This is a genomic window from Bacillus cereus group sp. MG1 (assembly GCF_040460035.1).
GTDB classification, from domain to species: domain Bacteria; phylum Bacillota; class Bacilli; order Bacillales; family Bacillaceae_G; genus Bacillus_A; species Bacillus_A cereus.
Genome location: NZ_JARVGY010000001.1, coordinates 4,954,625 through 5,069,967, shown reverse-complemented (window position 1 = coordinate 5,069,967; position 115,343 = coordinate 4,954,625). Strand labels below are relative to the sequence as shown.

Below are 115,343 nucleotides of genomic sequence, written 5' to 3'. Positions count from 1 at the left end.
GAACCATCCGTCTCTATTTCCATACTCTTTACTTCCGTCTGCTTAAAAGCTTTTGCGCCAAACTTTTGTGCCTCTGACAGAAGCGAGAAAGCAAGGAGATATGGATTCACAGTTGAATCCGTCGCACATTCTAAACCGCCTAATAAATCATCAGCAAAAAAAGGCGACTCTTCCCTTATATCTTGCCTATCAAGCATTCGAAACGGTAATCCAGCTTCTTGTTGCCGATTTACCCATTGCTGCGCAGCTTCCATCTCTTCGTCTGACTCACATACGAGAATACTTCCTGGTGCCCTATATTCAAATGAATGCTCTAATTCTTCACTTAAATCAGTTACTAATTTTTGACTTACTAAAGACATTTGACTATCAAATCCCGGGTCTTTATCAATGGCCAAAATATTCCCATCACACCGTGAAGACGTCCCGCTGACAAATTCCCCTTTTTCAATGATTGTTACGTCTCTTCCGTATTTTGAAGTGTAATAAGCGATAGAACACCCTATTATTCCACCACCTATAATTAAAACGTCGCAGTGCCTCACAATATACTCCTCCTTTCCTAGCCCTCTCACTTTCTTTTTATGCAATTGACGTGCCAATTCTGTACATATACAATTTTTATAAAAAATATTTTTATTTGTAAAAATATTTTAAATTCATAGTAAATAGGTGTATTATTTTTTTATCACTGTCAAAATTTTTATACATAACAGGAGGACATTATGGAATTCTCATTTCCGACTATACAAGAATTTTTGGAAAGCGTTTTAATCAATCATACATGTAGCCTTGATCGCATTAAGAAAATAAACGAAAGGTTTTATTACCTCCCTTCTACTACAGAAGAATATAATTGCGCAATTATTTATGTAGATGACTCATTCACTGCATTAATTGACGCTTTTTCTTATGAATTAGCTGTTATCATCCTTAACGAAAACGATGAGCCGATATGCTGTATAACTTCTCAGCAAATGATTCCATTTCTTTATAAGTCCTACAATGAACTACAGTCATTTTATGACACTGTAATACAAACAACTGACTCTTCTGTTACAGTAATTGATAGTAAAGAATGCGTTCGAACTTGGACAGATGGTGCTGAAAAAATATTTTCAGTCAACCATAATGAGATTATTGGGCAACCGATTACTCGTTTTTTTGATTATAAAGACTTGGAAATTTTACAATCTTTACATGATGGAAAAAGCATAGTCGCTCAGTTCCATCAGCCTCGCCCCGATTTATTCGTATTAATTAATTCAAATCCAGTTTATTGTAATGATGAAATTATAGGAGCAGTCGTTTCAGAAACAGATGTTACAAATCAAGTCGCTTTAAATGAAAAACTATTTAATATGTCACATGAAATGCACCGTTTAGAACAAGAAGTGGCAAAGTATAAAGATGAATCCGATCCATTCCTTGCGATGAATGGAAAAAGTCCTGTTATACAAAGAACGATACAATTAGCTAGAAAAGTTTGTTCGGTGAAATCAACTGTTTTAATACTTGGGGAAAGCGGAGTTGGAAAAGAAGTATTTGCGAAAGCAATTCATGAAGCAAGTGAAGCAGCGAAGGCGCCTTTCATTTCGATTAACTGCGGGGCAATTCCAGAAGCATTATTTGAAAGTGAATTATTCGGTTACGAGCGTGGGGCGTTTTCTGGAGCAAATAGTAAAGGAAAAAAAGGTAAAATTGAACTCGCGCAAGGCGGTACTTTATTTCTTGATGAAATAGGTGAAATGCCACTTGATATGCAAGTAAAACTGTTACGTGTACTGCAAGAGCGAAAGTATTACCGAGTTGGTGGTGAAAAAGAAATTAATATTGATTTCCGTATTATCGCTGCTACAAATCGTGATTTACAAGAAGAAATGAGAAAAGGAACTTTCCGAGAAGATTTATATTACCGCTTAAATGTAGTTAGCTTGCAGATTCCACCGCTGCGCGAAAGACGCGAGGATATTATTGAATTAACCTATTCTTTCTTAAACGATTTTTCAATCAACTATAACAGACCAATTCGTGACTTACCTTCAAGCATTATGCATGAACTGCTTCATTACAATTGGCCAGGTAATATTCGCGAACTTCGAAACGTTGTTGAACGGCTTGTGGTATTCGCAACAGACGGAATTATAAAACAAGAATATTTACCATTTCATACGACTGAAACTTTAGACAACCATACAGCCCATTCCCTATTACTCAGCAACAATAATACAATCCTTTCTTTACAAGAAGAGATGGATGAGCATGAGAAAAAAGTTATTGAAAGGGCTTTACGAATTTTAAATGGGAATAAATTAGAATGCGCAAAACAACTTGGTGTAACAAGGGCTACTTTATATAACCGTTTAAAGAAACTTGGACTTCAATAAAGAATCAGTATGCACCGATCAGGCGTTTACAGGTAGCCCTCTCTCCCTCCTCTATATTGGCATGATTTTTGCATATATAATTTGTGAAAACCGAACTAGAGGAGGAATACACATGACAAATAAAAACAACTTAATCGTTTGTCGTTGTGAAGAGGTTACATATGGGCAACTTCAATCGACAATTGCTGAATATAACTGCTCGGCAAGAGAATTAAAACTAAGAACACGTGCTGGCATGGGATTTTGCGGTGGTCGCACATGCAGAATAATGATAGATCGAATGATTGAAAATGCGAATCCTGACGTAACTCTTAATGAACTACCGTTAAAATATCAACCACCAATACGTGCAGTTACTTTTGGATCGGTAGGTGAAAGTAAATGAGTAGAATTACACATCACCCTATTTTAGGTACTTTACAAAGTAGTGAGCGTATTACCTTTCAATTTAACGGTCATCAATACGGAGCATATGAACATGAAACGATAGCTGCTGCCCTGTTAGCAAATGGAATTAGGACAGTAAGAGTTCATGAAGATAGCGGAACACCGCGAGGTATTTATTGTAATATCGGACACTGTTCCGAATGCCGCATGACAGTAAATAATCAAACAAATGTACGCGCATGCTTAACTGTTGTAGAAGAAAACATGGTTGTTGAAAGCGGGAAACAGCATCCGAATATCGTGAGAGAGATGGTGAAAAAACGATGAGTGATGTAATTATTATTGGTGCAGGGCCAGCGGGATTATCTGCTTCTATTTCTTGTGCTCGTTTCGGACTAAAAGTGCTCGTTATTGATGAATTTATGAAGCCGGGCGGGAGATTGTTAGGACAGTTGCATCAAGAGCCTACTGGAGAATGGTGGAACGGAATAAAAGAATCGAAGCGACTTCATGAAGAAGCAGAATCACTTTCAGTACATATCAGGTGCGGTGTTTCGGTCTATAATTTAGATAGAGATGAAAACAATTGGTTTGTACATACTAATATCGGTACGTTAGAAGCGCCTTTCGTACTACTTGCTACTGGAGCTGCGGAATATTCTATTCCCCTTCCTGGCTGGACACTTCCAGGAGTGATGTCAATTGGAGCAGCTCAAGTTATGACAAATGTTCATCGCGTGCAAGTTGGAAAAAAAGGAATTATTATTGGTGCTAACATTTTGTCTTTCGCCATTTTAAGTGAATTGCAATTAGCGGGAATTACAGTGGATCATATTGTACTCCCTGAGAAAAGCGAGTTAAGTCAAAAAGCTGGTGAACCTGAAGAAGTTTTAAACTCTCTTTTAAATGCAGCACATCTCGCTCCTTCTGCTATTTTGCGAATAGGTAGCCACTTTATGAAATATGATTGGGTTCGAAAAGCTGGATTAACATTCTATCCAAACAGCGGAATGAAAATAAACGGAACGCCACTTCACCTTCGGAAAGCAGCTCTTGAAATTATCGGAACAGATCAAGTTGAAGGTGTACGTGTTGCTAATATTGACTCTAAAGGAAATGTTATTAATGGATCAGAGAAAATATATGAAGCAGATTTTGTTTGTATTGCCGGGGGATTATACCCACTTGCCGAACTTGCAGCTGTAGCTGGTTGTCCCTTCCATTACATTTCAGAATTAGGTGGACACGTTCCTCTCCATTCCGAAACAATGGAAACTCCTCTTCCTGGTTTATTTGTAGCTGGCAATATTACAGGCATTGAAAGCGGAAAAATTGCGATGGCGCAAGGAACAGTTGCAGGTCTATCTATTGCTAAATATGCAAGCAAAAAACGTGATATAGTCGACCAACAATTATCTCACGCCATTCAAAACGTTCACTTTGTTCGTCAGAAATCTGCAATTCAGTTTAATCCGATGGTAGATATCGGTAGACGAAAGATGAATGAAATTTGGCGTGATTACTCATCTACATATGCACATACTAAAAAGAGCTGCTGAGATTATTCTCAACAGCTCTCTTCTCTACTCATCTGAGTTATTAAATTTCGCTAATGCGTAAATGCCTTCTTCATCATCTAATTCAAGTTGTAATCTCGCTGCGAATGGATTGACATTATATTCTCTGTCAAGCAATAAGCGTAAAGCTTCGATTAAGTTTGCTTGAATTAAAATTTGCTGGCGACCATTTACCTCTACTTCCGCAGAGAAACCGTAGTCGTCATCATACATGAGTTCAACTAATACTTCTTCTGGACCCACTTGTCTTTTTTCAGCGATATATATACAAAGCGCATTTATAAGCTCTTGTTCAGAAATTTTTATTGTTTCCATGCTACTTCATCTGCCTTCTTCTTACGTTGGTCTTTGAAGTATTTAAATGCACGAACTGCTAACATTACGATACCAGCCATTACTAACATATTTACCATAAATGCTAATACAGAACCAAGAGCTCCCATATTTGCAAATAAGCTACCCATTAGTAAACCACCAAGACCACCTAGTAATAAACCTTTCATAAAGCTTCCTTTATTACTTTTTGGTGCCGTGTTTGTTGCTTTCGTTTTTGAATCTGGAGTCGTTTTTTGAGAATTTACATTTGAGTCTTTTTTGTTTAAATCAACTTTTGACTTTTGACCTGAACTTGGTGTAAATGATTTTTTACCAGATTTGTAACTTTTCGCTGCTGCATGATCTACGAACATAAAGCTGCTAGCCCCAAAGATAACCATGAATGCTGTCATTACTGCTACAAGTTTTTTCAACATATTATATCCATTCTCCTTTTATATAGATATATGTGAAATCTATCTTTCTAGTAAATTCAGAATGATAGATTTGTTTTTAAGAACATTTTAAAAGTTCTTATGAACTTATTATATGAACTTTTGTCGAAATATGCAAGTATTATTTACTTTCAACAGTTTGGTCACAAAGGAAAAATTAAGCAAAACAGAATTGACTTTAAATGAAACAAAACATATTATAAGTTCATAAGAACTTTTTATTATTTTGGAGGTGAAAAGATGGAAACATTTCATCTCACACGAAACGAAATGGCTACCCTTCTTCTATCACTAAGAGGATGGAATACGAAAAAGCCTCTCGGTATTTTACAAGAAGCTTGGGCAAAGTCACATAAAAAAGATATTGAAAGCGGACAAAGCGTTACAGCTTTTATTACTACCGCACTTTCACCTATTTTTGAAAAGCTGATTAAAATTGACGATACTGATGTCGGTTTTTCTTTAAATGAAATAGTTGCGCTTGGCAATCAGATTGAAAACACAAGTTTCTCTGTAACTGCTATGCAAAACTGGGTGAAACGAGATATAAAAGAAATGATTGGCTCTCCTCAAAAAGGAAAAAAATATTCAATTGAACAAGCAGCCTTACTATTTATTGTCGAAGATTTAAAAACAGCACTTGATTTTGAATCCATTCGTAAGCTATTACGCCTTATTGTAAATGACCCAGCTGATCGAAGTGATGATTTAATCAATCCTGTTCATTTATATGTAGCATACTCTTCTCTATTTGAAGAACTCAATCAAGGGAATTGCTTACAATTAAATGCAACAGATACCGTTCATACAATTGAAAACATCGTAAAAGAAAAAGCTGATAAAATCGCAAGTAAGTTCGATCAAATTAATAACGAACAACGCGAAGCAATTCGTAACGCTATTATTATTGCGACCCTTTCTGTACATACCGCTTATGTACAAATGTTAGCAAAGCGTTACGTAACAGCAACTTTATTTTTACAGAACTTAGATGTCAAGCCTTAAAAAATAGGAGCAGAAATGCTTCTATTTTTTATGAGAAATTTTTAATAATCTTTTCATTAACCCTTCATGAAAACGTGGCTTATATACTTTACTATAATACTTATGAGAGACATAAAAGAATTGAAATAGCAATCCCCTATGCAAATAAGGTATAATCTACATATGGTGAACCTTTTATGCGATTAAATAAAAGGTTCTTATAATCAAAAATTCATAAACTAGAAGGTGCAACAATGTTAAGTAGTTTTATTCATTCAGTATTAACGTTTTTTGAAGGATTAGGTTATTGGGGCATTATGCTTGGACTTATGATTGAGATTATCCCAAGTGAAATTGTCCTTGCTTATGCAGGATACTTAGTATTCAATGGAAGTATCTCATTTATAGGCGCAGTTGTATTCGGTACAATTGGCGGTGTTATTGCCCAAATCTTTATTTATTGGCTTGGACGATATGGTGGACGCCCTATATTAGAACGTTATGGAAAATATATTTTCATACATAAAAAGCAAATAGACGCTGCAGAAGATTGGTTTAATCGTTACGGAACTGGTGTCATTTTTACAGCACGCTTCATTCCAGTAGTGCGTCATGCGATTTCAATTCCTGCTGGTATTACAAAAATGCCTTTACTACGTTTCACTACACTAACAGCACTTGCGATTATCCCTTGGTCTATTATTTTCATTTATTTAGGTGAAAAACTAGGTGAAAATTGGGAAAATATTAACGATATTGCTGGTCCGTATGTGAAATCATTCGCAATTGGTGGCGTCGTACTTATACTTTTATACTTCGTTATAAAAAAATGGACAAAAAAGCGTAAAAATCTTGCTTAAGAATATAAAAAAGCCGCTATAAATTCAGAATTATAGCGGTTTTTTATTTATATTAATCTTCAGGAATTATATAACACCTTTCCATCTACATTTATATGGATAAGCAACCATTCAATCATTTCTTTCGTATATTATCTCAAAAAGGAGTGATTCCCCTATGCATTGGCAGCAAAAAATACAATACTTAATCGGACGTCCTATCGGCATTTCTTTCATGAACGGGCAAGGAACTTCTGGTGTATTATGTTCAGCGCATGATGATCAATTATATGTGTATGAATACCTTATCAAGCCCAGTTCGCAATGAAACATTATGATTATAGACAGATTCAAGATATACATGCATTCCCAAATTGTCCTCACCAAAATCCTCTATACTAAAAAAATCGGAACGGCTCATAGCCATTCCGATTTCTATACTTTATTTCTCAGAATTAAATTTTTGCACTGCTTCATCAAAATAAATCCAACCTTTCCAGCCTAAATGAATCGTATCTTTTAAGAAATACTTATCATATTCATGACCAGAGAAATCAACTACTGGATATCCTGCTTTCTCAACCTGCTCTCGAACTTTTTTATAATACACTTCACGGCGTTCTTTCGGGAAGCCAGTATAATCATACCAAGGCCCATTTACAGGTACAGAAATAAAGAGTGGTTTGACATTTTTCTCTTTAAATAAATCTAAAATAATTTGTAAATCATCGTATTCTGGTGATTCATCATATGTTTCATTTGCTCTAAAGTTTTTTAAACCTTTTAGTTTTTTCTTCAGATTATTTTTATGATAATACGGATTTTCAATTCCGAATGTATTTGTAGTAGACTCTGCTTTCCCTTCTTGTTCTGCGTGTTTACGTGCGTCTTCCCAAGAAATTGAACGAAGTCCGATATTTGTTTTCTCTTTCATCGGTTCGATTTTAAATAAAGAGTTAAATAAATCTCTATGATCTAAAATATTTCGATGCATATAAGCAAGTGGTTTAACTAAACCTGCTTTTATGTTATGTTTCGTATCATTATATACAATACCTTCTAATGAATTTTTTAATATATCATCTTCTTGAACAACTTTATAATCTAATAGCCGTTTCGCGATTTGCTTCTTCATTCCTGGATTTATCTCATCATTAAAAATAAAATGATATGCTTGTTGTTTGGAGAAATTATTAGTGAAATCCCCTTGTGATACACCAGTCTTTGTAAACCATTGTGGTGAAAGAACAAACACTACTTTTTTACCTTCTAATTCATCCATAGTAGATGTCATATTTAAAATATGAGCTAAACTTTGTGTACCACCAGTTCCAATTAAAAACGGTGTAAAACCAGCTGGATTTACTTTGAAATAATTAGACGGATGATATGCATCCATTCGTAAAAATTCTGATGAACCGTACATCGGTAAATACTGTGAATTCTCTAACATTTTTTGCTGTAAGAAAACACTTTGTAATTTCTCTTTTTGTAAAGAAGTTGCCGCATCTTCTACCTTCTTATCACTAATAAGCGATACTAAACTTTTCGATGGGATTAGAATGATAATGAAAAAAAGCACACACGCTAAAATTATAGGACCAAAAGCATGCTTCATTTTCATCTTCTGTCCCTCTTTCTATCGTTATTAAATTGTAACCCTTGTTTTTGACACGTCATCTTTTCTCTCCTTTGTCTCTATACATGTTCCATTCTATTTATCTATTATATACATGTATGTATTTCCTTCCTTGTTCTATTAAGCCCTATATAAATAGCGCAAGAAAATGTTTCCATAGAAACATGTTAATTATACAAGATTCTACATAAATTTCACACTGGAATTTTAGTAATAATTTTATTTTTTAACAATGAAAAAATATATGAAATGTCTAGAATTCTTTGGATGATGTATGGAGTTCAAAATATGATAATAAGCGCCCGCTATGATCAACTTCATGAGTATATATAAACCCGAGCTTTCGTAAAAGTTTTTTCGAGCTCTCATTTGCTACTTTAACTCTAGCAATTATTCTTGTTACATTCAAAGTCTCTATTGCATATTTAATGGAAGCCTCTGCTGCTTCTAATGCATACCCATTCCTCCAATGTTCTGGGTCAAGAAGATACATAATTTCTATTTCACCTGTTTCATCTACCTTTCTTAAACCACAATGTCCTAAAAGCTTTCCTGTTTCACTATTAAATAACAACCATACCCCGAAGTCATACTGTTCCCAATGTAAGATAAGTTGCCCAATATAATCATTTGTTTCTTCCTTCGACATTCCTCTTGATTTAGCCAGCCATTTGCCAACAGTATCTTTTTTTAATATGTTATAAAACTGATCAATATCTTCTACAATTGGTTTCCTCATAAATAATCTTTTTGTATAAATTACTTTCTCTTCTTCAAACATAGACATCATTTTCCCTTCAAATACTGTTTACAGACTAATAAATTATACCATGAACTATTTTTCTAACTTTAAATAAGAAAAAACAGACTATCACATACGTGAAGTCTGTTTCCCCATTCTTTTATTTTTGTAAATCTGCCCATTTTAAAATTGTAGCTGGACCAAATTGATGTACATATAAATCTTTCACATATGGTTTTTGTAAGTAAGATAATCCACGCTGGAATACCGGTGCAATTACTGCATCATCAAGTAGCATTTTTTCAGCATCTTGCATTGCTTTCCAGCGAGCCTTTTCATCATTACCTAATTCTGTTTTAATCTTCTTAATTAATGCATCATATTCTGGATTTGCATATTCTGTATTATTAACACTGCTTCCAGAAAGGAATACTTCTAAGTAAGTCATTGGATCTGGATAATCTGGTAACCAGCGTGATAACGACATTTCATATTCTTTCTTCTTCTCAAGTGCTAATTTTTGCGTATGCGGCTGTAATTTCACATTCACTTTTAATCCTGGTAAGTTTTTCTCAAGCTGCTCTTTAATGTACTCTCCAACTTTTTTAAAGTTTTCTAAGTCATAATTTAATAATTCTAAAGTCACTTCATTTGTACCTGTCTCTTGTTTTGCTTTCTCCCAATATTCCTTCGCCTGTTTTACATTTGTCTTATTAAACTCACCAGACGTACTTCTAAAATCTTTCTTATCTGGGCCCTTTAAAAATCCTTTTGGTACGTAATAGTTCGCTGCAACCGATCCATCATTTAAAAATGAATCTGCGAGTCCCTTCTTATCAAAAACTGTACTTAGCGCAAGACGTGCATTTTTATTTTTAAGAATCGGTACATTTTCATTAAATCGGAAGAAGTACATAACTGGATCTGTATATTGTTTTAGCTCTTTATTATTTTTATATTTATCTACGAATTCTGTAGAAATAACAGCTCTATCAACTTTATCTGTTTCATATAAATTTACCGCAGTTGAAATTTCTTTTACAATTTGATAGTTTACTTCATCTAACTTCACTTCTTTTTTATCCCAATACTTATCGTTTTTCTTCATTGTAAAGCTAGCTTCATGCTTCCACTCTGATAATGTAAACGGTCCATTATATACCGCTTTATTTGCTTCTAATCCATATTTATCACCTTGCTCTTTCGCATATTTTTCGTTAATTGGATAGAAGGATGGTAAAATTAATAATTTCGTAAAATACGGTACAGGATGTTCTAGCTCTACGACGAATGTTTTATCATCCTTCGCTTTTACTCCTAATTCATCTAGACCTAGTTGTTTTTTATTTATCTTCTCAGCATTTTTTACATCGTACGCAATGTATGCATATTGAGAAGCTGTATCTGGATTAATCAATTGCTTCCAAGCGTATACGTAATCATGGGCGGTTACTGGATCTCCGTTAGACCATTTCGCATCATGCAATTGGAATGTATATGTCTTTCCATCTTTACTCACTTCATATTTTTGTGCGCCGGCTTCAATTACTTCATCATTTTTCGATAGACGAAATAGTCCTTCCATTACGTTATTCAAAACGTTAAACGAGACTGCATCTGTTACTTTCCCTGAATTTAACGACGGAATTTCACCCGTTTCTAGTAACTGTAATACTTTCTTCTCATCTTTGGGCTTTGTTGCAGTTTTTTCTTTTGCGCAGCCAACTAAAAATGAAGAAACTAATAGAGTACTAACTAATGAGTAACGAACAACTTTTTTCATTTAAAAACCCCCTCTATTTTTAAGGTAAGTAACGACGAGCACCAGCGTATTCTTCTATATATCCTGGTGTATTTAGCGGTATAATCTCTACCGATCTTTCAGCTCTTGGTGAGTGAATCATATTGCCATCACCAATATACATTGCGACGTGATGGACACTACCTTTCCCTTGATCATGTGCAAAGAAAATTAAATCTCCTTTTTGTAGATTTTCTTTATCAACTGCAACTCCTGCTCTTGATTGCGGTCCAGAATCTCGGGGAATTGTAATGCCGTGCGATTTATAGATCGTATGCGTGAAGCCAGAGCAATCAAATCCAAAACCACTTGTACCAGCCCATATATACGGTAATCCTAAAAACATTTTCCCTGTGTTAATTAAATCATCGGCCGCCGGAGTTGGAATATCAGTTTGAGATTGGTAAACTGTTCCATCATTTTTACGTATCCATGCTTTTTGCCCATTTGGCAACAATACACGGTATGAAATTGTGTCTTCACTTAATAGCGGCAGTCTTGTATTATAACTGACTTCAAGTGATTTATGTTTTTCAGAAGGGTTTATATATAAAATCGCTGTTGGTTTGGTTATTAAGACAAAAGGTTCATTTGTTTTATCTGCAAATTCTTGATTATATGTTAATTGTTTTTCAGGCATCCAGCCCGGATAACCTTCTTCATTTCGGGGTGTTGGCTGTCCATGCACTAATACCTTCACCCATTCGCCTTTCTTATCAATAACAGTTACTTCTTGACCGAGTAACGCTTGTGTTTCTAATTTATTTGCATTTGTTAACCATAGTTTCTCGTCAAGTGTCATTGATTTCGTCCATTTCCATAGATCCACTGGATTTGTTGTACTCGGTGTATCGATTGGCCTTAATGAATCAGGTACTGTCCATAACGTTGCAGCAGATACATCTATAAATGCTTTATTATCCTTCTTTTCTTCAGCATTTGCCGATGTAAACGATGAAAATATAAATAAAGTTGTTAAAAATGCAGTTCCTACTTTTTTCATATTTATCCCCCTTAAAAGATAGTTTACTAGTCCCTTCTCCTAAGACTTACTATTCACTGTCGATTGAAGGTTTACCTTTGATCCAGAATAAGTCATTCCTTCTGGCTCTTCCATTAACCAAAGCGGTGCATCAAGATCAAAATAATGAATATTAGGATGCGCTGCCGCTAAATGCGCAACAGCACTAACGGAAAGTGAAGATTCCATCATGCTGCCCACCATACACTTCACACCAGCTGTTTCTGCGATATCTGCAATACGCCATGCTTCACGTATACCACCACATTTCATTAATTTAATATTAATGAAGTCTGCATATCTTCCTTGAACGAGCTTTAATGCGTCACTTGCTGAAAATATACTTTCATCGGCCATAATTGGCGTTTGCACACGATCTTTGACATACTTTAACCCATCCCAATCTTTCGCGTGTACTGGTTGTTCAATAAATTCTATATTTAAATTACGATTTTCCATCTCTTGAATAATAGAGACCGCTTCTTTTGGACTCCAACCTTGATTCGCATCTAAACGTAATATCGTATTTCTTGGTACCACATTTCGAATTGCCTCAATACGTTCCAAATCTAAATGCGCCTCTTTACCCACTTTAATCTTTAATGTTTGAAATCCTTTTTCTATATGTTTCTTCGCTTCTTTTGCCATTAATACAGGCTCATCCACACTCACTGTAATATCGGTATGAATTTCTTTCTTCCCGCCTAACAATGCATATAACGGCACATTTTGATATTCGCAATATACATCATATAAAGCGATATCTACCGCTGCTTTGGCACTTGAATTTCCAATACAACTCATTTGAATGCCCTGTAGTAACTGCTGAAACTGAATGATATTTTGACCAATTAAACATGAACGCATCGGTCCTAAAATCGCTTCTTCCATTCCGCTGGTGAAATCCCCCGTAATAACTGGCGTTGCGGCTGCAGCCCCCTTACCAATCACTCCTTCGTCTGTATGAATATAAACATCTATACTTTCAATTTCTGTTACAGTACGAAGCGCGGTTTTAAACGGTGTATGCAGTTTTACACGTCTACGATTTACTTTTACATCTGTAATTTTCATTTTGTTCATCCTTTCATTCTCCAATGAAGTGAAATTTTAATCCACCGGAGATTTATACCCACGGATTATTAGGTAAACCTATTGGGCATTTACTCTTCTATCTCTCTACTTTGTTTTCGTTCACTTTTGATGTAGGACGATAATGTGAAATAAAAAAATCCAGCCATAAGAATGATTCTTACGGCTGGATTTTGTCTATGATTGAGTAGACAAAGCAGCAATCTGATTATATTTTTTCTGTGCATCTTTTAGCGCTACAAGTAACGCTTTTTGAGAAGAACCGAAATATCGGTTCTTTACTTCCATTACTAACGCCGGGTCATTTATATTTTTATGTAGAAATAAATATTTAACAAATTGAGATGTTAATGCAATTGTCGCTGAGCAGTCTGCATCTACAATTTCCCCTGTATCCTTAACAAGTATAAATGCTACGAAATAGCTTTTAAACTTTTCAGTAATGGGATTATTTTGAGGTGCTTTCGCATCCCCTACGATATAAATTGTATTTGAGGCGTACACAGCTATCTTCCTTTCTTATACGAGGATAACGGGTTTCTTAATAGTCGTATGAGCGAGGAACTCAACGTTGATTAAAAAATGTATCCGCTTACCTTGTATTATAATATAATTGACAGAATTTTAACAACATTTATTTTAGTGCATATTCCATATTTATGAAAATAGCTTAAACTCTTCATTTCTACAATATGTGATTGTTCCTTGTACCATGACATTCATACATAAAAAACTGCACCCCCAATTGTTAGACGGTGTCTAACAATTGGGGGTGCAGTTCAATGGCTAACTGTTTTTATTACTTTGGCATCACAAATATAGTTTCATTTGACTTAGAAAATTGATACTCTTTTCTCGCTAACTTCAAAATTTCTTCCTCATCGTCTGTTAAATTTTCTATGTTAGTCTTTAAAGAATCTTTATCTTTCTTTAAAGATACTAATTGCTTCTTTTGATCCGTAATCGTATCTTTCTTTTTATCAATTACTTCTTGTTGTTTCGTTAAAATATATTGAACATATAGAGTAGTTGCCGCAATAAAAAGGACCATTAAAATAAGTCGCCTTAACTTCTTTTTATTTATCCTACGCTTGTCACTAGGTTGTGATAATTGCTCTGGTATATTAGGAACATTTACTCGCTCGAGTTTCCTCATTCAAATCCCCCTAACCCATATTTTTCACTACCATCGGCACGTTTTCTTACTAAACTAAATTCTATTCTTATAAAATAAACTCCTTCACAAAAATATCCCATAAATTAACCAATTAAAGATAGCATTCGACGACATTTCCATATTTACACCGATTTTTTTTATACATGCTGCTATAAAATAGTAGTTTCTGTAATTCTTTTTCTACTATTGTAGAAGAGTTTTTTCACACACAAAATTCCTTCCCCACATATCCATGTTATAACATGCTTACAAGGAGGGGAATATGCATTACCGCACATTAGGTAAAACTGGAATAACTGTTTCTGAAATAGGTTTTGGCGCATGGGCAATCGGTGGTGATGAATGGGGACCTGTTAACGATAAACAATCTATAACCGCTATAAAAAAAGCAATTGAGTGTGGTGTGAATTTTATTGATACTGCGGATGTGTATGGTTTAGGACATAGTGAAAAGTTGGTAGCTACCGCGATTAAAGGACATCGTAATGATATTATCCTATCAACGAAAGGTGGTTTAATCGGACATCACTACGACCCTAATGGAGTTCCTGTATATGATACTCCCGAAAAAATCATCGCCGTATTCGAAACAAGTTTACAACGTCTTCAAACAGATTATATTGATCTTTATTTTTGTCATATTTGGTGGCATAATCGTAGAGAAACAGAAGCATTTCTACGTGCATTTGACATATTAAAACGTGATGGCAAAGTAAGAGCAGTCGGTGTTTCGACTCATGATTTACAATACATTCATCATTTCAATAACAACAACGAAATTGATATCGTACAACTTGATTACAATATATTAAATCGAAAACCAGAAAAAGATATATTACCATTCTTACAAGAGAAAAATCTAGGAGCTGTTATTCGTGGTCCATTAAAAATGGGCATTTTAACTGGAAAATTCACAAATAAAACAATTTTTCCAGATGGAGATTTACGCAAAGATTGGCCAAATGAAATTTGGTTTCAAGAAGACTTACAAACCGTAGAGAAACTTCGGCTGCTCTCAAATAAAAATCAGATCCTAGGGCAACTTGCACTTCGCTATGTACTCTCTCATCCGGCAGTAAGTGTTGTAATTCCTGGTGCAAAAACAGGAACACAAGCACAAGAAAATGCAAATGCATCTGTTCGCCCTATTTTGAGTGATGAAGAGCTTAACTATATTCATTCAATATAAAAAGCCCAATCCGGGCTTTTTAATTTGGCAAACTAATATCATACTCCATTCGCTTCGCTGTGTCCTCCGCAACATGCACACCTAACAAGTTTTTCACAATATGAAATGCCATATTAATTCCAGCTGAAATTCCGGCAGATGTTATAATATGTCCTTCATCTACAAACTTTACATTTTCTATAACTTCAACATTTTGAAACTCATTTTTAAACTTTTCAATACTAGCCCAATGTGTTGTTGCTTTTAAACCTTCCAGTAAACCTGCTTTCGCCAGTAATAGCGCTCCTGTACAAACTGAAGTCATCAGCTTTACTTCTTTCATTTGTTGGCGAATCCATTTTATTACTATTTCATTTTTTATTTCATATTTTCTAGCACCTAGCCCACCCGGAATTATTAAAATATCCACTGGTGGTAAATTTTCAATACTATAATCTGGCTGTACCTTCAATCCATTCCTTGCTGTAATCATTTCCCCATTCTCGCTAACTGTATAAACAGTAAATGTTTTTTCTTCATTCACCTCAGTTACAGAAAAAACTTCAAATGGCCCTGCAAAGTCTAACACTTCTACTTCATTAAATAAAAATATACCAACACTCCATTTATTCATCATAAGTTCACTTCCTGTTTCAAATGATGTAAAAGGTGATTATATCCTTTTTCTAATGCAATATCATACGCTGTTTTCCCATCATTTTTCTTAATCATCTTATTAGCTCCATTTTTAAGGAGCAACATAATTATTTCTTCATTTCCTAATAATGCTGCTTCGTGGAGTCCTGTCCAGCCACCACTTTGCATAATATTTACATCTGATCCTTTTTCAATTAAGAAAGCGACAAGTTCACTTTGCTTGTTCGCAATTGCCGCTTGCAAAGGTGTATTTTCATTTTCATTTTTCGCTCTACTATGTATATCTGCACCGCTTTCTAAAAGAAAACTCGCTATTTCTTTCTGTCCAAAATAAGCTGCTAAATGAAGTGGTGTCCAGCCATCTTCACTACATTCGTTAACAATGCTTGGACTCGCCTTTATAAACTTCACTACTTTTTCCTTATTACCACTTATAACAGCTTGTGCTATTGATTGTAAATGCTCCATAATAATCTCCCATCCTTCAAAATATTTAAGCATCTCCTTCTACATGTTCTATTAATTATTATATTTTCCTTTTAAAATCTTAAGTTTACATAATAATATTATATATATTACTTTTTTGTGCTTAATGCTGAATAGCAATAATGTTAAAAATACTGCCTTTAAACAATGAAGACCATAATTTCATTAGAGTTACTGAAAAAGCAAGCAAAAAACTATACACATAGTTTTCATCATATTTGTTCATTTGCATAAAATAAAACAGGTAATGTCTATTCTGCTATTCATGCTTTCAACATATCAAATAATATTATTCCAATAAAAAAACAATCCCTTTTTAAAATGGATTGTTTTTTTATTTCTTTTTTATACTGTTTATTTCATTTTTGTATTTTCAATGATGAAATAATTACATTTACAAAAATGAAACGCTACTATCTTAACCCCTCTTATAGTAATTTTTTCGTTTGAAAACAAAAAACACACTTCCACCTTACGATTGAAAAAACATATGTAAAAGTCTCTAAAACAGCTGCCTTATCATACTAATCTATAGCAGTTCTGTCTTCTTCCCTTACCCGTTTCCTTTAACACATACGATTTTAAAACTAGCGCCGTTAATGAATCTGTTAATGTTTTATATGATAAATTTGATAATGCCAATAGATCGTTCGTATATAGCATTCTATGCTTCTCTAATAATAATAGTACTAATCGTTCAGACGGTTTTAATGCCTCATCACTTTCTAGTATAAAGTCTATATTTTTCATTTCTCTAATTATTACTCCTTATATCAAAAAATACTTTAGACGCTTATTTAATATAAAAATAATACATAACAAAATTATAAATATATTAAAATAGCACCATCTAAAAACACTATTATACTATAACATAGAAGTAGTGTTTCCCCAAATAGGAAATGCTTTTTTATATCGCTTATAAGATTCTTGCAAACCTACATAATATTTTGTACCATTACCCACCAAGTTTTCTTCTAATTTCGCTGCTCATCCTGATGTATTTGTAATCAATGAAGTTCTTCTAAATTTATAAACAAATAAAAAACGGTTCGTCTATCATGCCCTAAACATGAATGACAACCGTTTTCCAGCTTCTTCTTAATTAACATGTTCTATCTTAAATATTTCTTGCAATATGCGGCTTACTGTAATGACTTGTTCCACCGCCACCAACTACTACTTTACCGCCTTTTTCGAAAATTAATAATTTACTTGAACCATCTGCAAGAAGCACTATTACTTCAGCATTATTACTTGTTGCTACATAAATTACATAACCACTCTTTGATATACAAGTTTCCCAATTCGAATCAAATTCTGATCTTACTACACGATTTGAATACACTTGATTTTCAATTCTATCTTGTTCTACGTTTTCCAAATTGATTCCTCCCACTTCACTAAAATAGCATTTATAGGAAAATAACAGCCCTATATAAAATAGTAGCCGACTTTAACATAAATAGTATATGTAATTAGTAGGAGAATGCTTGGACAACGAAAACGAAATAGACTTCAAAAATTTCACAATTGAAACTTCTCTTTAATCATTTCCGCTACTTCTTTTGCACTCAAATACGTGTTATTAATTTTTATATACTCTTCTTTTTCAATTTCACCATGAAGAGAGTTTAATCTATGCTTTTTCATCGTTTCTTTCAAATTATTTTCAGACCACTCAATATCTCTTTTTTTCGGTTTATGTTCTAATCTATTCGGGCTTTTATTTCGTTCTAATCTTTCATCTAATTCCGCTTCCAGCTCTACAAAATGCACTGTCCCACCTTTTGATTCAAAAATACTTTCTACATGATGTATATAATCCCAATCCGCTTGGAGGTCAAATGCCCATATATACGTAAAAATCATTCCAGATAAATCACTTTTAGATACTTCTTCAAATATTTCATTACGAAATAAACTTACTAGTCTTTTTGCTTCTTTCGTACTGTAATCAAAAATTGGACTTACTAAATCAATTGTCATGTGGTTATGAAAAAGTTTTAAACCGGTTAATGTTGCTAATTCTTGCCCCACTGTCATTTTTCCAACTGCTTGTGGGCCAAATATTAATATAAGTTTCATTTATTTCCCTCCAATCTTTCTCTATAAACCATTACATAAAATAAAAAATAAGGCAGCCGATTTTAAATCGATTGCCTTATTTTTTATTCATAGTTTTAGTTCTATTCTTTTCGCACAGCTTCAAAAGTAATCATTTGATTTGCATTTGACGGTTCTTTTTCATAATCATATTCAGCAGAGCACGTAATATTAGAGAAACCTATACTTTCTAAAAGAAGTTTAAACTCTTCTATTCCATACCAGCGCAGCGCAAAGCGTTGTAGTTCTGTTTGTACTAACTGTCCTTTACTCCACTTTTCATATTTCAAATATGATACAGTAACTTGGTTCAGCCAATCTATTTCAATTGATTTATTTTCTAATGTGATTCCGTCTCCACTCGGCAAAGAGAAAGTCGATGTATGAATTTCCCCAGTCTTCCAGTCATACGGAAGCATAATATCTACGATTAATCGTCCATCTGGATTAAGATGTTCATAAAAACATTTCAATGCATTTATAGAATCCACACGATTTTCAATTAAACAAAAAGATCCAGTAGGAATGATAATTGCGTCATATTTATGCGGAAGTGAAAATTGTTGCAAGCTTCCTTCATATAAATTAGGATGTAAGCCTCTCTCTTTACAGCGCTTACGGCAAGAATCTAGCATTTCAGGTGAATAATCTATCCCATCCACTTTAAAACCAGCCTCTAGAAGCGGAATGATGACACGTCCTGAACCTACTGCGGCTTCGAGGATTCTTCCTCTACAATCTTTTAACCGTTTTTTGTAATACTCAATATCACCATTTAAAGAATAACCGACTGGTTTTGTGTAATCATACAGTTCTGTACAAAGTGTACTATAAAAGCTAAACATTTATTTTCTCCTCCGTTTTTACGTACGGAAGATTTCAATTCAACTAATCTTCCTGCACCTCTGATTTTAATGATATTTCGAAAGAGCTGACTGTCATAATATATCACTCACTTTCCATAGAATATAATGATATTGTATTACATAACCTTCCAATTTGAAATATAAAAATTAAAAATTCAGACTACAAATTAAAGAGCTTACTTTAGTAAGCTCTTTAGAAAAAATATTTATTTCACAATCGGCAATGTCACTTCACTTAATTTCACTGTAAGTTTCGTGCCAGCTTTCGGCCTAATTGTATAATCATAATCACTTGCAATTAAAACAACTCCGATTTGATGCCCCGCTTTAAATACATAATCATCTGGCTGCATGTCCCATGTAAATGTATAATCTTTGCCCGGTTGAATCGCTGTTGAATTTTCTATACTCTTTAAGTTTTGTGGATCCATCCAGCCTCTCGTTACGATTTCCGGCTTCGCTCCTCCATAGTCAACAAGTAATGCTGTTAAATTTGATACAGATCGATCAATATTTCCTGTAATTGAAATCTTTGGTGTACCACTTATACGCGTATCTTTTTGCAGTACAGGCATTGTATATACTAATCGATTTGCTACTTCTAATTCTGGGTTTGCTACTAATTGGTTTGATTTCATTTGTGCATCATCTAAGAATGAGAAAACTTTATTAGCCGCTCCCATACTTAATGGTAAATTGACTGATTTATTACTTAAATACATACGGATTTTTGAAGGTACAGCCGCTGGATCTGGCCAATTTTTTATCTTTTGCCACGTTTTATTTTCTCGTTGCACATCAACCATTGGTTCATCCATAATTCCATTTTCAATTCCGTACAACCAATAATCTAACCATTTATTTTGTGTTTGCTGCCAGTTATTACTTGATGTCCCACCATGACCACCTTGGTGTAGCCACATTTTACGCGGAACATTATTTTCTCCAAGTGCTTCCCACCATTGCGCGAACTGTTTTGTTTTAACATTCCAATCGTTTAAACCATGAACAACAAATACACTCGCTTTTACATTTTTAGCATCTTTTACATAGTTACGTTTATCCCAAAAATCATTATAATTACCTGTTTTTCGGTCTTGTCCAGCCGTTAACTCTTTTATAACTTGTCCGCAAACTTCAGGGTTTTCCCTTGTCAGTACTGCTTCTGCCATATTATCTGTATCTTCCCCTTGATATCCGCCTGGAGCAATGACTGCACCATTTGCACGATAATAATCATACCAACTACTAATTGCTGCGATTGGAATAATTGTTTTTAAACCTTCGACTCCAGTAGTCGCAACAGCATTTGGTAAAGTACCATTATAGGAAACTCCAGTCATACCTACATTTCCTGTAGACCAATTTGCCTGAACTTCCTCACCCTGTTCTGTAAATGCTTTCGCGCGACCGTTTACCCAATCAATAACAGATTTTGTCCCGAGTATCTCTTGTTCATCTCCAGTTGTAGGGCATCCATCTGATTTTCCAGTACCGATACTTTCGCCTAGAATAACTGCATAACCTCTTGGCACGTAATAGTTCCCATACGAACCAAGATTAACCGCTCCATACGGTTTTCCTTCATACGCATACAATTCTTCATCTACATTATATACAGGAACATCTTTTAATCCAGATCGATATGGACTCATTTCATAAATAACAGGAACTTTCACATTCGGATCTGTCTTTGGACGCATAACTTTTATCGATACTCTGTCTTTCTTACCGTCTCGATCACTATCAACTTCTGTCTCTACATATAAATTTTCGATAATAGCTTCATCGAGAGAATAAATCGGTTTTGTCATCCCATTTTCTAATTCAATTTTTGTACTTTTAGTCTCTTCCTTCTTCTCTGCATGCACATCCATAGTAAAGCTAGGTATAATTGTTGCAGATAGCATTGCTGACAGTGTAATTGCCATTTTCTTTTTACTCAAAATGTTCCCTCCCCTTATTCGTTCTCTTTTACTATATAACAAAATAACTGAAAATTCAGTTTTATTTTATATAAAAGTTGAGAAACTCAAAGATTTCTTATTAAGTAAAATTTGATGCAGGTATGAAAGTATTTTCCCACTTCCTCCTTCTTTATAAAGTGAAACTTTAATCAGCCCTCACCAATTGGGCGTTTACGATCAGCAGGGCCACTTCTTTGCTTTCGCTGAATTTTGAGGTGGGGTCTTACTGCCCGGCAAATAGCGGGATAAATAGAGAAAAAGACAACCGATATTTCTATCGCTTGCCTTACATTCCATTTATTATTTTTCTAACTCTTTAAAGGTATCTTTCAAGTCTTTATCAGATACCTTTATATCTGCATTTTTAAGCAGTTCTCTAGTAACTTGTTGATGGAATTGAGGATCTTGTATACGTTGCTGTTCTAATTCTTTACGAATATTCTCTTTCTCTTCCTCATACGGTTTAAGCTCTTTTTTATCCGTTAGCTTAATAATATGATATCCGAAAGAAGATTTAACAGGTTCACTCAATTGACCAACTTCTAACTTATACGCAGCATCCTCAAATTCTTTCACCATCATACCAGGTCCAAATTCAGATAGTTCCCCACCTTTTTCTTTAGAACCTGGATCCTCTGAATATTGTTTAGCCACTGCCGCGAAATCTTCGCCACTATTTAATTTTTCTTTAATTTCTTTTGCTGTCTTTTCATCTTTTACTAAAATATGGCTAACTTGAAGCTTTGGCTTATAATGATCTTTAATATCTTTTTCCGTTACGGTTGCTTTAATAGCTTTTTCAAAAGCAAAAGTAAGCTTTAATTTCTCTTTCAACTGATCTTCATTTTTCACACCATTAGATTCCATATATGTATTAAAATTATCGCCCATCTTGTCTTTTAATTCTTTTAGTTGTTTCGTTACCTCTTCATCCGTAACTTTATATTTATCATTTAATACTTTTTCTACTACCATTTCAGATAAATTCTGTTTACCGTAGTTTTCTTTTAATTTTTTGTTAAAATCACTTTCTGAAATGCTTCCTGATTTTGTCGTTACAATATTATCTGATGAACCACATGCAGATAAAGATAACGTCATCCCCATTAAAATGCTACCAATTACTAATTTCTTTCTTTTCAAATCTGAATACCTCACTTCATTAAATTCAAATATAACTATGTAAATATAACGTTTTCCTGTGAACTTCACGTGAATTTAATGAAAGTAGAACATTTGCTAATTCTCCATTTAATACATCAATTTTGAAAATTATGGTGATTCATCCTGTATCGCTAATCTCTAAAGCTGCAAAAAGGACTAATATTTTCATTAGTCCTTTTTCACATTTATATAAAATTGAATTTCTCCATCTATAGAGGAAACTCCATATTCAAAACCATGCCTTTCTAAAATACTTTTCACTATCGCTAGACCTAATCCTGTACCTGATTTTTCTTTACTACGAGAAGATTCTAGTACGTAAAAAGGCTCCCAAATTTTCTCGATATCCTTAATTTTATCCGTAGGAATGCCATTTTTTATTTGGAAATATATACTTTTATTTCTATCTTCTAATGTAATTATTATGTTTTGATTTGCTGTATATTTTATCGCATTAGAAATTAAATTTTGAAACACCATTCTCATTTTATTTAAATCTGCATAAACGATTGTATCGCCCGTATTACAATTTACTTGCAAGTTAATTTCTTTCGAATCCAGTTCAATCTGATGCTTATCTAATATACTCTGGACCAGTGGTTCAATGGGGAATTCTTCTTTTTGTAAAATATCTCTTTCTAGTTTAGAAAATCGTAATAGTTCTTCAATTAAGTTTGATATTTGATCTGTTTGTTTAATAATTGTATCTACATAAGTCCCATCATCTAATCCATCTTTAATCCCCATAGAGTATGCTTTTACTAATGCGATCGGTGTCTTTAATTCATGCGTTACATCACCCATAAATCGTTTTAAATGTTCATTACGATCAGTTAAGTCTTGATGTGCTTCATGTAGTTTTTCACTCATGATATTAATACTATTGGCCAACTCTCCTATTTCATCATTCGTTTTCACTTTCGTTCTTTTAAACTGCAAATGTGAAATATCCTGAGCCACATCACTTAACTCTTTCAGTGGTGTCGTTATTATTTTTGAAAGTATCCACACAAGTAAAATAATAAGAAGGAGCGAGAAACATAGGATATATAAGTAAAATGTATTTAACGTATTTATAATTTCATTTGAATTCGCAATGGAAGTCCCAATTAAAATTATCGTATCATCTTTCGCAATATATTTAGCAAAAAAACTCGCTTTTACCTTTCCTTGATCGTACAGTTTATTCGATTGCCCTTCCGTCTTCACTTTCATAACTTCGTCTTTCGTAATCCAAAGCTTATTTAACGTTACTTTCTTTTTCGTAAGTTGCATGCGTAACGCGTCGTTCATAGCATCTTCTGACTGATTAATTGGCGTATACGCAATTGTAACATTATTTTCACTTTCAATTGTATGAATAATATCTTCTAAATCATTGACTGGCGCATTTTGTATTTGAGTTGTAAATTCATTTAAGTTTTCACGTGTTTTATAAATATTATATTTCGGCAAGAGAAAGTTAATTAATAATAAAGAAATTGTAAATATAAGAATAACGGTTAAAGAAATGCTGAGAAATAGCTTTTTCCCAAGTTTATTCACTTTGTTCCTCCAAACTATAACCCAGCCCACGATGCGTCTTAATAATATTTTCTCCAATTTTTTTACGCAGCCTTCTTACATGTGTATCAACCGTTCTCTCTTCTCCAAAATAGTCAAATCCCCATACAATGTCTAACAATTTTTTACGAGTTAAAATAGTTCCTTTATGATTTAAAAAGCATTTTATTAATTCGAGCTCTGTTTTTGTAATTTCTAACTCTATATCATTTTTATATACTTTATTTTTGGCGAAATTTATCTTTACATCTTGTACTTGAATAATATCATCATGCTGAATAAGTTTTTTCGCTCGTGTAATTAGTACTCCTGGATGAAATGGTTTTTTTACGTACTCATCTGCCCCACTTTGAAGCGCTGCTAATTCATCTTCACTTTCACTTTTCGCCGTAAGCATTAATACTTTTACGCTTGAATTCTTTTTTATTTCCTGACAGACAGTAATACCACTATGTTTCGGCATCATCCAATCCAAAATAGCTAAATCAATTTTTTCATCATAAAATATTTGAAGTGCTTCCTCTCCGTCTTTCGCTAATAATACTTCAAAGCCTTCTTTTTCAAAATAAGCTTTTAAAATCCTTAACATATCTTGTTCGTCATCTGCAATTAAAACTTTCATATTTTTTCCTCCATTGCTTTTAAACAAAAACCAATTGTATCATACAACATCTTTGTTACATGAATGTGACAGAAAAATATTTAAAGCTTTTGAGGGGATAGTAATGGTGAGGTGTTGTACTATGATAAAAAAAATCGGGGTCATTTCTCTTCTTCTATTTCTATTATCAACAAATGCGTTCGCAAATACAAATCAACAAATTGAAGTATTTGATTGTCAAAAAGAAATGGTCATTCAAAAACAATCTTTAGATCCAATAGTCCAAAAAGAAGCAGTTCAATACGCTAAAGCAATTACTGGTCCATTTAAAAACTTAAATGTCGTTCCAAAAGATGGCTATATGATAAAAATCCCATTATCTAAGCCGGTTTCTATTACTAATCAATGGTTACACACTACAATAGACGAAGTACTTATACTGCTCCCACTAAATGAAAAGCCTTATATTATGCTTTATGATGATGAAAATAACCCGCATTTTTATTATGTAAAAGGTAAACCAGGATTATTATTGAAACAAATGAACGTTAAAACGTAATTGACTGAAAAGGAGTCACCTTATAAGCTAAATTTTAAAAGCTAAGGTGCTCTTTTTTATAATAACAATTTAGTAAATGAAATTATAAAAGTTGTCTTTTAATATAAGGATCGCAACTTCATATATCAGCGATTTTTAAGATATATCGATTTACCAACAAAAAACCTGTTCGTAGCTATTATTTGGATAGCAATCTCTATAATAGTTTGTAGTGACTCGATCCCTTATATAATCCCCCTTTTACAAATCCATTCGCAGTATAAAACACATCCCCTTGCTTCGTGTCAGTATGTAAAACAATCACTTCAAAATATTTTTCCGCATGACATAATAGTTGGTTTAATAATAAGTTCCCTAACCCTATACGCCGATAATCCCTTGAAATATAAAATCTCCTTAACCGCCCAATCTTATTGTCTTTTGTGTACGGATCCTCATTTAAACCTCCAACTCCAATTAACATATCACCTTGGAACACACCATATAAACATTCTCCAGTTTTATTGAATACATTTATTTTGTTTTTATATTCATTTATTAGCCTTATAAGGAAATTAAAACCTTCTTCTTCACTGTCTTGAACGAGATGACTGAATTCATATTCCATTAAATTTTCTATTTGTTGAATATGTATATCTTTCAAGTCCATTCCCCCTAAGTATGAAAATACATAAAAATGCTCGAGAATCTTTTATTCTGAGCATTTTTATGGTTGTTACTTTATGTAATTTATAGCGTGCGTATTCTTCACTTCATATGTAAATCGATAATACAGTTGATTAATTTTATTATGAAAATATAAGAGCCTTGCTACAATCTAGTGTGTGATAAGGCTCTTTAAAGTTGTTTAATTCTTATCGAATTAAAGCATGTGTTTGTTTAAGTGTATACATTCACCATTTATAAATTCTCTCAAATATACTATAAGTTTATATATTTCTCATTCTTCTCTAACAGGTTCAAAATAAATTGTAATTTGTTAATCGATATGCTTGTGTAACCACTGTTCAAATATCTTTAACTGTTCTTCGGTATGAAAGTAATGTTCACCCGTCTCCATAACTTCTAATTCACAACGATGTTTTTCTGTAAAATAGTTAATAGTTTCAAGTTCACACAGTTCATCCTTGGCTCCGTACAAAATATATGTATCTATATTCCATGTATTAATCGGATGTTCTTTTACATAGCATAAATAATCCCAATATAACTTTTGACCAATAGGTGTCTCTATAGTCATTTCTTTTTGCAAAAGCTCTGGTGTTACATTAAACCATTTCATCATATTTTCGATAATTCGTTCCATATTAACTACTGGTGATAAAAATAATGCCTTTTCTACCACATCATTTTGATAAGCTAAAAGGCTAAAATACGCTCCCATACTACATGCAAACACGTTTATTTCTTTCCAATGTTCTTTTGCATAATTCATAATTATAGATAATTCACTAACACAAATCTGTACTTTGCAAGGCGTATTATCATCTTTTCTTTCTCCATGCTCAGGTAAATCAAAGCTTAATACTTGATAACCTTTTTGTTTGGCTTCTTCAGCTAATATTTGAATAATTGTATCTTCCTTATTTGACATATTTCCATGTACTGCAATAAAAATTTTATCACTCTTATCTCCCCATAAAACCGCAGGAATATTACTAATTTTAAAATTATTTTTAATCATATTCCCTCCATAAACTAAGACATATAGGACTTGGCAAAAAACGCACACACTTTATTTACCTCTGTACAGCAGGTAATATCCCCTTCAACTCCATTAAATCATCTATTACTACATCAGCCTGAGCAAGTTCATCTTCTTGCGCAAAATCAAAATTGCACCCAATTGCAAGTAAACCGTTGTCTTTCGCTGCATTTATATCACATAGCCGGTCACCAACTACCGCTGCCTCTTTTATATCATATTGGTTCATAATACTTTTAACTAAGTCACCTTTATTTAGCGATTGTATTTGTTCAATACTAAACGTTTCTGTCACCCACTTGTCTAAAGCATAATAAGTTACGATTGCTCGTAAATATTCTTTCAAACCATTACTAGCAATGTAAATGGAACAATTATTTTCTTTTATATATGTAAAATCATGATGGGTAACGTTAGTTGAAATAACTAAATCGCCAACTTTTACACCTGGATGTAATCCACCAGCAACGCCCGTATTGATGATAGAGTCTACATTAAATTTATGAATTAATGTTTGCACACATGCAGCAGCATTTACTTTCCCTACACCAGAACGTGTAATAATTACTTCTGTTCCCATGAATTCTCCAATATAAAATGGCATTCCCGCAATTGTCTGTTCTTCTTGTATTACTAGCTTTTTTAAAAGTAAATCTATTTCAATTTGCATTGCTCCGATAATGCCGATTCTGTTTATGTATGTAGTCCCCTTTATTAATTAATCCCTTTAATCCGCTCAGACATAACCGATAATAAAAATTTCGGAAGTACAAGTTGTCTCTTTAATCTTTTCGGCTGTGAGAGTAACCTATACAGCCATTCAGTTCCAGTATCCCTCATTATTTTTGGTGCTCTTTTTACAGTACCAGATATTATATCAATCATGCCTCCGATACCAATAGATAGCGGAACGTTTAATGTTTGTATGTTTTCATAGATGAACTCTTCTTGTTTTGGTGAACCTAGTCCTACGAGTAGTAAATGCGGCTTGAACTGCTTAATTTTCATTTTTATTTCTTCTATTTCTTCACCATTTACAAATCCATGCTGTCCTTTAAATTGTGCTCCTGGGAACTGCTCATTTAATTTTTCTAATGCCTTTTTATTACTTTCTGGCGCAGCTCCAAAAAGAAAGACACGATATTCATTGTCGTTACAATATTTTATTAAATCGTGAGTTAAATCCGCCCCAGTAACACGTTCTTTCAAAGTTCCTTTTAATATTTTCGAGCCAATTATGACACCAATCCCATCCGCTGTTATTAAATCCGCAGATAGTAACATCTTTTTAAACTCCTTTGATTTTTCCGTATTTTCCTTTGCAGACATAACAATTTCAGGATTTGCAGTTACTACAAACCTTGGTTTCTCTTGTTGTTCATGTAGCCAACCTTTTAATAAACTTATAGCTTTTGCATATTCTAAAGTTGAAAAAGGTATACCTTTTATAAACTGCTGATCCACTGTACTCTCCCCTTACATAAGCTGCAAATATTCATCAATGTCTTTAGAAATTTGAATAAAAGCTTTATTCCAAAATTCATAATTTCTTATATCTATTTCAAAATGTTTTTTCATAAGCTCCTCTACTGGAGCCTTTCCTGTTTCTCGTAAGAACTCTTTATATTTCGAATGAAAAGTACTTTTACCTTCTTGAGCTATTTCTAATAAGCTAAAACTTACTAAATATCCAAATGTGTATGGATAATTGTAAAAAGGAACATCTGCTATATAAAATTGAATATATTTCATCCATACAAACGGCTGGTATTCACTTAAAGCTTTTCCATAAGCTTCTTTTTGTGCAATTATAGATAATTTCTCAATTTCATCAGCACTTAAAGGACCCTCTTTACATTTTTCATAAAATGTTTTTTCAAACTGATACGATGCTCGTATTGCCATTACATAATTAAAACTATTTCTTATTTTCCAGCTAAGTAATGACTTTTTCATATCTTTACTATCCGTTGTTTCAATTAGATAATTTAAGAGTACCGTTTCAAAGAAAATAGATGCTGATTCAGCCGTACTCATTGGCAAATAATCATCTAAAAAAGATGTAGATTGTTCAAAACTCATATTATAAAAATGCCAAGCATGTCCTAATTCATGAGCGAGCACTCTTACACTATCTATACTCCCATCATAACGAATGGAAATTCGCGATTCTTTCTCACTGAAAAATGGAGCACAAAACCCACCTGGTGGTTTATTCTCTCTCGGTTCAGCATCTACCCAACCACTTTCTATCGCATTACGTGCAAATTCTGCTAATTCTTCATCAATATTCTTACATGCATCATAAACGTTTTGTATTGCTACTGAAAAAGGAATCATGATCTCATTACTTTCCTTTACCGTCATAAGTTCATGCCATGTAATTGAAGCTTTTCCTTTCTTATACACGTTTAAAGCACTTACTAATTTATCAAGGTTTTCTTCTGTCGCATTCCACATTTGGAATAATACAGTTTCTGAAATGCCATTCGCATGAAAAGATTGTGTTAAAATCTCTCTATCTTCTATTTCATTACTCTTTGCATTACGCAATCTCCCTATTTGATTTAATACAGTAGCAAAGATTTCTTTTTCCTTATGTAAAGTACTTGTAAGTAACTCGAATACTTCTAATCTTTCCTTTTCATTATCACTATTCATTGCAATAGTATTTGCTTGTCCAAAGGATAATTGTTTATTATTGTGCTCTATTTCTATCCTATCCCGTAATTGTATGTACATATTTTCCCAAGCATTAAGCTCATCTTTTATTAACTTAGTATTATCTGAAGTTTCCACTTCATTATGTTTTATTACTTGCTGTAATTCATTTTTTAGTTCCTTCACTTTCACGGTCAATTTAGTAAGGTCAGATGGTACACTTTCTTCAACTGATCTACAGTACAAATAGTATTCTGTTTTCTCAATAGCTTGTATTAGCTTTGAAAGAACCTCTACATCTTTTGTTACAAAATATTTCTCTTTCAACTCCAAAATTGGAAATAGAATATCCTCATTCAAATACAAGCGATTTAAATCCCATCTAGCAATTTCTTGCATTTTTATAGTCGCCTCCTATTTTTACAAATAGTTACAGATATTTCTCCCCACACAATTATATATGAAATGGCAAAATTTTGATATCTTCAAATATTTAAATTCCTACAAATACATTCTTATTTATACTCTTTTCTTCTACCATTAAGTATCATTCCACATATAAAAAATACTCCCTCTACAAGAGAGCAATTCATATAGGAAAACTTCAAAGATTTTATCTTCACCAATACCATATCGACCGGTAATCACAGATTAAAGAAAAAAGGATTGATCAAATGATCAATCCTTTACTCTACTTCATTTAAGAAAAATAACGTTATAACGCCAGGTCCTGTATGTGCTCCGATTGCTGCACCAATTGTATTTACGATAAATACTTCACAACCGAATCTTTCCGTAATTAATGATTTTAATGCTTCCGCTGTTTCTAAGTCATCACCATGAGTGATACCGATTGTTTGACCTTTAAGGTCTTTACCACGCTCTTCCATAATATCAACAATTCGGCTTAATACTTTCTTTTTCCCTCTTACCTTTTCAAGTGGTACAAGTTTTCCTTCTTCCACGTTTAAGATAGGCTTAATGTTTAGTAAACCACCGATAAAACCAGCTACTTTACTTAAACGTCCACCTCTAACAAGGTACTGTAAGTCAGCTACAGTGAAGATGTGCTCCATATGGTTCATTAGAAAAGCGACACGGTTTAAAATATCTTCTTTTGGTGCGCCGTCTTTTGCCATTTTAGCAGCTTCTAAAACGACAAGACCTTGACCAAGCGAAGCACATTTTGTATCAATAATTTCTAAATCTAAATCTGCATATGTTTCTTTTACTTCCTCTTTAATGACAACTGATGATTGATATGTACCAGACAGTTCAGATGAAAAAGCTAAATATATACAAGGATTACCTTCTTTTGCATAAGAAACAAATTTTTCTTGGAAAGTTTCAAGTGAAGGCAATGATGTTCTATAAACAGCGCCTTCTCTCATTTTTTGTAATAATGTAACTGACTCTAATGTTACTCCATCTAAATACTCTGTTTCTGCTTCATCATATACACGGAGTGGAATTAAATCAATATCATATGCTTGCAGCAATTCTACTGGTAAATCCGCCGCACTATCCGTAATGATTTTAACACTCATTTTTAAACCTCTATTCTGTTATAAATATAAAATAATAAAATAAAAATAGTACTTTTAAATTATATACGTAAAACTTAAATGAAGAAAGGAAAACACTTTATATTGTATGCACTATTCTTCAAAACTTGAACTATTAATGAAAATGATTCTATTTTAAACACCTTTTTCTTATTATTTTTCTATAACACGAGTAATTTTATAAGTATTTTGTATCAGTATATTTTACTTCTTTAGCTTAATATTATCTTTTCAAATTCATACTGTTTAAAATTGAAAAGCCAAATCCAATAATGAAGTGACCCCCGAAAGTTAGACAGGTCGTTTCATTAGGCAGCCTCTAGGGCATGAGCCCGGTATTGTACTGGGCTCATACCCTTTAATTTTGCCTTAATTCTTTTATGATTATAGTATTCTATATACTTTGCTAATTCTTGTTTGAAATGTGTTATACTTTCAAATTCTTTTCGATACAGAAATTCCGATTTCATGATACCGAAGAAATTTTCAATAACGGCATTGTCATAACAGTTTCCTTTGCGAGACATACTTTGAGTTATGCCACAATTCTTAAGAGAATGACGGTATTGTTTCATTTGATAGTGCCAACCTTGATCAGAGTGAATGAGGAGTTTATCCGGATTGGTTACACAATAAAGGGCTTGGTCCAACATCGTTGAAACAAGGGAATAGGTCGGTCTTGAACCAATTGTATACGTGATAATTTCACCATTAAATAAATCCAACATTGGTGATAGGTATAACTTCTCCCCAAATAACTTAAACTCCGTAATATCTGTAACCCACTTTTCATTTGGTTTTTCAGCTTGGAAGTTGCGATTTAAAATATTTGGCGCAATTTTCCCAACTGTCCCTTTGTAAGAGCGGTATTTTTTCATACGAACCAGACATTTTAACCCTAATTCTTTCATAAGGCGATACACTTTTTTATGATTTACTTTGTGTCCACGATTCATAAGTTCATCACGAATACGACGATAACCATAACACCCATCGTGTTCATTATAAATAGCTTGAATCAGTTCTTTTACCTCCGCATTTGGATCAGGACGATTAAAACGTTTCATCCAGTAATAGTACGTACTACGTGGAATGTTTGCGAGTTGAAGTAACTCCTTGATAGGAAATTCATGCCTTAACTCGTAGATTACTTGCGCTTTGTCTTGTTTGGTGATTTTTCTTTGTTTTGAACTAAGGCATTCAACTTTTTTAAATATGCATTTTCCATACGTAAACGCTCATTTTCCGCTTGTAAGGCTTCGATTGATCCTTCATCTACTGGCTTTATTTTTTTAACTTTCATGGTTGGACGCCCCTTTTTCTTTGATTGTAGGGCATCCAATCCTCCTGTTTCATAAGCTATTTTCCATTTCCGAAGTGTTTCATAAGACGGTATATTGAAAAGTGCCGCTGTTTCTCTGATAGATGTCCCGTGTTCATTCATATAATAAAGTACATCTAGTTTATACTGGGCTGGGTAGAATGTATAGCACTTTTCAAAGGCCTTTTCACCTGAAGACTCATATCGTCTAATCCACTCACGAAGTACGCTAGGGTTAACTCCTATAGATTTAGCAATTGTTTTTCCACTTTCTGTACCATCTAAATATCGTTTCACCGCTTGGATTTTTTCTTTTGAAGAAAATTTAGCCATAAAAAATGCACCTCCAATTGTTAGACTGTGTCTAACAATTGGGGTGCACTTCATAAAGGAAATGGCTTTTCAATTTTCATAAAATAACCAAACTTTATTTTCCATCACATTGTTTGTTTACATTCATACTTTGGTGATGTTGAATATTAATCCAGTTATGATAAATATTTATAGCCTGTACTATAATTAAAACAGTGAATATTTACCTGTAAGATGCACTATATCTAAAGAAGGTTAAACATTTTATAAAATATTTAATTTTACTAGTAAAGCTAATAAAATTTGGAGAAGAATTTGAACATTTACTGCTATGTCTGTATCTGTAGTCGTAACTGTAACATTTCTAGAATTTCTAATAACAGTTTCTTGTTTATTAATTTGTTTAATAGATGATTTTTGAAACAATTCTTGTGCTACACGGTCAGCTTTTTCACTATCTGCTATAGAAATACTTATTATAACCACGATAGCTGCTTGTAATGCAGCTTGAATAGATAACGCAGCTTTTGTATCTGTAGTCGTAACTTCTACATCTGCTGAATCTACAATTGTAATAGATTCTTCAGAAATTTGGTAAGTTTTACTTTCTTGTGCTGCAGCTTCTGAAACAGTAGCATTTTTAAAAGATGGATGAGGATTTGAGGAGTCTAATGCACTCCACCTTTTATTTTCCTCTGAATGACATGTTTTTTTCATACATTCACCCCCTTTCAATCTAAATAATTATTAACTTGTGATTGTATTTCAGAAACAATACTTTTAATTTGCTGCTTTTTTTCTGGTGATAAATTTTTTAGTTTTTCTTCATTTATCCCATGCCTATTAAAAATATCTGAGAGTAAAAGGTCTATAATTATATTCTTTTGATCCTTATCAAACTTAAAGGAAGAAAATTTATTTAAATCATCCATTTACAATATTCACTCCTATCAGTTTTCTATAAAAATTTAGATTAACTACCAGCATTATATGTATTTAAATAAAAAATGCTTGGACAAGTAACTTAATCTTTTATTTTCACGGCTTTTTACTAATAAAATCAAAAAGCTGTCTTCTAATACGAAGACAGCTTTCCTTTACTTCACATATATAAGTTTTATTCACTGTTAAATAATAGGTTCACCTTTGTTATTGTGTAGTTTTCCACACTTAATTTCCCATCAATTTTGAATATTAATTCAGTCATAATGAGAAAGTCCAAGCTTGTACCACATATTACAACAAAAAATATTTACTTAGAGTGAACCCTTATAGCTAAATATAAATAGGATAGACACTTTATAAAATGTTTAGTTTAACTAATAACGCTAATAAAATTTGAAGAAGAATTTGAATATTCACTGCAATATCTGTATCAGTAGTTGTTACGGTTACGTTTCTGGAATTTTTAATAAATGTTTTTTGTCTATTAATTTGTTTAATAGATGATTTTTGAAACAATTCTTGTGTTATTTTATCTGCCTTTTCACTATCTGCTATAGAAATACTTACTACAACCACAATAGCTGCTTGTAACGCGGCTTGGATAGATAGTGCAGCTTTTGTATCTGTAGTAGTAACTTGTACATCTGCTGAATCTACTATTTCAATATATTCCTCAGAAACTTGATCGATTTCATCTGTTTGTATAGCTTCTTCTAAAAAATTTGCATTTTTACTAAATGAATAAGAATTTACTGATTCGGAATCCTGTTTTTTTGGTTCAGAACCCCGATTTAATGGATCACGTTTTTTCTTTCTTCTACAAACTTCACAATCACACATAAAATCACCCCTTTTAGTCTAAAAAATTAACAATATAAAAATATTGGCTAACTACTAGCATTTTATGTATTTTCAAAAAAATTGTTTGGACAAGTAACTGAATTTATATTTTATTTCTAATTCTTTTTTGTAATAACAAAAAGCTGCCTTCTAATAAGAAGACAACCCTCTTTTATTTCACATTTATATAAAAGACCCATACTTAAATACACTAAACTTCATATGATATATTGCATCCTTTCTTTTTAGAATAAGTAGTCGTTACTGAAGGGCACTTTTCGAAGTGCTCTTATCTTTAATCCCCCTCTTTTTCAGGAAGAATTTTTTTTACTAAATCCTAATATGATTTGTATCACTAGGGCTGGCGATTACCACGTTTCCTTAATAGCTTCAATGAATACAGTAGCTACTAATTAAAATAACCCTATGATTTTCTCTACACTTAAACAATCTTGCGTTACCGAACACATAAACTAATTTTTATTTTGACTATGTAACACTAAATTCACAAGATTATTATCCTATGTTTGGTGAAGCCATCATTTCAATGCCAGCAATCCCACACTTTTAACTAATAACTTAAACAAATGTGCTATCTCAAGGTTCTTTTGATATAGTATCTTATGTTCTATATAATGAAGAGAGCGCTAGTATTTCCAAGGAGGATGTATATGAGTATTCAATTGGCTACATCTAACGATTTAGAATGGGTTAATAATCAATATGACTCAATAGGATTTGTACGGAGTGATTTAAAGAGAGATAAAGTTGCAATTATTACATATAACAACGAGTATGCAGGCGTTGGCCGATTAGTCCAAATAGATGAAGATACTTTAGAAATGGGCGGAATTTTTATTCTGCCTCAATTTAGAGGGCTACAATTAGCTGGTGAGCTTGTTTCATTTTTAGTAGAAACTGCAAAAAAATCACAAATACAAAATGTATATTGTCTTCCTTTTGAGGAATTAGAAAACTTTTATAAGAAATATGGATATACTGAAGTCGATACTACGAAAGAAGCAGTCCATCCAATCATTCTAAAAAAATATAATTGGTGTTTGGAGAATTACGATAAACACGTTCTACTCTTCAAATTGTAAATGTAATAAAAAAATATATTCTCAATCGTTTTTCTATCAGTACTCCTAATGGGAGCTAAAGATTAATCAAAGATATTTTATCTCTCCTTTTATAAATGGCTGATTAAAACTCAATGTTCTGTCAATACTATAGGTAACATGATTGTATTTCTCCATTCCCCCTTGGAGAAGAGCAGTTAGCTTTTGCTAACTGCTCTTTTATTTTTTCAAAAAGTCACATAAATATCTTTAATTCCAAACATTCAAAAGATAAAATGTGATAAAATTGTTATGAAGATATTTACCAACTAATACATGCGCCCTAGACTTACGTACTAGGGCGCATGTATTTTTTAGTATGTAACTCCTTCACTCATCTATTATCTACAAAATAAGTATCATATGCCTTATCAAATTCATATCCTAACTTTTCTGCTAGTTTAGCAGATGTAGTATTCGCTGCGTCCCAGTTTGGATACTTTCCATTTTCTAAGCAATCCAATATAATAGCTGCACTAACTACAGTTGCCAAGCCCTCTCTTCTATGATTGTGATCAGTCGCAACTTCAATTTCAATCCCATCATTATAAATACTATAGGAGGATGCACCGCATACAACTTCTCCATTATATAAAATGCTATAACCTATACCACGGTTTATATAATCTTCTATCGAATGAAATTGACTTGTAAAATCTTCAGATATCTTATGTAATTTGGGGCTATTTGCGATATGCTCATCTATTCTTCTTAACTCATATTCTTTTGGAAGTGCTGATATAAAAGATTGTAATTTTGAACGATTAAAAACTTCTGGATTTCGTTTGAATTTATAACGTAAAAACTTATCTATTTTTCTTTCATGGAATGTTTCTAAGCGTTGTTTCCACTCTTCACTATTTACGATAACTAAAATTCTTTCTGGAATATTACGTAATAACTCTTCTGTTTCTTTCGTATTTGGGTCTCCAGCGTAAAATGTAAAAATTCCTACCATAACTTGTGCTACTGTTGGATTTTCAAGATCATTTACCCAAGCAGTACCCATATGCCCTTGTAAATAAGAAAGTAAAACAACGTTATTGAAATCCTCAAACATAGAAACTAGTTTTTTTCTTGTATGTATATTCGCTTCATATATCATTTACATTCCCGCCTTCTTTAGAATCAACCACTCTTAACATTTTCATGAGCGCTCCATAATTCGTATTCATATACACACCCACCTGTTCATCATAAAAGCAATTGACTATTAAATTGAAACTTCGAATATTTATAAAATATCAGTAAACATAAAATGATTATAACATCTACTAACTATGAAATGATCAACCTATAAAATAAGTCAACAATAAATATATTTCTTACTCGTTAACAAATGGCTTAAAGGATCAACATAATTAATTATGTAACAACCCTCAACAATAGTTTGAGGGTTCATTTAAATACATGTATTATAACTCATTTTTATAAATAAAAGATTCCGTCTCACCGTTCTTATATACTTTAGTCAATTTAACAACTGACTTGTACGTATTATCGTCATCCTCTATCATTTTTTCATCTCTTCTATTTCGGCATCACCAGTTCCGCCCTCTATTTTTAAACAGTTCGAAATGGCAAGGTATCCGCTTGATGCCAATATAAAAATAAAAATCGTATCAGGAAAATTAATAAATAATAATCCGTAGTTTAAAGGGTCTCCAGCTGGATGTGATAAAAGTAATCGAAAACCTACCAGTTCAGGTACTTGAACAAAATCTCTAGAAACTCTCGGTTCACAACCCACTTACACTCCATCCCTTCTCTATATAGAATTGCTACTACATATATATAGGAAGAAAATAAGAAAAGCTTGGACAATATAACTTTAACGTAACATTATCGTTACCTACTCGTACATTTATATGGAAATCACACCAATTTTGAGTAAGGACACATAATTTTTACTATAAATACATATAACAATTTCATCTTTCATAAAAAAAACGTTATAATGAGGTGTAGCCTCTACGATTACGTTATAAAGGAGATTAAAATTATGGCTAAAATTAAAGTGTACCAAGCAAAAGAAGAAAATATGGATGCAGTAAAAAATATCATTGATGTTGAGGAACAAAACCCAACTACTGAAAATTTACAAAATCTATATGCGTGTGTATTAGATACTGAAGATATGGCATTGCCTGAATCATATATTGAAGAAGATATCTTAATTGATTCTATTGAAGTTATGGTTAACGCTTCTCAAAGCAAAGTAAGAGACTTAGGCGCATACGATGTAATCGAAGTTCAAAACAAAGGCAAGAAAACGCAAATTTTATTACTTGCAGACGAAGAATACGAAATTATCGAAGGCTAATCTAACACCGTACATACGAAAAATCTCCTTTCCAATTGGAAAGGAGATTTTTCATTACGCTTTTGATGTTTCACTCTTTTTATTCATTTGTTCTTTCTTAATTACCATACGCTCATTTCCCATAAAGAAAATGAATATGAATGCTAATCCAGCTGGTACCAATGCCCACATGAATGTTTGAACAATTGAACTAGAAAGAGCGTCAATAATCTTATCTAATATTTGCGGAGGGATTTGAGATCTTGCCGATTCTGATAAAATGGCTCTTGAATCCCCTAATTTTGTATTCATTCCCCCGCTCATCCCTTTAAATGCTTCTTCTAATTGATCTTGGAAACCTGTTCTTTGGATCATTCCGAAGATTGTAATACCTAGTGTCATTCCTAATGAACGAATGAAGTTACTCGTTGAAGTCGCAGATCCACGCTGTTCCATACCGAAGTTATGAATTGAAGCCATACTTAGTACAGAGAATGAGAAACCTACTCCAAATCCGATAATAATCATATAAACCGTTAATAATGCACGACTTGTTTCTGGCGTTAATGTACTTAATAAGAATAATCCGATTAACATAATAACAGCAGAAATAATCATAATGTTTCGGTAGCTCAGCTTAGTCGTTAAAAATCCACCTAACTGCGCTGTTACGACTGATCCTAGCATCATAGGTAAAAGTAATAATCCTGAGTTTGTTGCAGTCCCGCCGTATACACCTTGAATGAATAACGGAATGTAAACAGTTGCTGACATAAATGCAGCACCGTAACATAATGCAATAATTGTACTCATTCCGAATAAGCGCTGCTTAAACATCTCAAATGAAATAATTGGTTCTTCTACTTTTCGTTCAATAAAAATGAATGCGATGATTAAAATAGCGAATCCACCAAATAAACTTAAAATAAAGCTAGAATCCCAATCATATTTTTGTCCGCCTAGTTCAAGCGCAAACATTAAAGAAACTACTGCACCAACTAAAGTAATTGCGCCAAACCAATCAATCTTTTGCTTTCTATGAACGCGTGATTCTTTATAAAAGAATGTAATAAAAATAAGTGCTAAAATGCCAAGTGGTAAGTTAATATAAAATACCCAGTGCCAGCTAATATAATCGGTAATATATGCGCCAAGTAATGGCCCGAAAATACTAGATAATCCAAATACAGCTCCGAATAAACCACCCATTTTCCCGCGTTTTTCAGGTGGAAAAATATCAAAAACGATAGTAAACGCGATCGACACTAATGCCCCGCCGCCAATACCTTGAATGGCACGATAAATACCTAACTGTGTAATATTTTCAGCAGTACCACAAAGTGCCGAACCAATCATAAAGACAATTAAACCGAAAATAAAGAATCTCTTTCTACCATACATATCTGATAGCTTACCGAAAATAGGCATGCCTGCCATTTCTGCGACCATATAGGCAGAAACGACCCATACAAAGTTTTCGAGGCCTCCTAAGTCACCAACGATTGTTCCCATCGCCGTTACGACAATGGTATTATCCATCGATGCCATTAAAATACCTAGCAATAAGCCCGCCACAACAAAGCCGAGCTTATTATTCTTCTCAACCATATCTCTTGCTCTCCCTCATACTACTTATATTTGTTTATGTTCTTTTACGACTGCATTACCTTTTTGATTAAAACTAGTATGATATTCTACAACACTAATTTCACATCCAGGACCAATTGTGACGTTGTTGCCTCTTACAACTTCAGCAATCGTATGTTCTAAATAGATATCATCTCCTTCAACAATTGAAGTTTGGAGGTTTCCAGCATGACTAGTAAAAGGAATAAATCTCGCTTTTTTACGAACGGTAATTTTTTTACCACCAATTTCTCTTACCTTACTGCCTTCATAACGAAGTGAGATTTGAATATTTTCAGCATTAAGTAATCCATCACTTTCAAGACCACCAGTTAATGATAAATCTTCTACTTCAATATCTCCCTTTACATTTAAAGCACCTTTTACATCTACGAAATCACCTGAAAACTTTCCTTCAATATCTATCATACCTCTAACTTTTGTTTTTTCAATATGAGCATCACCATGAATTTGTGTATTACCATATACTTTTACATATTCCGCATCTACATTTCCTTGTACTTCGTTATCTCCATACACGACATAGTTTTTCACTTTCACATTACCGCGTACATCACTCGTTCCGTACGTTTTAAACTCATTGCAACTCATATCATTCGTAATTGTTCCTTCACCGCGAATCTTCACTTTATTATAATCTCCGCCTGCTGAATTACCAGAACCATTTACTGTGAGACTATGTGGATGTTCCATACTGATTTCTCCCTTCCGTTAAACCTGCTTAATTTCTTTTACATTTGCATTTTTATCAACAGTAAGAACACCGGTATATTCAATCAGTTCAATCTCACAGTTTGCTCCTACTGTAACATTGTTTCCTCTTACCGTTCTTATGTGAGCATAATCAATATCGATATTGTCACCTTCTAATAGTTCAGCTTCTAACTGCAAGCCAAACACTGTTTTAAATAGTCTACTAAATGTACCTGATCTATGTCTTACTTTAATCGTTTGACCACCAATTTCTTTCGCTCGACATGTACCGTGAATATTTATATTAATTTCATCTGCGCTTAATAAACCACCGATTGTAAATTGTCCTTCTGAAGAAAAAGTATCCACTTCACAATTACCGTCAATTGTAGCTTGACCATTGACTTTAAATTCTTCACCAGTGACATTTCCACCTATCGTACCTTTTCCTGCAATTTTCAAACTGTTTGCTTTTACATTTTGCGTAATTGTTGCTTTTCCATCAATTCGCATCGTTTCAGCTTGAACTGTGCCATCAACTTTACCAGATCCGCTAATTCGTGCACTGCTACTTTTCAAATCGCCAGTAACTGCACCGTAACCGTTACATTCAAATTGCTCACATTCAACATTTCCATTCACAGTTCCTTTTCCGTTTAATTGCACTTTATGAAACTCGCCACCATTCGATGAACCGTAACCATTTATAATCAAATTATCTGTACGCATACTTTCTCCTCCACTACAACAATTTAGTTTTTAATGCTTCGGTATATTTCATAATCGCTTCGCGTAAAACGATTTTGGTGCCTTTTTCAAAAATTAAATCGTCCACGTTTGAGACTAATAAACATGTAGAAATCCCTAACTTTCGGACAATAATTAAGTCACAAGTTTTATGTTTAATTGCTTCATAATTTTCACGTAAAACTTGCAAGACCATTTTTCCTTCTTCTAAACTAATCTCTCCTGATTGCAGTAATTCTTCTAACATGTACACATAAAGAATATCTACAAATTGAAACTCTGCTCTTTTATTCGTTTGTTCTATGAAAAATTGTAAAACTGGTTCTGATGCAATCCCCTTGCATAAAATGTCTTCCTTTGTTAAAAGAATTTCTCTCACACTCGGCGAAAACATGTTCGCTAGTTCATCAAGTGATAAATCCTCTTTCATCGTTTGGATTTTATCGATACGCTCTAATATCTTTTCTTTCGGAAAAAATGTCTCTTGACCTGTAAACGTTGATTTTCGTACAAACCAATCTTCCGGAATTAAATTTTTTCTTTTCCACCTATATAACTGTCCGTATGAAATACCAGTTAGTTCTAATAAATCTTTTTTTGAAATTAAATCTGTACTCAACTCTATAACACTCCTTCCTGATAACAATGTAACATAACACTGTTACGCTGTAAATAGACTTTTATCACAAGTAGCGTAACAATGTGTAAAACAAACCTATTCCTACATACAAAAAAGGCTCTTACACACCTTATGAAAATGTGCAAAAGCCCTTATATATCAAGACTTAAACCAAATATTATAAAAATCAATCCAACCTTGTGAATTAATCATTATATTTTGAACTTTTTCATGTGTACTTACCTCTTGTTTATTACGATATAAAGGAATAATATGAATTTGACGTAACAAAGTATCCTCGATATCGCGTAACAGTGCAACTCTTTTCTCTAATTCTTCTTGTCTAAAATAAGGAGACAACTTTTCATGAAAGTCCATGCTGCTTTGTCCATGAATAAAACTATTTTTTGTAAGAAACATATATAATAGACTATCTTCTATTCGTTCACTGATTGTGGCACTATCATGCATCATATCGGCCTTTTGTATCGTACTTACTTCCAATAGCTCTTCTATATCAAGAAAATTATTTTCTACACGAATCCCATATTTCGCACACTCTTTTTGTATCCACTGTGCATCTTCAACATGATCTCGTCCTGTAAATGTGTAGAGTTGTAGCACTTCATTATGATAAGTACTCCTTTTAATTAAACTTTCTACATCTTCCTCAATCTCTACAATGCTTTCACCTGCTAATATTAGTTTTTTTGCCACTTCTCCACGTTCTCTGCCGAGTTCTTGAACGATTGTATAACCATGAATGATGTTATATAACGCTTTCCGAAATAACTCATCTTGCATTGGTCCTTCTTTCGTAAGATTACATGTTATATATGTCACGTTCGACTCAAGCCGAGACAATTCTTTATTATGTTTTTCTTTATCTTTATACTGCGCCTTTACTAAAACATCGTATGTACCTACACCTTGTTCTACATTCCACAACTCAACACGATCTAAAAAAGGTCTTTCACGAAAATATAAAGGATGTCCTTCTAAAATGAACAGATTTTCATTACTTTTATATAATTGAAAAGGCCCGGTTCCAATTAGCCCTCCTGCTTCATCTTCATTCACGATAGAACACTGTTCTGCACTTAGCATATGTAAAAACATTCGATTTTCTGTATGTAATTGAATTTCGAAAACGTAGTCATCCACTGAACGGATACTTTCAACGTGTTGTAACATCCATGCGTGTGCATTATTTTCCAGCTTTATAAATCTATTCAACGAGTATATAACATCATGTGCAGTAAGTTGTTTTCCATTATGAAAGTGAACTCCTTTTCGTAAGTAAAACGTCCATATTTTTTCAGCGTCATTATATTCCCAGTGAAATGCAAGTCTTGGCTCTATAATGTTTGTATTACCGTCTACATACACGAGTGTGTCGAATATATGTTTTACCATATGGCATTCTGAGCGCATTGTAGCGTATACAGGATCTAATGTGATATCTAAATTCATTTGTACTTGCAACCGGAGTACATCTCTTCTCCCTTCAGATGTCATTTCAACCTTATGACCAAATATTGAATCCACCCAGGAATGATATTCTCCCTTTACTGATGGAAAATGTGAGCTATAGCGTTCCACAAATATACTTCCGCTTTTCACATCCCCTTTTTTCATTATTTCTTTTCCTCTATCTAAAATTAAAGACATCGGGTGCTTTTGAAATATTAACTTAGACCGATTTCCTCTGCCGCGACCTGGAAACCACTTGATCCAATTTAACTCATCTAATTTTTTTATAATTAATTTACTATTGCGCTCTGTACAAAATAATGTACCAGATATATTTTGCACTGTTACTTCCAATCGTTCTCCCTCTTTTTTTCCTTTTCCATAAGCAATCCATAGTTCAATGTATTGATCTAAAATAAACATCATACTCCCCCTAAAAGGTGAAAAATCCTCCCTATAGTCTCTACCCTTTTTCCAACTCTCCTTTCATCTTATCATTTCAATATAGAAAGGAGGAATTAATATTGAATTATCTCTTACTTCGTTACAATAAACCTATTTTTATTAGATTGTGTGGTGAATTATTAACCCGAACGACTGAATCTATGTTAGCTCTCATTATGATTATTTACGTCAATAAAATGTTAAACGGCAATGTAATAATAACTATGCTAATTTTCGGATTACAGCCACTTTCAGACATTTTATTTACACTTATTGCTGGAGGAATTACTGATAAATATGGCCGAAAAAAGATTATGTTACTCGGATTATTACTACAAGGTGTTGCAATCGGCAGTTTCGTTTTCGCTCAATCTGTTTTTATATTTGCACTGTTATATGTCATTAATGGTATTGGCCGTTCCTTATACATTCCAGCTCAGCGTGCACAAATTGCTGATTTAACAAAACAAGAGCAGCAAGCAGAAATTTTTGCTCTCCTACAAACGATGGGAGCAATTGGATCCGTAATCGGCCCTTTAATCGGTGCATGTTTTTATAATACTCACCCAGAATATTTATTTATCGTGCAAAGTGTAACCCTTACGATATATGCCGTTGTTGTTTGGACCCAGCTCCCAGAAACCGTTCCACCTATGAGTAAGTCGAAACAAACAGTTGAGGCAAGTTCACCAAAGCAATTTATTTTTAAACATTATGCCATATTCGGTCTTATGGTTTCTACACTTCCTATTAGCTTTTTTTATGCACAAACTGAGACGAATTATCGTATTTTTGCAGAACATGTATTTCCTAATCTCTTATTCATACTCGCATTTATTTCAACATGCAAAGCCATTTTGGAAATCATACTACAAATCTTCCTCGTAAAATGGTCTGAACGATTTTCTATGGCGAAAATCATCCTTATTTCTTACGCCTGCTATACAATAGCTGCAGTTGGCTTTAGTTCTTCAACGACGATATTGTCGTTATTCTTCACCTTACTCTTTTTAGTCATTGGAGAAAGTATTGCTCTAAACCACTTATTACGATTCGTTTCAGAAATTGCACCTCACAATAAACGTGGTTTATATTTTTCAATTTACGGTATACACTGGGATATATCTCGAACGTGCGGACCAGTTATGGGTGCAGTTTTATTAAGTAAGTTAAATGGAAGTATGCTGTTTTATATTTGTGCTAGTTTCTTATTAATTGGAGGTATTGTTCAAGCACTGTTTGTTCAAAATTTAGAACGTAAAAAAATCATGAACCAGCCTACACATAATTTATAGGTTACTACTTTTTCAGTAGATCAATATTTCTTATTGGATGAATATTAAAAAACAAAAGTGAAGTATTTCGCGTATGAAAGTATGTTTTATATGGCAGGAGACGTTCCTTATTTACAACTAAAAACACCTCACTTAAGGAAAGTGAGGTGTTTTTGAAATCACTTAATTTCTTATCCTGCCATTTTATTAATACTATCCTCTGGTGAAAATACAGAAATATGATCTACCTTACCAGTCGATTTTGGAATGACAAATTTCAGCTCATACTGGTTATTTACTTTGTATACATATATTTTATCTTCACCATTCTCTTTAACTGAAGATGGTTTTCCTAATGCTTTTTCAATTTCTTGTAATGTAATCAATTTTAGTTCTGCATGATATGAGCGTACATCAAAAACTTGTGACCCTTTATTAAATCCGAAAACAATATTTTTATTTGTAAAAGTTGCGTACATTCCGTTCCCTGCATATTCGGTTTTATTTGCTTTCCCCCACGCTTTTTCAATTTCTTCAATATCCCCTGTATGGGCTCCAAATGGTACATTAGGTACTTTTCCTTCTTTTGCGAGTTCAAACAAATCTTTAACGTGGTTAATTGATTTTTGATTAAGTGTTCTATTTTTCGAATCTGGGTCAGGCGATGGTTTTGTTGTTTTTTCATTGCTTGGTTTTGCTTCAGGATTTTTCTGTTCTTCTGAAAAATTACTTTGTTCATTTTTATTATTTTCCGAGGTTGGATTTGTTTCCTTTTTTTCGTCTGTCCCTTTACATGCGACTAGCGCAAACATACATGTAAACACCAAAAATAACATAACTATTTTTAAATATATTTTCATCATTTTTACCCCCTATTGCATCTTATTCATTTCGTTAACCAACCCATTACATTACTTTTCAAATTATGTTTGTTCCAAAAAGTCAGTGCTTCACTCTCTCCAAAAGCTTGTACAAAACATATTACAAAAGCTGTTTCTAAAAAGTAACCAAGTCTGTTATATCCGAAGTAACTACCTCTTGATAAACGAAACCATTTTCATCTCCTTATTTAAACCTTCTCTTCTCAATGATAATATCCTCTATCTATAACTTAAAACATGCTCTCACAACAGCTCCTTGAAACAGAAAAAAAACAGTAGGAAGTGATTACTCTTTTCCTACTGATTGAAATAAAATTATACGGTAAATCTTAGCTTCTTAAAAAATGTAGCGATAGTATTTTTTACAGTTTCAAAATTATAAGCAAACGTGTTATCTCCACTTAATAATGAAATACATGTTAAACCTGCAGCTTTAATAAAAGCTTTTACATCTACAAGCATAGAATTAGCCTCCATGAATTTAATTACAATCATTATAACAGGTGTTTTACGATGCTAACATGAAAGTAATAAATAAATTTCTATTATTAATTTATCCCGCTATTTGCCGGGCAGTAAGATCCCCACCTCAAAATTCAGCGGAAACAAAGAAGTTAGGTGGGGGCCCTACTGTCCGTAAAAGCCCGATTGGTGAGGGCTGATAATCAGTGGGGATGAACACCCCCCACTGATTAAAGTTTCACTTTATTTAGCTCACAGTACACCATTCCAATGTCATATAAAAAAGCTGCCCAAAAAGGGCAGCTTCAAATATGTATATTACACTTCGATTGATTTACCATCTTCAACAATATGATAAAGTAAATGCGCTAAATGATGAATTGGACCGTATTCTTCCTCTTCCTCATCTGTTTCACCTTGGAACTCAAGATCGTTTAAGTACAGTGCTAAAAATTGATAGTATAGTTTTAAATCAAATCCGTAGCACGCAGTTGGCTCTTCATGATCACCTTCGTATTGTAACATTAAGTATTGATCGTTTCCTTCTGCATCTTCTGCGTCAAAGAATACGAAGAATCCAACGTTTGTATCTAAATCAAATAGATGACGAGTGCCTTTTTCTGTTGCTTTGTTAAAGTCCTCTTCACTTAATTTATGTACTGTTGTCGCTTTAGCATTATCTTCTTGATGGAAATTTACTGTGAATGTTTTCAATGCTGACACCTCCTGATTGTATAATACTAGCATAACATATAAAAAGGACTGCTTACAAATGTAAACAGTCCTTACATTCATTTTCGCATTGCTCGTAATAAGAAGCTTACGATGAAAATTAAAATGATCGCACCGATTAAAGCTGGAATAATTGCATATCCGCCAATGACTGGACCAAAACTACCAAGTAATTTCGAACCAACCCAAGAACCGATAATACCAGCAATAATATTACCTATTACACCACCAGGTACGTCCTTTCCAGTAATTAAGCTCGCAAGCCACCCTAATATACCACCGACGATTAAAGACCAAATCATATAATAACCTCCTTTACATTTCACCAATCAAAATATAATTAGAAACAATTGCTTACCATTAGTTATGTGACATTTTTCATAAGTTATTCATGTTGTTCAACTTTAAGATTTTTGAGAATAATACACACAGATTAAACCTTTTTTTGAACTAACGATTTATCCGACTTGTTATTACACACATTAAGGACAATCTGGCTTCAATATTGTTCGCATAAACTCTTCTTTAAAAGCTGCATAGTTAAAACCAACAGCAATTCTTTGAATCGGCCGATCATCAAACCTTGTTGGCTCAGCTATTTTTCTAAAGTCTGCTACACTTTGGCCCCTAGTCACATCATTTGTCGTACTAATCCACACTGCCGATTTTTTATATTCGAAAATACTGTCATTTATAAACGAGATAAACGGTAATAAATCGTGTATAGGACTCCCACCAATACCCGGATATTCTTTTTTATAAAAGTTCTCATAATAAAAATCAATCATTGGTTTAATGAGTTTCGCCTGTCCAGTTCCTTGTTTATCTATTATATTGGCCATTTCAGGTGTTATAAGCGCGCCCTGTGTTACATTTAACGGGTATATGCTAGCGTTTTTCGCATATTTCATAACAATATTTACTGCAATTGGATCACCATAAAAATTCGCTTCAGATACTGGTGTAACATTACCTGGAAATAGGAAAGCGCCGCCCATTATATAATACGAACAAATACGATCCATTATATTTGGATACAATAAAAATAACGTAGCAAGCGTCGTTAGTCTCCCTGTCGCCACAATTATAATATCTTCTGGACAAGGTTCGATTAATTTGATTAATTCACAAAAATTTTCTCGTTTACAAATTCTCATCTCAGGTGGAATAATAGGACCTAAACCGTGATCCCCGTGGATTTCAGGGAAAAACAAAGGCTCTTCAGCTGTCATCGGTCTACTCGCACCTTCAATAATTTTCACTTGTGTAGCATAATACCTTTCTAAAAAATAAACATTTTCCGTAACGATATCTCGTGATACATTCCCATACTCAGCAACAATACCTAAAATATCTAATTTACATGTTTTATTTGCATAAATTAACGCTACGGCGTCATCAATACCAAAGTCTCCAAAAAAGATAATTTTCTTATTAACTATTCTCACCCCTCTTGAGCATAATCTACTATTATTATTATGTGAAAAAGACAAGGCGGTGAAACAGCGCAAACTAAAAGAGCCGCCTATTTATTGGCGACTTCAATCTTTTTATAAGACAAATATGCAAGTACATTTTTACTTAAATCGTATTTCGGGTTATTTCCTTTTCTCGGCTCTCTCATATGTGTCTTTTCAAATCCAGGAATGTCTGGCATTTTCCCCATAAATTCAAGCATTTCTTCCTCAGTACCTTCAATGCGTACACGAATCATTATAACTATTCCTCAATTCTCAGTTTCTCTGTACTAAGTATATCGTACTTCAGAAAGACTGCAACACATTTATCTTTATCTTTTTAACGTTGTACTTTTTTTACATATAAACATAGCCATTTCAGTATAGAACGATTCTACTTTATTATTTTTAAATTGAATATTAAAATATCCCTTCATTTCGTTTGGTGCTTTCATCATACATTCTGTTAATTTTTCACGCTTTTGTAAAGGGACATCCATCATATTACACCACCAGTCAAAATCAAACTTCTTATCAAAAGTAAGACATGACTGCATTTGCAAACCGTTTTTTTCTAATAAAGTAAGCCATTCTGTCTTTTTTAGAGCTCGTTCATGACTTGGGTCACGCTTTTTTTCTATAAAATTATAAAATGTATCATATTCATTATTTTCTGGCGAAACATTATCTATTAAGATGAATAATCCATTATTCTCCAACGTACGATTTACTTCATAAATAAATTGAGCCGGACTCGTAAAATGATGGGCTGCAATCCGGCATGTAATTGTATCAAAAAAATGGTCTGCAAATGGTAAATTCTCTGCATTTCCTGCTACAAAAGATACATTTTCATGACCATTCTGCTTTATAAAAACTTTTGCTTTTTCTAACATCTGTTCTGTTAAATCAAGTGCAACTACTTCTTCAAACATAGGTGCTAACATATTTGCCACATGCCCGCCACCAGTAGCAACATCAAGAAGACGATTATTATGACGAGACTCAACTTGTTGAACTACATATTGTAAATCCAGTCCTTTAGCATGTATTTTACTATTTATATATTTATCTGCATTGCTGCCAAACTGTTTTTTCACAAGCTCTTCTTTACTCATATTATCATCTTCTTTCTATTGTTATTTACATATACGACTCATATAATTATTACAATTCTCTTAATGTATTTTCAAATCCTCTTTTCATCTCACTTCTTATCATATTTACCTTTCATTAAAATAATATAATTTTGCATTTTATTATTAAACAAAAAAAAGGCTATGGGAACTTCCCCCCTAACCTGAATAAATATTTACTACATTTTTATTTCTTCGTATATATCTATATAATATAAATCCTCTTTCAACTTCATAATAACATCTACTTCGTTATAAGTAGCCTCACGAGCATGTAAACCAAATTGATCCATACCAATCCATATCCACCCAGGTGTAAGATATAAAACATCTATATTAAAATAATCTAACTTAGTAAGCTCCGATGTAATAAATTTATCTTTATTAGCGATTTGTTTATCTATTAAACCGTATTCTTTCCCATTTTCAAATAGCGATATAAATTTCCCTACAATCGGATGTTCACGAACAATAAAATGATATTCTTTTTCTTCTATATTTACCACAATCAAACGAGAAACAGATAAATCAGGCCCTGAATTCGACATATTTGTTTATTCACCTCCTTATATAGGCTTCTTAAATATGATAACAAATGAATATTCAAATTAAGTTAATATAATGTAAAAAATAAAAAAGCTGATTTCCCTTTAGAAATCAGCCTTTATAATTTGATCAACTTTATTCTTTTACAAATTATTATAATGTTTCTTTTTCCTCATCATTTCCAGAAACTAAATTTCCTATAGCATCCGCTGTTACTTCCACTACAAATTCACAAATACCAGCTACAACTTCTCCAAGTATTTCATCCATCTTTTTACCCCCTTATTTTATGTAACCTATTTGCATTATAGAAGAAATTGGTAAATACAAACTATCGAAAAAGGTGACATAAACCTTACAGAATTGTAAGCTCTTTTATCCCTTTACTTATCCCCTTTGAAACTCCAAGTATTTTTAGCAGACATATAGGCCATCATAATATGAAGCAAGTAATAATTTAGTGTCAGGAGGCATTTAATATGTATTACGTAAAATTAATTAAAGGTCAATCTTTCTACGCTTTTGATCATCGTTTCTTAGTGTCTGAAGAAGAAGAGGTTTCAGAGAAAATTTATAATTACTTACGACGTAATGAATTTTTTGAAGTACGTAAAGAAGAATATTCTGCTTAATTACAAAAAGCATTAAGAAAAATATCATCTTATTGTGATATATTCTTAATGCTTTTATGTGAATTTCTTCTTTTCAATAATTATTGTTGACTCTATTAAATAATCCAGTATTTGTCCAAGCTAATTCTTCACTATTTTCATATTCTAGTATATGAGGAGGTGAAGAATATGACTCATATCATTGATTACCAAGCTACTCAGCCTATAAGTAAAACTGGTGAAACAACTTTTGCAATCCCAGCTTCTCCAAATAAAGCAATTTTAGCAAATTTAAAATTGAGAATTTCAAGTAGAGATTCACGAAATAATCGAGTAGAATTAATCGCTACAGTTGGTGTAGAAGGTATAACTGAGATTTCCCAAGTTTTATTTCGAATTTTTCGTGATAATATTGAACTTTTCAATACACAAGTAGGTATTGAATCAACAGGTTCTGAACAATTCTACGTACAAACATTTCAAGCTATAGATCAAAACGTTAGCAGTGGAACACACGAATATTCATTAACCGTAGAAAACCTTACTAGTGGTGCAAGTGCAGAAGTTGTTGGCCCACTATCTTTTAGCGCTTTAGCTATTGGACAAGAGCGTAAATGTTGCTAAGTGAATCTAATATTTAATTTTGTACTTGAGAAAAGCGAGGCGTAGTTATACGTTCTTGCTTTTTTATATGTATCCTTACTTTCTATTAGCTTTAATCATAAATTTTTTACGTTTTGATTCACTTATTACATCAATTAACACATCAAATTTTTGACAAATCAAAAAGATTGAAATCCAATTATGAAACACGTAATATAGACTCTGACTCTAAAAAAGTTCGTATGAAAATAATGCATAAATAAGGAGGTTTTATATACGAGTTTTTCATTTTAAAAGACGGAGAGGTTTTATGTTATGTGGCGTAATAAAAACGTTTGGATTGTTCTAATTGGGGAGTTTATTGCAGGTCTAGGATTATGGCTTGGTATTCTTGGCAACCTTGAATTTATGCAAAAATATGTCCCTTCTGATTTCATGAAATCAGTTATATTATTTATCGGACTATTAGCCGGTGTTCTAGTTGGACCTATGGCTGGCCGTGTCATCGATCAGTATGAAAAGAAAAAAGTTCTTCTTTACGCTGGGTTTGGTCGAGTTTTAAGTGTTATTTTCATGTTTTTTGCTATTCAATTTGAAAGTATCGCATTTATGATCGCATTTATGGTTGCTCTTCAAATTTCAGCAGCATTTTATTTCCCTGCATTACAATCTGTAATTCCACTCATCGTACGTGAGCATGAGTTATTACAAATGAACGGTGTACATATGAATGTTGGTACAATTGCTCGTATTGCAGGCACTTCACTAGGTGGAATTCTTTTAGTTGTGATGAGTTTACAGTACATGTATGCCTTCTCAATGGCAGCATACGCCTTATTATTCCTCTCGACTTTCTTCCTACAATTCGAAGACAAAAAATCAACAACACCAAGTAAACAAGCTGCAAAAGATAATAGCTTTATGGAAGTATTTCGTATTTTAAAAGGAATTCCTATTGCTTTTACAGCACTTATATTAAGTATCATCCCTCTATTATTTATAGCTGGGTTTAATTTAATGGTTATTAACATTAGCGAAATGCAACATGATCCTACGATTAAAGGGTTCATATATACAATTGAAGGTGTCGCATTTATGTTAGGTGCCTTCGTAATTAAACGTCTATCTGATCATTTCAAACCTGAAAAATTACTATATTTCTTCGCAGTTTGTACTGCTTTTGCACATCTGTCATTGTTCTTTAGCGATATAAAATGGATGGCTCTTACATCATTTGGTTTGTTTGGGTTTAGTGTTGGCTGCTTCTTCCCTATTATGTCGACGATTTTCCAAACGAAAGTGGAAAAAAGTTATCACGGTCGCCTCTTCTCATTCCGTAATATGTTTGAGAGGGTTATGTTCCAAATCGTCTTACTTGGCACAGGTTTCTTCTTAGATACAATTGGGTTACAATATATGGTTCTCATCTTTGGAGTCGTTTCATTATTGATTATTTCTATTTCCCTTTCTAAGCAGAAACATTATGAAAAACAGCATTCGCAATCTGCAAATTTATAAAATAAACAAAGAAGTATGGGTCTAATATTGAATCCATACTTCTTTGTTTTATAATACGCCTATTTATTACGTTTATTGAAATTACCTAAAGGAGTATCCCCCTTTTATTTCGAATAGATTATAAAAAGTACTCTTTATAAAAGGAGTGGTAAAATGTCTGATGGCATCGAAGTATTTATTGTCCTGCTCTTTGCAATTGCTCTGTTTAGCATCCTAAACTTTTTAGCCATTTCCTTATCTGGACATAGTTTTAAAAAAAGAATCGTGGCAGGTTTCATATTTTTACTACTGACTCCCATTATCTTTTTGACTATCGCAACATTTGCTTCTATATTCGATAAAGCAGGATTTGGCGCAGGTACGTTAGCCTTTATGACCGCAAGCGTATATATATTAAATGGAATAGTGATTCTGCTTTCCTCTTTATTTATCCTCAAAAAAGACATAACATAGGCTATAGTACTAGCATGAATCTGACTTTACACTAGATTCATGCTTATTTAATTTCTCCTAAATTTTTATATGAAATTAAATAATTCTTTAAAAAAATTTAAACTTTATTTATTATAATATCCCTATCGTATTCGCACGTTTATTAAAATTTAAAAGAAAGGAGCACAAAATGAAAAAGGTTCTACTTACAATTCCTATACTAATCATCCTACTTAGTGGATGCAGCAATAACGATATATACGGTTCTTGGGAAGTCGTTGACAATAAAAAAGGGGAATGCCCTGTATATTATAAATTTGAAACAGTTATCAAAAAAGAAAATAAAGAGGAAATTGTGCAAAATTTAGTAGAAATGCAAACAACAAAGAATAAAGACGATTTATATAAAGGCTCATTTGTCAAAAATTCTAATATATATCACATTGATTATGGTAATTCATTTACATCGGACCAAACTTTAAAAGTTGCCGACGGTACATTAAATGTATACTTTTTGACAGCCGAAAAATTATGCACATATAAAAAGAAATGATTACATTTCAGAGGAGACGCAGAAAATATTTTCTGCGTTATTTCACTTTAGAAATCGTCCACAAAAATAGCCCTTGTTTTCGTATTCTTTTTCATTCAAAACATGAGAAATATACTTAATAAAAACTAGAAAATATCTTAAGTTATATAAAATGAATCCTATAATAGACATTTCAATTAACACATCTACGCTATTTACATCGTTACTTTTCAAAATAGGCTAATCCTTCCTCTAAATTTGTCAATCGTTTTAATTTTCATAAAAAAATGATAAAATATAAACATGTGTTTTCAGAATAATTAAAAATGAAGAATGAAAGCACTGTTTTAGGAGGGGTTTTGATGACTTACACGTTAGCAACTAGAATGAAAGCATTCCAATCTTCTATATTTAGTGAATTAGGAGCCTATAAAAAAGAAAAAATTGCAGCAGGTCATAACATGATTGATTTGAGCATCGGAAATCCTGATATGCCGCCCGCTGATTTTGTAAGAGAAACAATGGTACATACAGCGAGTGAGAAAGAGAGCTACGGGTATACATTATCAGGTATTCAAGAATTTCACGAAGCTGTAACTGAATATTACAACAACACTCATAACGTTTTATTAAATGCGGATAAAGAAGTTTTATTGTTAATGGGTTCACAAGACGGGCTCGTTCATTTACCTATGGTTTATGCAAATCCAGGTGATATTATATTAGTTCCTGATCCAGGATATACAGCTTATGAAACAGGTATTCAAATGGCTGGTGCAACATCTTACTACATGCCTTTAAAGAAAGAGAATGATTTCTTACCAGACTTAGAAGTCATCCCTGAAGAAATTGCCGATCAAGCAAAGATGATGATTTTAAACTTCCCAGGGAATCCCGTTCCAGCAATGGCTCATGAAGATTTCTTTAAAGAAGTAATCGCATTCGCGAAAAAGCATAATATTATCGTTGTCCATGATTTTGCTTATGCTGAATTTTATTTCGATGGTAATAAGCCAATTAGCTTTCTCTCTGTACCTGGTGCTAAAGAAGTTGGTGTAGAAATCAATTCTTTGTCAAAAAGTTATAGTTTAGCAGGTAGCCGTATTGGATATATGATTGGAAACGAAGAAATTGTTCGTGCACTTACTCAATTTAAATCTAATACCGATTACGGTGTATTTTTACCAATTCAAAAAGCGGCATCTGTAGCACTAAGAAATGGCGCTGCATTTTGTGAGAAAAACCGCGATATTTATCAAGAACGGAGAGATACTTTAGTCGATGGATTCCGAGCATTTGGCTGGAATGTCGATAAGCCAGCTGGTAGTATGTTTGTCTGGGCTGAAATTCCACAAGGATGGACTTCTCTAGACTTCGCTTATGCATTAATGGATCGTGCGAATGTCGTTGTTACACCTGGTCATGCATTTGGACCTCATGGAGAAGGCTTCGTACGTATTGCACTCGTTCAAAATAAAGAAGTATTGCAACAAGTTGTTGAAAATATTAGAAATAGCGGCATTTTCGTCCTTGAAAAAGTAGATGAATTAGTTAAAAATTAGTTCCCACTCCCCTGCTTAACTTTAGCAGGGGTATTATTAATTGGAGGTACTTTCATATGCATATTAAAGACACGCTTCCCCATCGTTATCCATTTTTAATGATTGATAAAGTAACAAATGTAAAACAAGGTGAATCCGTTACAGGATATAAACTCATTACAAATAACGAATGGTTTATAAATGATAGTCAAAAACATATGCCTCATATGTTAATTGTAGAATCACTTGCCCAGCTTAGTGCATTTGTACATACAAGTGATTCTGAAGGACTAGGATTTCTCTCCTCTTTAGATGGAGTTGAATTCCACGGAAAAGCATATCCCGGTGATAAACTTGATTTACATTATGAGCTAACGCGCAATCGCCGAGGTTTTATTCTTGGTAAAGGTATTGCAACTGTAAACGACCAGCCTATTGTAACTATAGAAAAACTATTAATATATCAAGCAGATTAAAGTGTTCCTTATATCAGTTGGAAATATCTATTCTCAACCAATTAAGTAAATAGGAAAACATATTACGTAGTTAGGAGCAGGAAAATGGAACGTACTATCGGTATCGATGCTGGAGGCACATTAACGAAAATAGCTTATTTTAACGAAAAAAAGCTATTAACTTTTGAAAAATTTTATTCACATGAACAACATAAAATAATAGATTGGATTAAAAACAACAATGGCATAAAACAAATATGTATTACGGGTGGTAAATCGAAACTATTACAGCATCTGCTTACAGGTTCATATAAAATAATAGAGCTAAACGAATTTGAATCTACTCTTGCAGGTGTCCAATACATATTAAAAGAAGAAAAACACACTATAAACAATTTTATTTTAACCAATATCGGTACAGGTACTTCTATCCATTATGTTTATAATGAACAATATATTCGCGCTGGTGGAACCGGAGTTGGCGGTGGGACTATTATGGGACTTTCAAAATTGTTAACAAATACAAATCATTTTGAAGATGTAATCCCTCTAACAAAAGTAGGATCTAGAAAAGAACTAGATATTACGGTTGGAGATATTTATAGTGGTATTCTTTCCCCTATCGATAATAACTTAACTGCTAGCAATTTTGGTAAAGCCGCTATTTCAGAATCGAAATATAATAGCTCAGACATACTTGCTACTATACAAGGACTTGTCGGTGAAGTCGTTACTGCATTAAGCCTTCAATTCGCTGAAACAAAAAACATTAAACATATTATTTATATTGGTTCGACTTTATGTAATAACGTACAACTTCAACATATTATAAGTAGCTACACCGAATATCAAAATAAAACACCAATCTTTTTACAAGATGGTGGTAATAGCGGTGCAATTGGTGCATTACTTCATGCTACGAAATAAAAAGCTGACTTTTGTCAGCTTTTTAAAAATGGCACTTCAAATTCAATAATTGATTCCCCGTTCTCTCCAATTCGCTCCACGCTTATTCTATCAATCACACAATTTAACTTCCCATGAAAACTAGGAATCTCCTTCACTACTTCAGCAGCTAATTTGGCACTTTCTTTTCTTCCGACTGTTACATGCGGGATGTACGGAATGTCTTCTTTCAAAAATTGTAATAAAGGTCCTGTATACAGCCTATCATGTAGTTCTTCTATTTGTTTTCTTCCTCTATCAACTTCTAAAAACAAATAGTTTCCTACGCTAGTGATACGATTTGCAAACTCAATTTCAATTTTGCCTCCCCCTTTTGATACATTAAAAATATGAGATTTTAATTCATCATTTGAAATATTACTCTTAAACGGGAATACGATTGTTATATGCGGTGGAATTAATCCAAATAAAGGATCATGTTTATGTCTAATGTTCTCTATTTTATCGATGGACATGTTGTTTAGAAAAAGTAAAATTGTACGCATTTTTATCCCCTCAACTTTTCCTCATTATAATATGTATCATATTCTATGACAGCCTGCCCTTCAACAACTTGTTTTGCTTACCTATAAAAATAAAAAAACTTCTCAAATGAGAAGTTTTCATATAGCATGATTATTATTTTCCCGCCAAACTTTCCTAAACTTTATATAACAAGCAATTCTCCATGGAATAATATACGAGACAGCAACAACGTAAAATAATAAACCAATCGTTTGTTGATCTAAATCAACGATAAATTGTCTTGAACCATATCTTAAAACGACAAGTGCAATAAAAGTAATTAAAAAAGCTGCACTTTTTTTCGTATAAATATTCCCATCATCTCTTCGCTCATAATTTGTTAGTGCTATAAGTGGTACAGAGAAAAGAATCCCAATAAATGCTGCTATAGCCACTTGTAGTACAGCTGGATGTACGGGACCTAAAAACCATACAATACCTGGTGTTAAAAATAGTAATGGCCATAAAATACGTTTTCCCGATCCCTTTATTGGCTTATACATGGAGCGATAACGACGCCAAAATATTAGTAGTGCAATGCATAAAAAAACGGTTATTAATGAAGAAGTATCTCCCATTCACTCTTCCTTCTCCCCTAAAATAATTGTATTTAAATTGTATCTTCAAACGAAACCTTACGAATAAATAGAGCGCTAATTACAATATATATGCAAATAAGAACTATTGAAACTAATATGAAATTAGGTATTTCTAGTAACATTTTACTATTAATAAACACCAACTCTTTTATACCTATCCCTGCATACATTGTACTCGCCAATCCGAATAAAACTATTATACTAAAGGCCAATCCGAACCAATTAAATCTTTTCTGAACAATAGTTGTTGATTGGAATAAACAAGCTAATGTACTATAAAATATGAATTGTACAAAGAATTGTTCAATTGCAGATGCTCCTAAATTTACATGTTCTGTTTTATAAAATGTATCCTGTAAAAACAAAGCTTGAAGACATGAAAACAATGCTGATTGCAATAAATTAAAACATATTGAACCAATCAAAAATTGCAACCTAGTGACACCAAACGAGACGACTGTAGGAAAAATATCAAGTTGAATAAGAAACACGCTTATCACAATAAACATTACGATTACAATTGATGAATTATTGAAAATATCATGTAAAAATGCTACCTTTATTCCCTTTAAATCAGTTGCAGTCATTGTCCCTTTTATAAGTAATGCCACAGTCCAAAAGATAAGAATGGCTTTATACTGATATTTTATATGTAACTTCAACTGCTTCATTAACATCGTCATTTTATTTCACCCCCAGTTATATGAATAAATAGTTTTTGTAATGTAATTCTATCAATTGATAACCCTTCTTTTTCAAGAGAGTAATAATCTTCATTAGAAAGTTCTTCCCATATAACAGAAATCCTCTTATTTCCATAAACTTCTCGATTTATTACTTTTTTATTGATTGAAAACTCATCCACTTTATCTTTTTTTCCTGAAATAATATGACCTTGTCGTAATAAATCTTCCACTGATGATTGAACAACAAGTGCACCTTCTTTTATGATGATTACATCTTCAATAACATGAGTTACTTCTTCTACTAAATGTGTTGATAATATAATTGTTCGTGGATGCTCACCGTAATCTTCTAGTAGTAGACTATAAAATAATTCACGGTGTGCTGCGTCTAAACCTGTAGTTGGTTCATCAAAAATAGTAATAGGTGCTCTACTTGCTAATCCTTGAATGATTCCGACAACAGTTTGCATTCCGTGTGATAATTTATGATATTTTTCTTTCAAATTAAGTTGAAATTTCCTAGCAAGTTCTTCAGCAAACTTTTGATCCCAGTTTTTATAAAACATGTTACATAAATTAAAAATCTCTTTAACTTTATTATTTAGATATGCAGCTTCTTTCACTTTAACAAAACAAATATTTTGCATCGCTTTACTATTCTCAAAAACATGTTCACCAAATATTGATATGCTTCCACTACTTGAAGTAATTTGACCTGCAAGTAAATTTAATAGTGTCGTTTTCCCTGCTCCGTTCCTTCCAAGCAAACCATATATTTTATGCTCTTCCAATGAGATCGTTACTTCATTTACAGCTATTTTCTTTTTATATTTTTTCGTTACATCTTTCGTTTCAAGTGCAATCATCCCTCTTTCCCCTCCTTCGTAATCTTTTGAATCATATCCATCAATTCATTTTTTGATATTTCTAGTACTTTCGCTTCTTCCCACACTTTAGGTAAATATTCAGTCATAAAAGTATTTTGTCTTTTTTTTAGTACGACTTCTTTCGCTCCCTTTGCAACAAACATTCCGATCCCTCTCTTTTTATATAAAATCCCCTCATCTACTAATACATTCACCCCTTTAGCTGCAGTAGCCGGATTTATTTGTAACATCTTCGCAAATTGATTTGTCGATGGAACTTGTTCTTCTTCAAGCAATATGTCTTTTAAAATATCAGATTCAATCGTTTCTGCAATTTGTAAGTATATTAATTTATTTTGCTCCAGAGTAGGTTTCACACTTTCACCACCTTAGGTTCATAGGTTCATTACTTATGTAATTAACCATATCACATAAAAATGTTTTTTTCCATAAATTTCCTTTACAAAAAAGAGAATCATTCGTTTAAGAATGACTCTCTTTCTAAAATTTCGAAGTTTCAACTCTTGTTCTCAAATTCTTTTCATTTATACCATTTTGACAAAAGTTAAATTGTTGTCCCTTTATTGACTTTGTACGATCTACTATTTGCCCTAAATGATAACTTGTATGCTCCACTAAATGTAATAAACTATGAAGATCAATATGCCTTTTTTCTTCCCATACTTGTATATATACTTTTCCCCACTCATCAAATATTTCTTCAACAGTTTTTAACAAAGTTTCGGAGCTTAAATGTTTTATTGGAAAATATTCTTCAATTCCATTTTCAAAAACTATATTGGAATCCTTATAACGCCTTGTATTTCTCTGTAAATGTTCACAAATATGTAGTACGATTCCACCAATTGAATTAACAGCGGTCTCTTGTTTCCACAAATCTTCTTCACTAACGAGCCTAATTGCCTGTACTAACTTAGGTAAATAATGATCCTGCATTCTATGATAAGAAATTTTGTATACTAACTCCATCTTCTCCCCTCCATTATTTCAACTGGCTCACTGGATATTTAGCAAATAAAGATTTCCGAAAATCTTTATCTTCCACAAGCATTTTAATTTTTTCTTCATTGCCGTTAAAGAACTTTATAACTTTATTTTTATCCCATATATCTTTTTCTTTTGGAAAATCATCGAATATTCTATGCAAAATTGATAACATTTCTTCCCTCGTTATCTTAAAGTTTTTATTCTCTACCTGAAACTCATAACTTTTTGCATTTGGCACTAAAATCACTAAATATATAGCATTAAAGAAAAAATTCTTCTTCATCGTATCCTTCTCATCAAACCAATACGTCTCAATCATTTCTTCTGTAAGAGCCCCACTTTCTTTTGCGCCATAGTTCACTTTTATATTTTCATTTTCTAAACTTATACTTTGAACTGTTCCACCACCGGGTAAATGATTAACAATTGCAACCACATCTGAATTATTACCAACGTATGTCCCAGTATATTTCTTAAAATCATCTGACCTAATATCATATATATCTTTTATTCTTTCTCCATTAGAACAAGCCGCAATGAATAAAAAAATTGTTAGCATAACGATCATGTTATGATGCATATATTTCATTTAGCATCCCCCATTTTTATCGATATTTCGTTAATTACAATATTTACTTTCAAATCCCTTTTAAATATACGCATTTTAATCAAAATTAAAAATTTTCATTTTTTATGTTTACAATTATCCATTAATTGTATATACTTACTAACGTAAGAAAAAAATTCTAAAAGGAGGTCGAAGGAAATGATGAAATTACAATTACATGCATTAACTTTAGCGTTAACTGCACCTGTGTTTTCTGGACAATTAAATATGAATTCGACCACCCTAATGGAGAATTGAAAATCGTACTTTATTTCATTTAATTCATAAATTCGCCACAGGAGGCCGTATACTTTCCTGTGGCTTTTTCACGCCCAGCCATAGGAGAACTGTATCTTCCTGTGGTTTTTTTGCGCGATTTTTTAGTCTCTTACATTATTTTTCTAAGAAAGGAGCAACATTCAATGACTATTAGCGTATTGTTTTTAAGTATTACGATTCAAAGAAATATAATTTCCAAAGATGAAATTCTTCATAATGAGCAAATTGAAAAAGCTATGAATGATGTTAAGGAGCGCCAAGCACTTTACTGTGATCACCTGTAATTCCTTTTCGAAAGGAGGAATTCATTTATGACTTTTCATATTTTCTTTTTTACGACTGTACTTCAAAAAAATACTTTATCTGAAACTGAAATCAATCGTAAACAACAGTTAAAACAACTGACTGATAAAATAACTGACATTAAAAGTTCATACTACACTCAAATGTATTAAAAATATATTTTAAAGGGGTAATATATTCATGAAATTTAAAGCATTCTTTTTAACAATCACTATTCAAAAACGTAAGCTCTCACAGAAAGAGATTTTACGTGAACAACACATTCAAAATATTATGGACGAAGTAAAAGAGCTTCAATCTTCTTATTACACTCGTCTTTTCTAAATCACTTATAAAGGGGTAATTATTTTATGAAATTTAAAGTATTCTTTTTAACCATTACCATTCAAAAAAATAAATTTTCCGAGTCTGAAATGCTTCATGAGCGACAAATTAATCAGGCTATGGATTCTGTAAAAGAAAGACAAAGTCATTACTGTAGTCACCTGTAATTTCTTATTACACTCGTTTTTTCTAAATCACTTATAAAGGGGCAATTATTTTATGAAATTTAAAGTATTCTTTTTAACCATTACCATTCAAAAAAATAAATTTTCTGAGTCTGAAATGCTTCATGAACGACAAATTAATCAGGCTATGGATTCTGTAAAAGAAAGACAAAGTCATTACTGTAGTCATCTGTAATTCCAATTCGAAAGGAGGAATTCACATATGAAGTTTCACCTATTCTTTTTAACGATTACGATTCAAAAAGAAACAATATCTCAAAATGAATTAAAACAAGAAAGACAATATAAACAAGTTATTGATGAAATTCGAGATCGTAGAAGCAAATACTACACTCACCTTTAATCGTTTAACTATATAGAATTGAAAGGAGTCGATTATGATGATGATAGCACGTAAGGAAATGATTTGGATAGTTCAGAGGGATTCCACATAGTTTTATAGAGCTTATATCACACAAGTTCATCGCTGAATTTGATGTATAAAAAATATATAATAAAATCATATCAACCCGCTTTTAATTATTTTTTTATAAACAAAAGATACACCACTTAAATAGAGGTGTATCTTTCTCAGGTTTTACTATTTCCGATTACTTCTCTTCGTTTTAAACAATCTCACTAAGTTTGAAACAACTGTTTTTGTTACTGCATAAACTGGTACTGCTAAAATCATTCCGATGATTCCAGCAAAGTTACCTACCCCTAAAATTAGGATAATAATTGTTAATGGGTGGATGTTTAATTTCGAGCTCATAATACGTGGTGAAATAATATTACTTTCAAACTGTTGTACAATTGTTACGATAATAATTACGTATAAGGCTTGCATCGGAGATACGAACAGTCCTACAATAACAGCTGGTGCTGCTCCGATAAATGGACCTAAGTTAGGAATAATGTTTGTAAATGCTGCAATAATTCCTAAAACGAAAGCGTACGGTAAATCGATAATTAAATAACCGATAAAAGTAAACGCACCTACAAATATACAAACGAGCGCTTGCCCTTGAATATATGCAGATAATGTTTCGTTCGTTTCCTTAATGATACGAAGCCCCTCTTCACGGTAAGACTCTGGTAATAAACTTACCGCTTTTCCTGGAAAGGCATGTCCATCTTTAAACATGTAAAATAAAATGAACGGTACAGTAAATACAACTAATGCAACGTTCGTGATAATACCAAATAAAGCCGTTGCACTCGACGTAATTGTATTTGGTATATCTTTTAAGTATTCAATCGCATTTTTTTCAATTGTTTCAATGGAAACGTAGTTTTGTGTAGATAACCATTCAAACAACCTATGATGTGATAATTCTTGTATGTATACTTTTCCCTCTTTTATGTAGCCTGGCATATTTTTTACTAAGTCCATTAGCTGTTGTGAAATCGTAGGAACAACTACTCCAACGCCAACCGCAGTTAATGTTATGATAAAAAGATATAACAGCAATATCGCTAAATTTCTAGGTACTTTTTTATTCTCCAAAAAGATTAATACAGGATTAAATATGAAGTATAAAAAAAGCGCGATTAAGATTGGGAAAAATAATGTTGATATGAAGATACCAATCGGTTGAAATAAAAATGATATTTTTGTGCAAATAAATATGATTCCTACAACCATTAGCACTTCTAATGTCCAAAAGTGCACTTTTGATTTCAAAAAAATGGCCTCCTTTAAACTAGCACTTCTCTTCATTGTACCAAAATAAGTATGAATTTCACATAATATTTTCCTTTACAATATTCCAAAATACCAATAAATACACTACAATGAGATTATATACAAATTTGCAGGTAAAGGTGATAAAAATGACACAATGCATCATTTGCAGAAAAGATACGAAAGAACTTAGTGAACAATATGTCATTCCAGAAATATTATGTGGATATTATTTCACAAACTCAATTTGTGATACTTGTCATGAACAAATGACAACAAATATTGATCGTCCTTTAATTAGGCATAAATTGAGTCAATTTAAGATTGAACAAATGAAAAGACAAATTGATTCCCCACTCTATACAAATGAGCACGGTGAGGAACTTGCGGCTGCTGAGACTGATGTTGTCGAAGTAAGCGACGAAATTCTTTATTCTAATGCATTAATTATGAAACTATGTAAAAAGCACGATATTTCCTTACATAATGAAATTTGGAAAGAGGAACGTGTAACGAAAGTAGCCAGTTCTATTCAACGTGAATTGCTATTGGATAACCGTAAATATAAAATGAGTATATTAAAAATGGCTTATACATTCGCTGTACAAACAGTTGATGGCTACTTTGAAGATCAAGATGCGATTGATATCTCTACCATTCTCTCAAATGCAGATTTCGTGGAACTAAAAGAAAAAAGCATTGTACGTGATTTAAGCAAAAGTTCTTTATGGAATACGCTAAATACAAGTAGTGAAAATCATTACTTTATTTTACTTAGCGATAAAGACGGTCTGTTTTGCTTCATTCGTTTGTTTGACATTTTTGATGTTGTCGTTCATTTATCAGAAAAAAGATTTGACCTTCCATCACCCATTGTCGGTGTAAATAATGTGAATACACAAAAATTTTATGTCCAAAGTTTAAAACAGTATATGGATGGGCTGTTTAAAGAAAAAGCACCTACTATATAACAGAGACCAGAACATACGGTCTCCTTTCTTGATGAAAAGACACTGTGTTATAATGAGTATAAAAAGAACAATACAATCACATAAACCAATTATAAATTGTATATAAATAAAAAAAACTAGTGTGCGGCTACACACTAGTCCACGTAACTTAGCAGATTGGATTGTTCATTTATCCTATTTGTTTCTTACAAACAAAACAACCCACATTCTATAGGCATAGGTGGGTTGTTATTTTTTGAGCTTGTCTATTAAAACGACGACGAACGTTAACAATGCAACGAGAAACAGTCCACCCTGCAGTAGCAACGCTATTTCACTCACGTATTATCACCCCCCTCCTACTCGGAGAAGTGATAATTGAACAACCAACCGCACCTTAAGTTACCCTTTAATTTTACCATATTTTCTAATAATTTACGATGAAAACCCGCAAGCGAATAACTTGCGGGTTTTTTATCTCGTGTTAACAGGCAGTAAACAAAATGCAGCAATAAATAAGTGAAACTTTATTTCTCACTATTTTTTTAATGCATATGCATCAGCAATCATTTCACCAACAATTTTATTTTCTTCTTTCTTCTCGTCTTTCAATAATGGGAATAACAATTCTGCCACTTCATACGCTTCTTCTAAATGCGGATATCCTGATAAAACAAACGTATCAATTCCTAACGATTCATATTCTTTTATCCTTTCTGCTACTGTATGCGGATCGCCTACAAGTGCAGTACCTGCCCCACCTCTTACAAGTCCGATTCCAGCCCATAAATTAGGGCTTATCTCTAACGACTCTCTCGTACCTTTATTTAAATGGGTCATCCGTTTTTGACCAACCGAATCATATCTTGCAAATGTCTTTTGAGCAAGCTCAATTGTTTCATTATCCACATATTGAATTAAACGTTCTGCCTCTTCCCATGCTTCTTCTTCTGTTTCTCTTACAATTACGTGTAATCTAATGCCAAATCGCACTGTACGCCCCTTCTCTTCTGCAAGTTTTCTTACTTCTTCTATTTTCTCTTTCACTTGCTCTGGCGGCTCTCCCCACGTTAAATATACATCACTATGTTCAGCTGCTACTTCTTTTCCAGCAGTTGACGATCCTCCGAAATATATAGGAGGATATGGTATTTGAACTGGTGGGAATACAACTTTACTATCTGTAACTTTAATATGTTTTCCTTCTAAAGAGATCGTTTCACCTTGCAATGTCGATTTCCAAACTTTTAAAAATTCATCCGCTGCTTCATATCTTTCATCATGATCAAGATATAATCCATCTCCTTGTAGTTCAACTGGATCTCCTCCAGCTACTACATTAATAAGCAGCCTCCCATGTGAAATTCTATCAAATGTAGATGCCATCCTCGCTGCAACTGTAGGGGACATTAGTCCTGGTCTCACTGCTACTAAAAATTTTAGTTTTTCTGTTTCAGCAGCAAGAGCTGAAGCTAACACCCAAGGGTCTTCACATCCTTGACCAGTTGGAAGTAAAACACCCGTATATCCTAAATAATCAGCTGCCGCAGCAACTTGCTTATAATAACCATATTCAGCTGCTCTTCCTCGTTTTGTCGTTCCTAAATATCGACCATCTCCATAAGCCGGAATAAACCATAATAATTCCATACCTTTACACACCCCTTATTTATTTTGAATCGTATACTAACACATTCTATATAAATTACCCCTAATAATTTATATGTTAATTCCCTGTCTCACCTTTAAAGTTATCTCGCCATCTTAAAAACTTCACTTCTAGTAAACGTACTAGAGAGTCAGAAAACTTCCCAACAAATGCAAATATAATTATGCCGACAAATACGATATCTGTATTTGAAAATTGCCTTGCATCCATAATCATATAGCCAATACCTTCTGTAGACCCCATAAGTTCTGCTACTACTAAACTCACCCACGCAACACCTAACGATAACCTTGCTCCTAGTAAAAGGTTAGGCAATGCAGCTGGTAAAATTAGTTTCGTGATTAATTTTCTTTTACTAAACTCTAACACTCTCGCAACATCAAATAACTTTGAATCCACACCTCTAATACCTAAAAATGCGTTTACGTATAAAGGAAAAAATGCACCATCTGCAATTAATAACACTTTTGATGTTTCACCAAAACCGAACCATAATACAAAAAGCGGCGCAACAGCTAAATGAGGTACAGTTCTTAACATTTGCACAGATGGGTCTAAATATTGCTCACTTCTCGTTGAAAATCCAACAATCGTTCCTAAAATGATTCCTAAGCCCCCACCAATAAAGAAACCAGCCGCAGCCCTGAATACACTAATACTTAAATGTCCGAATAACTCTCCTGTTTTAATAAGCTCTTGGAAAGCTAGAAAAATATCTAATGGTGTTGGTAAAACTGTTTTAGAAACAAGACCGAATACGCCAGCCAACTGCCAAATTATTAATATAATAACCGGTATAGTAATCGCCCTTACTAAAACTTTTACATTTAACTTTCGTACCTTCTTTATGCCATTTTTCTTAATCGTTATACTCGCTGGTTTCATAACAGCTTTCGTATTTTCCACTTTACAAAACCTCTTTTCACTTCGCTTTCAATGCTTTTTCTACGAAAGAATTATCTACAACTTTTTCCGTCTTAATTTCTTTCTTTATAGAACCGAGCTTATATTGAAAATCCGCAGTCTTTTGTTGTTCTGCTATTATTTCCTTAGTTACCGGAACTAAAATTGGTTTGTCGTGATTAAACACTTCTTTTACGATCTTCGCATCTATCTTTTTTACAGAAGTGTATACTTTTATTGCTTCATCTAAGTTAGCATCTTGCCATACACGTGCTTTCTCATAAACTTTGAGGAATTTCTCAACTAATTCTGGATGTTCTTTCGCAAATTTTGTCCTCGTAATTAAAAATTCTGGTGAAGAGACATTTAATGTTTCACCGTCTGCAATCACCTTCGCACCTTTATTTAACGTATGTAATGATATGAAAGGGTCCCAAATCGCCCATGCATCTACTGATCCTGATTCGAATGCAGGCTGCGCTTCATCTGGTTGTAATTGAATGACATTTACATCTTTTGCATCAATACCTTCTTTATCAAGTGCTCGATATAATAAATTAAAGGCACTACTTCCTTTTGCTACTGCAATTTTTTTACCTTTTAAATCTTTTACACTCGCAATCTTACTATCTTTTTGAACGAGAATTCCAGTTCCTTTTCTCGCATAACTTGTATTGGCGATTTCGGTAAATCCAATACCTGCTGCTTGCGCTGAAATGACTGGAGAATTCCCTACTTCACCAAAGTCTAATCGGTTTGATGCGATTGCTTCAAAATAAGGAGGTCCACTTTGGAACTCTGTCCATTTCACTTTAACTCCTTCTTTTTTAAACTCCTCTTCAAACCACCCCTTTTTCTTTGCTAGTAATAGCGGGCTTAATCCTTGTTGTATACCAATTTGTATTGTTACATCTTCTTTCTTACTACTTGCTGTACTTTTTTCACATCCTAACAAACATACTGATATAGCTAAAGCAAAAGAAAGAATTTTTAATTTTTTATACATATAAAATCACCCTTTTCCTATATACTTGTTTGAATCAACCCTCCATATTCAAACTGCTGTAATACTTTCGTTCGAAGTTGTTGGAACGATTGAGAAGTTTTATTTCGCGGATAAGCCAAATTATTTTCAATCACTTTATGTATTTTCCCTGGTTTTGCACTCATAATGATGATTCGGTTTGAAAGATATATCGCTTCGTCTATATCATGTGTAACGAATATCATTGTTGTTTTCTTCTGCTCCCAAATATTTAGCAATACTTCTTGTAAATGACTTCGAGTAAAAGCATCCAGCGCTCCAAAAGGTTCATCAAGTAATAATACATTTGGATCTCTTAATAACGCTCTCGCTATCGCAACACGTTGTGACATCCCGCCTGAAATTTCTTTCGGATACGATTTTTCAAAGCCATCTAACCGAACGATTTCAACCCATTCTCTTACCTTATCTTTCACATACTTATCTTTTAACGATAAATCTGCCGCTATATTTTCTTCAACTGTTAACCATGGAAAAAGCCTATGTTCTTGAAAAATAAAACCTTGTTTCTTGCTCGTTTTTAAGATAGGCTCCCCGTCAATAACAACTTCCCCTTCAAAATCATTATCTAGACCGGCAACAATTTTTAGTAATGTACTTTTTCCGCACCCACTCGGACCAATTACTGTAACAAAATCCCCTTTCTCTAATTGAAAATTAATATTCTCTAATACTTGAACAGTACCAGTTTGTTTCAAAAAATATTTTGATACCCCATCAATTGAAATAGTCATTTCTTCTCCTCCTTAAAATGATTCATATAAATGAACAGATTCAGTATTTGTGCAATAAAAAAACCAAAGGCATTTTATCAACAGATAAAATGCCTTTGGTTTCTCCAATCAGCAATACGTTATGGAATTAAGTACATATTATACAAATATTTCCGATAAGTCAACTAGGTTTTATCAAAACATACATATGATTCGTTTGAATATTTTTACTGTTGTTTATTTGAACGATATCATTTACTTACTATTTTTTCTGATTTTTAATCCACTGTAACCAATAAGAAAACTCACACGCTAAATGCATTTGATGGAATTTAATAACTAAGCGACGAAATTTCTACAAAAAAAAGAGTAATTTCAAGAAATATGCTACTAACCTTAGATTTATTAAAAAAGTTAGATCATATAACTTGAGACTACTCATTCCCATTCAAAATATTTATGTAATTAAATTTTATTTCCTCTGCACCCTGGCTGTCTCCAAAACTATTGGTGGCAGCTCTTTTTGAATGATTTCTTTTAATCCATAAAGAGCTTTCCTCACATAACCACCTTCGAAATTCCCTAATGGTTCTGGTAATTCATCTTCATCCAATATGAAGTATTCTCCATTTGGAAGTACCATAATATCGATGATTAAATCTTCAAAGGAAACCACTTCATCTTTTATTTGTGTGTTTTTTACAATATTAAAATAGGAACCTAAATACTTTCCTTTTATATCTCTCCATACGTATAAATTGTACGGACGATCTTTCCAGTAATATGCGATTGTATAACTTCCTTTTGGGATTGTTAACTTAGTATCATTTGCAGTCATTGTAAATGAATACTGCACCTCGTGAAATAAAACGATACTTTGTGATTGCTTTTCAAGTAATAAGCAATTGTGATCTACTATTGTTGAGTTATACCGGATTTTTCTTTCTATAATTTCAATTTTCGATGTAAGTAACTTATTCATTATTTTGTTTCCCCTTATGCTAGTTCTATCCTCAATTATATCCATTTATGTAGTGATAAAGAAGTGTATAGTTTTTTATATAATGTTTTATAAAAGTATATAATAAAAACTCCTTCTTATTTAGAAAGAGTTTTTCACTATCCATGTTTCATATTTTTTCACTTCTAACGGAAGCTCATTTGTTTTTATGTAACTAACAGCACTATTACTCATGTTTTAACTTTTCCTTAACCGCATCATAAAATTTTCGTTCTTCATCAACATTTAAGTAAACACGACTTACTGTTTTAGAAAAGCCGTATAACAACTGCGCTTTCACTGGCTCTTTTAATGTTATTTCAAAAGTAGCAGGTTCTTTTATGAACTCCATAACAGTTGCATCCAATACCTGTTTCCTTTCTTTTGCCGTTAGCAATTCACCCTTGTAGAACGCAATATTATCAATTTGTGTAAATGGCATAACAATTTTCTTTCCTAATCCGATTTGAATGACTACTTGTTCTTCTGTTACGACAAGGGGATTTTTGCGCATCGCTTGTATTTCAGCTATAAAATAAATCATCGCGTATACATTTAAAATAAGTAAAATCCATGCTATTACTGGATTCCACTGATGTAGTAAATAATGAAAACCAATGCTTTCAATTATTGTTGCATGAATAATCATGATATACACACCTATAGCACCAGTCTTTTTATGATATGAGTATACAGATTTACCTGTTGGTACTTTTTCACGCCACGATAAAAACGCATAATAGATTAACTTACACTCTGTTAGAATGGCATCTACTAACTTACTTCTTTTCATAGTAGCGTCAAACGCTGCATCAATTGCATAAGAAAAGGAATAATTTTCTCTTCTATATTCTTTATATTTTTTTATTATTTTAGGAAGCACTCTAACAATTTTATAGAGAAGGAATAATTCTAGACCTACAAATGCAATTTCAGCCGCAACAATAATATAAGAGATGAATGAAAAAGCTTGTAAATAGTCACTTGGAATAATAAATCTTGCAAAAATATAACCAGCTATTACAACAGGAACTATATACGTTAACGAGTATCTTTTTCGAATAATGAAGAAATACGTGATGATTGGAATGACAAACATGCAATCTAATAATGACCCAAGCACAACTTCTTTCGGCGCAACTGGTACAATTGGAAGGGCATACAATAAATAGTTTAATAGCATAATTAAAGATACGAGTCCAATCCAAACACCTTTTCGCCTTCGTGATAGTGTAACCTCCATACGTTCACTCCTTTATTTAAAAACCTCATTTAAATGGTCTTTATAAAATGAAATGGCACGTTCAAATTCTTTTACTTCCTCTACTTTCACGACAGTTTCAAGTAATAATTTCATCGCTGATTCGTGATCGTTTACGTTATATTTTGCTAATGATAAAAATACTTTCATCGGAGCGTTCTCTGGGAATTTTTTCACCCCAGCTTCTAATACTGTAATTGCCTTTTCATATTCCCCTATACAACGATATGTACTTCCTAAACCAATATAAGCACCGCAAAGCGATTCGCCATCAAGTCCATTTGCGATTGCCTGCTCATAATACGGAACTGCTTCTGTTTCTAGCCCCATTACATCATGTATCCACGCACACTGATACAGTACTTCTGCATCCTTTGTAAAGTTTGTTAATCCTATAAGCATCTCTTTAGACTGCGCATATTTCTTTTCGTTTCTAAGTTTAATAGCTTGCTTTAATAAATGTTCCATAGAATCCACTCCTCACCAATTATTCTGTGTATAGCTCTTGATTGGTATACGCTTCACATTCGTGTAAAAGTAAAATTCCCACCAATTAAAGTTTCGCTTACTTATTACTATGCGGATTCATTCTCATCTAAAAACTTAATTTTAAAAAGCAGTGACACGATTACATAATAACTCTAAGCTTTTGACAATTTCTTTCGCTGTTTCATCTTTCCCATTACACAACTTCCCTTTACCATCCTGTCCAATTACATAATGCACAGCTCCGCGCGAATATAAAGAATGTGGTGAATTCGCAATCATTACATTCGCCCTTGCTTCTTTCATTCTATTTTTTGCTCTTTCAAACAGTTCTTCTTCATTTAAATCACTTTCAAGTTTAAAACCAACAAGTACTGTTTCTGGGTCCCATTCTTTTATTTGTTTTAATACTTTTGGAGCCTTTTGAAAGTGAATAATCGGTGCTATATCACTTGAAATTTTTCCGTTCATATTAAGAACATTACCATCTTGATCACAAATTTTCTCCACAATCCAATCTGATCCAGCCGCTGCCATAATGACTGCATCAATCTTTTCATGTGATATGATACTTTTCATTTTATCTTGTAAATCAACGATTCCTTCAAATGGATGTAATTCTAACCCTCTATGTACATCACTCGGTTTCTCCGCAAAATAACCGTGTAAATATATAACATGTGCCCCTTTAGCTAGAAGTTCTTCTGCGATTATCCTTCCGATTGTACCTTTGGCCATATTCGTATGCCCGCGTACTTGATCCCATTTTTCTAGACAACCACCGCTCGTAATTAATACCTTTTTCCCCTTCATTGTAACCATCCCTTACTAATTTTTCTTACGAAACCATTCTGTTCCAAAGTCAACTATATCACGCTGTTTCATTAGACGACACGTTGCATTCCCTATCTTCCCATTTTTTACAGTTCCTTTTCGCTCAAACTCCACACCAATTTCTACAAACTTCTCAGATTCGTAATCCATTTCAAAAAACTCTTTCCACACTCTTTCACCGTTTTCTATAATAGGTGCTCCTACTTGTATTAACTCACATGCACCAGAACGCACCTCGGATAAATGAACAGACGTATTGGAATCATATCCAACACCAATTAATAATACGTACCCGTCTAAATCATATATTTTTCTTAATGGAGATTCTTCTCCAAAGCTCATTGATAACGAATGGTTCATTGTTATTTCTACTGCATGTTTTCCCCATGCAGCAAAACTTCCTAACGGATGATTACTACGTACTACATTCGGATATGTACGAAAACATTCAACTATTTCACCCATTCCCCTTGTTGGGGTTATACGTGAATCAAATGCTGGGACGTTATCTCGGATAATTTGCCACCAGTCTTCCGGTACAGGTGGTCTTGACCAATGTTTCGGATCGGACAAATCCGAAGATTGCGTTGGCATTATTATCGTTCCTTCTTCCGTAACAACTTTCATTAATGCTTCTACTACAGCAACCGCACCACCAGATATCCACCCGATAGAACTTAGTGATGAATGAACGATAATTGTCATTCCTTTTTCGACTCCTAATGCTTTTAAATCTTTTGTTATTGTTTCGATTGTATTTGGAAATTGTGTACTTGCTACTATTTCATTCATTTTCATATTGGTTCCCCCACTAGCTACGTAAATTTAAACTTTTATATAAATATATTATCATATTTTTCTTAATTTTTAACTTAATCATTTTTCACATCTATAAAAAATAGTAATATTATTACACAAAAAATATTTGAATTATAATATTCAGATTTAAAACACAAAAAGAAAGTGAAGATTTTACATCCAACCATAAAAAGCTGTTTTATACATAGACGAAAGAGCTCATCACAAATGATGAGCTCTTTGTTTACTTTATCCTTCAATTGTAACCCCAGTAAACATTGATAAGTTTCCCGTTATTTTCTCACCTACACGTAAAAATAAGCCTGCTGCTCTTCCGCTTATACAGTGAGAGCCAATTAATAGTTTACCAGTATATGGACCATCCCATGTGTCAATGGTATAGTCAGGCATTTCTATGTATTGCTGGTATATCTTCCTTTGTTCAAAGTAATACTCTGTTTTATCTTCAGCTAATAATTCATCATTTTCGTATATAGATACTCCGCCACCTTCACGACCAAATACAGGTTTTGAAACGTATGATTCATGTCTTTCTAGAAATCGCTTATTTGAAAAATATGTTGGTAGAAAGTATTTATAAATAATGTCTTGCTCTTCTTCTGTAAAGAAAACACTTTCTTCATAAAGCTTCCAAATTAGTGCGAGTACACTTTTGTTTTGCATAACAAACGCGGCTGGCGGATTAATAATTTTCACTCTTTCTTGCGCAATATGATCTAAAAATTGTAAACCAATCCTTTTTCCGTTCTTATCAACGTCCGTTACTAAATACTCTATTGGATACAGTCTATATAAATATTTTATTTTTTCTCCACTTGGCGTATATATACCATCTTCCGCAACGACAATGTCTTGTATTCCTACATAGTCCGTTGACTGATTTAAGCAATACGTTCTTAAAAACTGAACCGTTTGACTATCTTCATCGTGCCAATCATAACTAGTAAAATATATCGTCTCTTCAGGGCCTATATGATAGTCATGTTTAATTTGTTCCCATGCCTGCACAATATGCTCTTCTATATGGTTTGGGTGATTTACATCATGATAACGGCATAACACTTCATTTGCGACAGACGGTTCTAAATAGCCTGTTGGCGTATCACAATTTACTTCTATTAATTTTATATCGTCACCATTTACGATAAAATCAAACCTTGTAAAATATGAAAATAAACCATTATGTTTCATTCTCGCCATTTCCCACGCTTCAGCTGGGAATCCAAGTTTTTGAAAATCTTCTGTCGTATTTACAATATATTGATACGTTCTATATAACACATACATGATTTCTTCTGTCGCTTTTGAGATAGCAGTATAAGTTTTTGCTGGCATGCGATACATCCCTGTTGCCATATATTGATTCCATTCTTCATTCTCTAACAGACTAGGCCAAGTGAAACCATTCCTACTAGCCTCTTCTGCAAGTGAAAACCATACTTTCATATACTCTTCTTGCTCTCGTTCTGTATACATTACTCCATTACCCTTTCGTTTTAGGATCCTGCTGGCGCTTTTGCGTTTCCAATTCCACTTGAACCAGAGTTTACTTTCGGTGTTTGCGTAGTAGATGATTTTGGCGTATTTGTATCTGGTGTTACTTTATTGGATGGATTTGGCTGCTGTTTATTTAAATCTACTTTATTGGAAGTATTATTGTTACCGTTAGAACCACCAGTATAACCACCGCTACTACCGCCACCTGTTCTACGCTCATCTTTTTCACGATATGGAATAACATTATTTGCATACGGTTTCTTCATTAAATTTGGTTTTGCTGTATAATTCATATTTGAAGTTCTACTCGCTAATAAATATCCTGCTACAAATGGAAGTATCGGTAAATGAGAGTTTTCATGATAAGATGAAAATGACGGATTATTTTCCTTGCATAACTCATCTTTCTCTACATTTTCATTGGTTGGGGCTTTATCATCACAATTTAATGTTTCTTGTTCATTTCTTTGTTTTGCACCATCTGTTTTAACAGCTGTACTTTCTTGCTGAGCAGTTTCTTCTTCATAATCACCACAACCTGTTAATAAAAAAGATGACACCCCTATTGAAGTAGCTATTTTTATAAACTTACTTTTATCCATTCTCACTTGTTATACACCCATCTTCTTTTATCTATATTTTTCCAGATACCTATATTATATAATGAAATTATTATTTTTTTCAAACTATATTCAATATGTACAATTGTATATTTTCATGCTATTTTTCCATGTAACAATGAAATCTTTCTATCCCTGGATATTTTTCTCCTAAACTTTTAACTTGAAAACCAATTCTTTTATAAAATTCTACCGCCTCATCGTCTGTCTCTGCTTCTATATAAGTCAATTGATATATCCTTACCACTTCTTTAATCATTTGCAGTGCAATTCCTTTTTGACGATAATCTGGAGCCACTGCTATATGACATACTCGTGCTTTAGTTGCTCCGATTACTTCAATACCTAGACAAGCTTTTTCTTCATATTTGTACAAAGTCCCTTTATTACTTTGATAAAATAATACTGCTTTCTTTAAGCTTATTTCATTTGGACCGACGGCATATTGTAGCACATTTAATATTGAATCTTTTTCAATTTGTTCAACGCGATGTAAATTCATATTTTCATCCCTTTCTATGAAAAAAAGACTAACTCTTAATAAAAAGAGCTAATCTCATTACGCCGTTATTTTTTCTTCTTTTTTTACAACGACAGCCACATAACTATGAAGTATCATTCCAATAATAACGAGACTCATACCAATCCAAGATAATGATGACGGAATTGGTGCAGATAACCAGATCAGCTCTCCTACTAGCGCAAATAAAACTTCACCAGACTGCGTCGCTTCCACTGTTGCTAATTTTTGCGGATCATCTTTCACAAGATCTGTTGCAAAGAAAAATAATACTGTCGCGATTAACCCAGAGCTAACTGCTACAATAAAACATTGAAAAACTTGGCTACTTGACGGTAATCCGCCTGTTGATACTTCGTAACCAGATAATAAAAACCAAAATGGTAAACTTGCTAATGTCATACCGAGTACTCGCTGAAATACATCTAATTCCCCTTTACAAACTTGCATCATTTTTCTATTTCCAAGAGGATACGCAAATGCTGCAATAAGTACAGGAACTACACATAAAACGGTTTCACGAATACCTAATGAAGAAGCATGTTCTGCTTGCATGAGAACAACACCGAATAAAATAATGCCCGACATAACTAATTCCTTCATCGGAAGTTTTTTATGTAGTGGATCCACCGCAAAAAATGGTGTTAACAAAATCCCTGCAACGATTGTAATTTGCCATGTTGATGCAACAAGCCAACCTGGTCCGAACGCTCCAGCAAAACTAAGCGGTGCATAAAAGAGGCCAAATCCAACGATACTCCACACTAACCATTCTTTCGGATTGTTTTTCATATATTGAAAGAGTTGCTTTAAGTTCCCTCTATACATAACAATAAGTAATAGCATTGGAACCATAAAATAATACCGTAATGATGCACTCCAAATCCAGCTTCCACCTTCTAAGTCCATTGCCCGGTTTAAAACAAAGGTAAAGGCAAAGAAAAATGATGCCAATATCCCTATAACAATTGCTTTCATTGTAAAACCCCTTGTATTTAATTTTTTATCTCTATGACATATATTTTAGTATACGCGATGAAAAATCTACATACAAACTTACATTTCACTTTGGGATGATGAAGGAATTGTAGTAGATTTACATGGGAATAAAGTGCATTGGTATGAAATCGAGGCCATTACATATCAAAATTTTCAAGGGTCAAAATCTACTTTAATCTCGACCCACTATACTCACCATGAAAATATACACATCCGCTATAAAAGATGGCTACCAACTATTGCACATTCAATTTACTGGTTTTCTATTGAGAAACCAAAAGATTATCATAAAAATTTAATGATAGCTTGGGAAGAAAAGCGAACGAATAAAAACAAACGCCTCCTTTAATTATTATTTAGGGGCGTTCGTTCATTCAAAAATTAAAGAATATGTAGTTTATATTCTCTGTATAATTTCCTCAAACGACTGATATGAGCTTGATGATACCAATTATGATCTGCTATATGCCATATTCACCATCTTATTGTCGCAGTTTCGCCTTTTTCATACAAAACTTCCTCTCTTAAAAGAACAACACCATATGTTCATCATCACTATACACACCATTCATTTTTATAGCCCTTTTTTCAATTCCGTATGTTTTAAATCCCATTGATTCATATAATCGTTTGGCTGGTTCGTTCGTTGACACAACCCCTAAATTCAATTGCTCTAGCTTCATCTCTTTTGCCCTTTCAATTGCTTTACGTATTAAATCACGTGCAAGACCACTTCTTCGATTTTCAGTATCTACATACATTGCAACGATATGTCCTTTATGCTTATATGCGTCTTTTTCTTCTGTTAATAAAGTAACAACCCCAACTAAACGATTTTCATTATTAAAAGCACCAAATGTAAAACTACTATTGGATGAAAGATTACTAGCAACTCGTTCAAGAGGATTTTCTTGACGTACTGCTTCTTCATAAGTCGTTATAAATGCTTCTGGATTTACTTGTAATGCTTGTAAACGTAACTCCCAATATTGTTTTGCATCCGCTTTTGTAAGTAATCGAATCATTTTATCTTCCCCTTTTTAATTTACATAATATTTTTATAGGCTACTTTTTTTGATTCATACTCTTCTTTTAATATACTGTAACGATTGCGATGAATGAACTTCCCCTGTCTCAATCGATCATTTCTCATTAACCCTTCGCATACAAATCCGGCACTTTCATAACTCTTTTTAGCTTTTGTATTATCTTCATCTACACGTAACCAAATTTTCTCCAATTCAAACTGAGAAAAACCTATTTGTAACATGCTGTTTAGAGCTGCCATTCCAAATCCTTTACCCCAATAGTCTTTATTTCCAATCGCAATTCCTAGTTCAGCATTTTTATTTGTTTTATCAAAATTTTTAAGGTCTACCCATCCAATATGTATACCTGCCTCAGTAACGATTGCCCTTTGTTCATAACCATTTTTTCGGCTTATACAAGCTTCAATCCAGTTTCTCGTATCTCCACGAGTGAACGGAGGATATTGATCTGGTACGACTAAATGCTTTGTTACATCTCTATCTAATGACCATTGATAGCGATCTTCTACATCATCTAGTGTCAATTCTCTTAATTGAACATATGGTACATTCATTTTAATCTGTACCCTTTGTAAAGGACATTTTGAAAAAAGTTAGGCAACATCAAGAAGATGGTTTCTGTATCCAACAGGAGTCATCTTTTTTAAATTCCATTGATATCTATAATGATTATAATACGTCATATATTTCTTAATCTCTTGTTTCAATTCATTAAAGGACACGCAAGGTTTTATATGAGCTTCATCTTTCAGATGACCAAAAAATGATTCTTGTGGGGCGTTATCCCAACAGTTTCCTCTTCTTGACATGGATTGTCCTAGGTTTAGCTTTTTAACTAGCTTTTGATAGGTAGGGCTTGTGTAGTGGGATCCTTGATCTGAATGAATATAAGCACCTTCAGTCAATCGAATCCGCGGATTCCTTTTTAGTTTATGGAGAGTTGTCGTTACGAGCTCTAATGTCATCTGTTCTGAAACATGGTAAGCTAAAATTTCATTAGTTGAGCCGTCTAAAATTGTAGATAAATAGGCCCTTTGATTCTTACCGTAAACTAAATAGGTGATATCTGTAAGAAGTGTTTTCCCTGGGGTATTTTGTTTAAATTCCCGATTTAATTGATTTGGTACTATTCGATGTTCTTTTGTAGCTTTAAGCATTCTTTTATAAGGATTCGCTTTGCGAACCGGACAGATAATCTCGTATTTCTTCATAATTCTACGGATACGCTTTAAATTGTAGACAACTTGAAACTGACCCGCCAATGTCATCTTTATCTGACGAGCCCCTTTGTTTCTATTTCTAAATCGAAGTGCTTTTAATATGGTTTCCTTCAAGATTTCATCTCGATCACTCTTTTGTTTCCGTTGTTCTTGAGATGAAACTGAAAAGTAATTATAGTATCCCGAACGGGATACACCAGCTACTTTACACAAATGACTGACCATATTCCTTAAGTTGTATTTCATGATGACAGAACGAATCAAGATGAATTTCTGACTAGGTGGTAGTGTTATTTCCTTCTCATCCTCCCTTCCATAAGTTTGATTTTTTTTAGCAATTCGTTTTCCGCCTTTAGTAAGTTTCGTTCGGCTTCTAAACGGGCATACTTTTCTTCTAACGTAAGCTCTCTCTCAAGAGTTCTTCCAGCGTTTTCGATACGTGTATCCCTTAAACCCAATACACCATTTTTTCTATAAGCAGCACGCCATCTACTTCCCGATGACATAACTCGTTTCATTCCAATCATATCTATATCAAAACCACATTCTTCAAAAATATTTCGAGGTAGCTTTCCTTTTTCATTTTCCTCAATAAAAATATGCTTAAATTCCTCTGTATAAGTGATACCTTTCTGACTTACAGATTTTACGTATAGGTTATTTGATAGAATTTGAATTTCTCTTTCTGTAAATAGTTTTTTTGTCATTTTCAACATTCTCCGATCCCAATTTTCCTTTTATTATACAAGAAATACCCTATAGAATAGACTTTTTTCAAGTGTCTATTCTATAGGGTACATTTTATTTTTCTCTCCCCTTTTTATTTACCAATAGAAAATCCTTCGAACACTCTTCCACCATACTGTTCTAACATCTTTTCTATAAAATGAATTAATTCATTTTTCTCTCCCGTTTTATAAAAATAATCAAAAGCCGCTACAAATTTGTTTGCATATTGCTCATCATATCTTTTTAGCACTCTAATAAACCATTTTGAACTCCCAAGCCACTTACCATTTACTCTTAATACATATTCATGTACTAAATCCGCTAATAAATTAGCGATAAACAATTCTTCTTCTCTTTTTGTTGCACCAATAAAGTCATCTAAAGTATCCGTAATAAAATATCGCTTCTGCTTAATCGTTTCTTCGGTCCATTTAGCTGGTCCTTTATGTAGTAAATCATTCGCTTCTTTTTTTAATTTCTCAACAATTTCCTTTTCCCCTTTTAATGCAATCCCTTCCGAAACTAATTGTGGTAACGACGGTCTCCCTCGATCACAATCCATTTTGAAAAAGGTTTTATATGTTTCAAAATTATGAACAAACACCTCAACAGGCCATCCATTACTATAGAAAGATTCCCTATAGCAAGAAGTTAAACTTTGGTCAACTATTACAATATCAAGGTCAGATGTTTTCGTCGCTTCTCCTCGTACAACGCTTCCGCCGAGTAAAGCTACATCACAATTAGAAAATTGTAATGTAATTATGTTTTGTGCTGCGTCAATTGCTTTCATAACCGATCCTCTTTTCTTATTTCACTTTCTTTTTTTCAGCTCTTTCTCTCGCTTTTTTTATATAGCTTTCTGCATCTGGTGTTTTACATGATGTTGCACCGTGATCAACCTCTACTTTTCCAATTTCACGTGCAATTTCAATCGCTTGTCGCTCTAAGTCTTCATTACGAATTCCTATTGCGATTAAAGCACTATTCATCGCTTCTTTTTTTCTATTTTTTTCATTATGTATATTTTCTTTAATCTCTTCTAAGTACGGAGAGAAGAAATCATCATGTAACGTTTTATTTTTAATCGCTATATTTGCTAATAAAGACCAGCCAGCTCTTCCAATCCATTCATCATTAGGCTTTGTCCACTCTTCCATTCTTTCTATTGCAATTGGCGAAGTACATATAGATGTCATAAGAACATCCATCAAACAGTAATAATCAACATCCTGAATCCAACTATTAAGCTGTTCTGTCGTTATTTTTTTCGGATCTAAAATATAAGTTGCTAATGTCATTGCGTCCATATTTTTCGTTTCCCACAATCCAACTGCTAAATCATGATCTTTTTTTATCTTCTTTTTTAACAATTTTAAATTCGCAAAACTAACTCCAAATAACGGCTCTTTCGCTCCGTGGTTTTTATACGTTTTTCGATTTTGTTCTGTTCCATATTCCTCTAGTTGCTGCATTACTTCCTCAAGTAACATATACCCACCTCTTTATCTTTTATGTTGACTGTATATATGTATGTACGATATATTCTACATTACTTTTTGGTTTTCCTATATTTATTTTTAAAATACGGTATGTGAAATTTTTAAACATTGCACAGCTACACCATCAAAAAACTATACATGTTAAACATACAGTTTTTTGATGGTATCAATTTTCCGTAGAATAAGATATAAACTACGAAAGAACTTTTAATGAGATGTGTATTTCCAACATGTTTAGAAAACTCCTTAAAATGGTTTACTATCATACTTTTATACCTCCTTCATAAATTATGTTTACTACATTTATTCTTAGCCAAAATACTTTCTACATTTTAATAACTCTCTCAATAAGATTTTCTTATATAAAAATCCCTACAAACGCTGTAGGGATTTATGTCTAAATCATTTTGCTACACTCTATTTCATATGAAAATAGTTTCCTTATTCAGATGCATTCATAAGCACAATTCTCCAACCATCTGGATCCTCTATTGTGGTTCCTTTCTCTATCCAATACGGGTTTTCTGGTTCCACCTCATGGTAGCCCATATTACTTAATTGATTTACTATATTTTCAATTTCATCTTTATTAGGCATATAAAAAACTAGTAAATTATCTTTTGTCGGTGCCGGACATGGACTTCCATTAACATGTGAAGTAAACTCCAAATGATACTCTTCATCTGGTAATCCAAACATAACCCCGTCATATCCTTCATGATTGTGAAATTCCCCTATACGTTTTAATCCTAATCCTGTTTCATAAAAACTAATCACTTCTTCCAATTTATCTGTTGGTCTTGCAATTCTAAATTGAACCCAATTCTTCATGCAAATCTCCTCCTTTTCATTTTCCAAAGCTTTATAGTAATTAGTATAGGTTAGATATATTCCCTTTAACATCCCTCATTAGTGTGAGCTTCCTAAGTTGAAAGACCTATTAGTTAATAAACAATAGGTCTTTAGTATAAATTGCTATTTTGCATTGTTTCTAATGTTATCCATGACTGCCCAATTGGATTAACATATGGCCTTTCCTCATTACAAATTTTACAGTGAGAAGGTGCTTCTTCATTTTCGGGATACTGTACTCCACATGTAGTGCAAATATAATTATTCATATTCCCGCTCCTTTTTTCATATAATTGTTTCTTTACGAATATTTTAATAAAAATCAAAAATATTCGAATCAATATTTGGAACGAAAACGAAGTGATACGAAAGTATGATTTGGTGATTGAAAGTTTAAATAATAAAGTTTAAATTCATTCTATTTTTCAAAACTGCAATTGATATAAAATCTTGCATACTTTTGGGTAAACTTTTTTACAAGTGTAAAAAAGTTTCTTTGCATTTCCCTACCTATAATTGCTAATATAGTAGAGTAGAACTTTTATAGAGAGAAGGAAAATTATGCACAATGGAATTCGAATGACAACTTTAGTAAAAAGGGCTATGTTAGTTTGTGCGGGAGTATTATTCACATACGAAGCGGCTTTTGGATCAGTACATACTGCTTTAGCTAGTACAGAGGATGAAGCAAAATCTGTTCAACTTGTAAGTGAGATTCAAACATCTCTTGCTCCGAAAGAAGCTCCAAAACATTATAACGGGCAAGTTAGAAAAGTCGCTTATTTAACATTTGATGACGGTCCTGGAAAATACACAGCTGAGCTTTTAGATATGTTAAAGAAAGAAAATGCAAAAGCAACATTTTTCCTAATTGGTTCAAACGTAAAAGCTTTCCCTGATCTTGTAAAACGCGAAGATGCTGAAGGCCACTACGTTGGGATGCACAGTATGACTCATAACTACAAGAAACTTTATACTGAAGGTCATTACGTAGATGAAATGAAGGAAGACCAAGGCTTAATCGCTGGTGTTTTAGGTAAATCACCAGTATTAACTCGTCCAGCTTACGGCTCTATGCCAGGATTAAACGAAGCTCTTCGCAACAAAGTTGTAGACAATGGCTTAAAAGTTTGGGATTGGACAATTGATTCTTTAGACTGGAAATATAACAAAATGCAAGTTGATGCTGCATCAGCTAAAATTGTAGAAAACGTTCTAGCTCATTCTACAAACCCAACAGAAGTTATCCTTATGCATGATATTCATCCACAATCAGTAAAAGCAGTACCTGGAATTATTAAAGGACTGAAAGAAAAAGGATATGAATTAGAAGCATATAATGAGAACGAACACTTCCCATTAAACTTCTGGCATGATAATCGTATGTAATGAAAAGACTTGATCCCCTCTAGTAGGTTATCAAGTCTTTTTTATCGTTTTTAGAATTTCCTTATAGAGAAAACCTATACACGCTTGCACCATATCAATATTATACGTCCCTTCCCTTTTATCAAATAAATTTAACTTTGAAATATCACATGCTATCTTTAACCTAGTTTAAATAAGTAGATGTTATATAATCGTATTTATAGTGCAAACTGAAGAAACTTGGAATCAATTTAAGAAAGAAACGCGATAAGTAAAAACTACAAAAGCGACTTATTCAAAATAAAAACATACATATCAGAATACAGTCAAAAAAGGATTGAATATACAATTTCAATCCTTTTTTATATTATCAACACTTTAGCACATATTACTCTTAAGGAGTGATATGTATATGGATTTTCTTTCACCTGAATATTTGTCTGCCTTGCTTGCCATTATTGTAATCGATTTAGTGTTAGCCGGAGATAATGCCATCGTAATTGGATTAGCAGCAAGAAGATTACCGAAAGACCAACAAAAGAAAGTTATCATTTGGGGAACCATTGGAGCAATCGCTATTAGGGCTCTCGCTACCTTAGTTGTCGTTTGGTTATTAAAAATACCTGGATTACTCCTAATTGGTGGTGTACTTCTTATTTGGATCGCTTACAAGCTGATCGCTGAGGGCAAAAATCATGATATTAAAGCCGAAGAAGGATTTTGGTCTGCTATTAAAACCATTATTATTGCTGATGCGTTAATGGGCATTGATAATGTACTCGCTGTTGCAGGAGCTGCCCATGGTAACTTTTCTTTAGTAATCATCGGACTATTAGTGTCTATTCCAGTAGTCGTATGGGGCAGCACATTAATTTTAAAATGGGTGGATCGTTTTCCTGTCATCATTACGATCGGAGCAGCCGTTTTAGCTTATACTGCCGCGAAAATGATTGTAGATGAGAAATGGTTCGCTGGATTTTTCGAAAGTAACCCTTTCGTTAAATGGGCATTTATCATTATTATCATCGTCGGTGTAGTTTTCTTCGGAAAGGCAAAACAAAAAGCAACAGCTGGTTTTGTCTCATAATGATGGTATATTTACAAATAAAAGGCGCTATTCATATGAATAGCGCCTTTTCAGAGTGTTGGGAAACCCTTTAGGGTTCCCCACACTCTGGAATCATTTTGATTTTAGCGAATAAAAACAACATAAAATAATAGAGTTTCAAAAAAATAGCCCTCCACCAGACCTTTTTTGGTCAGATGGAGGGCTATTTTTTTCATGTTTTGACAAGTTGCGGTGAGATAAGCCTGCATTTGGACAGACTTCAGCCCCCGAAATCGAGCATATCGATAGCCATGTAGTTCTTTGGCGTCCGCAAAGCTTCGCTCTATAGTTGAACAGCGTACTTTGTACAACTTTTTCCCTGTAACTGTTAGTTTGTTTTTTCTAGCGATATCCTTATATTTCTCCCATATATGATGAGTGATAACTTTTTGTTTTTGTTTCTTTGAAAAACATACCTCACGTAGCGGACAAACAGCGCAGTCTTCTGGGTTGGATTTATAGTGACGATATCCTTCACGATCCGTTGTCGCATACTCTAAAATACACCCCACCGGACAAGCAAATGCATTCATTTCTTCTACATATTTAAATTGGCTTTTTGGTACTTCTTTATTTCGTTTTCCAAATCGGCGATACCCCATCACCATAAATATATTTCTCTCCGATAATTTCTTACAGATATACCCTGTAAAATAGCCTGCATCAAGAGCTACAGCTTCCACTTTAAATCCGAATTTATCAATTTGAGCTTGTAGACGCGCTAAATATGGCTCGGAATCTGCCATATTTCCAGCCGTTACATAAGTATCTGTAATAATATTGTACTTCGCATCAGTCGTACGATGGTCTAAGAAATGAAAACCGTTCGGTTTTCCATCTCTCATTAAAAATCCACTATCTGGATCCGTAGTACTTATACGAGTTTTTTTAGTGGGAGTATCACTTTCCTTTCTGGGTTTTAATTCTTTTTTTCGTGTACCTCACGATCTTCAATTACCGCAGCTTCTAGTTCATCTATATAAAACTTTGCCTTTTCTTTTTTATATTTATGTACAAACTTATTTTTATTAGCATTGGCCTTAATGTGCGTAGAATCTGTCATCAGCGCACGTCCTCCCACCATCCGGTGCTCTGTCGCTTGCCTCACGATCTCATCAAAAATTTCTTCGAAAATATTTGTATGAATAAAGCGAGTACGACGATTCCAACTGATTGTAGAATGATCTGGAATAGTATCTGATAGAGAAAACCCTAAAAACCAACGGTAGGCGATATTCGTTTTAATCTCTTTTTCCAATTGACGCTCCGAACGAATACCGTAAAAATATCCAATAAACATCATTTTAAATAAAACGATAGGATGGATTGACGGACGTCCATTGTTTTCACAGTAATAAGGGCGTAACTTCTCTTCAATAAAATCAAAACTAATTGTCGCTTCGATCGCACGAAGGAAATGATCTTGTGGAACCAACTCTTCTACAGAAACAGATACACGTTTATCACGATGATTTTTTAAAGCACCCATCATAAAAAATCTCTCCTTTACCTCTTTTTATCAGTGTTGACACATAAAAAGAGGTTCAGACACAAAAACAGGCTGTGGAGAAGACTTTCTCCACAGCCTGAAAAGGCGCTATTCATATGAATAGCGCCTTTTATTATTTATTTAGCTTCCCCTTCCGGAGTCGTTTTTACCTTCGTTTTGTTTTTATCACGGTTGTTATAGTTATACTTCGAACGATCTACTGGAGTGAATCCTTCCGGTGTGTAGAATCGTAATAAGTCACCATTTACGACTTGGTCAGAGTATTTTAGTGAGTTTTGAACCATTTGTTCATTTTTCTTTATTTCATCTGTAAATTCTACAGGTTTTCCAGTAGTTGTATCATAGTATTTGCCGTTTAGTGCAGTAACTGTTGGGCTTACGTAGTTACCGTTACGGAACGCAACGACTTGTTTATGATCTGGTGATAATAAATCAGAACCGAATTGAACATAATTCTTTGTATCTGTACCTAGTAAGTGTAATAGCGTTGGAAGAACGTCAATTTCACCACCGTATTGATGTTGTACGCCACCTTTCACTCCTGGTACACGAACGATTAATGGTACACGTTGTAACTGTGCATTTTCAAATGAGTTCATTTCTTTACCCATTACTTTTGACATTGCTGCATTATGATTATCTGAAATACCGTAATGGTCTCCGTACATAACAATAATTGAGTTATCATATAAACCAGATTGTTTCAAGTAATCGATGAAGCCTTTTACAGATTCATCTAAATAGCGTGCTGTTTGGAAGTACGTATCTACTGATGAATCACCTGTTGTTGCTGGTTCAATCGTTGCTTCTGCCTTATCGATTGGATAAGGGAAATGGTTCGATAACGTAATAAACTTTGTATAGAACGGTTGTTTCAACGTTTGTAATAACGGAATAGATTCATTAAAGAACGGTTTATCTTTTAATCCGTAGTTTACTACGTCTTTTTCATTCATATCGTAGTATGACGCATCAAAGAATTTATTAAAACCAAATGATTTATAAATATCGTCACGGTTCCAGAATGTTTTGTAGTTACCGTGGAATACTGCTGATGTGTATCCTTGTTGTCCTAAAATAGCTGGTGCTGATTGATACGTATTATGAGATTTCGTTGTAAAGACAGAACCTTGCGGTAAGCCAAACATTGAATTCTCTAACATAAACTCCGCATCAGATGTTTTCCCTTGTCCTGTTTGATGGAAGAAGTTATCAAAGTATAGTGTATTCGCATCTTTTGTAAATGAGTTTAAGAACGGTGTAACTTCTTGACCATTTAATTTGTAATCAATTAAGAAGTTTTGGAATGACTCTAAATGAATGTAAATTACGTTCATTCCCTTTCCTTTACCGAAATACTCAGGATTTGGACTTGCATAAGTTGATGTTAAATAATTTCGTACTTCTGTCATATTATCGCCATCCGCTAATGCTCGTTCTGTTGATGCTTTCGCACTTTGAATTCCATCATAAATTGTGTAGTTGTATGCACCTAAATATTTCACAATATAATTACGGTCAAACGTTCTTGTTAATAATTCAGGACGGTCAGACTCTGCAAGACCTAAGTTAACACTGAATAATAAAATACCTACTACAAATACTAGAGATAATTTATGCTTCGCAACACGAATTGGTTTTGGATTTGCAAATTTTGTTGCGACTAACACAATTAATATAATCGTGTCTAAGAAGTATAATGGATCATAAAGATGTAGCAACGCAAGAATACTACCACCTAAATCTCCAAAGTTATTCGTTTGTGTTAATGTCGGGAACGTAATAAAGTCACTGAAAAAGCGATAGTATACTACGTTTGCGTATAAAAGAATCGACAATAACAAATTAATGATAATTAACCAAATATAAGATCGTTTCCCTTTTGCAAATAATGCAAGTCCTAAAAATAGAACTGCTGAACTAAGCGGGTTAAAAAACAGCAAGAATTTTTGGATTGTGTTTGAAATTCCTAAATTGAATTCCGTTACATAAGCTGCATATGTTTTGAGCCACAATAAAATAACGGCAAACAGAAAGAATCCAAAATGATTGCTTAACACACTTTTGCTCTTTAATAAGAACTGTTTCATTTCTCCACCTCTTTTGATCATCCAAGGCTTATTTTTTATAAGTCTGTCTCTCTATTCAAATTTTCTTCTTCAAATAGATTATCTTTATTTAACTATATGAAGAATATTAGTAATTATAATTTGAAGCTAGTATTTATTCAACTATTTCTTTCTAGACATTTTGACCTTGGTTTCTATTTAACAAAATAAATTTGTAACATTTCCTGTTTTCTCCCAAGATTCATCCACTAATTATGACACCCCATACTATATACCTTTATAAACTCATTCGCAAACTATTCTATCTCCAAATTTGGTACATATTTCACATGACAAAATAATACGATTTGATTATATTACTCCACTTACATTTCCCTTCTTCAACTAACTCTTTAAATCTTAAAGTCATTACATCCCTTCCATACATGAAAGAATTCTCCTGTTCATTAATATTATATTTGAATAATTATTCATTTGACCGACCAGCGATGTTACGTTTTCTCGACAAAAAAACTCGCTCTAAAAAGAACGAGTTTTTTCATTATATATTATTGACCTTTGTACATTGCATCTACTTGTTTTTGAAGTTCCTCATTTTCTAAGAACTCATCATAAGTAGCCTCTTTATCGATTACACCGTTTGGTGTTACTTCGATAATGCGGTTTGCAATTGTTTGCACGAACTGATGGTCATGAGATGTGAATAATATTGTACCTTTGAATGCAATTAAACCGTTGTTTAATGCTGTGATTGACTCAAGGTCTAAGTGGTTCGTTGGATCGTCAAGTGTGATTACGTTCGCACCACTTAACATCATTTTAGATAACATACAACGAACTTTTTCGCCTCCAGATAATACAGAAACGTTCTTCTTAACTTCTTCACCTGAGAATAACATACGGCCTAAGAAACCACGTAAGAAGCTTTCAGACTCATCTTGTGGAGAGAATTGACGTAACCATTCAACTAAGTTGTAATCACTGTTCTCAAAGTACTTAGAGTTATCTCTTGGGAAGTAAGATTGAGAGGTTGTAACACCCCATTTGAATGAACCGCTATCCGGCTCCATTTCACCCATAAGAATTTTAAATAATGTTGTCATCGCAATATCGTTACGGCCGATAAATGCAACTTTATCACCTTTATTTAAAGTGAAGTACACATTATCTAACACTTTTTCACCATCAATTGTTTTAGAAAGACCTTCAACAGTTAATAAGTCATTTCCTACTTCACGCTCAGGTGTGAAGCCAACGAATGGGTAACGACGTGATGACGGTCTAATATCATCTAATGTAATTTTGTCTAATAATTTTTTACGAGAAGTTGCTTGTTTCGCTTTAGAAGCGTTTGAACTAAAGCGTGCAATGAAGTTTTGTAACTCTTTTACTTTCTCTTCTTTTTTCTTATTAGCATCTTGTGTTAATTTTAAAGCTAATTGGCTTGACTCATACCAGAAGTCATAGTTACCAACATAAAGTTGAATTTTACCGAAATCAAGGTCAGCCATGTGCGTACATACTTTATTTAAGAAGTGACGGTCATGGGATACTACGATAACTGTGTTTTCAAAGTTCATTAAGAAGTTTTCTAACCATTGAATCGCTTTTAAGTCCAAGTGGTTGGTAGGCTCATCTAATAATAGAATGTCAGGTTGACCGAATAAAGCTTGAGCAAGTAATACTTTTACTTTCTCTGCCCCAGTTAATTCTGACAATTTCTTATCATGAAGGTCTTCACCAATACCTAAACCTTTAAGAAGAATTGCAGCTTCTGACTCAGCTTCCCAACCGTTAAGCTCAGCGAACTCACCTTCAAGTTCAGCAGCGCGCATTCCATCTTCATCACTAAAGTCTTCTTTCATGTAAATAGCATTTTTCTCTTGCATTACTTTGTAAAGTTGCGTGTGACCCATAATTACTGTTTCTAATACTGGGAACTCTTCATATTCGAAGTGGTTCTGTTTTAATACTGCTAGACGCTCACCTGGCGTAATATGTATGTCACCTGTTGATGGTTCAATTTCTCCAGATAAAATCTTTAGAAATGTCGATTTACCAGCACCGTTCGCTCCGATTAAACCGTAGCAGTTACCTGGCGTAAATTTTATGTTAACATCTTCAAATAATTTGCGATCCGCGAAACGCAAACTAACGTTACTTACTGTAATCATTTGTGTCCTCCTACTAATACCGCTTATTTCAGCGTTTTCTCACCGATTGTCTTAAGAAATCGCATATTACGACTCAATTATTGTAGACTATAGCTATTATATAGTAGAAGATGGATGAATAGCAACGGTTGATTACCTTTCTACAATGAAATCGGATAGTTTTTGTCCATTCCCCTAGCTATTGTATGTATATCATCGACCTCTTTCTCATATAACCTTTCACTGCTCATTCTGTAATATATCGGATTCATTTTCATCTGAAATATTATATACCGAAAAAACTGTAGAGAAATCATTCCCTACAGTCTCTTCTTATTTCGTATTTATTATTTTCTCTTTGTAACTCTTCATTTTACTCGTTAACCCTATTAACGCCGGTAATAATATCGGCATCACAATTAAAGCTAATAGAAGAAGTGCAACGCCAACTACTGATGCAACTTGTATAAGTGTTAATACACCTGATGGAATTAATGCTGCAAATGTCCCGCCTAAAATTAGCGCAGCTGATAATACAACTCCTCCTATATGACGAGATGCAGTTACAATTTTCGTTACCGAATCCCCTTCTATCTCGTTATAGCGCATCATTACGAAAATACTATAATCCACTCCTAAAGCGACAATCATAATGAAGCTAAAGAATGGAACATTCCAGCTTAATGAATCTACATGTAATACATGTGCACTAATTTGTTCGCTTATACCGAGTGATGCGAAGTACGCTAATAGTAATGAGCCAATAATAAATATTATGTTTAGTAATGAGCGTGTAATTACGATTAATACAATCGCAATTCCAATTAACATAATTGTAGCTGTACGTAAGAAATCTTGCCCTGTTACTTCTTTTAAATCAACGTTTCTAGCTGTTGTTCCGCCAATTGCTGTTTTCGCATCATGTAATTCCGTTCCCTTTACAGTGCCATCGATTGTTTTATTGATTTCTTGAATAATTGGCATCGCTTCTTTTGAATACGGATTTACATCTAAAATGATAGTCATTTTAGCAATTTTTCTATCCTGCGACATGTACGTGTTCAATGCTTTTTGGAAATCTTCTCCCTCTAGCACTTCTTTTGGAATATAAAACTTCTCAGAGCTCTTCGATTCATTGAGCTCCCCTAAATATTTTTGTGCGTCATGCAGGCCATTACTTACTTTTCCAAGCCCTTCTGTACTTTTAGATAAACCGGATTGTAATTGCCCCATCTTTTCTTGCAGGTCTTTAAGGCCCGTTAAAAGTTGTCCTTGCCCATCGTTTATTTTCGTTAATCCAGATTGTAACTCAACTGATTTATTTGCAATTTGTTTTGAACCTGAAGAACCTTCATTTAATCCATTTTTAAGATCGGCTGCTCCCTTTTGTAACTTATTAACTCCATTGCTCATTTCTTTTAAGCCGTTATCCACTTTCAGTAACGATTGATTCGCTTCTTTAAATGAACTCATCGCCGTTTTGTGCTGTGTTGCTAATTGATTTAATTCATTTGAAAGTACGCTTAATTTCTTTTGAGCCTCTTTAGCAATTCCTATCGTTTGTTGTATGTTTGGATCATTCGCTAATTCTGGTTTCGTTTGAACGAAATTGGTCATTAACATTTCAATTTGTTCATATCCCTTTTTCGCACCATCAATCGCTTGAGAAATACTTCCGAAGTATTGATCGTAAGAGTTTAAACCTTTTTCTAACTGTGCATAACCAGCATGCAGCTGCGACGTTGCATTAGATAGAACATTTATATTTTCGTTTACTGAAGCTAAACCACTCTCAATTTGCTGTGCTCCTTGTGCACCGTCGTTTATGCCATTTGATAATTGATGTAAAGCTGTTCCTAATGCTGATACCCCGTTTTTCACCTCGTTCGTTCCATCAATTAATTTTTGAACATTCGCAAGACTATTTGAATCATTACTTCCCATTTTATTTTTCGCATCTGTTAATCCATCATTAATTTCCTTTATGCCACCATCGGCATCTCCTAATCCTGTATTCAATTCTCCCGCTTGCTTATTTAAATATAATTCTTTTATCTTCTCACCAGTTGGACGTGTTGGTGCATATACTTCTGACACACCTTTAACTTTCGAAATTTTATCAGTTAATTCGTCTAAAATTTGTAGAGAAGTTCCTTCATCCAGCTTTTTATCAGATTGAATGACTAATGTACTCGGTGAAGAGAAACCAGGCGGAAAATGATCCTCTATTACGTTAATACCCATCTTGGATTCATACTTATTATCCACTTCAAATAAATCATTGTAATTAAGTGTATTAGAGTATTTTAATACGAAAGGAATCGATATTACGAATACGATGATTAAAGCGACAAATGGCCTTGCTACTGAGTTTTTCGCAAAGAATCCCCACAAGCGACTATCCTCATGACCTTTAAATGTTTTAACTGGATAAAACATTCCTTTTCCTAAAAGCACCATGAAAAATGGATTTAAAGTCGTTAATACGAGTAATAATACTAAAACACCAATTGCTACCGCTGAAGTCGATTGATATAATTTAAAACTTGCTAAAGCAAGTGATGCAAAACCAATTAGCACCGCTATTCCGCTATATAATACAGTTTTACCTGCTGATTTGAATGTTTCTTTCGTAGCTAAAAATGCATTTTCTTGTTTACTTAATTCTTCTTTAAACCTCGTATATAATAAAATGTTATAATCTGTTCCTACCCCATGCCCATCAACTTAAGAATTTTCACTACCCCCAAGTGTCAAAAAAAGTTATCCTTTCTAAAAAGCTAGCTAGAAAGGGTGACATTTTTTATGAATCTTTCGATTCAAGATGAATTACAACTATTTTCTGAAGAGCTGTATCGTCATTTAACTCCCTCTCTTTTGGAAGAACTCGCAAAAGAATTAGGGTTTGTAAAAAGAAAACGAAAGTTTTCAGGAAATGAATTAGCTACCATATGTATCTGGGTAAGTCAACGTACAGCGAGCGATTCTCTCGTTCGACTATGCAGTCAATTACACGCAGCCACAGGCACTCTTATGAGTCCAGAAGGACTCAATAAACGCTTTGATAAAAAAGCAGTTGAATTTTTGAAATATATTTTTTCTGCATTATGGAAAAGTAAACTTTGTAAAACATCAACTATTTCAAGTGCAGCACTCATGTATTTTCAACGCATTCGTATTTTAGATGCGACGATTTTCCAAGTACCAAAACATTTAGCTCATGTATATCCTGGATCAGGTGGTTGTGCACAAACAGCAGGCATCAAGATTCAATTAGAATATGACTTACACAGCGGACAGTTTCTAAACTTCCAGGTAGGTCCAGGAAAACATAATGATAAAACATTTGGAACAGATTGCTTAGATACCTTACGGCCGGGTGATCTGTGTATTCGTGATTTAGGCTATTTTTCATTGGAAGACTTAGATCAAATGGATCAACGTGGAGTGTGCTATATATCAAGACTTAAGTTAAACCATACCGTCTATACGAAAAATCCGTTTCCGGAATACTTTCGAAATGGGACAATCAAAAAACAATCACAGTATATCCAGGTGGATTTAGAGAACATTATGCACACGTTAAAATCAGGACAAACATATGAAATAAAAGAGGCGTATATTGGCAAGAATCAAAGATTAGTTACAAGAGTAATTATCTACCGATTAACAGAGGAACAAATACTGGAACGTAGAAAAAAACAAAGCTATACCGAAAGTAAAAAGGGAATTACGTTTTCAGAAAAAAGTAAACGATTAACAGGTATCAACATATATGTTACGAATACGCCTTGGGAGATGGTTCCGATGGAACAAATCCATGATTTTTACTCCCTTCGCTGGCAGATAGAAATCATATTTAAAACGTGGAAATCTTTATTTCAAATTCATCACTGGCAAACTATCAAGCAAGAGAGATTAGAATGCCATGTGTATGGAAAGCTCATTGCCATTTTTATCTGTTCTTCTACGATGTTTAAGATGCGCCAACTTTTGTTGCAAAAGCACAAAAGAGAATTAAGTGAATATAAAGCAATTGGGATGATTCAAGATCATCTATCCCTGTTATATCAAGCAATACAGAGAAACACCCAAGAAATAGCAAAGGTCTTAATCCGCCTGTTTACCCTACTACAGAAAAATGGCCGGAAATCTCATCGATATGAGAAAAAGACAGTCTTTGATATTATGGGTGTTATCTATGAGTATAGTGGATATAGAAAACAAAAGAAAGTTGCATAAGTTAAAAAATGAAACCCGTTAGGGTTTATTTCGTATACTCATTTTTAATGGAATTATATTATTTCAAAGTTTTTTCATTTTAATCAATGGAAAGCCGCGGCGTTTCTATCCTTAAGTTGATGGGCATGTGTTCCTACCCCAAACAGGACGACGACTACGAACACTTGTGTAAAGTTTGAGAATGGAAAATTAAATTGATCTACAAGCTGGGCAATAATCCCCATTGAAACTAAATACGATATACCAACTGTAAGAAGAGAAACAATTGGAACAACTGGTGAACGGAATACGAGGATTAATACTACAAGAATGAAAATGATTGAAATAACTTCTGTCTTTTTCACTCCCTCTTGAGAGGATTTAAGAAAATCACCCGCTATTAAGTCACTTCCTGTTAAATACGTTTTTACCCCTTTCGTTTGCACTTTTTCATGAAGATTATTTGAAACTTTTGATATTTCACCATGTTTTTTATCTATCGATATTTGCGTTAAAATAGTCGTATTATCTTTAGAAACTAATTGTTTCTCCAAGTCTTTATTGTCTAAATGTGAAACAACTTCCTTAATTCCTAATTGCTCTTTTTCAGTTTGCAGGGCGTTGATTGTTTTTGTTATTTCCTTTTTTTGTTCATCTGTTAAAGCTGCCTTATTGCCACTATTAAAAACGGCTATAATTTCATACTTTTCAACCCCTTCTTTATCCATCTCTTTCATCATCTTGTCAGCAATACTGCTTTGCTTTGTATTAGGGATTGTAATTTTCCCTTTTTCTTTCACTAATTGATCCATATTAGGCATCGTTACGACCATTGTAATAGTAATAACTATCCATAATAGAAAAGATAAACTTCTCCAACTTTTTAACTTGCTCATTTGAATCATCTCCCGTTTTGAAAGTTTCACGTTAGTAACGGAATGAACGTTCATTCCTATTGTTCTATTACATTATTTTGTAAATTCTATTAAACTAGTCTTTCCGGAATGAATGTTCATTCCCTTAGTTACACAAACATCCTTTCCTACTCTCATTTTTTAAATCTATTTAGGAATGAATATTCATTCCTTTCCTTATAAAGCTATAGAATCAAATGATTCTAATAGCGTTCCAAGAGCTTTCTTCTAATTCTTTTACTAACTCTTTCGAGTATTCTAATTGCCCTGTTGCAATTACTTTCGTTAATTTTTCTAGCGGTTGATATACAATAATAATTAAAGCAACTGGAGGCAATGGACGAAGAAAACCTTTTGCGATTCCATCTTCAATAATATTCATAAAGAAGCCTATAAAATCATCAAATATTTTCTTACTCTGTTCATCAAGAAAATAACTATCACAGTGAGAATTTGTAAATAAAAAAGCATCTACATTGTTTCTCGCAAATTCAAATAAACGGTTGTACGTATGACTAAACTGTTCACGAATATTTGCTTCAACAGGAAAATCCGTTTTTATTATTTCAGAAAGCTGTAACATACTTTTTGAAAATAATGAGTTAACAAGTGCCTCTTTATTTTCAAAATAGCGATAAATAGTACCCGCACCGACTTTTGCCTTTTCAGCGATCATTGGAATTGTCGTACCATCGTAACCACGCTCTGCAAAAAGTTGCATCGCAGCATCAAAAATATCCTCTTGTTTGTTTTTAGCCATTTTTTCCACCTCTATTTCCAGGAATGAAAATTCATTCCGTTTTTAATTATAAATTACATGGATTAAAAGTCAAGTGCGTGACAAAGTATAGTTACGTTTTAGTGAAAAAATTATATCAACGATTATTAGAATATATCAGCGCAAGTCTAATTATATCAGCGATTTTCAGAATATATCGGCGCATCTCCAATTATATCAGCGATTTTCAGGATATATCGACTTACCGACAACCAAAGAGAAAGCTGTCCCAAAAATTGTTTTTGGGCAGCCCAATTTTCTATTGAAAACTTAAAAGAAATCATAAATAAATGCTTCTCGTACCGGAACTATTTTCTCAAACGCTTGTATTTCCTCTTCACTTCCGCTAATTAATTCTAATTCATTCAGTTGTAACGGACGTTTATAGCCGAACATTATTGTAGATAACTCGTTTATATCCAGTTTGATGCCTTTATCTATTGTTTTTTCTTTTATTATTGTTATTTCATGATTTGCAAGTCTCACTGTTATGTTATTCCACGGAGCAAATGCGTCTGTAATGTTTAGGATCACTTCTTGCTCTACATTGTTCCAATTCAACTCATATTGTTTTAAGAACTGCTCTACATCTACAATTCTTCCCATAAAATATGGTTTTATTTCTGTCTTCACGCGTGGCTCTTGCAATGAATATAATAACGGTTCGCTTTCACTTACTGTCATTTCAATTTCTTTAATCATAGAATCATGCTGACAAATAAAGTTCCACAGACCATTTCGTGCTTCATTATGCAGTGGTACAAATTCTTCTACTGTCATTTTATAGTTTTCTATTTTGTATAACATGTAACCTGCTGCTTTTTTATTTTCATCATAGTAAATCGCTAATGTTAAATCATCATAAACCGCTTGTAACCACCAGTTCTTCTCTCGAACTAACATACATGAAAAACGTTCTGCAAATGCTTCATAGAGCTTCTCGACTTCTTCTGGATGATTTTCTTTATTAAAACGTTTCACAGTACCATTTACTTGTTTTTTCATCACTAAATCGCTCTTACTTATATGACATTTGAGTAGATTCGCACAAAGTTCCCAGCCGTATTTACGGTAAAACGAAACAGCAAATGGATGTAACATAGAGACTGTAAAGCCATCTTTTTTCATTGTTTGAAGTGAATGTTGAAGTAGCTCTTTTACATACCCACTTCTTCTGTACTCTGGATACGTCGCTACTCCTGCAACGCCACCCATTTTAAATTTTTCTTTACCTATGTAAATATGAAACGGGATGAGGTGTAGTTTTGCAGCTAAGTCTTCCCCTTCCATAATGCCGTATATTTCATGACTTTCCTTCATTTTTGTAAGTTGCTGCTGTAATCGTTCCTCATCTACTTTATATTGAAAAGCGTATTCTGATAAACGTAATGCTTCTCTAAACTTATCTTCTTTTAATTGTATGACATTCATATAATTCTCCTCCATTCTCTGTTTGAATTGTATCATAATTCTTACTATTATAGTTCGATAAGTGAAATTACAAGGACGTTTTAACAAAAAAAGCAGATACATCACGTATCTGCTTTCCACCCTTTTTATTTAGCTAACTTTTGAAGTTCGTCAAAGAATGTAGGATATGATACACCTACTGCTTCTGCATCTTCAATAATTGTTTTTCCTTCTGCCAAACAGCCAGCAATTGCAAGCATCATTCCGATACGGTGATCACCATAACTATTTACTGTATTGCCTTTTAGAGCTGATTTTCCGTAAATGATCATACCGTCATCAGTTGCTTCTATGCGAGCTCCTAGTTTCGTTAACTCAGCAACGACTGTATCAATACGGTTTGTTTCTTTTACTTTTAATTCGTGTGCATCTTTAATTACTGTAATTCCTTCTGCTTGCGTTGCCGCTAATGCGATTACAGGAATCTCATCGATTAATCTAGGGATAATATCTCCGCCAATTTCAATTCCTTTTAATGAAGATGTTTCGATTGTAATATTTGCAGCTGGTTCTGATGCCTCTTCGTTAATTAGATCTACAGTGAACGTAGCACCCATTTTTTCTAAAACATCAATAATACCTGTACGGGTTGGATTCATTCCTACATTTTGTAATACTAGTTTACTATTTGGGATGATTGCACCTGCTACTAAGAAAAACGCTGCTGATGATACGTCACCTGGCACTTGAATGTCTGTTGCTGTTAATTTTTGTCCACCTGACAGCTTCACTGTTTTCCCTTCGCGAGTTACTTTAACACCAAATGCTTCGAGCATTCTTTCCGTATGGTCGCGTGAAATATGTGGTTCTGTAACAGCTGTTACACCTTCTGCACGAAGACCTGCAAGTAAAATAGCCGACTTTACTTGTGCACTTGCAACAGGAGAAATATATTCAATTGCTTTTAAATCGCCGCCACGTATTGTTAACGGTGTAAATGTTCCTTCTTCTCGGCCGTCTATGTTTGCGCCCATTTGTTTTAATGGGTTTGTTACACGCTTCATCGGTCTTTTTGCGATAGATTCATCACCTTGTACGCAAGAGAAAAATGGTGTGTTAGCTAATATACCTGACATTAATCGGATTGTTGTACCAGAATTACCAACATCTAATACAGCTTTCGGTTCTTGTAAACCTTCTAATCCTTTACCAACTACAGTAACCTCATCACCGTTTTGCGTAATTTCTACTCCCATTTCTTTAAAACATGAAATCGTACTTAAACAGTCTGCACCGGGCAAGAAACCTCTAATTATTGTTTTCCCTTCTGCAATAGAACCGAACATAACAGCACGGTGTGAAATGGATTTATCACCTGGGATTGTAATATTGCCATTCAATCCGTTATTAACAGGTTGTATTGTTCTTTCTTTCACGTTTTTCACCTTCTCATTTAAATTGTTTCATAAGTTTGGTATTCTTCTTCTCCAAGCGCTAGCTTTGCTTTCATACGATCTTCTTCCCTTTGGAAGCTAATACGTAATACCCCAAGCAGTCCTTCACGCGCTTCTAATATTTGCAAGTTCGTAATACTAATTTCCTCGCGCGCTAAAATACTCGTAATATGAGCCAATGCCCCCACCTTATCTAATACATCGACGTATAAGTCGTGATAGGCAGGAATTGCCCCTCTCTTTCTTACTGGTAAAGAATCACGGTATTCTTTCGCATCTGCAAAATAGTTTTGAATCTCGCCTGCATCTCCGGTAGAAACTGTTTTATATAAATCTTCCATTTCAGAGATCCACTCTTTTAATAATACCATTAAATGCTCTCGATTTTGCTTTACAATATCACTCCACATTTTTGGACTACTAGATGCGATACGTGTAATGTCTTTGAAACCTCCAGCAGCTAGTTGATGAATGAGCGGATTATCTCCTGCATGTTTCTCAACTTGCTTTACTAAACCTGCTGCGATAAGGTGCGGAAAATGACTAACGATCCCTGTTACATAATCATGTTCTTCCGTATTTAAAACAAGAAAATGTGACCCTGTTCCTTTTAACCATACTTTAAGGTCTTCCACTTGTTTATTTGGCACGTGATTCATCGGTGTTAAAATGTAAAATGCATTTTCAAATAAATGTGCCTTTGCACTTTCAACTCCCGTTTTATGAGAACCCGCCATCGGATGTCCACCAATGAAAGAAACATCCTTTGAAAATAAAGCTTCCGCTTCGTTCATAATAGACCCTTTTGTACTACCAACATCAGTCACTATAACATCTTCTCGTAAACGGAATGACGCAAGTTTGTGTAATAGCTTCTTCGTTTCTTCAACTGGAGAAGCAAAAACAATTAAATGTGCCTCTTCACATGCACGCTGTAAATCAACTCCTATTTCATCTACTACGTGTAATTCTTTTGCACGCTCTACTTGCTCTTTAAATATATCGTACCCTGTTATCGTTACATCGTGCTCTTTCTTAATTGCTAATGCGAGAGAGCCTCCTATTAAACCTGTTCCAATTAATACTACCTTTTTACGCATTTGCCTCATCTCGAGACTTATTTTTTTTATTTTCAAAGTGTTGTTTTAACACTGAAATCACCCCTTCATTTTGCTCCCTTGTTCCAACTGTAATACGGACACCATTCGGGAACGGACGAATAATAAATCCTGCATGTGCACAAGCTTCATAAATCTCTCCAGCATTATCTACCGGTAAGAAGATGAAATTAGTTTGTGACGAATAAAATGGTATACCGTTTTCCTTACAGAAACTCTCGTATTGCTGTAATCCTTCTGTATTCATGTGAACTATTTCTTTAATAAACTCGTCATCACCAAAAGCAATCGTCGCTGCTTTTTGCGCTAATGAAGATACGTTAAATGGTAAACGTACGACATTTAATTTCTCAATTAGCTCTTCCTGTCCGATCGCATATCCAACGCGGAAAGAAGCTAATCCGTATGCTTTAGAAAACGTTCTAAGTACAAGAATGTTTTTATGTTTTTCTAAAAGCGGTAATGTCTCAGGGAAATCTTTTGCTGTTACGTATTCATAGTACGCTTCATCAATGACAATTAACGTATTTTCACTAATGCCTTCAATAAATCGAGTTAATTTTTGCTCATTCACATATGTGCCCGTCGGGTTGTTTGGATTACAAATCCATACGATTTTCGTATTATTATTTACCGCTGACGAAATTTCGTCTAAATCGTATACACCTTTATTTAAAGGAATTTCTTTCACTTCACACCCTTCAATAATCGCATGATGGCGGTACTGCGGGAATGTTGCACCTGCTGTTACAATGTTATCTCCCGCTCGTAATACGGCGCGGCTTATTATTTGAATGATTTCATCTAAACCACTACCACAAAGTACTTGTTCCATTTGCACATGCAACTTATCTGCGATTGTTTGACGGAGCGTTGTAGCACCTCCGTCAGGATATAAAGCATGTTCCAACCAAGAGTTTTGCAACTCTTCTAAAACTCTCGGTGAACAACCAAATGGATTTTCATTCGATGCTAATTTCACAAACGAATGATCTCCGTACACTTCTTTCATTTGTTCTGGTGATTTACCTGGTTTATATGGTTGTAATGATGATAGTTGATCTTTTACTTGCACGTTAAACCCACCTTTTTATTAAAATTCTTTTGCGTAGTTATTGTGTTGCATAATGTTTTGTTTTAATAATTCCATACGATCTTTTCCGAATTGTTCGACTAGTGCATCTGCAAGTTCCCATGCCACAACAGATTCAGCTACTACACCCGCTGCTGGTACTGCGCAACTATCAGATCTTTCAATACTCGCTTGGAATGCTTCTTTCGTATCAATATCAACGCTTGCTAACGGTTTGTATAAAGTAGGAATTGGCTTCATCACGCCTCTTACGATAATTGGCATACCTGTTGTCATACCGCCTTCTAAACCGCCGGCATTATTCGTTTTTCTCGTGTATCCTTTTTTTTCATCCCACAGAATTTCATCATGCACTTTGCTTCCTGGTTGTCGTGCCGCTTCAAAACCTACGCCGATTTCAGCACCTTTAAATGCATTTATACTCATAATTGCACCAGCAAGTTTTGCATCTAATTTACGATCGTAATGAACGTAACTACCAACGCCAATCGGCATACCTTCTGCAATGACTTCCACAATACCACCGATTGAATCTCCACTACTTTTTGCGTTGTCAATCGCATTCATCATTTCTTGCTCTACTTCTTTATCTAAACATCGAACTGGTGAGTTTTCAGTAATTGTTTGAATTTCTTCAATTGATAAGTTTGAAATATGTTTTGCTTTTACTCCACCAATTTCAAGAACATGTCCTGCAATTCCCACGCCTAATTCGCTTAAAATTTGTTTTGCAACTGCACCAGCAGCTACACGAACTGTCGTTTCTCTTGCAGATGACCGCTCTAATACGTTTCTTATATCACGATGACCATATTTAATTGCTCCATTTAAATCTGCATGTCCGGGACGTGGTTTTGTAATTGTACGTTTCATGTCTTTACTTTCTTTTTCCGAAATTGGCTCTGCACCCATTACTTTCGTCCAATGTTTGAAATCATCATTTTTTACAATTAACGTAATCGGTGATCCAAGTGTCATCCCGTGACGAACACCACTTACAATTTCAACTGTATCTGTTTCAATTTGCATACGTCTTCCGCGTCCATGACCTTTTTGTCTTCTTAATAATTCTTTATTAATATGTTCCGCCGTAAGTGTCAAACCTGCTGGTACACCTTCTAAAATAACTGTTAACTGCGGTCCATGTGATTCTCCAGCTGTAATGTATCTCATTTCTCTTGCCCCTTTACTATTTTTTTGTACAAAAAAGTCCCTACTGAGCGCTCAGTAGGGACGATGTTTATCGCGGTACCACCCTAGTTGTAGACTTCTTTCGTCTACCTCTCTTCTTCTTTAACGATCGTTCGACCGTCTTACCCTCCAAAAGTTGTCGGGAAAGATGCTCCAAGGCTGTAATTCATGCTTACCTTTGTACTGATTCACACCGACCATCAGCTCTCTTTAACAGTGAGATAAGCACTACTGTTTCCTCTTCAATGCATATATGATATGGAATTAAGATAATTTATTTTTGAAACCTTTTAACTCATCCATGAATCTATGGAATTCTGGAATGTCCATTTGTTGTGCAGAATCTGATAATGCAACTGCTGGATCTGGATGAACTTCAGCCATTACTGCATCTGCGCCAATTGCAAGTGCCGCTTTCGCTGTTGGTAATAATAAATCTCTGCGTCCAGTTGAATGTGTTACATCAACGATAACTGGTAAATGTGTTTCTTTCTTTAAAATTGGTACTGCAGAAATGTCTAATGTGTTACGTGTTGCTCTTTCGTATGTGCGGATACCGCGCTCACAAAGAATAATTTGATCGTTACCTTGCGCAATGATGTATTCCGCTGCGTTAATGAACTCATCAATTGTTGCTGCTAATCCACGTTTTAATAATACTGGTTTGTTAACTTTACCTACAGCTCGTAATAAATCGAAGTTTTGCATGTTACGTGCGCCAACTTGAATTACATCAACGTAGTCTAATGCCATTTCAACATCGTTCGGATTTAAAATTTCACTAATAATTGCTAAGTCAAACTCGTCTGCTACTTGACGTAAAATTTGAAGTCCTTCTACTCCTAAACCTTGGAAATCATATGGAGAAGTTCTCGGTTTGAATGCACCACCGCGCATTAATTTTAAGCCTTGGTCTTTCATCGCTTGCCCTACTTGACGAACTTGTTCTAAACTTTCTACTGCACAAGGTCCCATGATGAACGTTTGTGTTCCGTTTCCAATCAATTCACCTTTTACATCAACAATTGTATTTTCTTGTTTCTTTTTACGTGATACTAGTAACGCTTTACGGTTATCATCTTCTTGTAACTCTAAGCTTGCTTTGAAAATCGTTTTGAAAATATGTTGAACTGTTGATGTTTCGAATGGTCCTTCGTTATGCTCTGCAATCATATCAAGTACTTCACGCTCACGTACTGGATCAAAGCGTTTCGTGCCTTGTACTTGCTTTTGCTCTCCAATTTTTTGAACAATTTCACCACGTTTGTTTAAAAGGTGTAATAGTTGTAAGTTAATTTCATCTACCTGTTTACGTAATTGATCTAATTCATGATTTGCCATTTGGAAATCCTCCTCTAATGTTTTAAAAGTATAGTAAGAGAATAAAAAATTCTCTATTTTCTGAACTGACTAATTATACAAATTTATAGTGGAATCGATACCTCTTCTTATTTTAAACTAATAATTCGTACAAAGACATGAACTACTAGTTAAAAACCCACTTTTTTGTACAAAAAAGCCCTACTGATTCAATCAGTAGGGACGATATTTATCGCGGTACCACCCTAGTTGTAGACTTCTTTCGTCTACCTCTCTTCATTGTTAACGATCATCTGACCGTCTTTCCCTTCATAAAGACAATACTATCTTTACTACGAAAAAGATGCTCCAGGACTGTAATTCGCTCTTGTTTATGTACTGGTTTGCACCAACCACCAGCTCTCTGTTACAGGGAAACAACAACTACTGCTTTTCCTTTCAATGCATGACTATTTAATTTTCAAGTTGAACCACTAAAATACAAAAAGTCCCTACTGAATAAATCAGTAGGGACGATATTTATCGCGGTACCACCCTAGTTGTAGACTAACTTTCCGTCTACCTCTCTTCACTGTTAACGATCAATTGACCGCTTTTTCCTCATAAAGACAAACTATCTTTATTACGAAAAAGATGCTCCAAGACTGTAATTCATGATTATCCCTGTACTGGTTCACACCAACCACCAGCTCTCTGTTACAGTAAGACTAACCACTACTGTGATCTCTTCATTGCACTTTGTTTATTCAAATGTTTTTGAAATTGAATAAGTATGATTCGTATTATAGAACGCTTTTCAAAACACTGTCAACAACTTTTTATATATTTTTTTAAATTCCACTTTCGTTCTATAATTCTTTTTGTAAATCACCCATTACAATTCCTATGCGAATTATTTCATTTTCTAGTAAATGTAAAACATATTCCTCTACTTCATACTGAACTAATAATTCTTTTATTTGTATGATTTCTTTTTCAAATAAAACGGCTTCGTGACATGTTTGTAGTAAAATAAAAAACACATTTGCAAACATTTCTTTATGCGCTTTCATACTTTCTTTTTTATGAAGCATTTCAATCAATAACCGCTTCATTTCCTCACCTGTACATTTACCTTGTACACTTGAAAATGCACGAGACATAATACATAATCCTTTTTCTAATATTTCATCCATGTATAAAATAATACGTAAAAGCATCACATATTCTCTCGCAGTTATCTCACCCATTTTTGGTCGTTCTCGCAAAAATACACTGAGCCAAGCTGTCCAAAACTTTTGTTGTTCTTTTACACTTAATGTTTTGACGTAATAGCATAAAAACTGCATAAACTTAATTTTATTTTCTTCATTTTCTAGTATGAGTAACGGGTATAACCAATTTGTTTTTTGCTCCCAATATAGTACACATTTAATAAATACAAAGCTAAGCCACTTCAAGAAAGCTTCTCTCGTATGCGGATGTAATACTTCCAAATGTTCTATCGCATACTTAATAAATCGCTTCATTTCTGTAAATAAAGGTAAATTTATTTGCGTGTAACATAAGCCGGCCCATGCATATTCCGTAATCTCATTTTGTTTTTTTAAATCTAAGTATGGTAACAAATATTTTCGGCACCATTGTTTTTCAATATGATATAGAAATGTAATATCTGCTATTAAACGAGCAAACATAAAGTTTGTTCGTTCCGAATTAACTCTTACTTGTTCTTCAAATAAAAATAAATATTCATATACATTACGATCGTATAAATGATCATATGATAACAACTTTAATAATACAGCCGTCATTTTTCCAACTGGATGCTGAATTGATTCATTATAAAAATCTTGTTTCCCAAGCTTAAAGTCTGCATCACTCTTCATAACTTGAGGGAACACTGAAAAAGCAAATCGTTTTACAACACGTATACTATTCTCTTCTAACTCTTCTAGTCGATTACTAATTTCATATAGAAAACTACTAATTAACCAATGAAAAGCAGTATTTCTAACAAATTTCTGCAATAGCGGAATAATTTTTTGGATTTGCTCATTCGTCAATCCTCGATTATTTCGCCATTCTCTAATACAAACAAACCATACTTCATTACTTATTTCTTGCACTCCTACTAATTGGTATGCAAATGAAATACTCCACTCTGTGTTTAATTTACATGCTTTTGATAACATCTCTAAAAAATGGCGTTGTTCAAAAACACCATCTTGCGAAAATTGCTGAACTTGCTTCATAATTTCAACATCTTTCAGCTGCAATAATCCGTCAGCAGTTACATTACAAGTAATGCTTTCTGCTGTATCTTCTTTCTTTTGTACACTGTATCGTTCAGAATGAAAATGAGGATGCTTTTGCTTCATTAACTCACCCATTTGCCGTAGATGGGCTATTCGAATCACACTTGAATAATAAGTCTAATACGAGACATGCATCAAATACCCTCTCTTCTGTAAGATGCTTTATTACAGTTCGAGTGACTTCTTCTTTTGTTTTTTCTAAACAATATGCATAATGCCTTTTTAAAAGTTGAAAAACTTCGTGTTTATAAGTGAAATCTAAAAGAAGTCCTTCATGTAACAACCATTTCATTTTGTCATCTACACGAACAAAAATATTTTTATTCATCGCATCAATTGCAATTCGCTTTTTAAGTACACTATTTGCTTCTATCATTTCTGTAATATAATAATCCGCTTTTTTTCATTGTTTTCGCATAAATAAGTTAGACACTCTTTTACAATTCGTATTAAAAATGCAAGATCATTTTGATGAAACTCTTTCTCTACATTTTCCTTATTTCTTTTTTTCAGTGCCGTTTGTCTTAACGACAACATTCTCAATTTTTCTAATCCAATCATCATAATTGGAACAGCATAATAAGCGATATATGGCCTCATCTTTTCGTTCCAAATTTGCTCCACATGAGAAAATGTAGATACTGGTAAGCGACTCGATTCCTCGAGTTCTATTGATTCTTGCGTATCATTCCCCCATTTTCTTACACGTTTCAACTTCAGTTTTCCGTCTAAAATAAAAGTTAGTAACAATAAGGCAATTTCTTTATGCTCAGGAAAAGAACATTTTTGCAGTAACTTAGAAATCTTTTCTATAGAGCTACTATCTTTTTCAGCTGTTTCTAATAAAAGGAGTGTCCACCTTGCAAACAACAGCGGGTCCATCTTACTCTTCGTTTCGTTTAAGTAGTTACAAATTGTTCTCCATAATAACGGTGATATTTTAGAATAGTTTTTATAAATTAATTGAAATAATTCTTTCTGATGACTAAAAAGAAATTGTTCCACTAACCATTCTGCAAGTAATTCATCTACTTCATTATAGTTTAGCGTAAGCATAAACAAATTTTGTAATTTACCTTCTGCTTCTAACCATTCGACCCATTCATAATCATGAGCAAATTCCACAAAGTAACGTACTGTTTCAATTTTTTTAATCGATTGCTTTATGTATGATAATTGTTCCTGTTCTACTGACGGGGGAACCGTTACAATATCCCGAATACGCATTCTTTTCGTAATATAATTATCACCCATTAATTCAGCCCAGCGTTTTACTGCTTTTACGAGGGATTGATGATTATTCACCTTATTCGGATACACAATTGGTCTTATCCCTAAATGTTCCCAGTGGTACGTATTTTCTCCTTGTGCGACAAAAGCAAATCGTCTTGTACTTGGTGGTAAACCAGTTGCTAAATATTTCATTACTGGGTCATTATGACTATATCCAATGAATAAAACGGTGTAATTTGAGAATAGATCAACTAAAAATCTTCTCGCCCACCCTTCCGTTAAGTAAGCCCTTCCAAAATCACCATCTGTTAAAATTAAAGCCTCTTTCTCCTGTTCTACATTACCATGTATATAAGCAAGACCTTTAAAAGCTCTCCCAGTCGGTAAAGCTGGAGCGTAATAAACATTGATATCTCTATTTATTTCTTTAATTGCTGTTGTAAAATGTTGATCAAAATTTGTTGTTACAATGCGGATATCTGTATCTAAAGGAAATAGCCTTGGAATTGCATAATGCAATGGATTCGGTTTTGATTTCTCTATATGAACAAGATCTCTTGCGACTTGATGTACATCTTTTGTTTTCGCAATTTTACCAAGATAATAATCATGTGGTTCTGTTATTTCACGTTTTTCGACATATAACGTTTTTGCAATTTCATCAACTAAATCATCAAAATTCGGTAAGTTTGATTTCCCTTTCATAGAAACTCCCGCTCCAACAAATAATACTAACTTTCCTTGCTCAAGGTGATCAATTAACTCATCTGGAATTTCTACTTCTGAAGTAATCCACATCCTGGATTCCCCCTTACCTAAAAATGTCATACACTCTCATTTTACTATAACATTTTTTCATTGTTTTTATAATATTTAGACTAAATTCCGAACATGAAAAAGTTTTATGTAAATAAATCCGTTACAATGTATGAACTCCAGAATTTATTGAAAAACTATGTATAAATCGGAGGTGTAAATTTTGAATGATTTCACAGTAGTGCTTATCAAGTTTATATCGTGCATTATCGCATTTAGCATTGGGCTTGCTTTATTTTTCCCTGCAACGTTTGTTCAAATTATTTCATTCAGTCTCTTTGTTACAATCGTATCCTACATGTTCGTTGATAAAATCATTTTAAATCGAATTGGCAATACTGGTGCCATTATGTCGGATTTCTTATTAACATATTTAAGCGTATGGATTTTCGGTAATATTTTATTAGACAACTATATGCAAATTGCATGGGGCAGTATCCTTTCTGCCATCGTCTTCACTTTATCTGAAGTAATCGTTCATCGCTTCTCTAACTCTCATACAAGGCACAACAATGATAACATTCGTATTAATCGCCGCTTTGCATATGGTACAGAGTTTGCTGAAGAACAAAATATATTGGATAAAGATAAAAAAAAGTAACGTTTTAATGCAGGAGCGCCCTTTTTAATTATGTGGTGCTCCTTTTTTGTATTTTTTCATTATGGTACGTGAAATTATATAAGTGATTATTTCAAAATACCGACCTACTAACAATATTTGACGTTATTTTTTCTAATGAAAACTGCCTCTTATTTAGAGGCAGCCACTTTTAAGTCGTAGAGTAGGAAGCGAGCGCCTTGTCATATTGCTATGATAGGTTTCTCAAAACCCCTCACCGAACCGTACGTACTCCTCTCAGAGTATACGGCTCTCCATCAATTGCTTGTCAAAGTTATTTTTTTCTGTTTTTCGCTATAAGTTCTACTCTCATATCATAGTGAATTTCATTATGGCAATCCTCACATACGGCTAATGTTTTGCGTCTACGGGCAATCATTAATTTTTGCCATTTGGCTTTGCCTTTCTCAACATCTTTCATTTTTCGGACATGGTGCATTACTAAGTTAGAATCGGTTTTACCACAATGTTCACATTTGTTGGCTGACAACCTATCCATAAGACTAGTTGTTGACATATGAACTCTTGAGGCTAACAAGTTGTCGATGTTATTTTCTTGTGTTTTCATCTTAGTTATATCAACCATTCTAAATCCTTCCCTGTAGAAAGAATGAGAGTGTTGTTTGCCTTTTTTATCTTTGTAATTGACTATGAATACACCGTTTTTGCAATATTTCCCCTTAATTTTTCCGATTGAGCTTTTATATTTATTGGCGAATGTTTTATACATGCTGTATTCTAGAACGTAACTGAATTTTTGGAGTACCGTTGAATTAACTGCATATTTGTAGTAGTTGTACATCCCTCTGATCTGTAATACATAATTATGTAGTATTTCCAAATCATCTAGGTGTGCCATTTCCGGTCTATGCTTTGGTTTCCAAGTTTCTTTCCCATTCACATACTTCATTTCTAAAACATTCAGGGCAAGTAATTTATTTCGCCATGTTTCATGGGGGATTTCAAGTCTTACTTTTAGATTGTGATGTCTTCTTTTTGCACCTTTCACCGAGTATTTGGTAAATAACTCGTTTCTAGTGATATTGACGTTGTACCCAAGAAATGTTGCTTTCTTGCTAGAGTGGGTGATAAGTGTTTTTTCTTCTGATAAAGTTAATTTTAATTCTTCATTGAGAAATTGAGCTATATCAGATTTAATGGCTTTGGCATCATCTTTACTGCCGATTATCATTACAATAAAGTCATCAGCATATCTAACATATTTTAGTGACTTAAATTTATCCGACATTGGATTGTAGTAGGGACGTTGTCCCCTTTCCTTAACCCATTCGTTGACTTGCTCGATTAATTCCTGAGCTTCATTGTGTTTACCTTGTTCTCTTAGTAAGTCTGCTTTCTTACGCCCTCTTTTTATTTTGAGGTGTAAGTATTGATATCTTTTATCAACTTCTCTGTCTTTTGGTTGACCTTTTCCGAACTTTTCAGCGTATTTTTCCATGTATATATCTAGTTCGTTTAGATATATGTTGGCAAGAAGAGGACTGAGAATCCCTCCTTGTGGTGTTCCACTGAATGTTTTGTGGAATTGCCAATCCTCCATGTACCCAGCTCTTAGGAACTTCCATATTAATCCGATGAGTGTTTCGTCATTGATACGTTTTCTTAGTAGGTTAATTAGGATATGGTGGTCGATATTGTCAAAGAAACCTTGAATATCACCTTCAATAAACCATTTAGTTCCATTACCACTCTTTTTAATTTGTTTCAAAGCTGTATGACAACCCCTATTTTTCCTGAATCCATGTGAGTTCTCAGAGAAGTTTGGTTCATAAATTGCTTCTAAGATATACTTTATTACTAATTGGACAAGTTTATCGTCAAATGTCGGTACCCCAAGAGGACGTTTTTTCTTACTCCCTTTTTTATCAATATATACTCGCTTAACAGGAGTAGGTTTATAGTTACCATTTTTAATGTTGTTGATGATTTTAGATACTCTATTTTTTGAGAAGCCATCAACAGTTTTATTTATGGTTCCTCTGGTCATATTACCTGGATTGGCATATATTTCTTGATAACCTTTATAGTAGAATTCTGGATTATAAAGATTTCTATATAATCTTTTGAACTTATAGTTTTCTTTAATAGTATTCTTCGACAAGGTGTTCAATACATAAACTGGATTTCTCATCAGCATCTCGCTTCCTTCCTGTTTATTATCATCATGAACTAATTGACTACCTTCCTTCGCCATCCTGATTTCACAACCATGACCTAACGTAATTTGTCATACGTTAGTGTGATAGGCTTTCCCTATCTCTGACTACTACGAAGGCTCCGTTACCATATGGAATATTCAAGAGCCACATTTCTTGGTTTTTACCTTGAAATCATCCTCTATAGCCATAAATGGCGCTTCCACTTAGGTAATCCCCATTTAGTACCTTGTAAATAGTTTGTAGTAATGTCGGTTGGGACTTTCAATCTTTACTAATGTACTTTAGTTGGTTCTCTAGTGTGAAACACACCTCTCTCCACAAAAAATAGATGAGCTGAACTAGAGACATATCGTTTCAATGTCTATTTCGATATGGTCGTCGATAAGACCCCTTGATTTATCCTTCACGCAGTTTAGCATTCAACCTTGTTTACCACGGTACACCTAGAAATTCAGTCGCACTCATGACATTAGAGTGACTTATCCCGTTGCAGCCATGCTACACTCCCCGCTCACTTTCGATTACGGATAAGGCTACCGGTGTCGGGTTGTTATCTTGTTTCACTTCACCCGCTGATTTACTAAATCAGAGTTTACAAGGCCCTTATGGGCGCACTTTTACTTCAACAACATCCGCAAACGCTCCCAATACTGCGTTATGATGTTTCACAATATCTTCAGCACGTAACACTTCTGTATTAAATGTACTATGTGCATCACTCACTAACGTTACTTTATATCCTTCACTACATGCTCTGCGCGTTGTCGTATCTACACAATACTCTGTTTGCATTCCCGAAAGAATAACGTGTTCAATTCCTTTCTCTTGTAACACTTCGCTTAAGTTTGTATTATGGAATGAATCTGGAGTCGTCTTTTCAACTATATTATCTCCTTCTTGCGGAGCGATGGCCGCATGGATTCGCCATCCATCCGTACCTTTTTCTAACGGATGGTCTTTAGGACCGTTATGTTGGATATAAATAACTGGAATATCATTTGAACGACATTCCCTAATAAGCTCTTGCAGTGTTTGTAAAAACTTTCCCCCATTATGTACTGGCATTCCAGCTGTATACATACCCGCTTGCACATCAATTACGATTAATGCTTTTTTCATTTCACACATCCCCCTTTGTTTGTATAAGCCATTATTATTGTTTATATTCCATCATCCAACAATCTTCTAATTTCCCCTCATGCAACTCATGTTCCTTTAAAATCTTTACTTTTTTAAATCCACTTTTTTCATAACACTTTATTGCCCGTTCATTATTTACTTTCGGATCCATTGCAATTGCTTCTGCTCCCATTTCACCCATAATATATGTAATTGCTGCCTGAACGAGTTTTGTTCCAATTCCCTTTCCCCAATAGGCTGGTTCACCGATAAATTGGTCCATCCCCCATACATTTTGTGATTCTTTATAGCCATATAACGCTTTCCACTCTGAATCCACTGGATACATTTGTATGTAACCAATCGGAATGGTATCAAATTCTATTAAACATCTTTTTTCATTACTGTTTGGACTATGTATAAAATGATCAAGCACCTTTTCTACAGATTGCGGATTATCTCGTCCTTCGTAATACCGCAGGACTTCTGGGTCCGTTAACCATTTAGAAATGATAGATGCATCATCTTCCATTACGTATCTAATCAATAAACCTTCTTTTTGAAAAAGCATATTATACCTCTATTATTCCTTTATATTTTTTCTTGCTGTTACATCTTTCATTGCACCTACTAATGCATATGGTAGTAATGTAATCGCAAAAAATGCTGTAAATACGTTAAATTGCGGGATTGTATAGAGTGTGAACCATTCAGTGAAAAATTGAGAATTTAATATTCTATTAAAAAACTCTCCGCCTGGCCTAAAGTTTGGTACCCACCCAGTTATTTCACACAAAATAAACAGTAACTGAACAATAAAAAATGCCCCTAGATAACGAAACCAAGTCCGTTTCCATATAGGTTGTGCATTTTTTAATATATCCCCCATCTTACCCCCTCCTTAAATATCCATCATATTGATTATACACTTTCCTCACTTTATTTGTTAAAATTTTCTATATAATTAATGCTGTTTGGGGGGAATACATTATGTCTAATCCTATATTTACATCCACTTTAATCATTCTTAGAGGAAACTCCGCAAGTGGTAAAACAACGATTGCAAAACAACTACAAGAACATTTCGGACAAGGGACACTTTTAGTATCACAGGATATTGTACGTAGAGATATGCTTAGAGTACACGACACAATGGGTAATTTATCACATGATTTACTATTTGAAATTACGAAGTACGGAAAAGGAAAATGTGAATTTGTTATTTTAGAAGGTATATTGAACAGTCATAGGTATGGTGAGATGTTAAAAGAATTAATTCGTTATTTTGATGAAAATGCATTTGCATATTACTTTGATTTATCATTAGAGGAAACTATTAGACGACATAACAAAAGGGACAAACGACACGAATTTGGTGAAGATTCCCTACAAAAATGGTATAATCCGCACGATACTATTAAGGTTGCCAGAGAAACTATTTTTACAGATAACTTTACGCAAAAAGATATATTTGATGCAATTCTTAATGATGTTGCGATCAAAAAACAAGCCTAACATAATATGTTAGGCTTGTTATGTATTTTGTATTTCAGTTTTTATAATTAAACAATCTATACATAAATAATAGTATATATTCATTTCCCCAAACTGGAAATTAACTACTGAAATAAGTCCACGTTCCTCAATATCTTGAGTAATTGTAGCAACATATTTCATCTCTTTCGCACAAGTTGGACACGCCAAATCCTTTGGAAGATCATCATATAACGGTACCCCTAATAATCTACATACATATTCAGAACCGAACAAGTCAAAAGCTTCCCAGTAACTATCTTCATCTATAGGTATATCTTCATTTTTCATATTTATAAGCTTTACCGTTGTTTTTGGTAATGAAACTGGTAACTTATATTCCTCTTCCATTATCCATTCTTCTATATTTTGCTGCTGTATGATTTGAACTGTTTTACCTCCATCACTTAACTGAAAATATTGCGGTTCCCACACCATCGCGCAGTTCAAGCATGAAACGAATGGTAAAATATTTAGTTCATTACTTTTAAGTTCAGCAAGTCTCCCATCTTTTAAATCAAAACAGAGAATTAATTTTTATGTTTTGTTACAGGTTTAGTAATAAGCCATTTAAAAATCCTATTATCCTTCTACTAAAAAAATAAAAGCCAGCCTCAATAAAGAGAACTGACTTCTATTTGGATAATTATTGTTACTATAAAATTTTCACTTTAACAGTTTGTCTTCCCCAATTCATAGCTTTACTTTTTGAACCCATTAAAACATCAATACGATTACCTTTAATTGCACTTCCAGTATCACCAGCGATAGCTTCTCCATAACCTTCTACCCATACTTTAGATCCTAATGGGATTATTTTCGGGTCAACTGCGATAATTCTCATATTCGGATTTACCGTTAAATCATGCCCCATCGCAGTTAAAACGCGTCCACCATATGTACCATTTTCACTTGGATCAGCAGTATACGCTGTCGCTACTACCGTTAATTCACGTTTAGCAGACTGTATGTTGTTTTTAGATGCTTCTTTCGCTCTCTCTTCTTCTTTAGCTTTTGCTATTTCTCTTGCTTTTTCTTCTTCTTTAGCTT

General features: G+C 33.6%; 117 protein-coding genes, 10 pseudogenes and 3 other annotated features (2 of these 130 running past the window's edge). Of the genes and pseudogenes, 32 read left to right on the top strand and 95 right to left on the bottom strand.

The annotated features are described in order from the left end of the window. On the bottom strand, positions 1-545 hold the 5' portion of the coding sequence (locus QCI79_RS26440) for an NAD(P)/FAD-dependent oxidoreductase (protein WP_021728595.1). It extends 631 nt beyond the left edge of the window; 545 of the gene's 1,176 nt are visible here — the first part of the coding sequence; it begins with the start codon at positions 543-545; its stop codon lies beyond the left edge, outside the window. A 180-nt stretch (positions 546-725) separates the two neighbouring features. On the opposite strand from QCI79_RS26440, the gene QCI79_RS26435 reads away from it, so the two are divergent. From QCI79_RS26435 to QCI79_RS26420, 4 genes are all read left to right on the top strand, one after another. Continuing rightward, complete coding sequence (locus QCI79_RS26435) at positions 726-2,387, top strand: sigma-54 interaction domain-containing protein (RefSeq protein ID WP_000395824.1); 1,662 nt, start codon at positions 726-728, stop codon at positions 2,385-2,387. A 112-nt stretch (positions 2,388-2,499) separates the two neighbouring features. Further along, a complete protein-coding gene (locus QCI79_RS26430; RefSeq protein WP_000182619.1) occupies positions 2,500-2,772 on the top strand; it encodes a (2Fe-2S)-binding protein in 273 nt (90 codons plus the stop codon). Then, positions 2,769-3,101 (top strand): (2Fe-2S)-binding protein, encoded by a 333-nt coding sequence (locus QCI79_RS26425; RefSeq protein ID WP_000087070.1) that lies wholly within the window; start codon positions 2,769-2,771, stop codon positions 3,099-3,101. Before QCI79_RS26430 ends, QCI79_RS26425 begins: the two co-directional genes overlap by 4 nt. After that, a complete protein-coding gene (locus tag QCI79_RS26420) occupies positions 3,098-4,333 on the top strand; it encodes an NAD(P)/FAD-dependent oxidoreductase (protein ID WP_001286106.1) in 1,236 nt (411 codons plus the stop codon). The genes QCI79_RS26425 and QCI79_RS26420 overlap by 4 nt, the downstream gene beginning before the upstream one ends. 24 nt (positions 4,334-4,357) lie before the next feature. Here QCI79_RS26420 and QCI79_RS26415 read toward each other — a convergent pair whose 3' ends face one another. Next, entirely contained in the window at positions 4,358-4,666 is a 309-nt protein-coding gene (locus QCI79_RS26415; protein WP_000447747.1) for a YxcD family protein, read from the bottom strand. Continuing rightward, a complete protein-coding gene (locus tag QCI79_RS26410; RefSeq protein WP_000914478.1) occupies positions 4,654-5,103 on the bottom strand; it encodes a hypothetical protein in 450 nt (149 codons plus the stop codon). Before QCI79_RS26410 ends, QCI79_RS26415 begins: the two co-directional genes overlap by 13 nt. A 258-nt stretch (positions 5,104-5,361) precedes the next feature. Here QCI79_RS26410 and QCI79_RS26405 point away from each other — a divergent pair, with 258 nt between their 5' ends. The 3 genes and pseudogenes from QCI79_RS26405 to QCI79_RS26395 all read left to right on the top strand — a co-directional run bounded on the left by QCI79_RS26405 (position 5,362) and on the right by QCI79_RS26395 (position 7,346). After that, positions 5,362-6,126 carry a DUF1836 domain-containing protein gene (locus QCI79_RS26405; protein ID WP_000447231.1) on the top strand — a complete coding sequence of 255 codons (765 nt, stop codon included), beginning with the start codon at positions 5,362-5,364 and terminating at the stop codon, positions 6,124-6,126. A 233-nt stretch (positions 6,127-6,359) separates the two neighbouring features. Next, positions 6,360-6,965 carry an undecaprenyl phosphate transporter UptA gene (uptA, locus tag QCI79_RS26400; RefSeq protein ID WP_000952913.1) on the top strand — a complete coding sequence of 202 codons (606 nt, stop codon included), beginning with the start codon at positions 6,360-6,362 and terminating at the stop codon, positions 6,963-6,965. Positions 6,966-7,122: 157 nt separating this feature from the next. After that, a pseudogene (locus QCI79_RS26395) lies at positions 7,123-7,346 on the top strand (hypothetical protein). A gap of 40 nt (positions 7,347-7,386) precedes the next feature. Here QCI79_RS26395 and dltD read toward each other — a convergent pair. The 7 genes from dltD to QCI79_RS26360 all read right to left on the bottom strand — a co-directional run bounded on the left by dltD (position 7,387) and on the right by QCI79_RS26360 (position 14,395). Further along, positions 7,387-8,568, bottom strand: a complete 1,182-nt coding sequence (gene dltD / locus QCI79_RS26390; RefSeq protein ID WP_000782305.1) for a D-alanyl-lipoteichoic acid biosynthesis protein DltD — start codon at positions 8,566-8,568, stop codon at positions 7,387-7,389. Between the two features lie 268 nt (positions 8,569-8,836). Next, on the bottom strand, positions 8,837-9,370 hold the full coding sequence (locus QCI79_RS26385; RefSeq protein WP_000061613.1) for a GNAT family N-acetyltransferase: 534 nt from the start codon (positions 9,368-9,370) through the stop codon (positions 8,837-8,839). 115 nt (positions 9,371-9,485) lie between these two features. Next, positions 9,486-11,108: a peptide ABC transporter substrate-binding protein gene (locus tag QCI79_RS26380; protein WP_021728597.1), complete on the bottom strand. Its 1,623-nt coding sequence runs from the start codon at positions 11,106-11,108 to the stop codon at positions 9,486-9,488. A gap of 19 nt (positions 11,109-11,127) precedes the next feature. Next, a complete protein-coding gene (locus QCI79_RS26375; RefSeq protein ID WP_000755430.1) occupies positions 11,128-12,129 on the bottom strand; it encodes a C40 family peptidase in 1,002 nt (333 codons plus the stop codon). Positions 12,130-12,168: 39 nt separating this feature from the next. Further along, positions 12,169-13,230, bottom strand: a complete 1,062-nt coding sequence (locus QCI79_RS26370) for a dipeptide epimerase (RefSeq protein ID WP_001038457.1) — start codon at positions 13,228-13,230, stop codon at positions 12,169-12,171. A gap of 186 nt (positions 13,231-13,416) precedes the next feature. After that, positions 13,417-13,743 carry a DUF3870 domain-containing protein gene (locus QCI79_RS26365; RefSeq protein WP_000271312.1) on the bottom strand — a complete coding sequence of 109 codons (327 nt, stop codon included), beginning with the start codon at positions 13,741-13,743 and terminating at the stop codon, positions 13,417-13,419. A 295-nt stretch (positions 13,744-14,038) separates the two neighbouring features. After that, positions 14,039-14,395 (bottom strand): FtsB family cell division protein, encoded by a 357-nt coding sequence (locus QCI79_RS26360; RefSeq protein ID WP_001228371.1) that lies wholly within the window; start codon positions 14,393-14,395, stop codon positions 14,039-14,041. 283 nt (positions 14,396-14,678) lie between these two features. On the opposite strand from QCI79_RS26360, the gene QCI79_RS26355 reads away from it, so the two are divergent. After that, positions 14,679-15,605 (top strand): aldo/keto reductase, encoded by a 927-nt coding sequence (locus QCI79_RS26355; protein ID WP_000559356.1) that lies wholly within the window; start codon positions 14,679-14,681, stop codon positions 15,603-15,605. A 19-nt stretch (positions 15,606-15,624) separates the two neighbouring features. Here QCI79_RS26355 and QCI79_RS26350 read toward each other — a convergent pair whose 3' ends face one another. The 10 genes from QCI79_RS26350 to QCI79_RS26305 form a co-directional block, all read right to left on the bottom strand. Next, positions 15,625-16,221, bottom strand: coding sequence for a DJ-1/PfpI family protein (locus QCI79_RS26350; protein ID WP_000981432.1), 597 nt, complete (start codon positions 16,219-16,221; stop codon positions 15,625-15,627). Further along, positions 16,218-16,709, bottom strand: a complete 492-nt coding sequence (locus tag QCI79_RS26345) for an ankyrin repeat domain-containing protein (RefSeq protein ID WP_000400681.1) — start codon at positions 16,707-16,709, stop codon at positions 16,218-16,220. Before QCI79_RS26345 ends, QCI79_RS26350 begins: the two co-directional genes overlap by 4 nt. Before the next feature lie 537 nt (positions 16,710-17,246). Then, positions 17,247-17,477, bottom strand: coding sequence for a hypothetical protein (locus QCI79_RS26340; RefSeq protein WP_000789031.1), 231 nt, complete (start codon positions 17,475-17,477; stop codon positions 17,247-17,249). A gap of 370 nt (positions 17,478-17,847) precedes the next feature. After that, a complete protein-coding gene (locus QCI79_RS26335) occupies positions 17,848-18,111 on the bottom strand; it encodes a hypothetical protein (RefSeq protein WP_000432429.1) in 264 nt (87 codons plus the stop codon). A gap of 143 nt (positions 18,112-18,254) precedes the next feature. Next, the gene (locus QCI79_RS26330) at positions 18,255-18,815 is read right to left on the bottom strand and encodes an AAA family ATPase (RefSeq protein ID WP_000767061.1); all 561 of its coding nucleotides are present in this window, start codon (positions 18,813-18,815) and stop codon (positions 18,255-18,257) included. A gap of 101 nt (positions 18,816-18,916) precedes the next feature. Continuing rightward, on the bottom strand, positions 18,917-19,678 hold the full coding sequence (locus QCI79_RS26325; RefSeq protein ID WP_000490928.1) for a class I SAM-dependent methyltransferase: 762 nt from the start codon (positions 19,676-19,678) through the stop codon (positions 18,917-18,919). A gap of 227 nt (positions 19,679-19,905) precedes the next feature. Continuing rightward, a complete protein-coding gene (locus tag QCI79_RS26320; protein WP_000038300.1) occupies positions 19,906-21,645 on the bottom strand; it encodes a Xaa-Pro dipeptidyl-peptidase in 1,740 nt (579 codons plus the stop codon). Between the two features lie 321 nt (positions 21,646-21,966). Then, positions 21,967-22,809: a peptidylprolyl isomerase PrsA gene (locus tag QCI79_RS26315; RefSeq protein WP_002101055.1), complete on the bottom strand. Its 843-nt coding sequence runs from the start codon at positions 22,807-22,809 to the stop codon at positions 21,967-21,969. 189 nt (positions 22,810-22,998) lie between these two features. Beyond that, positions 22,999-24,375: a sensor histidine kinase gene (locus tag QCI79_RS26310; protein WP_001037250.1), complete on the bottom strand. Its 1,377-nt coding sequence runs from the start codon at positions 24,373-24,375 to the stop codon at positions 22,999-23,001. After that, positions 24,368-25,015, bottom strand: coding sequence for a response regulator transcription factor (locus QCI79_RS26305; RefSeq protein WP_000865979.1), 648 nt, complete (start codon positions 25,013-25,015; stop codon positions 24,368-24,370). The genes QCI79_RS26310 and QCI79_RS26305 overlap by 8 nt, the downstream gene beginning before the upstream one ends. A 121-nt stretch (positions 25,016-25,136) precedes the next feature. Here QCI79_RS26305 and QCI79_RS26300 point away from each other — a divergent pair, with 121 nt between their 5' ends. Further along, complete coding sequence (locus QCI79_RS26300) at positions 25,137-25,553, top strand: hypothetical protein (protein ID WP_000591761.1); 417 nt, start codon at positions 25,137-25,139, stop codon at positions 25,551-25,553. A 196-nt stretch (positions 25,554-25,749) separates the two neighbouring features. Here the strand turns inward: QCI79_RS26300 and QCI79_RS26295 are convergent, their stop codons facing one another. From QCI79_RS26295 to QCI79_RS26250, 11 genes and pseudogenes are all read right to left on the bottom strand, one after another. Further along, the gene (locus QCI79_RS26295) at positions 25,750-26,202 is read right to left on the bottom strand and encodes a GNAT family N-acetyltransferase (RefSeq protein WP_003284535.1); all 453 of its coding nucleotides are present in this window, start codon (positions 26,200-26,202) and stop codon (positions 25,750-25,752) included. Between the two features lie 330 nt (positions 26,203-26,532). Beyond that, positions 26,533-27,237, bottom strand: coding sequence for an alpha/beta hydrolase (locus tag QCI79_RS26290; RefSeq protein ID WP_000594618.1), 705 nt, complete (start codon positions 27,235-27,237; stop codon positions 26,533-26,535). A gap of 55 nt (positions 27,238-27,292) precedes the next feature. Then, positions 27,293-27,721: pseudogene (locus QCI79_RS35065) on the bottom strand (nucleosidase); the annotation flags it as partial. After that, positions 27,710-27,928, bottom strand: a pseudogene (locus QCI79_RS35060) (phosphorylase family protein); the annotation flags it as partial. The pseudogenes QCI79_RS35060 and QCI79_RS35065, both read right to left, overlap by 12 nt. 44 nt (positions 27,929-27,972) lie before the next feature. Continuing rightward, the gene (locus QCI79_RS26280; protein WP_000372655.1) at positions 27,973-28,722 is read right to left on the bottom strand and encodes a WecB/TagA/CpsF family glycosyltransferase; all 750 of its coding nucleotides are present in this window, start codon (positions 28,720-28,722) and stop codon (positions 27,973-27,975) included. Positions 28,723-28,734: 12 nt separating this feature from the next. Continuing rightward, positions 28,735-30,318, bottom strand: coding sequence for a M3 family metallopeptidase (locus QCI79_RS26275; protein WP_001155355.1), 1,584 nt, complete (start codon positions 30,316-30,318; stop codon positions 28,735-28,737). Between the two features lie 287 nt (positions 30,319-30,605). Beyond that, entirely contained in the window at positions 30,606-31,466 is an 861-nt protein-coding gene (locus QCI79_RS26270) for a DegV family protein (RefSeq protein WP_000111642.1), read from the bottom strand. A 326-nt stretch (positions 31,467-31,792) separates the two neighbouring features. Then, positions 31,793-33,138 (bottom strand): IS3-like element ISBth10 family transposase gene (locus tag QCI79_RS26265; RefSeq protein ID WP_209291797.1). Its coding sequence is split into 2 segments (ribosomal slippage): positions 31,793-32,697 and positions 32,697-33,138, totalling 1,347 coding nucleotides; the frame shifts between segments, so codons are not numbered across the junction. A gap of 243 nt (positions 33,139-33,381) precedes the next feature. Next, entirely contained in the window at positions 33,382-33,834 is a 453-nt protein-coding gene (locus QCI79_RS26260) for a spore coat protein (protein WP_000750489.1), read from the bottom strand. 14 nt (positions 33,835-33,848) lie between these two features. Beyond that, positions 33,849-34,049 (bottom strand): spore coat protein W, encoded by a 201-nt coding sequence (locus tag QCI79_RS26255; protein WP_000342253.1) that lies wholly within the window; start codon positions 34,047-34,049, stop codon positions 33,849-33,851. Between the two features lie 367 nt (positions 34,050-34,416). Next, entirely contained in the window at positions 34,417-34,902 is a 486-nt protein-coding gene (locus QCI79_RS26250; RefSeq protein ID WP_000332786.1) for a spore coat protein, read from the bottom strand. A gap of 671 nt (positions 34,903-35,573) precedes the next feature. Between QCI79_RS26250 and QCI79_RS26245 the strand changes: the two genes are divergently transcribed. Further along, entirely contained in the window at positions 35,574-36,005 is a 432-nt protein-coding gene (locus QCI79_RS26245; protein WP_000027162.1) for a GNAT family N-acetyltransferase, read from the top strand. A 352-nt stretch (positions 36,006-36,357) separates the two neighbouring features. On the opposite strand, the gene QCI79_RS26240 is transcribed toward QCI79_RS26245, so the two are convergent. Together QCI79_RS26240 and QCI79_RS26235 are read right to left on the bottom strand one after the other, a co-directional pair. After that, complete coding sequence (locus tag QCI79_RS26240) at positions 36,358-37,128, bottom strand: GNAT family N-acetyltransferase (protein WP_000638732.1); 771 nt, start codon at positions 37,126-37,128, stop codon at positions 36,358-36,360. Positions 37,129-37,438: 310 nt separating this feature from the next. Beyond that, positions 37,439-37,764 (bottom strand): annotated as a pseudogene (locus QCI79_RS26235) (BC_2878 family exosporium-associated protein); the annotation flags it as partial. A 261-nt stretch (positions 37,765-38,025) separates the two neighbouring features. Here QCI79_RS26235 and QCI79_RS26230 point away from each other — a divergent pair. After that, positions 38,026-38,346 carry a hypothetical protein gene (locus QCI79_RS26230; RefSeq protein ID WP_001062731.1) on the top strand — a complete coding sequence of 107 codons (321 nt, stop codon included), beginning with the start codon at positions 38,026-38,028 and terminating at the stop codon, positions 38,344-38,346. Positions 38,347-38,400: 54 nt separating this feature from the next. On the opposite strand, the gene QCI79_RS26225 is transcribed toward QCI79_RS26230, so the two are convergent. From QCI79_RS26225 to QCI79_RS26205, 5 genes are all read right to left on the bottom strand, one after another. Further along, complete coding sequence (locus tag QCI79_RS26225) at positions 38,401-39,933, bottom strand: MDR family MFS transporter (RefSeq protein WP_021728554.1); 1,533 nt, start codon at positions 39,931-39,933, stop codon at positions 38,401-38,403. 24 nt (positions 39,934-39,957) lie between these two features. Continuing rightward, entirely contained in the window at positions 39,958-40,665 is a 708-nt protein-coding gene (locus QCI79_RS26220) for a polymer-forming cytoskeletal protein (RefSeq protein ID WP_000400908.1), read from the bottom strand. Positions 40,666-40,683: 18 nt separating this feature from the next. Beyond that, the gene (locus QCI79_RS26215) at positions 40,684-41,394 is read right to left on the bottom strand and encodes a bactofilin family protein (protein ID WP_001258385.1); all 711 of its coding nucleotides are present in this window, start codon (positions 41,392-41,394) and stop codon (positions 40,684-40,686) included. A 13-nt stretch (positions 41,395-41,407) separates the two neighbouring features. Continuing rightward, positions 41,408-42,031, bottom strand: coding sequence for a YhbD family protein (locus tag QCI79_RS26210; RefSeq protein WP_000102238.1), 624 nt, complete (start codon positions 42,029-42,031; stop codon positions 41,408-41,410). Positions 42,032-42,190: 159 nt separating this feature from the next. Continuing rightward, positions 42,191-43,927: an ABC transporter substrate-binding protein gene (locus QCI79_RS26205; RefSeq protein ID WP_000470206.1), complete on the bottom strand. Its 1,737-nt coding sequence runs from the start codon at positions 43,925-43,927 to the stop codon at positions 42,191-42,193. Positions 43,928-44,028: 101 nt separating this feature from the next. Between QCI79_RS26205 and QCI79_RS26200 the strand changes: the two genes are divergently transcribed. Further along, positions 44,029-45,243, top strand: a complete 1,215-nt coding sequence (locus QCI79_RS26200) for an MDR family MFS transporter (RefSeq protein ID WP_001108456.1) — start codon at positions 44,029-44,031, stop codon at positions 45,241-45,243. Between the two features lie 170 nt (positions 45,244-45,413). Here QCI79_RS26200 and QCI79_RS26195 read toward each other — a convergent pair whose 3' ends face one another. The 9 genes and pseudogenes from QCI79_RS26195 to QCI79_RS26155 all read right to left on the bottom strand — a co-directional run bounded on the left by QCI79_RS26195 (position 45,414) and on the right by QCI79_RS26155 (position 50,438). Continuing rightward, positions 45,414-46,085: a YjgB family protein gene (locus QCI79_RS26195; RefSeq protein ID WP_002098287.1), complete on the bottom strand. Its 672-nt coding sequence runs from the start codon at positions 46,083-46,085 to the stop codon at positions 45,414-45,416. Positions 46,086-46,108: 23 nt separating this feature from the next. Next, positions 46,109-46,279, bottom strand: a pseudogene (locus QCI79_RS26190) (aminopeptidase); the annotation flags it as partial. Between the two features lie 139 nt (positions 46,280-46,418). Beyond that, on the bottom strand, positions 46,419-46,565 hold the full coding sequence (locus QCI79_RS26185; protein ID WP_000959545.1) for a hypothetical protein: 147 nt from the start codon (positions 46,563-46,565) through the stop codon (positions 46,419-46,421). A 318-nt stretch (positions 46,566-46,883) separates the two neighbouring features. Then, positions 46,884-47,279, bottom strand: coding sequence for a hypothetical protein (locus QCI79_RS26180; protein ID WP_000847587.1), 396 nt, complete (start codon positions 47,277-47,279; stop codon positions 46,884-46,886). A gap of 77 nt (positions 47,280-47,356) precedes the next feature. Next, the gene (locus QCI79_RS26175) at positions 47,357-47,599 is read right to left on the bottom strand and encodes a GlsB/YeaQ/YmgE family stress response membrane protein (RefSeq protein ID WP_000638306.1); all 243 of its coding nucleotides are present in this window, start codon (positions 47,597-47,599) and stop codon (positions 47,357-47,359) included. 180 nt (positions 47,600-47,779) lie between these two features. Beyond that, positions 47,780-48,745 (bottom strand): nucleoside hydrolase, encoded by a 966-nt coding sequence (locus tag QCI79_RS26170; RefSeq protein ID WP_001223686.1) that lies wholly within the window; start codon positions 48,743-48,745, stop codon positions 47,780-47,782. Positions 48,746-48,822: 77 nt separating this feature from the next. After that, entirely contained in the window at positions 48,823-49,011 is a 189-nt protein-coding gene (locus tag QCI79_RS26165) for a DUF3970 family protein (protein WP_021728556.1), read from the bottom strand. A gap of 75 nt (positions 49,012-49,086) precedes the next feature. After that, the gene (locus tag QCI79_RS26160) at positions 49,087-49,872 is read right to left on the bottom strand and encodes a class I SAM-dependent methyltransferase (protein WP_000031298.1); all 786 of its coding nucleotides are present in this window, start codon (positions 49,870-49,872) and stop codon (positions 49,087-49,089) included. Positions 49,873-50,069: 197 nt separating this feature from the next. Further along, positions 50,070-50,438 (bottom strand): hypothetical protein, encoded by a 369-nt coding sequence (locus tag QCI79_RS26155; protein WP_000071478.1) that lies wholly within the window; start codon positions 50,436-50,438, stop codon positions 50,070-50,072. A gap of 477 nt (positions 50,439-50,915) precedes the next feature. On the opposite strand from QCI79_RS26155, the gene QCI79_RS26150 reads away from it, so the two are divergent. The 8 genes from QCI79_RS26150 (at position 50,916) to coaW (ending at position 57,055) form a co-directional block, all read left to right on the top strand. Beyond that, on the top strand, positions 50,916-51,068 hold the full coding sequence (locus QCI79_RS26150) for a YqbF domain-containing protein (RefSeq protein WP_000291905.1): 153 nt from the start codon (positions 50,916-50,918) through the stop codon (positions 51,066-51,068). Positions 51,069-51,236: 168 nt separating this feature from the next. Beyond that, positions 51,237-51,671 carry an exosporium protein ExsC gene (gene exsC, locus QCI79_RS26145; RefSeq protein WP_000148800.1) on the top strand — a complete coding sequence of 145 codons (435 nt, stop codon included), beginning with the start codon at positions 51,237-51,239 and terminating at the stop codon, positions 51,669-51,671. Positions 51,672-51,965: 294 nt separating this feature from the next. Beyond that, positions 51,966-53,168: an MFS transporter gene (locus QCI79_RS26140; RefSeq protein ID WP_000269261.1), complete on the top strand. Its 1,203-nt coding sequence runs from the start codon at positions 51,966-51,968 to the stop codon at positions 53,166-53,168. Positions 53,169-53,321: 153 nt separating this feature from the next. Next, on the top strand, positions 53,322-53,621 hold the full coding sequence (locus QCI79_RS26135; RefSeq protein WP_001279464.1) for a hypothetical protein: 300 nt from the start codon (positions 53,322-53,324) through the stop codon (positions 53,619-53,621). A 169-nt stretch (positions 53,622-53,790) separates the two neighbouring features. Further along, entirely contained in the window at positions 53,791-54,153 is a 363-nt protein-coding gene (locus tag QCI79_RS26130; RefSeq protein WP_000757016.1) for a hypothetical protein, read from the top strand. Positions 54,154-54,494: 341 nt separating this feature from the next. Further along, a complete protein-coding gene (locus tag QCI79_RS26125; protein WP_000222699.1) occupies positions 54,495-55,694 on the top strand; it encodes an LL-diaminopimelate aminotransferase in 1,200 nt (399 codons plus the stop codon). 56 nt (positions 55,695-55,750) lie between these two features. Further along, positions 55,751-56,149: a 3-hydroxyacyl-ACP dehydratase FabZ family protein gene (locus QCI79_RS26120; protein WP_000547659.1), complete on the top strand. Its 399-nt coding sequence runs from the start codon at positions 55,751-55,753 to the stop codon at positions 56,147-56,149. 84 nt (positions 56,150-56,233) lie between these two features. Next, complete coding sequence (gene coaW, locus QCI79_RS26115; protein ID WP_000442495.1) at positions 56,234-57,055, top strand: type II pantothenate kinase; 822 nt, start codon at positions 56,234-56,236, stop codon at positions 57,053-57,055. Positions 57,056-57,069: 14 nt separating this feature from the next. Here coaW and QCI79_RS26110 read toward each other — a convergent pair whose 3' ends face one another. The 7 genes from QCI79_RS26110 to QCI79_RS26080 all read right to left on the bottom strand — a co-directional run bounded on the left by QCI79_RS26110 (position 57,070) and on the right by QCI79_RS26080 (position 61,346). After that, a complete protein-coding gene (locus QCI79_RS26110; RefSeq protein ID WP_001259205.1) occupies positions 57,070-57,579 on the bottom strand; it encodes a 2'-5' RNA ligase family protein in 510 nt (169 codons plus the stop codon). Between the two features lie 117 nt (positions 57,580-57,696). After that, entirely contained in the window at positions 57,697-58,176 is a 480-nt protein-coding gene (locus QCI79_RS26105) for a CcdC family protein (RefSeq protein WP_000502975.1), read from the bottom strand. Between the two features lie 32 nt (positions 58,177-58,208). Then, positions 58,209-58,880: a DUF4052 family protein gene (locus tag QCI79_RS26100; protein ID WP_000178179.1), complete on the bottom strand. Its 672-nt coding sequence runs from the start codon at positions 58,878-58,880 to the stop codon at positions 58,209-58,211. Next, positions 58,877-59,749, bottom strand: coding sequence for an ATP-binding cassette domain-containing protein (locus QCI79_RS26095; RefSeq protein ID WP_000560916.1), 873 nt, complete (start codon positions 59,747-59,749; stop codon positions 58,877-58,879). Before QCI79_RS26095 ends, QCI79_RS26100 begins: the two co-directional genes overlap by 4 nt. Then, positions 59,746-60,126, bottom strand: a complete 381-nt coding sequence (locus QCI79_RS26090) for a GntR family transcriptional regulator (protein WP_000805199.1) — start codon at positions 60,124-60,126, stop codon at positions 59,746-59,748. Before QCI79_RS26090 ends, QCI79_RS26095 begins: the two co-directional genes overlap by 4 nt. A 124-nt stretch (positions 60,127-60,250) precedes the next feature. Continuing rightward, on the bottom strand, positions 60,251-60,739 hold the full coding sequence (locus QCI79_RS26085; RefSeq protein WP_000424639.1) for a hypothetical protein: 489 nt from the start codon (positions 60,737-60,739) through the stop codon (positions 60,251-60,253). Between the two features lie 13 nt (positions 60,740-60,752). After that, the gene (locus QCI79_RS26080; RefSeq protein ID WP_000876536.1) at positions 60,753-61,346 is read right to left on the bottom strand and encodes a DUF4825 domain-containing protein; all 594 of its coding nucleotides are present in this window, start codon (positions 61,344-61,346) and stop codon (positions 60,753-60,755) included. Positions 61,347-61,786: 440 nt separating this feature from the next. On the opposite strand from QCI79_RS26080, the gene QCI79_RS26075 reads away from it, so the two are divergent. Genes QCI79_RS26075 through QCI79_RS26050 form a run of 6 tightly spaced genes read left to right on the top strand, consistent with a single transcriptional unit; the run spans position 61,787 to position 62,798 of the window. Then, the gene (locus QCI79_RS26075) at positions 61,787-61,927 is read left to right on the top strand and encodes a YrzI family small protein (protein ID WP_000156176.1); all 141 of its coding nucleotides are present in this window, start codon (positions 61,787-61,789) and stop codon (positions 61,925-61,927) included. Between the two features lie 27 nt (positions 61,928-61,954). Further along, the gene (locus tag QCI79_RS26070; RefSeq protein WP_000142729.1) at positions 61,955-62,098 is read left to right on the top strand and encodes a YrzI family small protein; all 144 of its coding nucleotides are present in this window, start codon (positions 61,955-61,957) and stop codon (positions 62,096-62,098) included. Between the two features lie 28 nt (positions 62,099-62,126). Then, positions 62,127-62,270 (top strand): YrzI family small protein, encoded by a 144-nt coding sequence (locus QCI79_RS26065; protein WP_000668961.1) that lies wholly within the window; start codon positions 62,127-62,129, stop codon positions 62,268-62,270. Positions 62,271-62,296: 26 nt separating this feature from the next. Beyond that, positions 62,297-62,437 (top strand): YrzI family small protein, encoded by a 141-nt coding sequence (locus QCI79_RS26060; RefSeq protein WP_000669805.1) that lies wholly within the window; start codon positions 62,297-62,299, stop codon positions 62,435-62,437. Positions 62,438-62,489: 52 nt separating this feature from the next. Next, entirely contained in the window at positions 62,490-62,630 is a 141-nt protein-coding gene (locus QCI79_RS26055) for a YrzI family small protein (protein ID WP_000669805.1), read from the top strand. Between the two features lie 27 nt (positions 62,631-62,657). Further along, positions 62,658-62,798 (top strand): YrzI family small protein, encoded by a 141-nt coding sequence (locus QCI79_RS26050; RefSeq protein ID WP_000668497.1) that lies wholly within the window; start codon positions 62,658-62,660, stop codon positions 62,796-62,798. Positions 62,799-63,035: 237 nt separating this feature from the next. Here QCI79_RS26050 and QCI79_RS26045 read toward each other — a convergent pair whose 3' ends face one another. Continuing rightward, a complete protein-coding gene (locus QCI79_RS26045) occupies positions 63,036-64,121 on the bottom strand; it encodes an AI-2E family transporter (protein ID WP_000837892.1) in 1,086 nt (361 codons plus the stop codon). Between the two features lie 149 nt (positions 64,122-64,270). On the opposite strand from QCI79_RS26045, the gene QCI79_RS26040 reads away from it, so the two are divergent. After that, complete coding sequence (locus QCI79_RS26040) at positions 64,271-65,092, top strand: HNH endonuclease (RefSeq protein ID WP_000189710.1); 822 nt, start codon at positions 64,271-64,273, stop codon at positions 65,090-65,092. 228 nt (positions 65,093-65,320) lie between these two features. Here the strand turns inward: QCI79_RS26040 and QCI79_RS26035 are convergent, their stop codons facing one another. The 21 genes and pseudogenes from QCI79_RS26035 to QCI79_RS25935 form a co-directional block, all read right to left on the bottom strand. Further along, positions 65,321-65,413: a putative holin-like toxin gene (locus tag QCI79_RS26035; RefSeq protein WP_001289320.1), complete on the bottom strand. Its 93-nt coding sequence runs from the start codon at positions 65,411-65,413 to the stop codon at positions 65,321-65,323. Positions 65,414-65,608: 195 nt separating this feature from the next. Next, positions 65,609-66,721, bottom strand: a complete 1,113-nt coding sequence (gene ssuD, locus QCI79_RS26030) for an FMNH2-dependent alkanesulfonate monooxygenase (RefSeq protein ID WP_000422259.1) — start codon at positions 66,719-66,721, stop codon at positions 65,609-65,611. A gap of 76 nt (positions 66,722-66,797) precedes the next feature. Then, positions 66,798-67,646: an ABC transporter permease gene (locus tag QCI79_RS26025; RefSeq protein WP_000432134.1), complete on the bottom strand. Its 849-nt coding sequence runs from the start codon at positions 67,644-67,646 to the stop codon at positions 66,798-66,800. A 16-nt stretch (positions 67,647-67,662) separates the two neighbouring features. Next, positions 67,663-68,649 (bottom strand): aliphatic sulfonate ABC transporter substrate-binding protein, encoded by a 987-nt coding sequence (locus QCI79_RS26020; RefSeq protein WP_000277089.1) that lies wholly within the window; start codon positions 68,647-68,649, stop codon positions 67,663-67,665. Positions 68,650-68,666: 17 nt separating this feature from the next. Continuing rightward, complete coding sequence (locus tag QCI79_RS26015) at positions 68,667-69,422, bottom strand: ABC transporter ATP-binding protein (RefSeq protein WP_021728557.1); 756 nt, start codon at positions 69,420-69,422, stop codon at positions 68,667-68,669. Positions 69,423-69,873: 451 nt separating this feature from the next. Beyond that, entirely contained in the window at positions 69,874-70,383 is a 510-nt protein-coding gene (locus QCI79_RS26010; protein ID WP_001037878.1) for a ribonuclease FAU-1 family protein, read from the bottom strand. A 205-nt stretch (positions 70,384-70,588) separates the two neighbouring features. Beyond that, entirely contained in the window at positions 70,589-71,644 is a 1,056-nt protein-coding gene (locus QCI79_RS26005; protein ID WP_000454147.1) for a hypothetical protein, read from the bottom strand. A 12-nt stretch (positions 71,645-71,656) separates the two neighbouring features. After that, a complete protein-coding gene (locus QCI79_RS26000; RefSeq protein WP_000400636.1) occupies positions 71,657-72,130 on the bottom strand; it encodes a tetratricopeptide repeat protein in 474 nt (157 codons plus the stop codon). 141 nt (positions 72,131-72,271) lie between these two features. Then, entirely contained in the window at positions 72,272-72,961 is a 690-nt protein-coding gene (locus tag QCI79_RS25995; protein WP_000676724.1) for a phosphopantothenoylcysteine decarboxylase domain-containing protein, read from the bottom strand. 15 nt (positions 72,962-72,976) lie between these two features. Further along, on the bottom strand, positions 72,977-73,780 hold the full coding sequence (locus QCI79_RS25990; protein ID WP_000783344.1) for an AAC(3) family N-acetyltransferase: 804 nt from the start codon (positions 73,778-73,780) through the stop codon (positions 72,977-72,979). A gap of 249 nt (positions 73,781-74,029) precedes the next feature. After that, entirely contained in the window at positions 74,030-75,277 is a 1,248-nt protein-coding gene (locus tag QCI79_RS25985; RefSeq protein ID WP_000287883.1) for a glutathionylspermidine synthase family protein, read from the bottom strand. A gap of 20 nt (positions 75,278-75,297) precedes the next feature. After that, the gene (locus QCI79_RS25980) at positions 75,298-75,906 is read right to left on the bottom strand and encodes a hypothetical protein (protein ID WP_001242170.1); all 609 of its coding nucleotides are present in this window, start codon (positions 75,904-75,906) and stop codon (positions 75,298-75,300) included. Between the two features lie 112 nt (positions 75,907-76,018). Next, positions 76,019-76,420 carry a GNAT family N-acetyltransferase gene (locus QCI79_RS25975; protein ID WP_001048803.1) on the bottom strand — a complete coding sequence of 134 codons (402 nt, stop codon included), beginning with the start codon at positions 76,418-76,420 and terminating at the stop codon, positions 76,019-76,021. A 57-nt stretch (positions 76,421-76,477) separates the two neighbouring features. Next, positions 76,478-77,416 (bottom strand): DMT family transporter, encoded by a 939-nt coding sequence (locus QCI79_RS25970; protein ID WP_000644587.1) that lies wholly within the window; start codon positions 77,414-77,416, stop codon positions 76,478-76,480. Between the two features lie 402 nt (positions 77,417-77,818). After that, positions 77,819-77,965 (bottom strand): annotated as a pseudogene (locus QCI79_RS25965) (DinB family protein); the annotation flags it as partial. Continuing rightward, entirely contained in the window at positions 77,962-78,462 is a 501-nt protein-coding gene (locus tag QCI79_RS25960) for a GNAT family N-acetyltransferase (RefSeq protein WP_000620317.1), read from the bottom strand. The gene QCI79_RS25960 and the pseudogene QCI79_RS25965, both read right to left, overlap by 4 nt. Positions 78,463-78,482: 20 nt before the next feature. Continuing rightward, the gene (locus tag QCI79_RS25955) at positions 78,483-79,040 is read right to left on the bottom strand and encodes a GNAT family N-acetyltransferase (protein WP_001102496.1); all 558 of its coding nucleotides are present in this window, start codon (positions 79,038-79,040) and stop codon (positions 78,483-78,485) included. Positions 79,041-79,079: 39 nt separating this feature from the next. Next, positions 79,080-80,422, bottom strand: a protein-coding gene (locus tag QCI79_RS25950) for an IS3 family transposase (protein WP_087942833.1) whose coding sequence is annotated in 2 segments (ribosomal slippage) — positions 79,080-80,041 and positions 80,041-80,422 — 1,344 coding nt in all. Because the reading frame shifts where the segments join, the coding sequence is not laid out codon by codon here. Positions 80,423-80,526: 104 nt separating this feature from the next. Beyond that, a complete protein-coding gene (locus QCI79_RS25945) occupies positions 80,527-81,228 on the bottom strand; it encodes a nucleotidyltransferase domain-containing protein (protein WP_000643684.1) in 702 nt (233 codons plus the stop codon). A gap of 16 nt (positions 81,229-81,244) precedes the next feature. Continuing rightward, positions 81,245-81,928 carry a DNA alkylation repair protein gene (locus QCI79_RS25940; protein WP_021728487.1) on the bottom strand — a complete coding sequence of 228 codons (684 nt, stop codon included), beginning with the start codon at positions 81,926-81,928 and terminating at the stop codon, positions 81,245-81,247. A gap of 450 nt (positions 81,929-82,378) precedes the next feature. Continuing rightward, positions 82,379-82,768: a VOC family protein gene (locus QCI79_RS25935; protein WP_000800676.1), complete on the bottom strand. Its 390-nt coding sequence runs from the start codon at positions 82,766-82,768 to the stop codon at positions 82,379-82,381. A gap of 582 nt (positions 82,769-83,350) precedes the next feature. Here QCI79_RS25935 and QCI79_RS25930 point away from each other — a divergent pair. After that, the gene (locus tag QCI79_RS25930) at positions 83,351-84,178 is read left to right on the top strand and encodes a peptidoglycan-N-acetylglucosamine deacetylase (RefSeq protein ID WP_000551443.1); all 828 of its coding nucleotides are present in this window, start codon (positions 83,351-83,353) and stop codon (positions 84,176-84,178) included. A 391-nt stretch (positions 84,179-84,569) separates the two neighbouring features. Then, the gene (locus QCI79_RS25925) at positions 84,570-85,244 is read left to right on the top strand and encodes a TerC family protein (RefSeq protein WP_000346944.1); all 675 of its coding nucleotides are present in this window, start codon (positions 84,570-84,572) and stop codon (positions 85,242-85,244) included. A 104-nt stretch (positions 85,245-85,348) separates the two neighbouring features. Here QCI79_RS25925 and QCI79_RS25920 read toward each other — a convergent pair. The 4 genes and pseudogenes from QCI79_RS25920 to QCI79_RS25905 all read right to left on the bottom strand — a co-directional run. Next, a protein-coding gene (locus QCI79_RS25920) for an IS1182 family transposase (RefSeq protein WP_209291804.1) occupies positions 85,349-86,757 on the bottom strand; the annotation gives its coding sequence in 2 pieces (ribosomal slippage) (positions 85,349-86,199 and positions 86,199-86,757; 1,410 coding nt in all). A 134-nt stretch (positions 86,758-86,891) separates the two neighbouring features. Further along, positions 86,892-88,865: a lipoteichoic acid synthase gene (gene ltaS / locus QCI79_RS25915; RefSeq protein WP_000808774.1), complete on the bottom strand. Its 1,974-nt coding sequence runs from the start codon at positions 88,863-88,865 to the stop codon at positions 86,892-86,894. A gap of 527 nt (positions 88,866-89,392) precedes the next feature. Then, on the bottom strand, positions 89,393-91,018 hold the full coding sequence (locus tag QCI79_RS25910; RefSeq protein WP_000633864.1) for an ABC-F family ATP-binding cassette domain-containing protein: 1,626 nt from the start codon (positions 91,016-91,018) through the stop codon (positions 89,393-89,395). 312 nt (positions 91,019-91,330) lie between these two features. Continuing rightward, a pseudogene (locus QCI79_RS25905) lies at positions 91,331-93,712 on the bottom strand (MMPL family transporter); the annotation flags it as partial. A 90-nt stretch (positions 93,713-93,802) separates the two neighbouring features. On the opposite strand from QCI79_RS25905, the gene QCI79_RS25900 reads away from it, so the two are divergent. After that, positions 93,803-95,239: an IS4 family transposase gene (locus tag QCI79_RS25900; RefSeq protein WP_042991529.1), complete on the top strand. Its 1,437-nt coding sequence runs from the start codon at positions 93,803-93,805 to the stop codon at positions 95,237-95,239. 128 nt (positions 95,240-95,367) lie between these two features. On the opposite strand, the pseudogene QCI79_RS25895 reads toward QCI79_RS25900, so the two are convergent. From QCI79_RS25895 to QCI79_RS25855, 9 genes and pseudogenes are all read right to left on the bottom strand, one after another. Continuing rightward, a pseudogene (locus tag QCI79_RS25895) lies at positions 95,368-96,114 on the bottom strand (MMPL family transporter); the annotation flags it as partial. A gap of 211 nt (positions 96,115-96,325) precedes the next feature. Then, positions 96,326-96,892: a TetR/AcrR family transcriptional regulator gene (locus tag QCI79_RS25890; protein WP_001107303.1), complete on the bottom strand. Its 567-nt coding sequence runs from the start codon at positions 96,890-96,892 to the stop codon at positions 96,326-96,328. A gap of 288 nt (positions 96,893-97,180) precedes the next feature. After that, the gene (locus QCI79_RS25885; RefSeq protein ID WP_001100915.1) at positions 97,181-98,341 is read right to left on the bottom strand and encodes a GNAT family N-acetyltransferase; all 1,161 of its coding nucleotides are present in this window, start codon (positions 98,339-98,341) and stop codon (positions 97,181-97,183) included. Positions 98,342-98,466: 125 nt separating this feature from the next. Further along, positions 98,467-99,756: a 3-phosphoshikimate 1-carboxyvinyltransferase gene (aroA, locus tag QCI79_RS25880; RefSeq protein ID WP_000664624.1), complete on the bottom strand. Its 1,290-nt coding sequence runs from the start codon at positions 99,754-99,756 to the stop codon at positions 98,467-98,469. Between the two features lie 17 nt (positions 99,757-99,773). Then, the gene (tyrA, locus tag QCI79_RS25875) at positions 99,774-100,874 is read right to left on the bottom strand and encodes a prephenate dehydrogenase (protein ID WP_001228131.1); all 1,101 of its coding nucleotides are present in this window, start codon (positions 100,872-100,874) and stop codon (positions 99,774-99,776) included. Next, positions 100,867-101,967: a histidinol-phosphate transaminase gene (gene hisC / locus QCI79_RS25870; RefSeq protein ID WP_001197273.1), complete on the bottom strand. Its 1,101-nt coding sequence runs from the start codon at positions 101,965-101,967 to the stop codon at positions 100,867-100,869. The genes tyrA and hisC overlap by 8 nt, the downstream gene beginning before the upstream one ends. Positions 101,968-101,985: 18 nt before the next feature. Next, complete coding sequence (aroC, locus tag QCI79_RS25865) at positions 101,986-103,158, bottom strand: chorismate synthase (protein WP_001269429.1); 1,173 nt, start codon at positions 103,156-103,158, stop codon at positions 101,986-101,988. A 53-nt stretch (positions 103,159-103,211) separates the two neighbouring features. Beyond that, positions 103,212-103,431: a binding site (T-box leader), on the bottom strand. Between the two features lie 9 nt (positions 103,432-103,440). Further along, the gene (locus QCI79_RS25860; protein ID WP_001273575.1) at positions 103,441-104,517 is read right to left on the bottom strand and encodes a bifunctional 3-deoxy-7-phosphoheptulonate synthase/chorismate mutase; all 1,077 of its coding nucleotides are present in this window, start codon (positions 104,515-104,517) and stop codon (positions 103,441-103,443) included. A gap of 194 nt (positions 104,518-104,711) precedes the next feature. Then, positions 104,712-104,947: a binding site (T-box leader), on the bottom strand. A gap of 54 nt (positions 104,948-105,001) precedes the next feature. After that, positions 105,002-105,237, bottom strand: a binding site (T-box leader). Positions 105,238-105,344: 107 nt separating this feature from the next. Then, positions 105,345-108,824, bottom strand: a pseudogene (locus QCI79_RS25855) (DUF4020 domain-containing protein). Positions 108,825-109,005: 181 nt separating this feature from the next. Between QCI79_RS25855 and QCI79_RS25850 the strand changes: the two are divergent. Beyond that, complete coding sequence (locus QCI79_RS25850) at positions 109,006-109,443, top strand: YndM family protein (protein ID WP_000997702.1); 438 nt, start codon at positions 109,006-109,008, stop codon at positions 109,441-109,443. Positions 109,444-109,735: 292 nt separating this feature from the next. Here the strand turns inward: QCI79_RS25850 and QCI79_RS25845 are convergent, their stop codons facing one another. The 4 genes from QCI79_RS25845 to QCI79_RS25830 all read right to left on the bottom strand — a co-directional run bounded on the left by QCI79_RS25845 (position 109,736) and on the right by QCI79_RS25830 (position 113,649). Continuing rightward, positions 109,736-111,613, bottom strand: a complete 1,878-nt coding sequence (locus QCI79_RS25845; protein ID WP_309009757.1) for a reverse transcriptase domain-containing protein — start codon at positions 111,611-111,613, stop codon at positions 109,736-109,738. Between the two features lie 631 nt (positions 111,614-112,244). Beyond that, a complete protein-coding gene (locus QCI79_RS25840) occupies positions 112,245-112,760 on the bottom strand; it encodes a cysteine hydrolase family protein (RefSeq protein WP_021728019.1) in 516 nt (171 codons plus the stop codon). A 34-nt stretch (positions 112,761-112,794) separates the two neighbouring features. Then, positions 112,795-113,331: a GNAT family N-acetyltransferase gene (locus QCI79_RS25835; RefSeq protein WP_000898776.1), complete on the bottom strand. Its 537-nt coding sequence runs from the start codon at positions 113,329-113,331 to the stop codon at positions 112,795-112,797. Positions 113,332-113,343: 12 nt separating this feature from the next. Beyond that, positions 113,344-113,649, bottom strand: a complete 306-nt coding sequence (locus tag QCI79_RS25830) for a YfzA family protein (protein ID WP_000502342.1) — start codon at positions 113,647-113,649, stop codon at positions 113,344-113,346. Positions 113,650-113,750: 101 nt separating this feature from the next. Between QCI79_RS25830 and QCI79_RS25825 the strand changes: the two genes are divergently transcribed. Further along, positions 113,751-114,275 carry a kinase gene (locus tag QCI79_RS25825; RefSeq protein WP_000070078.1) on the top strand — a complete coding sequence of 175 codons (525 nt, stop codon included), beginning with the start codon at positions 113,751-113,753 and terminating at the stop codon, positions 114,273-114,275. A gap of 18 nt (positions 114,276-114,293) precedes the next feature. Here QCI79_RS25825 and QCI79_RS25820 read toward each other — a convergent pair. Next, positions 114,294-114,824, bottom strand: a pseudogene (locus tag QCI79_RS25820) (hypothetical protein); the annotation flags it as partial. 124 nt (positions 114,825-114,948) lie between these two features. Then, positions 114,949-115,343, bottom strand: the 3' portion of a protein-coding gene (locus tag QCI79_RS25815; RefSeq protein ID WP_021728020.1) for a 3D domain-containing protein. 727 nt of this gene lie beyond the right edge of the window; only the last 395 of its 1,122 coding nucleotides appear in the window; its start codon lies off the right edge, out of view; its stop codon occupies positions 114,949-114,951.

Excerpts from the sequence above, each read along its gene's own strand:
- QCI79_RS25930 (WP_000551443.1), top strand. The coding sequence starts at position 83,351 with ATGCACAATGGAATTCGAATGACAACTTTAGTAAAAAGGGCTATGTTA.
- ltaS (WP_000808774.1), bottom strand. The coding sequence starts at position 88,865 with ATGAAACAGTTCTTATTAAAGAGCAAAAGTGTGTTAAGCAATCATTTT.
- QCI79_RS25940 (WP_021728487.1), bottom strand. The coding sequence starts at position 81,928 with ATGTTACTTGAGGAAGTAATGCAGCAACTAGAGGAATATGGAACAGAA.
- QCI79_RS25975 (WP_001048803.1), bottom strand. The coding sequence starts at position 76,420 with ATGAATTTACATCGCGTTGAACAAATTGAAAAAGATTCAATATTAAAT.
- QCI79_RS26065 (WP_000668961.1), top strand. The coding sequence starts at position 62,127 with ATGAAATTTAAAGCATTCTTTTTAACAATCACTATTCAAAAACGTAAG.
- QCI79_RS26345 (WP_000400681.1), bottom strand. The coding sequence starts at position 16,709 with ATGGAGCATTTACAATCAATAGCACAAGCTGTTATAAGTGGTAATAAG.
- dltD (WP_000782305.1), bottom strand. The coding sequence starts at position 8,568 with ATGAAAATGAAGCATGCTTTTGGTCCTATAATTTTAGCGTGTGTGCTT.
- QCI79_RS26325 (WP_000490928.1), bottom strand. The coding sequence starts at position 19,678 with ATGTTTAGCTTTTATAGTACACTTTGTACAGAACTGTATGATTACACA.
- QCI79_RS25985 (WP_000287883.1), bottom strand. The coding sequence starts at position 75,277 with ATGTATACAGAACGAGAGCAAGAAGAGTATATGAAAGTATGGTTTTCA.
- QCI79_RS25845 (WP_309009757.1), bottom strand. The coding sequence starts at position 111,613 with ATGAGAAATCCAGTTTATGTATTGAACACCTTGTCGAAGAATACTATT.
- QCI79_RS26160 (WP_000031298.1), bottom strand. The coding sequence starts at position 49,872 with ATGAGTAAAGAAGAGCTTGTGAAAAAACAGTTTGGCAGCAATGCAGAT.
- QCI79_RS26350 (WP_000981432.1), bottom strand. The coding sequence starts at position 16,221 with ATGATGAATAAATGGAGTGTTGGTATATTTTTATTTAATGAAGTAGAA.
- QCI79_RS26175 (WP_000638306.1), bottom strand. The coding sequence starts at position 47,599 with ATGATTTGGTCTTTAATCGTCGGTGGTATATTAGGGTGGCTTGCGAGC.
- QCI79_RS25885 (WP_001100915.1), bottom strand. The coding sequence starts at position 98,341 with ATGAATGTCATACAATTAAAAGAAGATAAGTTTAGAGAAGCATTACGT.
- QCI79_RS26100 (WP_000178179.1), bottom strand. The coding sequence starts at position 58,880 with ATGACGATGTTAATGAAGCAGTTGAAGTTACATATAAAATATCAGTAT.
- QCI79_RS26010 (WP_001037878.1), bottom strand. The coding sequence starts at position 70,383 with ATGAATAAGTTACTTACATCGAAAATTGAAATTATAGAAAGAAAAATC.
- QCI79_RS26250 (WP_000332786.1), bottom strand. The coding sequence starts at position 34,902 with ATGTGTGATTGTGAAGTTTGTAGAAGAAAGAAAAAACGTGATCCATTA.
- QCI79_RS26185 (WP_000959545.1), bottom strand. The coding sequence starts at position 46,565 with ATGCTTGTAGATGTAAAAGCTTTTATTAAAGCTGCAGGTTTAACATGT.
- QCI79_RS26355 (WP_000559356.1), top strand. The coding sequence starts at position 14,679 with ATGCATTACCGCACATTAGGTAAAACTGGAATAACTGTTTCTGAAATA.
- QCI79_RS26000 (WP_000400636.1), bottom strand. The coding sequence starts at position 72,130 with ATGGAACATTTATTAAAGCAAGCTATTAAACTTAGAAACGAAAAGAAA.
- QCI79_RS26140 (WP_000269261.1), top strand. The coding sequence starts at position 51,966 with ATGTGGCGTAATAAAAACGTTTGGATTGTTCTAATTGGGGAGTTTATT.
- QCI79_RS26385 (WP_000061613.1), bottom strand. The coding sequence starts at position 9,370 with ATGTCTATGTTTGAAGAAGAGAAAGTAATTTATACAAAAAGATTATTT.
- QCI79_RS25830 (WP_000502342.1), bottom strand. The coding sequence starts at position 113,649 with ATGGGGGATATATTAAAAAATGCACAACCTATATGGAAACGGACTTGG.
- coaW (WP_000442495.1), top strand. The coding sequence starts at position 56,234 with ATGGAACGTACTATCGGTATCGATGCTGGAGGCACATTAACGAAAATA.
- QCI79_RS25910 (WP_000633864.1), bottom strand. The coding sequence starts at position 91,018 with ATGATTACAGTAAGTAACGTTAGTTTGCGTTTCGCGGATCGCAAATTA.
- tyrA (WP_001228131.1), bottom strand. The coding sequence starts at position 100,874 with ATGCGTAAAAAGGTAGTATTAATTGGAACAGGTTTAATAGGAGGCTCT.
- QCI79_RS26435 (WP_000395824.1), top strand. The coding sequence starts at position 726 with ATGGAATTCTCATTTCCGACTATACAAGAATTTTTGGAAAGCGTTTTA.
- QCI79_RS26430 (WP_000182619.1), top strand. The coding sequence starts at position 2,500 with ATGACAAATAAAAACAACTTAATCGTTTGTCGTTGTGAAGAGGTTACA.
- QCI79_RS26040 (WP_000189710.1), top strand. The coding sequence starts at position 64,271 with ATGACACAATGCATCATTTGCAGAAAAGATACGAAAGAACTTAGTGAA.
- QCI79_RS26425 (WP_000087070.1), top strand. The coding sequence starts at position 2,769 with ATGAGTAGAATTACACATCACCCTATTTTAGGTACTTTACAAAGTAGT.
- QCI79_RS26060 (WP_000669805.1), top strand. The coding sequence starts at position 62,297 with ATGAAATTTAAAGTATTCTTTTTAACCATTACCATTCAAAAAAATAAA.
- QCI79_RS25960 (WP_000620317.1), bottom strand. The coding sequence starts at position 78,462 with ATGATTCGATTACTTACAAAAGCGGATGCAAAACAATATTGGGAGTTA.
- QCI79_RS25825 (WP_000070078.1), top strand. The coding sequence starts at position 113,751 with ATGTCTAATCCTATATTTACATCCACTTTAATCATTCTTAGAGGAAAC.
- QCI79_RS26220 (WP_000400908.1), bottom strand. The coding sequence starts at position 40,665 with ATGGAACATCCACATAGTCTCACAGTAAATGGTTCTGGTAATTCAGCA.
- QCI79_RS26255 (WP_000342253.1), bottom strand. The coding sequence starts at position 34,049 with ATGGATGATTTAAATAAATTTTCTTCCTTTAAGTTTGATAAGGATCAA.
- QCI79_RS26300 (WP_000591761.1), top strand. The coding sequence starts at position 25,137 with ATGATAAAAAAAATCGGGGTCATTTCTCTTCTTCTATTTCTATTATCA.
- QCI79_RS26070 (WP_000142729.1), top strand. The coding sequence starts at position 61,955 with ATGACTTTTCATATTTTCTTTTTTACGACTGTACTTCAAAAAAATACT.
- QCI79_RS26215 (WP_001258385.1), bottom strand. The coding sequence starts at position 41,394 with ATGCGTACAGATAATTTGATTATAAATGGTTACGGTTCATCGAATGGT.
- QCI79_RS26165 (WP_021728556.1), bottom strand. The coding sequence starts at position 49,011 with ATGATTCGTGTACGCATTGAAGGTACTGAGGAAGAAATGCTTGAATTT.
- QCI79_RS25890 (WP_001107303.1), bottom strand. The coding sequence starts at position 96,892 with ATGGCTAAAAACAAACAAGAGGATATTTTTGATGCTGCGATGCAACTT.
- QCI79_RS26120 (WP_000547659.1), top strand. The coding sequence starts at position 55,751 with ATGCATATTAAAGACACGCTTCCCCATCGTTATCCATTTTTAATGATT.
- uptA (WP_000952913.1), top strand. The coding sequence starts at position 6,360 with ATGTTAAGTAGTTTTATTCATTCAGTATTAACGTTTTTTGAAGGATTA.
- QCI79_RS25990 (WP_000783344.1), bottom strand. The coding sequence starts at position 73,780 with ATGAAAATGAATGAAATAGTAGCAAGTACACAATTTCCAAATACAATC.
- QCI79_RS25835 (WP_000898776.1), bottom strand. The coding sequence starts at position 113,331 with ATGCTTTTTCAAAAAGAAGGTTTATTGATTAGATACGTAATGGAAGAT.
- QCI79_RS26020 (WP_000277089.1), bottom strand. The coding sequence starts at position 68,649 with ATGTATAAAAAATTAAAAATTCTTTCTTTTGCTTTAGCTATATCAGTA.
- QCI79_RS26050 (WP_000668497.1), top strand. The coding sequence starts at position 62,658 with ATGAAGTTTCACCTATTCTTTTTAACGATTACGATTCAAAAAGAAACA.
- QCI79_RS25900 (WP_042991529.1), top strand. The coding sequence starts at position 93,803 with ATGAATCTTTCGATTCAAGATGAATTACAACTATTTTCTGAAGAGCTG.
- QCI79_RS25935 (WP_000800676.1), bottom strand. The coding sequence starts at position 82,768 with ATGAAGAATTGGGTTCAATTTAGAATTGCAAGACCAACAGATAAATTG.
- QCI79_RS26135 (WP_001279464.1), top strand. The coding sequence starts at position 53,322 with ATGTCTGATGGCATCGAAGTATTTATTGTCCTGCTCTTTGCAATTGCT.
- QCI79_RS26405 (WP_000447231.1), top strand. The coding sequence starts at position 5,362 with ATGGAAACATTTCATCTCACACGAAACGAAATGGCTACCCTTCTTCTA.
- QCI79_RS26340 (WP_000789031.1), bottom strand. The coding sequence starts at position 17,477 with ATGAAAAATATAGACTTTATACTAGAAAGTGATGAGGCATTAAAACCG.
- QCI79_RS26275 (WP_001155355.1), bottom strand. The coding sequence starts at position 30,318 with ATGCAAGAAATTGCTAGATGGGATTTAAATCGCTTGTATTTGAATGAG.
- QCI79_RS26105 (WP_000502975.1), bottom strand. The coding sequence starts at position 58,176 with ATGGGAGATACTTCTTCATTAATAACCGTTTTTTTATGCATTGCACTA.
- exsC (WP_000148800.1), top strand. The coding sequence starts at position 51,237 with ATGACTCATATCATTGATTACCAAGCTACTCAGCCTATAAGTAAAACT.
- QCI79_RS26240 (WP_000638732.1), bottom strand. The coding sequence starts at position 37,128 with ATGATATATGAAGCGAATATACATACAAGAAAAAAACTAGTTTCTATG.
- QCI79_RS26420 (WP_001286106.1), top strand. The coding sequence starts at position 3,098 with ATGAGTGATGTAATTATTATTGGTGCAGGGCCAGCGGGATTATCTGCT.
- QCI79_RS26195 (WP_002098287.1), bottom strand. The coding sequence starts at position 46,085 with ATGATGAAAATATATTTAAAAATAGTTATGTTATTTTTGGTGTTTACA.
- aroC (WP_001269429.1), bottom strand. The coding sequence starts at position 103,158 with ATGAGATACATTACAGCTGGAGAATCACATGGACCGCAGTTAACAGTT.
- QCI79_RS26110 (WP_001259205.1), bottom strand. The coding sequence starts at position 57,579 with ATGCGTACAATTTTACTTTTTCTAAACAACATGTCCATCGATAAAATA.
- QCI79_RS26370 (WP_001038457.1), bottom strand. The coding sequence starts at position 13,230 with ATGAACAAAATGAAAATTACAGATGTAAAAGTAAATCGTAGACGTGTA.
- QCI79_RS26150 (WP_000291905.1), top strand. The coding sequence starts at position 50,916 with ATGTATTACGTAAAATTAATTAAAGGTCAATCTTTCTACGCTTTTGAT.
- QCI79_RS26015 (WP_021728557.1), bottom strand. The coding sequence starts at position 69,422 with ATGACTATTTCAATTGATGGGGTATCAAAATATTTTTTGAAACAAACT.
- QCI79_RS26205 (WP_000470206.1), bottom strand. The coding sequence starts at position 43,927 with ATGTTTATTTTAGATCAATACATTGAACTATGGATTGCTTATGGAAAA.
- QCI79_RS25840 (WP_021728019.1), bottom strand. The coding sequence starts at position 112,760 with ATGAAAAAAGCATTAATCGTAATTGATGTGCAAGCGGGTATGTATACA.
- ssuD (WP_000422259.1), bottom strand. The coding sequence starts at position 66,721 with ATGGAATTATTATGGTTTATTCCGGCTTATGGAGATGGTCGATATTTA.
- QCI79_RS26080 (WP_000876536.1), bottom strand. The coding sequence starts at position 61,346 with ATGAAATATATGCATCATAACATGATCGTTATGCTAACAATTTTTTTA.
- QCI79_RS26225 (WP_021728554.1), bottom strand. The coding sequence starts at position 39,933 with ATGGTTGAGAAGAATAATAAGCTCGGCTTTGTTGTGGCGGGCTTATTG.
- QCI79_RS26380 (WP_021728597.1), bottom strand. The coding sequence starts at position 11,108 with ATGAAAAAAGTTGTTCGTTACTCATTAGTTAGTACTCTATTAGTTTCT.
- QCI79_RS26085 (WP_000424639.1), bottom strand. The coding sequence starts at position 60,739 with ATGGAGTTAGTATACAAAATTTCTTATCATAGAATGCAGGATCATTAT.
- QCI79_RS26330 (WP_000767061.1), bottom strand. The coding sequence starts at position 18,815 with ATGAAACTTATATTAATATTTGGCCCACAAGCAGTTGGAAAAATGACA.
- QCI79_RS26270 (WP_000111642.1), bottom strand. The coding sequence starts at position 31,466 with ATGAGTGTTAAAATCATTACGGATAGTGCGGCGGATTTACCAGTAGAA.
- QCI79_RS26230 (WP_001062731.1), top strand. The coding sequence starts at position 38,026 with ATGGCTAAAATTAAAGTGTACCAAGCAAAAGAAGAAAATATGGATGCA.
- QCI79_RS26375 (WP_000755430.1), bottom strand. The coding sequence starts at position 12,129 with ATGAAAAAAGTAGGAACTGCATTTTTAACAACTTTATTTATATTTTCA.
- QCI79_RS26055 (WP_000669805.1), top strand. The coding sequence starts at position 62,490 with ATGAAATTTAAAGTATTCTTTTTAACCATTACCATTCAAAAAAATAAA.
- QCI79_RS25925 (WP_000346944.1), top strand. The coding sequence starts at position 84,570 with ATGGATTTTCTTTCACCTGAATATTTGTCTGCCTTGCTTGCCATTATT.
- QCI79_RS26410 (WP_000914478.1), bottom strand. The coding sequence starts at position 5,103 with ATGTTGAAAAAACTTGTAGCAGTAATGACAGCATTCATGGTTATCTTT.
- QCI79_RS25995 (WP_000676724.1), bottom strand. The coding sequence starts at position 72,961 with ATGAAGGGGAAAAAGGTATTAATTACGAGCGGTGGTTGTCTAGAAAAA.
- QCI79_RS26095 (WP_000560916.1), bottom strand. The coding sequence starts at position 59,749 with ATGATTGCACTTGAAACGAAAGATGTAACGAAAAAATATAAAAAGAAA.
- QCI79_RS26245 (WP_000027162.1), top strand. The coding sequence starts at position 35,574 with ATGAGTATTCAATTGGCTACATCTAACGATTTAGAATGGGTTAATAAT.
- QCI79_RS26075 (WP_000156176.1), top strand. The coding sequence starts at position 61,787 with ATGACTATTAGCGTATTGTTTTTAAGTATTACGATTCAAAGAAATATA.
- QCI79_RS26155 (WP_000071478.1), bottom strand. The coding sequence starts at position 50,438 with ATGTCGAATTCAGGGCCTGATTTATCTGTTTCTCGTTTGATTGTGGTA.
- QCI79_RS25970 (WP_000644587.1), bottom strand. The coding sequence starts at position 77,416 with ATGAAAGCAATTGTTATAGGGATATTGGCATCATTTTTCTTTGCCTTT.
- QCI79_RS25945 (WP_000643684.1), bottom strand. The coding sequence starts at position 81,228 with ATGAAAGCAATTGACGCAGCACAAAACATAATTACATTACAATTTTCT.
- QCI79_RS26295 (WP_003284535.1), bottom strand. The coding sequence starts at position 26,202 with ATGGACTTGAAAGATATACATATTCAACAAATAGAAAATTTAATGGAA.
- QCI79_RS26005 (WP_000454147.1), bottom strand. The coding sequence starts at position 71,644 with ATGGAGGTTACACTATCACGAAGGCGAAAAGGTGTTTGGATTGGACTC.
- QCI79_RS25860 (WP_001273575.1), bottom strand. The coding sequence starts at position 104,517 with ATGGCAAATCATGAATTAGATCAATTACGTAAACAGGTAGATGAAATT.
- QCI79_RS26360 (WP_001228371.1), bottom strand. The coding sequence starts at position 14,395 with ATGAGGAAACTCGAGCGAGTAAATGTTCCTAATATACCAGAGCAATTA.
- QCI79_RS26260 (WP_000750489.1), bottom strand. The coding sequence starts at position 33,834 with ATGAAAAAAACATGTCATTCAGAGGAAAATAAAAGGTGGAGTGCATTA.
- QCI79_RS26305 (WP_000865979.1), bottom strand. The coding sequence starts at position 25,015 with ATGAAAGTTTTAATTGCAGATGACGAACAAGATATGTTAAGGATTTTA.
- QCI79_RS25955 (WP_001102496.1), bottom strand. The coding sequence starts at position 79,040 with ATGAATGTACCATATGTTCAATTAAGAGAATTGACACTAGATGATGTA.
- QCI79_RS26415 (WP_000447747.1), bottom strand. The coding sequence starts at position 4,666 with ATGGAAACAATAAAAATTTCTGAACAAGAGCTTATAAATGCGCTTTGT.
- QCI79_RS26125 (WP_000222699.1), top strand. The coding sequence starts at position 54,495 with ATGACTTACACGTTAGCAACTAGAATGAAAGCATTCCAATCTTCTATA.
- QCI79_RS26290 (WP_000594618.1), bottom strand. The coding sequence starts at position 27,237 with ATGATTAAAAATAATTTTAAAATTAGTAATATTCCTGCGGTTTTATGG.
- QCI79_RS26130 (WP_000757016.1), top strand. The coding sequence starts at position 53,791 with ATGAAAAAGGTTCTACTTACAATTCCTATACTAATCATCCTACTTAGT.